This is a genomic window from Marinobacter sp. L-46, assembly GCF_056859535.1.
On the sequence record NZ_JBSXOP010000053.1, the window covers coordinates 1 to 115343 of the forward strand.

Below are 115343 nucleotides of genomic sequence, written 5' to 3' on the forward strand. Positions count from 1 at the left end.
AGGTTTTTGCCAGGTCGATGCCGATCACGGTATTCTGATGCATGGTCTCCTCCTTAACTCGCTGGATAGTGTCAGCAACATCTATCCTGGCGCATTGCGACGCCGATTTGGAGTGGGGAGGAGACCATCCCATCTCGGAAGGACACGGAAAAAAGAAAACTTATTTGCTGACTATAACTCACAAGATTGACGGTTTCGGGCGGGGCACAGGTTTTCTGCCGGAAAAAGATGTCTGAGCGAAGCGAGTTGTTTTTCCAAAGAAAACCTGTGGCCCGCCCGGAACCAGCCACCATGGGTTTCAGGTTGGGTGCCATGGAGGGGAGCCCGAATAAGCCTTGTGCCATGGGGGTCTGTCCACGTAGGGACAGACCCCTTGCCAGACTGCGTCTCAGGCTTTTTCTTTCCAGCCGTCGTCTTTGAGGACAGAGCCTACGGTGAGTACCGGCGAAGCGTCGATGTCGTCGGCGTCCATCATATTGGCCACGCGCTGCAGCGAGGCCAGGATCATGGTCTGCTCCCACTCTGCCAGGCTCTGAAACTTCTGGATGAAATCTTCCTGCAGGGGGTTCGGCGCCCGGGCCAGTATCTCGGCGCCGGCTTCGGTCAGGTGGGCGTGCACCTTGCGCTTGTCCTGGGTGCTGCGCACCCGGTACACCAGCTTACGCAACTCAAGGCGATCCAGAATGGTGGTCACCGTGGCCTGGCTCAGGCTCACATTCTCGGCAATGGTGCCGATGGTCACCTCACCCAAGTCCCGGATGGTGCGCATAATCAGAAGCTGCGGCCCGGTCAGGCCTGCATGCTTGCTCAACCGCTTGGAATGCAGATCCGTTGCCCGGATAACCCGCCGAAGTGCTACCAACACCTGCTCGTAATTATTCACACCCTACTCCACTCAGGATCAGTTATTTATACCTCTAATTATTAGAGGTCTTTGCACCACAGAATGCAAGTGGCGGATATTACCTAGCTTGCGCCCTTTCTACCCGCTGTATTCAACACCCCATGCGGCATTATTTCCGCCAGCCACTATGCTAAGGTCATCACCTGCCAGCCAATACATGCACCAGAAAACGGAAACGGTTGATGATCAGGTACTTTCTAGCGTTCGTCTTTGCACTCGCCTTCGCCACCACACTCCAGGCACAACAGCAGCAACTGGGGCCGGACAAAGAGCTCACCGCAGAAGACGTTGAGGAAAGCATCAAAACCCTCGAAAAGCCCATGTACACCCCGTTTGTGGAGCTGTACCTGCTGGACGAGTCCAAGGCCCTGCGCAAGGAAATGCAGGACACCCGGGCCGAGTTGATCGAAAAGGTGGTAGAGAAAGAACTGTCCGTGGCCGACAAGTCCATGTCTTACGCCACCGATACCGTTACCTACTTCTTCTACCTGATTGCCGGTGCCACCTCCATCCTGGTGGTGATCGGCTGGAACTCCATCCGGGACATGCGGAACCAGCTCACCAGCCTGGCCGAAAAGCGGGTGAACGAACTGGTGGTGGAATACGAACAGCGGCTGAAGTTTATTGAAGAACAGTTGCAGCAGAAATCCGAGATCATCCACCAGAACCAGGCGGAGATTGAGCGCACCAACGAGGTGCACGCGCTCTGGTTGAAGGCAAGCCAGGAAACCTCCCAGCAAAACAAGATCGCCGCCTACGACCAGATTCTGGACCTCCGGCCAGACGATGTGGAGGCCCTGAGCTACAAGGCCGATGCGGTTCTGGAAATGCGCGAGCCCCTATGGGCTATCAGCCTGTGCCAGCGGGCACTGAAACTGGCCCCGGATAACGGCCACGCCCATTACCAGCTGGCCTGTGCCTACGCCGAGATCGGCCGCTGGGAAGATGCGGTGGCCACGCTGGAAAAAGCCATCGACATTTCCGAGGCTTACCGGGATGACGCCTCGGTAGACCCGAGTTTTGAACAGCTGCAGGATCACGAGACTTTCAGGAACCTGGTCTTTATTGACCAGGACGACAGCACGGACGCGTAATCATCCGGAGACCGGCACGGCGTTTGCTGTTTCAACTTCGACGTTTGTTATTTCAACTTCGAAGAGTAACGCTGTGTTCCGGAGCAAATGCCTCAGCTCCCATGCTTGACAAGGCTCGGGTGGTGGTGTTTCTTAAGTCTCTGAAAACATAAGAATAACCCTGACACAAACAGGAAAAACACGATGAATACCTCCGTAAAGAAACTCGTTACCGCTGTAAGCGCCTCCGTTGCCTTGATGGCTGCCGGCCAGGCTGCTGCTGAAATCAAGATTGGTATTGCAGGCCCCATGACCGGCCCCGTAGCCCAGTATGGCGACATGCAGTTCTCCGGTTCACGCATGGCCATCGAACGCATCAATGCCGCCGGCGGTGTGATGGGTGAAGAACTCGTTGCCGTTGAAGTGGACGACGTGTGCGACCCCAAGCAGGCCGTAACCGTCGCCAACCGACTGGTGAACGAAGGCGTTCAGTATGTGGTGGGTCACCTGTGCTCAAGCTCTACCCAGCCGGCGTCTGACATCTACGAAGACGAAGGCATCCTGATGATTACCCCGGCCTCCACCAGCCCGGAAATCACCCAGCGCGGCTACGAGCTGGTGTTCCGGACCATTGGCCTGGACAGCATGCAGGGTCCGGTTGCCGGCAACTACATTGCCGCCCAGAAGCCCGAGCGCGTGGCGGTGGTTCACGACAAGCAGCAATACGGTGAAGGTATTGCCACGGCCGTGCGCGACACCCTGAACGATGCCGGCGTTGAAATCGCCATGTTTGAAGGCATCACCGCCGGCGACAAAGACTTCTCTTCCCTGGTTACCAAGATCAAGCAGGCCGACGTGGACTACGTTTATTACGGCGGCTACCACCCGGAGTTGGGGCTGATCCTGCGCCAGGCGCGCCAAGCCGATGTTGATGCCAAGTTCATGGGGCCTGAAGGTGTGGGCAACAAAGACATCAACACCATTGCCGGCGATGCCGCCGAAGGCCTTCTGGTAACCCTGCCACCGGCGTTCGACCAGAAAGAAGAAAACCAGGAACTGGTGGCAGCCTTCGCCGAGAAAGGTGAAGACCCCTCCGGCCCGTTCGTTCTGCCGTCCTACACCGCGGTTCAGCTGATTGCCGAAGGTATCGAGATGGCAGATTCCAAGGACCCGTTCGAGGTAGCCAGCGCCCTGCGTTCCGGCACCTTTGAAACTCCGATCGGCACCGTACAGTACGACAAGGCTGGCGATCTCAAAGCCTTCGAATTTGTTGTGTACGAGTGGCACGCCGACGGCAGCAAGACTCCGGCAAACTAAGCCAGATTCGTTTAATTGCAGTATAAACGAGGGCACCTTCCCGCCGTGATCCGGGGGAAGGTGCCTTTCTGGGCGCTGTTTCTCGGAGCTCCACACCCATGCAAGACCTCCTGTATTTCTTTCAGCAGCTCATTAACGGGCTGACGATCGGGAGCACCTACGCCCTGATCGCCATCGGCTACACGATGGTTTACGGCATCATCGGCATGATCAACTTCGCCCACGGCGAAATCTATATGATCGGCGCCTACACCGCGCTTATTGCCATTACCGGCCTGGCTACCCTCGGCATTGCCTGGCTTCCCCTGATCCTGATTGTCGCACTGCTGTGCGCCGTGATTGTGTCCAGCTCCATGGGCTGGGCGGTAGAACGGATTGCTTACCGGCCGGTTCGTGGCCGGCACCGGCTGATTCCCCTGATTTCCGCCATCGGCATGTCCATCTTCCTGCAGAACTATGTGCACCTGGCCCAGGGCTCACGCAACATCGGTTTTCCGGCCCTGATGGAAGGCAGCTTCCGCTTCGGTTCGGCAGAGGGCTTCCAGCTTTCATTGTCTTACATGCAAATCACCATCTTTATCACCACCCTGGTGTGCATGACCATCCTCAGCCTGTTTATCTCCCGGTCCCGTATCGGCCGCGCCTGCCGGGCTGTGTCGCAGGATCTGGGCATGGCCAACCTGCTGGGTATCGACACCAACCGCATCATCTCTGCCACCTTTGTGATTGGCGCGGCACTGGCTGCGGTGGCCGGCCTGTTGCTGGGCATGTACTACGGTTCGGTTGACCCGCTGTTCGGCTTTATTGCCGGCCTGAAGGCCTTTACCGCAGCGGTACTGGGCGGCATTGGCAGCATTCCGGGCGCCATGCTCGGCGGCCTGATTCTGGGCGTGGCCGAGAGCATGACCTCCGGCTACCTCAGTGGTGAATACAAAGATGTGGTGTCGTTCAGCCTGCTGATCCTGATCCTGCTGTTCAAACCCACCGGACTGCTTGGCAAACCGGAGGTTGAGAAGATCTGATGGCCACTCCCAACTTCAAACATGCGTTGTTCTGCGCAATCGTAACGCTGATTATTGCCTACCCCATTCTGGGCCTGAACCTGGTGGCCCAGGGCACAAAGGTGGGCCTGGAAGGCGCCACCATGTCTACCGTGATCTCGGTGGTGCTGGCCGCGTTCGTGGTGTTTTTCTTCCAGCTGTTCCGCGACAGCATTATGGGTAGCCTGGGCAAACTGCCGAAACTGAACCCGCTGAGCGGGCGCGAGCCCATGCCCCAGGCCAAACGGGCAAAGCTGGAATCCTGGGTGCTCACCGCCATCGTGGTATTTGCCCTGTTCTGGCCGTTTCTGGTGTCCCGCGGCTCGGTGGACCTCGCGACGCTGGTGCTGATCTACGTCATGCTCGCACTGGGCCTGAACGTGGTGGTTGGCCTGGCTGGCCTGCTGGACCTGGGCTACGTGGCTTTTTACGCGGTAGGTGCCTACACCTTTGCGCTGCTGTCGCAGTATTTCGGCTTCAGCTTCTGGGCGGCCTTGCCCATCGGTGCCTGCCTGGCGGCCCTGTTCGGGCTGGTGCTGGGCTTTCCGGTGCTGCGGTTACGGGGTGATTACCTGGCCATTGTGACCCTCGGCTTCGGGGAAATCATCCGCATCCTGCTGAATAACTGGACGGCGGTAACCGGCGGCCCCAACGGCATTGGCGGCATTCCCGAACCCACCCTGTTCGGCATGGAATTCGGCCGGCGGGTGAAGGAAGAAGGCAATACCTCCTTCCACGAAACCTTTGGCATTGCCTACAGCGGCGAGCACAAGGTGATCTTCCTGTACCTGATTGCCCTGGTGCTGGCGGTGATTACCGCACTGGTAATCCGCCGGCTGATGCGCATGCCCGTTGGCCGGGCCTGGGAAGCCCTGCGGGAAGATGAAATTGCTGCCCGTTCGCTCGGCCTCAGCCGCACGGCGGTGAAGCTCTCCGCCTTCACCATCGGTGCTTTCTTTGCCGGCTTCGCCGGTACGGTGTTTGCCTCCAAGCAGGGCTTTATCAGCCCGGAGTCGTTCGTGTTCCTGGAATCCGCCATCATCTTGGCCATTGTGGTGCTGGGCGGCATGGGCTCGCAGATCGGCGTTATCCTCGCCGCCATTGCGGTCACCATCCTGCCGGAGCTGGCCCGGGAGTTTGCCGATTACCGCATGCTGATCTTCGGTGCGGCCATGGTGCTGATGATGGTATGGCGGCCGCAGGGGCTGATGCCCATGCGCAGGATTCACATTGAACTGAAACGGCAGGAGTGACAGGCATGCTAGAAGTATCCAATCTGTCCATGCGCTTTGGCGGCCTGCTGGCAGTCGACCAGGTAAGCCTGGACGTACAGGAACGGGAAATCGTATCGATCATCGGCCCGAACGGGGCCGGTAAAACCACAGTGTTCAACTGCATCAGCGGGTTCTACAAGCCGACCGGCGGCAAGATCCTGTTCGAAGGGCGGGAGATTCAGGGCACGCCTGACTACAAGATCTCCCGGCTGGGCATGGTGCGCACCTTCCAGCACGTGCGGCTGTTCAACCAGATGACGGTGGTGGAAAACCTGCTGGTGGCCCAGCACCGGCACCTGAACACCAACCTGCTGGCAGGCCTGATTAAAACCCCGAACTACCGGGAGCGGGAACAGAAGTCACTGGACCGGGCCACCTACTGGCTCGACCGGGTGGGCCTGCTGGACCTGGCCAACCGGGAAGCCGGCAACCTGGCCTATGGCCAGCAGCGGCGGCTGGAAATTGCCCGCTGCATGGTGACCGAGCCCAAGCTGCTGATGCTGGACGAACCCGCCGCCGGCCTGAACCCGGCCGAAACCAAAGACCTCAACCAGCTGATTGTCAGCCTGAAGTCCGACTACAACGTGTCGGTACTGCTGATCGAGCACGACATGAGCCTGGTTATGGACATTTCCGACCGGATAACCGTGATCAACCAGGGCCGCCCCCTGGCCAGCGGTACCCCGGCAGAAGTCCGCCAGAACGACGATGTGATCAAAGCCTATCTGGGCGAGGCCTGAGGAAACACCATGCTAGTACTGGAAAACGTTCATACCCACTACGGCAAGATCGAGGCCTTGCACGGGGTGTCTGTGGAGGTGAACAAAGGCGAAATTGTCTCCCTGATCGGTGCCAACGGCGCCGGCAAGACCACCCTGCTGATGACCGTTTGCGGCAACCCGCAAGCCAGCGCCGGCCGGGTCATTCTGGAAGGCCGCGATATCACCAACGAAGCCACCTCCAACATCATGCGTTCCGGCATTGCCATTGTGCCGGAAGGCCGGCGGGTGTTCTCGGGGCTGACGGTGGAAGAGAACCTGCATATGGGGGGATTCTTCAACACCAAGGCCGAAATCCGCAAAAGCCAGGAGCACGTGTACGAGCTGTTCCCGCGCCTGAAAGAGCGGGAGCACCAGAGGGCCGGCACCATGTCGGGCGGTGAACAGCAGATGCTGGCCATCGGCCGGGCACTGATGAGCAAACCCAGAATGATCATCCTGGATGAGCCCTCACTGGGTCTGGCTCCGATCATCATCCAGCAGATCTTCGAGATCATCGGTCACCTGCGCGAAGAAGGCATAACGGTGTTTCTGGTGGAGCAGAACGCCCATCAGGCGCTGAACCTGGCAGACCGGGGCTATGTACTGGAAACCGGGCGTATCCGCCTGCACGATACCGGAAAAAACCTGTTGGCGAACCCGGAGGTGCGGGAGGCTTACCTGGGGGGTTAAGGCTGCCTGAAAAACACAAAAGCCGGAGAGGTCCTGCCCTGCTCCGGCTTTTTTCTGGCATGGCCAGATCCGTTACTCTACGCTGCGGATCGTGCCCTTATAACCTTCAACGGTTACGTCGATGGTGCCGTAAACAAGATAGTCATTCTTCTTTACGATGTAGCGCGGAGCTACAATCACATCGGCGCCAGAGGTTTTGATGGCATTATAGGCTGCAGCAGACTTCACCGCAGAAACCGGATCCAGGCCACCCAGCCCCAGACCGCTGCCACCGCCGTTGCCGTAGGTCATGCCATCGGCGTATTCGCTGTCGTCACTCATGGTGAAGAACAGGATCTTGGTTGCAGAGGATTTGCCAGTGATCTTCTCACCCACTTCGATATCGGCCTTGATATCGGTGGTTACGCTGCCTTGCAGGGGAACCGGGGTGGAGCTGACATTCAGGGAGGAACAACCGGACATTGCGCCGGCGACCAGAAGGGTAGATGCAATCAGTGCTTTTTTCACGAAACTTCTCCATGTGTTGTTACTCGGCCGTCATGGCCGCGCGCACTATACTGAAAGCGCCTGCTTATGACAAGAGCGGTTAAATTTTGAGAAAACCATCACATTTAGGCATAAGAAACCTCTTCGCCACGCCTCCCCGCCAATCCCTCCCTATTCCAATACACTGATTTATTTACCCAAGCCAGTTTTGATCTATACTCGTAGTAACGGTCTTCAACCAAACCGGCACCGGCCGGGGCCGTTGTCTTGCAGCCAACCCAGGAAATTCCGGTTGCAGGGTATGCGACGAAGCAAAAAACCACATAAAGGAGTGGATAATGAAAAAACTGATCGCAGGTGCAATTCTTCTTGGCGCATCTTCCATGGCATTCGCCCAGCCCGGCTGTGGTGTTGGCGCCATGATCTGGAAAGGCCAATCCGGTATTGCTCCACACGTACTGGCCGCCACCACCAACGGAACCTTCGGTAACCAGACTTTCGGTATGACCACCGGTACTCTGGGCTGCTCCACCAACCAGTCTGTGCAATCCATGGCTATGTACATGGACAGCAACATCGACAAGGTTGCCCGTGACATGTCCCGTGGTTCCGGCGAAAACCTGGACACCCTGGCCGTTCTGCTGGGTGTAGAAGAAGCCGACCGTGATACCTTCCGCAAAGTACTGCAAGACAACTTTGCAGCCATTTTCCCGAACTCTGACACCACCTCCGGTGAAGCGGTAGATTCCATCGTTTCCCTGATGGAGCAGGACGAGTCTCTGAGCAAGTACGTAGCCGCCTGATCGGCTAAACCCGAAGGATTGAACCCGCGCCATGGATGGCGCACTATCGCCGTACCAATCTAAACCGGACGTAAACAATTCCCATGGGCTACCCCTTGCGCACTGGGCAGGCTGCACTCTGGCTTGCATGTTCACTCGCAACCCCGGCAACCTTTGCCGCCATTCCCGACAACCTTCACGAACATCCGGTATGGCTCACGCTTGGCCACTACCACCAGGATACCCTGGGCTCCGGTTTCACCAGCCAGGCAGACGACCCTGCGTTTTTCCTGAGCGAGAATGGCAAAACCTCACCGGAAGCAGAACTACAGGCAACCCTGGAAGCCATCCGCCAGCCCGGCGGTGGTGATGACCATGCCCGCTGCCGTTTCCCGGCCCGGGATGCCTGGTTGCGGGAACAACTGGATTTACCGAACACCCCGGTAGACTGCCCGGCTTACGACGAATGGGCCGAGACCCTGAACACCGAGAAAGTCACCCTGGTGTTTGCGGCCTCGTACCTGAACAGCCCGTCCTCCATGTTCGGCCACACCTTCCTGCGGCTGGACCCGCCCCAGGACGACGAAGAAACCGATCTGCTGCTGGCCAACACCATTTCCTACGCAGCCGATGCCGCCGAACACGACAGCGAACTGCTGTTTGCGTATCGCGGAATCTTCGGTGGCTATCCGGGCATCACAGCTATCCAGCCCTATTACGAAATGATCCGGCTGTACAACGACATCGAACACCGGGACCTGTGGGAATACACCCTGAACCTCACCCAGCCGGAGGTCGACACGCTGCTGGCCCATACCTGGGAGATTCAGGACAAGAACTTTGACTATTACTTCTTCGACGAAAACTGTGCCTACCGCCTGCTGGCACTGATTGACGCCGCCCGCCCGGGCACAGACCTGCTGGATGAAGTAAGCACTCACGCCATTCCGTCTGACACCGTACGCTGGGTAAGGGATGCCGGGCTTGTGGAAAGCATTCATTACCGCCCCTCCGCCGCCACCTCCGTTGCCCACAGCCTCGACAGCCTGCCTCCTGAACACCGGACCATCGCCGCTGCGGTCGCCAACGGCTATGTGGATGTGAACGGGCCGGAAGTCCGGGAGCTGGAGAAGAACGACCGTGCCCAATTGCTGGACGCCACCTACGACTACGTGCGCTACCAAAGCGAAGCCGAAGGCTGGCCCCGGGAACATGCCGCACCGCTATCCCATGACTTGTTGGTGTCCCGCAGCAAGATTGACGGCGCCGAAGAGTTGCCGAAGGTGCCAGAGCCTGAAATCCGCGACGACCAGGGCCATGACACCTTCCGCCTGAGCCTGGGCTCCGGCCAGCTGGCCCACCGCGAATTCACCCAGCTGACTCTCCGGCCCGCCTACCACGATGTGCTGGACCCGCCCGCCGGTTACCGCACCGGTGCGCAGCTGCAATTCCTGCGCCTCGACGCCCGCCTCTACCACGACAACGACGAACTGCAGGTAGAGCAGATCACCGGGGTGGAAATACGCTCCCTGAGCCCGAGAAACCAGTTCTTCTCGCCAATCTCGTGGCAGGTGGGCTTTGGTGGCCGCCGCACCGATACCGGTGATAACCGCGTGCTCACGCCCTACCTGGAAGGTGGTGCCGGTGGCAGCTGGGGCCTTGGCCAGAATACCCAGGCGTTCGCCATTGCCACCGCCGATGTGGAAATCGATGACGACCTGCGCCGCGGCCACGATTTCGCCCCCGGTGCAGACCTCGGCCTGCTGCACCAGAACAACCGCTTCAGCCTGCTGGCCGGCGCAAAAACCAAGGCCTGGATCATCAGCAGCCAGCACCGGCAAGACCAGCTGTACGCCGAAGGCAACTGGCACATCGGCCGGGAGTTCAGCGTATTCGCCAAATTCACCCGGGAAGACCACTTCGACAGGTACCAAAGCACATGGCAAGCCGGCCTTCACGCCTACTTCTGAACCCCAGGGCGGCCATCGTCGCCCTGCTGGCCATCACCGCACTGCTGCAAACCGGCTGCAGCAGCGTGTTCTTCTACCCGGACAAAACCACCTACATCACCCCGGATCGCCTCAACCTGGACTACCAGGATATCTACCTCGACACTGCAGACGGCGAAACCCTCCACGGCTGGTGGCTCCCGGCCCTCACCGACGAGCCCGCCAAGGGCACGGTTTACTACCTGCACGGCAACGCCCAGAACGTCAGCGCCCACATCCTCAACGCCGCATGGCTGCCAGAACAGGGCTACAACGTATTCACCCTCGACTATCGCGGTTACGGCCAGTCTACTGGTGCACCCGATATCGAAGGCGCTTTACACGACGTAGAAACCGGCCTACGCTGGCTGATCGAACAGGAAGACACACACAACCGCCCGCTTTACCTGCTGGGCCAGAGCCTCGGTGGAGCCCTGGGCGTTGCCCTCGCCAGCGAATGGGTGCAGCGCAACGAACAACCCGAACTCAATGGCCTCATCCTCGACGGCACCTTCTCCGGCTTCCGCTACATCGCCCGGGAGAAGCTCGGCCTGTTCTGGCTCACCTGGCCGTTCCAGTACCCCCTGAGCTGGACCATTCCGGATGACTACGAAGGCACCGACAGGATCGCCGGTGTGTCACCGGTGCCGGTGATGATTATCCACAGCGTGCGTGATGGCATTATTCCGTTCGAGCATGGTGTGCGGTTGTATGAAGCGGCGGAGCAGCCGAAGGAATTTTTGCGAACAGATACTCCCCATGCGGCGACGTTTGTAATTCCGGCGTACAGGGAGGCAGTGCTGGAGTTTATGGAAAAGAATTTTTAGCCACTAAACCCACAAAATCACACGAAAAAAATAAAAGCTTATTAAACAGAAAACCCGCCATGAAGGCGGGTTTTCGTGTTACTGACTAACTGAAAAATCAGTCAGCGAAGTCAGTCGGCTGCTCGCCTTCCTTAACTTCCTTCATGGACAGCTTCACGCGGCCACGGTTGTCGACATCCAGAACCTTAACCAGAACTTCCTGACCTTCGCTCAGCTCATCAGTCACGTTCTCGATACGGCGCTCGGAGATCTGGGAAATGTGCACCAGACCATCCTTACCCGGCAGGATGTTAACGAAGGCACCGAAGTCCACAATGCGCTCAACGCGGCCCTTGTAGATTGCGCCCACTTCGATCTCGGCAGTGATTTCCTTGACCCGGTTTACAGCAGCCTGAGCGGCGGCAGCATCAGCGGCATAGATCTTCACGTTGCCGTCGTCGTCCAGGTCGATGGAAGCACCGGTCTCGTCGCAGATACCACGGATGGTAGCGCCACCCTTACCGATAACATCACGGATCTTGTCCGGATGGATCTTGATGGTGGTGATGCTCGGAGCGCGCTCAGACAGCTCGGCGCGGGGCTCGGCGATAACCTTGTTCATCTCGTCCAGGATGTGCAGACGCGCAGCGTTGGCCTGCTCCAGGGCGATTTCCATGATCTCGTCGGTAATACCCTGGATTTTGATATCCATCTGCAGGGCAGTTACGCCGTCTTTGGTACCGGCAACCTTGAAGTCCATGTCGCCCAGGTGGTCTTCGTCACCCAGGATGTCAGTCAGAACGGCAAACTTGTCGCCTTCCTTGACCAGACCCATGGCGATACCGGCAACTGGCGCCTTAAGGGGCACACCAGCGTCCATCAGAGCCAGGGAAGAACCACATACGGAAGCCATGGAGCTGGAACCGTTGGATTCAGTGATCTCGGATACCGCACGGATGGCGTACGGGAATTCTTCGATGGTCGGCATAACCGCGGCGACACCACGCTTGGCCAGGCGACCATGACCGATTTCACGACGGCCCGGGCTACCCATACGGCCAGCTTCACCTACGGAGTACGGAGGGAAGTTGTAGTGGAACAGGAACGGGTCTTTGCGCTCACCTTCCAGGGCATCGATGATCTGCACGTCACGGGTGGTACCCAAGGTGGCAGTTACGATGGCCTGGGTCTCGCCACGAGTGAACAGGGCAGAACCGTGAACGGACGGCAGTACGCCAACTTCGACCTTGATCGGGCGAACGGTTTTGTTGTCACGGCCATCGATACGGGGCTTGCCTTCGATAACCTGCAGGCGAACCACAGACTTCTCGACCTTGCCGAAGTACTTCTTCACTTCCTCTTCGGAAGGCTGGCCTTCTTCTTCACCGGCCAGTTTTTCAACGGCGGCAGATTTGATCTCGCCCAGACGCTCGTAACGGGCCATCTTGTCGCGGATCGCGTAGGCTTCTTCGATGGCACCACCGAATTCGGCCTTGATAGCGTTCAGCAGCTCGGTGTTCTCTGCCTCAGGCTGCCATTCCCAGCGCGGCTTGCCGTTTTCAGCAGCAAATTCCTTGATGGCGTTGATGGCAGTCTGCATTTCCTGGTGGGCGAACAGTACCGCGCCCAGCATCTGGTCTTCAGTCAGGCCCTTGGCCTCGGACTCAACCATCAGTACCGCTTCGTCGGTACCGGCCACAACCATGTCCAGCAGGGAGCTGCCCAGCTCTTCGAAGGTCGGGTTCAGGAAGTAGCCTTTCTCGTTGGTGTAACCCACACGGGCAGCACCAATCGGGCCGTCGAACGGGATACCGGAGATGGCCAGGGCTGCAGAGGCAGCCAGCATGGCAGCGATGTCCGGGTCCTGGTTCTTGCTGGACGACATAACCGTCAGCACAACCTGGACTTCGTTCATGTAGCCGCTTGGGAACAGCGGGCGGATCGGACGGTCGATCAGGCGGGAGGTCAGGGTCTCTTTCTCGGACGGACGACCTTCACGCTTGAAGAAGCCACCCGGGATTTTACCGGCGGCGTAGGTTTTTTCCTGGTAGTTCACTGTCAGGGGGAAAAAGCCCTGGCCCGGCTTGGGCTCTTTGGCGCCTACAACGGTGCCCAGAACAGAGATGTCACCACAGCTCACCAGTACTGCGCCAGTGGCCTGGCGGGCGATGCGGCCAGTTTCCAGGGTGAAGGTTTCGCCACCCATTTCAAATGTTTTAATACGTGGTTGCAGATCCACAATAAACTCCTGCTTTTTCAGTTATGAACTCGGGTTTCAACTGCAGCAGCTTGACCTGTGAACCGAAAGGCAACCCGTCTGAAAGCTAACAGGCTGTTGTAAAACCCCGGCTGGGACTGTGGTTTCCCGACAGCACCCGGGCTTTCAACAACCTGCTATCAATATCGGCTTTCCATTAGACAGAGAAAATCCTTCGGTTTCACTGACAAATCAACTGCAGTAAAAATAACGGGAGAACAGCGCGTTAAAGGCCGGGACAAGCCCGGCCTTTACCTTCAGGTCGAAACCCGGATTAGCGACGCAGACCCAGACGCTGGATGAGTTCCAGGTAACGGTCGGCGTTTTTACGCTTCAGGTAGTCCAGCAGCTTACGACGCTGGTTTACCATCCGGATCAGGCCGCGGCGGGAATGGTGATCCTGCTTGTTGGCCTTGAAGTGATCCTGCAGCTTGTTGATGTTGGCGCTCAGCAGAGCTACCTGAACCTCAGGGGAACCGGTATCGCCATCACCTTGCTGAAAATCCTTAACGATCTGAGCTTTCTCACTGGCAGAAAGTGCCATATTACACCTCATAGGTTGCGATGCTGTTAAATCCGGCCGAACCGCGCATCTCTACAGCCCGGCTAAACAACGGCGGGGCTACCTGCCGTTGTTTTTTACCAGCCGGCGCGGCACCAGATTGGTGTCGTCGCCTTCCGGCATAGCTTCAGCCAGCCCCACAAAGGAACGGTCGCCATAAATGCGCACGAAGCCTTCCAGAGACTGACCGGGTATTCTAACCGGTTGTCCGTTCAAGATCGATACCAGCGCAGGCCCCGCCAACCGGTGCTCGGGGAACATGGTCAGGGCGCTTTCCGGCGGCAGCAACAGGCCATCCAGGCTATCGCCCCGCTCACGCATGGCTTCCAGGTCTTTGACATCACAGGCATTTGCCAGGGTGTAACCGGAGGCCAGGGTTCTGCGCAGGGCAGACACATGGGCACCGCATCCCAGAGCTTCGCCGATATCTTCGACCAGTGAGCGAATATACGTACCCTTGGTGCAGGTAACCGCCAGGTCGAGCTCCTGCTCGCGCACCGCCAGCAACTTCAGCTCGTAGATGGTGACAGGCCGGGCTGGCCGGTCGATCACGATGCCTTCGCGGGCGTATTCGTACAGGGGCTTGCCCTGGTGCTTCAGGGCAGAATACATGGAAGGAACCTGCTGGATATCGCCCCGGAAGTTTTCCAGGACAGCCTCCACCTGCGCTTCGGTCAGCGCCGGCACCGGCTTTTCTTCCACCACCGCACCTTCACTGTCGCCGGTTTCGGTACGAATACCCAGCTTCGCAGTGGTGATATAGGCCTTGTCGCTGTCCAGCATCATCTGGGAGAACTTGGTGGCCTCTCCGAAGCACAGCGGCAATACGCCGGTGGCGAGCGGATCAAGCGCTCCGGTATGGCCGGCCTTGGCCGCACCATACAGGCGCTTGACCTGCTGCAGGATTCCGTTGGAGGTAACGCCCTGAGGCTTGTCGATCACCAGAATGCCGTTTACATCACGGCCTTTGCGTCTACGGCTCAAGCATCACGCTCCGGGTTGTCGGAAACGGGATCGTCGTTGTCGTCCCGGGGTACGGCCGGCTTGTCGCCTACCGCCTCGCGGATCAGCCGATCCATCTTACGGCTCTGGCCCAGCAGGGTATCGAAGTGAAAGCGCAGGTGGGGAACCACCCGCAGTTTCATCGCACGGCCTACCTGGCCCCGCAAAAAGCCGGAGGCATTGTTCAGCACTGCCAGCGATTCCTTCACCTCGGGCGATTCCTCGGTGAGCTCTTCGGTAGACAGCAATGAAACATAGATATCGGCATAGCCCAGGTCACGGCTGACCTTTACGTCGTTCACCGTGACCATACCAACGCGAGGGTCTTTCACCTCGCGCTGGATGAGCTGGGCCAGCTCACGCTGCATCTGGTCGCCAATGCGTTCTACGCGACTGTATTCCCGTGCCATCAGGCCCCCGTGGATTCAAGCTGACGTTCAACACGGACGCGATCGAATACTTCGATCTGGTCGCCCACTTTCACGTCGTAGCCTTTAACACCGATACCACATTCCATACCGTTGCGAACTTCCGGCACGTCGTCCTTGAAGCGACGCAGGGATTCCAGCTCGCCCTCGAAGATCACCACGTTGTCACGCAGTACGCGGATCGGCTTGTTCCGGTATACGGTACCTTCGGTCACCATACAGCCAGCCACCTGGCCGAACTTCGGTGAACGGAACACGTCACGCACATCGGCGATGCCCACGATATCTTCGCGGAACTCCGGCTTGAGCATGCCAGTCAGGGCCGCTTTCACATCATCGATCAGGTTATAGATGATGCTGTAGTAGCGCAGATCCAGGCCTTCCTGCTCAACCAGGCGCTTGGATGCAGTATCCGCACGCACGTTGAAACCGAAGATTACGGCGTTGGTGGCCATGGCCAGGCTGACGTCGGTCTCGGCAATGCCGCCCACGCCGGAGGACACGATCTTCACCTGAACCTCTTCGTTACCCAGGTCCTGCAGGGCCTTGGTAATGGCTTCCAGGGAACCACGCACGTCGGTCTTGAGCACAACGTTGAGGGTTTTGACCTCGTCTTTGCCCATGTTCTCGAACATGTTTTCAAGCTTGGCCGCCTGCTGGCGCTGCAGACGCTGTTCACGCTCGCGGGTCTGACGGAATTCAGCCAGTTCCTTGGCCTTCTTCTCGTCGGCTACGGCGAAGAACTCGTCACCGGCATCTGGTGTGCCGTTCAGGCCCAGAATCTCAACCGGGATGGACGGGCCAGCGTCTTTTACCTGGCGTCCGGCTTCGTCGGTCATGGCGCGAACCTTACCGAAGAAGGAACCCGCTACCACCATATCGCCCTGGCGCAGGGTACCGTTCTGAACAAGAACAGTGGCTACGGAACCACGGCCACGCTCCAGGCTGGATTCAACCACAACACCTTTGGCAGCCGCATCCGGAGAAGCTTCCAGCTCGAGGATCTCGGCCTGCAGCAGCACCGCTTCCAGCAGGTCGTCGATACCCATACCGGTATGCGCTGAAACCGGCACGAACTGAACGTCGCCGCCCCAGTCTTCCGGAATCACGTCCAGCGCAGACAGCTCGTTCTTGATGCGGTCTGGATCGGCTTCTTCCTTGTCCATCTTGTTGATGGCAACCACCAGGGGTACGCCTGCAGAGCGGGCGTGCTGAACGGCTTCCTTGGTTTGCGGCATAACGCCGTCATCGGCCGCCACCACCAGGATAACGATATCGGTACACTGGGCACCGCGAGCCCGCATGGCGGTGAACGCCGCGTGGCCCGGGGTATCCAGGAAGGACACCATGCCGTGATCGGTTTCTACGTGGTAGGCACCGATATGCTGGGTAATACCACCGGACTCGCCGGCAGCAACCTTGGCGCGACGGATGTAATCCAGCAGCGAGGTTTTACCGTGGTCAACGTGACCCATCACGCTGACAACCGGTGCCCGCTTGATTTTCTCTTTGCCTGAGTCGTCGCCGGTGATTTCACTCAGCACTTCTTCTTCAAAGGCATCTTCGCTGACAGCCCTGGGCTTGTGGCCCAGCTCTTCGGTTACCAGAACCGCAGTTTCCTGGTCCAGCGCCTGATTGATAGTGGCCATTACGCCCATGCCCATCAGGGTTTTAATAACATCAGCAGCTTTGACAGCCATACGCTGGGCGAGGTCACCTACGGTGATGGTTTCCGGAATCTGTACTTCTCTTACCATGGGCTTGGTTGGCCTCTCGAAAGCATGACGCTTTTCTTTCGGTTTCTTTTTAGCCCGCAGCTGCTTGCGAGGACGGTTTTCTTCGTCGTCCTCGGAAATAACAAGAGGTTCTTCAACCGGACGGCTGCGAGGGCCGCGATGACCAGCCTGTTTCTTCTTAGGCTTGCCTTCTTCGATTTCGTCGCCGCGCTCGCGTACCTTTTCTTTCTTCTTCTTGGGCTTGCGATCCCGTCCTTCATCTTCCGGCGGAGGCATGGGAATGTCCTCCGGTGCCGGCTCGGGCTCCTGGGCTTTCTTCGGCTCGGCAGCAGCTTGTTCCTGCTCCGGCGCCGGGGCAGCAGCGGATGTCTCCGGCTGTGCCTGTTCTGCAGTTACCTGCGGTGCCTGTTCCGGCGCTTGCTGTTCCGCTACCGGCTGCTCTGCCACTTCTTCCGGCTTCGGTGCTGCCACCTCCGGCTCGGGCTGCAGTTCCGCACGTTTGATATAGGTGCGGCGCTTGCGTACTTCCACGTTCACGGTTTTTGCCTTGCCGGCCTTCAGCGTGGTTGTGGTTTTACGCTTCAGGGTAATCTTGTTCGGCTCTGCCTGAGCTTCACCGTGGGTCTTTCTCAGATAAGCCAGCAACTGCTGCTTCTCATCACTGGTGACAGCGTCGTTCTCACTGCGGGCTTTCAGGCCCGCTTCAACGATCTGCTTCAGCAAACGATCCACGGGAGCGCCTACATCTGCGGCCAGTTGTTTTACCGTTACTTCAGCCATACTGGTCCTCCTCTCCCGAATCAGGCCTGGTCTTCAAACCAGGGTGCGCGTGCGATCATAATCAGCTGACCGGCGCGCTCTTCATCCATACCTTCAATATCAAGCAGATCATCCACAGACTGCTCGGCCAGATCTTCCATGGTACGAACACCCATCCCGGCGAGTTTGAACGCCAGGCCACGGTCCATACCTTCCATATTCAGAAGATCTTCAGCGGGTTCTGCACCCTCCAGGGCTTCTTCACTTGCCAGCGCCTGATTCAGCAGCACGTCTTTGGCACGGCGGCGCAATTCAGAAACGGTGTCTTCGTCAAAGCCCTCGATCGCCAGCATTTCTTCCATCGGTACATAGGCCACTTCTTCGATAGACGTGAAGCCTTCTTCGATCAGAACACCGGCAAACTCTTCATCAACGTCCAGGTGAGCGGTGAAGTGCTCAACCAGGCGGTTGTATTCCTGTTCCTGACGCTCGCCGGCTTCTTCTTCGGTCATCACGTTCAGGGTCCAGCCGGTCAGCTCAGTGGCCAGGCGAACGTTCTGGCCATTACGACCGATGGCCTGCGCCAGATTATCTTCAGCGACGGCGACATCCATGGTGTGACGGTCTTCATCCATCACAATGGAGGCCACTTCTGCCGGTGCCATGGCGTTGATCACCAGCTGCGCGGGGTTGTCGTCGTACAGCACGATGTCTACACGCTCGCCGCCCAGCTCGTTGGAGACCGCCTGCACGCGGGAGCCCCGCATACCAACACAGGCACCCACAGGGTCGATCCGGCGATCGTTGGTCTTCACCGCGATCTTGGCGCGGGAACCGGGATCACGGGCGGCGCCACGGATCTCGATCAGGTCTTCGGCGATTTCCGGAACCTCGATGCGGAACAGTTCGATCAGCATCTGGGCATCGGTACGGCTGAGAATCAGCTGCGGGCCGCGATGATCAGTGCGGATTTCCAGCAGCAGGGCCCGTACCCGGTCACCCATGCGGAAGGTTTCCCGCGGGATCAGGTGCTCACGAGGCAGCAGCGCTTCGGCGTTACCACCGAGATCTACAATAACGTTGTCCCGTGTCACCTTCTTGACGGTGCCGGATACCAGCTCACCGATGCGATCACGGTAGCTGTCGACAATCTTCATGCGCTCGGCTTCGCGCACCTTCTGGAAGATGATCTGCTTGGCGGCCTGGGCACCGATACGCCCGAATGCCACAGATTCCACCTTCTCTTCGTGCATGTCGCCCGGCCGGAGATTGGTGTCAATCTCTTCGGCTTCCTGCATGGTCAGCTCGGTGCCCAGTGCCGGAACCGCGTCGTTGTCTACCACCAGCCAGCGGCGGAAGGTCTCGTATTCGCCGGTACGGCGATCGATAGCAACCCGGATGTCGGCTTCTTCGTCTTCGTAACGTTTTTTGGCAGCGGTAGCGAGTGCGAGTTCGATCGCCTCGAAAATCACATCCTTCTCGACGCCTTTCTCGTTCGAGACGGATTCCACTACCAGCAAGATCTCTTTACTCATTGGATTGCCCTGCCCTCAAAATAATCGATACATCTACAGATTTGTTCGAATGTGTCATTCAAAAACCGGAATGATGTTGGCCTTTTCAATGCTGTCGTACGGCAACAGGTACTCGTGGTCATCAACCACGACCACAACCTCGTCACCCTCGACGCCCTTGATCAGCCCCTGGAATTTGCGACGACCCTCGAAGGCCATGCGCAGCTTGATCTGCACTTTATGGCCGACAAACGCCTCGTACTGTTCCAGGCGGAACAACGGCCGGTCCATGCCCGGGGATGAAACCTCCAGGGTGTATTCGCTCTGGATGGGGTCTTCCACATCCATCACACCGCTGACCTGCCGACTGACTTTTTCACAGTCTTCAATGCTGATGCCGTTTTCGGCATCATCAATAAACACCCGGAGCATGGACTGATGCCCGCGGGAACGAAATTCAATGCCCCAGAATTCAAATCCGAGCCCTTCCACTACCGGGCGCAGGATGTCTTCCAGTTGTTTAAGCTTGGCTGACAAGTGTCGCCGCCTCCGTATTCAGATTTTCAGGGTACAAAAACAAAAAAAGGGCTGTTAATCAGCCCTTTTATGCACCAGGGCCCTTGCGCCAGGCCCCTTAATCAAAAAGCCCCTGAAAATGGGGCCTTTTGTTGCAAGAATTCGCAGAAAGCTAACCCAACCATGCTCTCTGCCGACAGACACCTGGCCTGCCTGGAAGCCAGAAAAAACACTGACTCCAATAACCGCCGGAGTATAGAGGACACCGCGCGGAGTGGTCAAGGACTGACCAAAAAAAACGGCCTGGGTTTGCCAAGCCGTCTTCTTCAAATATGGTGCCCGGGGCCGGACTCGAACCGGCACAGCTTTCGCTACCACCCCCTCAAGATGGCGTGTCTACCAGTTTCACCACCCGGGCAACACTCTTTACTCGAGGTCAGGGAGATCAGACTCCCCGGCCCCGGCTTCGCTACCTGCGCCTTCGTCAATAGCCGGCGCGCTGCTATCACTTGCAGGGGCCTGGGTAGATTCCTGAACTGTCGGAATACCCGCCTCACCTGCTACTTCAGCGCGCTGCTTGGCAAAGATCGCCAGCGAAAAACTTGTCACAAAGAAGACAACCGCCATCAGGGTGGTCATCCTGGTCAGGAAGCTGCCGCTGCCCTGACTACCGAAAACCGTCTGCGAGGCACCGCCACCAAATGCCGCACCGGCATCCGCGCCCTTGCCCTGCTGGATCAGAACCAGGCCCACCAGCGCCACGGCGATCACGACGTGAACTACAACTACCAGTGTTTCCAACCAATCCATACAGACTCTCGTAAACGTTTCGGATTACGCACCCGCCGGGAATGCCTGACAGATACTGATAAACTCATCGGCCTTCAGCGATGCTCCGCCAATAAGACCACCATCGATATCCGGCTCTGAAAACAGAGCGGCCGCATTATCCGCTTTTACGCTGCCGCCGTAAAGTACCGAAATGGATTCGGCAGGTGCTTTCATGCTCGAAAGCACATTGCGGATTTCCGCATGCATAGCCTGGGCGTCCTCTGCGGTTGCGGTTCTGCCCGTGCCAATAGCCCAGACAGGCTCGTAGGCAACAACCACCTGCGACCAGCTTTCACCCTCAACACGGGCCAGCCCGCGTATCACCTGGGTGGCCACAACACGCTCGGCATCACCAGCCTCACGCTGCTCAAGGGTCTCTCCAACGCACAACACCGCCGTCAGACCGCTTTGCAGAACCTGTTCGACCTTGGCTGCAACCGTTTCATCGGTCTCGCCAAACAGCTGGCGACGCTCGGAGTGCCCAACCAGCACGTAACCGCACCCCATATCACGGGCCATATCGGCGGAAACTTCACCGGTGTAGGCGCCGGACTGCCACTGGCTGACGTTCTGGACACCTGTCGCCAGGTCATCTCCTGCCTCAGCCTGAACAGCACTTACATACAGCGCAGGAGGAATAATCACCACCTCTGCACCGTTATCGAGACGGCCAGCCTGCTCGCGAACCGGGCCAACCAGTTGCTGCACCAGGTCTTTCGACCCGTTCATTTTCCAGTTACCGGCTACAATCCTGCGACGCATACTTATTCTCAGCTATCCCGAAAACCCCGAACAAAAGGGAGCGCGAACTATACAGCAGTCATTTCCTGCACACAACCCGCTCCCCGCACCGCCAATCAGGGGTTTGAACGCTCCACCACCCGGGCCAGCTCTTCGGCCACACGGGTAATTTCTGCGGCATCCCGGCCCTCTGCCATCACCCGGATCAGCGGCTCTGTTCCGGATGCCCGCAACAAGATACGACCGGCATCGCCCAGGCCGGCTTCCGCCTGGCGCACAGCCTCGACAATATCCGCGCGGGAAAACGGATCAAAACGCTGCGCCACCCGCACATTCACCATTTTCTGGGGCAGCTTGCTCATTCCCTGACGCAGCTCGCTCAGGGTTTTACCGGAATGGCGCACGGCCAGTAACACCTGCAGGGCCGACACAATACCATCGCCGGTGCTGGTGCAGTCACGAATAACCATATGGCCGGAGCCTTCGCCCCCGACCACCCAGTTGTTAGCCAGCAACCGCTCCATCACATAGCGGTCGCCCACTTTCGCCCGCTCGAACTGGATGCCGAGTTCACGCAGGGCCAGCTCAACACCCAGGTTGGTCATCAGGGTACCCACCACGCCGCCTTTGAGGCGCCCTTCGGCCTGGCGCTGGTACGCGAGAATGTACAGCAGCTCATCGCCGTCCACCTCGGAGCCGTCACGGTCAACCATCAGCACCCGGTCACCATCACCATCGAAGGCAATGCCCAGGTCGGCTTTTTTCTCGGCAACCGTCTGCTTCAGAGCATCCAGGTGGGTAGAGCCAACATTCAGGTTGATATTCAGGCCATCGGGATCGGCACCGATCACGGTAATTTTTGCACCCAGCTCCCGGAACACCTTGGGTGCCACGTGGTAGGTGGCACCGTGGGCACAATCCAGGACGATATGCAGGCCATCGAGGGTAAATTCGTTGGGTACGGTGCTCTTGCAGAATTCCACGTAGCGGCCGGGCGCGTCATCAATACGGGTCGCCTTGCCCAGCTCGTTGGGCTCACAGACCTTGATGGGCTGGTCCAGCCAGCGCTCGATTTCAGCTTCCAGGGCATCGTCCAGCTTGGTGCCAGCGGCAGAGAAAAACTTGATGCCGTTGTCATGGTGCGGGTTATGGGACGCACTGATAACGATACCGGCAGAGGCACGGAAGGTACGGGTGAGGTAGGCAATGGCCGGTGTCGGCATCGGGCCCAGCAGCTTCACATCCACTCCGGCGGCAGACAGGCCGGCTTCCAGGGCGGATTCGAACATATAACCGGACAACCGGGTGTCCTTGCCGATCAGCACGCTGTTGCGCTGACCATCTTTCTTGAACGCCTGGCCGGCAGCCCAACCCAGGTGGAGCATGAACTCCGGGGTAATCGGGCCTTCGCCAACATGGCCGCGAATGCCATCGGTACCAAAATATTTACGCTCGGACATCAGATTGCCTCCTTAACCGCCGCTACTACCTTAACGGCGTCTACCGTTTCCCTTACATCGTGCACCCTGAGGATACTCGCACCTTTCATGGCCGATATTGTCGCGGCCGCAAGGCTTGCGGGCAACCTTTCATTCACATCCCGGCCGGTGATTGCTCCCAGCATGGATTTCCGGGACAGACCGATCAGCAGTGGATGGCCCAGCATGTGCAGCTGCTCCAGGGTCGCCAGCAACTGCACGTTGTGCTCGACGGTTTTGCCAAAGCCAAAGCCGGGGTCCAGGATGATCTTGTCCGGGTTCACCCCGGCGGCCTCGGCCACGCGCATGCGCTCGGTCAGAAACGAGCTGACTTCCCGGCGGACATTCCGGTAACGGGGATCGTTCTGCATGGTGTCCGGCTCACCCTGGATGTGCATGATACACACCGGAATATCCGCCTTCGCCGCCACTTCCGGTGCTCCGTCACGCTGGAGGGCACGGACATCATTGATCAGCCCCGCGCCGAGCTTTGCGGTTTCTGCCATTACCGCCGGGTTGCTGGTGTCTACGGAAATAACAGCATCCAGTTCCCGGGCAATGGCCTCGACCACCGGGCACACCCGGTCCAGCTCTTCCTGGGTGGAAACCTCTGCCGCTCCCGGCCGGGTGGATTCACCGCCTACATCAATAAATGCTGCACCGTCCGCCACCATCTGGCGGGCGCGGATCATGGCGGATTCCAGCGAATTGAAGCGACCACCGTCCGAAAACGAATCCGGGGTTACATTCAGGATGCCCATTACATGGCACAGGGAGAGGTCCAGTTCACGGCCGGCAAAGTTCATTTTCATAGCGAGGATTCCAGGGGCAATACTTTCGGGGAAACAAAAACAAACGCCGCCCGGGAGCCGGGCGGCGCGTTATATCACTCAGACTTCGGCTGCGAGTCAGTGCTCGCCGGCCGGGCGCCCTACTCCGGGCTGACGCCCGTCGTCAGAGCCTTTCGGCTCCGGAGCCTGCTCCGGCTCTTCAGCCTTTACGCCACCGGCAGGACCACTATCGCCCCAGTTCTTCGGCGGGCGCGGCTCTTTGCCGGCCATGATGTCGTCAATCTGGAAGCGATCGATGGTTTCGTACTTCATCAGCGCTTCCGCCATCATGTCGAGCTTGTCCCGGTTATCAATCAGGATCTGCTTGGCGGTCTCGTAGCAGGTATCAATGATGTTACGAACTTCCTCATCGATACGCTGTGCCGTTTCCGGCGAATACACGGTATGAGACTGCCCGGCAGAACGACCCAGGAACGGCTCTTCGCTGTCGGTATCGTACTGCAGCGGGCCCAGCTTCTCGGACAAACCCCAGCGGGTGACCATATTGCGGGCCAGGCTGGTGGCTCGCTCGATATCGTTGGACGCACCGGTGGTCACACCCTCAAAGCCCAGAGTCAGCTCCTCGGCAATACGGCCACCAAACAGGCTGCAGATCGAGCTGGTCAGGTAGCGCTTGGAGTGGCTGTACTTGTCTTCTTCCGGCAGGAACATGGTGACACCCAGCGCCCGGCCACGGGGAATGATACTGACCTTGTACACCGGGTCGTGCTCAGGCACCAACCGACCCACAATCGCATGGCCGGATTCGTGGTACGCGGTGTTCCGCTTTTCTTTCTCGCTCATCACCATGGACTTGCGCTCGGCGCCCATCATGATCTTGTCTTTTGCCAGTTCCAGCTCTTCCATAGACACCAGGCGCTGGTTGCGGCGTGCCGCAAACAGGGCTGCCTCATTCACCAGGTTGGCCAGGTCCGCACCGGAGAAGCCAGGCGTACCACGGGCGATCACCGCCGGATCAATGCCATCGGCAAGGGGAACCTTCTTCATGTGCACCTTCAGGATCTGCTCGCGACCAATGATGTCGGGCAGACTCACCACCACCTGGCGGTCAAAACGCCCCGGACGAAGCAGGGCCGGGTCCAGCACGTCAGGGCGGTTGGTGGCGGCAATCACGATAACGCCTTCATTGCCTTCAAAGCCGTCCATCTCAACCAGCAACTGGTTCAGGGTCTGCTCGCGCTCGTCGTGTCCGCCACCCATACCAGCGCCACGATGGCGACCCACGGCATCGATCTCGTCAATAAAAATGATGCAGGGGCTCTGTTTCTTGGCTTGCTCGAACATGTCGCGAACACGAGAAGCACCCACACCCACGAACATTTCCACGAAGTCTGAACCAGAGATAGAGAAGAACGGCACCTTGGCTTCACCGGCAATGGCCTTGGCTAGCAGGGTTTTACCGGTACCGGGAGGACCTACCATCAGCACGCCTTTGGGAATGCGGCCACCCAGACGCTGGAATTTGCTCGGATCGCGCAGGAAATCCACCAGCTCTTTGACGTCTTCCTTCGCTTCGTCGACACCAGCCACGTCAGCAAAGGTGGTCTTGATCTGATCTTCGCTCAGCAGGCGCGCCTTGCTCTTGCCGAACGACATGGGGCCTTTGCCGCCACCGCCGCCCTGCATCTGGCGCATGAAGAAGACAAACAGGGCAATGATGATCAGTATCGGGAATGCGGCCACCAGCAGCTGAGTCCACAGGCTCTGCCGCTCCGGTTCCTTACCGATCACCTCAACCTCATTGGCCAGGAGATCGTCCATCAGCTTGTTATCGGATACCTGCGGGCGGATGGTCTGGAACTGGGAGCCGTCACCGCGGACACCCTGCACCTGCAGCCCATCAATCGTCACCTGCCGTACCTGGCCCTGCTGGACCATTTCGACAAACTGGGAATAGTTAACTTGTTGCCCGCTGGTGGTGGGAGTGAAATTCTGAAACACCATCAGCAGCACGGCGGCTATCACTAGCCAGAGAACCAGATTTTTTGCCATATCGTTCAAGGATCATCACCTGTGAATTGCAGGGCTGCCGCGTCGAAGCCGCGAACCCTTTTCCGACACCTTACACTAATTGTACGCTCGTAAACCAGAAACGGCCTAAGCGAAAACGGCCGCACTACCCCTTATATTGGGCACTCCGGGGCCGATTGCAACGCCGGTTGTAAGTGAATACGACCATTTGTGGCGGTGCGCTATCTGTTACAATCACGAAATTATACGACGTTGTCAGCCAGTTCGCCGCTGACCTTTTGTTAATTGCACCGATAAAGAGATTACATCATGAGTCTGTCACCGGAACAGCGCCGGGAATACCGGGCCATTGCCCACAACCTGAAGCCCGTCATCATTGTTGGCGACAAAGGCCTGTCCGAGGGGCTCCAGGAAGAACTAGAGCGAGCCCTGAACGACCATGAGCTGATCAAGATCAAGGTAGCCAGTACAGACCGCGAAGCCCGCCAGGAAGCTATCCAGGCGTTGTGCGAAAGCTCCGGCGCCGAGCTGGTGCAAACCATCGGCAAAATCGCCATCATCCTGCGCCGGGCCAGGAAGCCGAATCCGAAGCTGTCTAACCTGCTAAGGAATAAGTGATAAAAAAAGCCGGCTCGGATAACCCCAGCCGGCTTTTTTGTGTACGCGGATTTCGTCAGATGTATTCTACTTCGGAAATCTCGTACTCCACGGTGCCCGAAGGGATGCGGATGGCCACCACATCGCCTTCGTTTTTGCCCACCAGCGCCCGGGCGATGGGAGACGATACCGACAGTTTGCCGGCTTTGATGTCTGCCTCGTCTTCGCCCACGATCTGGTAAGTCACCTCTTCATCGGTGTCCATATTCACCAGGTGCACGGTGGTGCCGAAGATCACCTTTCCGGTGTTCTCCATGGTGGTTACGTCGATCACCTGGGCCACTGACAGCTTGCCTTCGATTTCCTGGATACGGCCTTCGATGAAGCTCTGCTGTTCACGGGCGGCGTGGTATTCGGCGTTTTCCTTGAGATCTCCGTGTTCACGGGCATCGGCGATAGCCTGGATGACCCGCGGACGATCTTCGGACTTCAGCTTTTTCAGCTCCTCGCGCAGACGGGCTTCGCCAGTCTGCGTCATGGGTACTCTTTCAGCCATAATCTTACTTCCCTGCGTGCAGGTCCTGGAGGCGACGAACGGTGCGCTCCGGGCCAAATTTGATTGCGCGGCAGAAAGCTTCGCCACCCGCCAGCGTCGTTGTGTAAGTTACCTTGGTCTGCAAGGCGGACTGGCGAATCTGCGCCGAGTCGGAAACGGCCTTACGACCTTCGGTGGTGTTAATGATCAGCTGAACCTTGCCGTTCTTGATGGAATCAACAATGTGCGGCCGGCCTTCACCAACCTTGTTGACCCGCTCAACCTCGACACCCTCGGCTTCCAGGGCCTTGGCTGTACCGGTAGTGGCGACAATCCGGAAGCCGGCATCAACCAGGTCGCGGGCAACCTTGGCCGCCCCCGGCTTGTCGACGTCACGAACCGACATAAAGGCCACACCCTTGGCCGGCAGGCGCTCACCCGCCGCCAGGGACGCCTTGGCGAAGGCTTCGTCGAAGCTGTCACCCAGCCCCATCACCTCACCGGTAGACTTCATTTCCGGGCCGAGGATCGGGTCAACCGCCGGGAACTTGTTGAACGGGAACACGGACTCTTTCACCGCATAGTACGTCGGCACGATTTCCTGGGTGAAGTTCAGTTCTTTCAGGGTCTTGCCGGACATTACGCGGGCCGCTACCGCCGCCAGGGACACACCGATGGCCTTGGATACGAACGGCACGGTACGGGAAGCCCGCGGGTTCACTTCGATCACGTAGATCTCGCCGTCCTGCCAGGCCAGCTGCACGTTCATCAGGCCGATAACGTCCAGCTCGATAGCCATTTTCTTGACCGCTTCGCGCATTTCATCCTGCACTTCTTTCGGCAGACTGTAGGGCGGCAGTGAACAGGCAGAGTCACCGGAGTGAACACCAGCCTGCTCGATGTGCTGCATGATGCCGCCGATAACCACGTCGGTGCCGTCACTGATGGCATCGATATCCACCTCGATGGCGGCATTCAGGAAGTGGTCCAGCAATACCGGGCTGTCGTTAGATACCAGAACGGCACTGCGCATATAACGCACCAGCTCGGTTTCGTCATAGACAATTTCCATGGCACGGCCGCCCAGCACGTAGGACGGGCGAACCACCAGCGGATAGCCGATTTCACGGGCTGCCAGGATACCTTCTTCATGGCTGCGCACAGTGGCGTTCTGGGGCTGTTTCAGGCCCAGGCGCTGGATCATCTGCTGGAAACGCTCACGGTCTTCGGCACGGTCAATGGCATCCGGGCTGGTGCCGATAATGGGCACACCGGCAGCTTCCAGGCCACGGGACAGTTTCAGCGGGGTCTGACCGCCGTACTGCACAATGACACCCTTCGGTTTTTCGACGTTGATGATTTCCAGCACGTCTTCCAGGGTGATCGGCTCGAAGTACAACCGGTCGGAGGTATCGTAGTCGGTCGACACGGTCTCCGGGTTACAGTTGATCATGATGGTTTCGTAACCGTCTTCACGCATGGCCAGGGCCGCGTGCACACAGCAGTAGTCGAATTCGATGCCCTGGCCGATACGGTTGGGGCCGCCACCGATCACCACAATCTTCTCGCGGTCAGACGGCTCCGCCTCGCACTCTTCCTCGTAAGTGGAGTACATGTAGGCGGTGTCGGATGCAAACTCAGCGGCACAGGTATCTACCCGCTTGTACACCGGGCGAATGCCCAGGTCGTGGCGCAGCTTGCGCAGGCTGACTTCGGAAATGCCCAGCAGCTTGGCCAGGCGGGCGTCGGAGAAGCCCTTGCGCTTCAGGCGGAACAGGGTGGCCTTGTCGATATCGGCCTTGCCGGCGGATTTCAGGGCCTGCTCTTCTTTGACCAGGTCTTCAATCTGCACCAGGTACCAGGGGTCAACCTTGGTATGACGGAACACTTCGTCGACGGTCATGCCGGCGCGGAAGGCATCACCGATGTACCAGGCACGCTCGGCGCCGGGTACGTTCAGCTCCCGGATCAGGATTTCACGGGCGCTTTCGGACTCCAGCTCGTCCAGCTTCTCGTCAAAACCCTCAGAGCCCACTTCCAGACCACGCAGGGCTTTCTGCATGGATTCCTGGAAGGTACGACCAATCGCCATCACCTCACCCACAGACTTCATCTGGGTAGTCAGGCGGGCGTCGGCCTGGGGGAACTTCTCGAAGGTGAAGCGCGGAATCTTGGTAACCACGTAGTCGATGCTGGGCTCGAACGAGGCCGGGGTTACGCCGCCGGTAATTTCGTTCTGCAGCTCATCAAGGGTGTAACCGATGGCCAGCTTGGCCGCGACCTTGGCAATCGGGAAACCGGTGGCCTTGGAAGCCAGCGCGGAGGAACGGGATACCCGCGGGTTCATCTCGATCACGACCATACGGCCGGTGTCCGGATTGATACCGAACTGCACGTTGGAACCGCCGGTTTCCACACCAATTTCACGCAGCACCGCCAGTGAGGCGTTCCGCATGATCTGGTATTCCTTGTCAGTGAGGGTCTGGGCCGGGGCCACAGTGATGGAGTCACCGGTGTGCACGCCCATGGCATCGAAGTTCTCGATGGCGCAAACGATGATGCAGTTGTCGTTTTTGTCACGAACAACTTCCATCTCGTACTCTTTCCAGCCAATCAGGGATTCGTCGATCAGCAGTTCGTTGGTCGGAGACAGGTCCAGGCCACGGGTACAGATTTCCTCGAACTCGTCCTTGTTGTAGGCGATACCACCACCGGAGCCGCCCATGGTGAAGGACGGACGGATGATGCAGGGGAAACCGATATCCTCTGACGCTTCCCAGGCTTCCGCCATGGAGTGAACGATGGTCGCGCGCGGGCATTCCAGGCCGATCTTTCTCATGGCCTTATCGAAACGGTCCCGGTCCTCGGCCTTGTCGATGGTATCGGCGTTAGCGCCGATCATTTCAACGCCGTGCTTCTCCAGTACGCCATGCTTTTCCAGGTCCAGCGCACAGTTCAGTGCGGTCTGGCCGCCCATGGTGGGCAGCAGGGCGTCGGGCTTTTCCTTTTCGATGATTTTTTCGACCGTCTTCCAGGTGATCGGCTCGATGTAGGTGGCATCGGCCATGGCCGGGTCGGTCATGATGGTGGCCGGGTTGGAGTTCACCAGGATAACCCGGTAGCCCTCTTCGCGCAGCGCCTTACAGGCCTGGGCTCCGGAGTAGTCGAATTCGCACGCCTGCCCGATCACGATGGGACCAGCGCCCAGGATCAGGATGCTTTGGATGTCTGTACGTTTTGGCATGTCTCGGTAAACCTGTCAGCAACTTTTGAATTCTTGCAGCGCGGTGTTCAGCGCCGGTGAGCTATCGTCGATGGCCTTGCCCTCAGGCAGATCGCGCTTCCATCAGCTGGATAAACTCGTCGAACAACGGTGCCACATCGTGGGGGCCTGGGCTGGCTTCCGGGTGACCCTGGAAGCTGTAGGCCGCCTTGTCCGTGCGGCGAATGCCCTGCAGGGTGCCGTCAAACAGCGACTTGTGGGTGGCTTCCACATTGGCCGGCAGGGTTGCTTCGTCTACCGCAAAGCCGTGGTTCTGGCTGGTGATCATCACCGTGCCCTTGGCGATGTCCTGCACCGGGTGGTTGGCACCATGGTGACCGTGGCCCATTTTCATGGTCTTGGCACCGCTGGCCAGGGCCAGGAGCTGGTGACCAAGGCAGATGCCGAATACCGGAATCTCGGTTTCCAGCACTTCCTGGATGGCCTTGATTGCGTAGTCGCACGGCTCGGGGTCGCCAGGGCCGTTGGACAGGAAGATACCGTCTGGGTTCATGGCCAGTACTTCGGCAGCCGGAGTTTGCGCCGGTACCACGGTGATGTCGCAACCGCGGGCGGCAAGCATGCGCAGGATGTTGAACTTTACGCCGTAATCCCAGGCAACAACCTTGAACTTCGGAGCAGACTGCTCACCGTAGCCATCGGTGATGTCCCACTCGGTCTGGTTCCACTGATAGGTTTTCTCGCTGGTCACTTCCTTGGCCAGGTCCATACCTTTCAGGCCCGGGAAGGCCTTGGCCAGTTCCAGTGCACGCTCGGCGGTGGCGTTCTCGCCGGCAACGATGGCGCCGTTCTGGGAACCTTTGTCGCGCAGGATACGGGTCAGGCGGCGGGTGTCGATGTCCGCAATGCCAACAATGTTGTTGCTTCGCAGGTAGTCATCCAGGCTCTGCTGGTTACGCCAGCTGCTGGCGATCAGCGGCAGGTCACGAATGATCAGGCCGGCGGCGTGGATGCGGTCGGATTCTACGTCTTCGTCGTTCACACCGGTGTTGCCGATGTGCGGATACGTCAGGGTGACGATCTGGCGGGAGTAGGACGGGTCGGTCAGGATTTCCTGATAGCCGGTCATGGCAGTGTTGAACACTACCTCACCGCTGGTTTCTCCGTCTGCGCCGATGGCGGTGCCGTAGAAGAGGCTTCCGTCTGCGAGTGCAAGGATTGCTGGTGTGCTCAAGGCTTGTATCCTCATCGAGTGGCGTAAGTTCGTCACGAACAGGAACGCAAGCGCAAATTCAGGTTGCAAAAAAGCGAGACAGAGTAAAAACCCGGTCCCGCTTTCTTATAAACTTTTCAAAGGTACGCTTGGTGCAGTCAAATCGCCTTATTGTAAGCGATTCTGGCCGTTTTTGTCCACGGGGATTTGTCCAGTCGTCTTTGACGCAACTCCGGCCGAAGGTTCGGGTCGCTCTTCCGAAAACCGCTACAAGCTCGTCCATGAGCGCTTATTTCAGGCCATCCATGGCCTTCAAAATTTTCGGAAGAGCGACCCGAACCTTCAGCCTCAGTGTTAGCCTCACACGAAAAGCAACTCTTCAGTCTTTTTCCGTGTCCTTCCGTGGTTTCCGTGGCACAAAACCTTTTCTTTTCGTGTTCTTTCGTGGATTTAGTGGCAAAAATCAGCCTTTAAGGCCCAAAACATCCTGCATGTCATACAAACCAGCCGCCTTACCCTCAAGCCACAAAGCAGCCCGCATAGCACCTTTGGCAAAGGTCATCCGGCTACTGGCCTTATGGGTAATCTCGATGCGCTCGCCTTCGGTGGCGAACAGCACGGTGTGGTCGCCTACCACGTCCCCGGCACGGATGGTTTCGAAACCGATTTCCTTGCGGGTGCGTTCGCCGGTGAAACCTTCGCGGCCGTACACTGCGCACTCTTTCAGATCGCGGCCCAAGGCGTCAGCCACGACTTCGCCCATACGCAGGGCGGTGCCGGAGGGGGCGTCTTTTTTGTGGCGGTGGTGGGCTTCGATGATTTCCACGTCGTAGTCGTCGCCCAGGGTCGCCGCGGCGGTGCGCAGGAGGTTGAGGACGACGTTAACGCCCACGCTCATGTTGGGGGCGAAGACGACCGGGGTGGATTCGGCGGCCAGGGCTAGCTGTTCTTTTTCGGCGTCGGTCATGCCGGTGGTGCCGATGACCAGCATCTTGCCGTTAGCGCTGCAGAACTTTGCGTTTTCCAGGGTTAGATCCGGGAAGGTGAAGTCCACCAGTACGTCGAAGTCGTCTTTTACGTCGTCCAGGCTGCCAGCCATTTTTACGCCGGTTTTGCCAACGCTGGTCATTTCGCCGGCGTCGGCGCCGATCAGGCTGCTGCCCGGCTCGACGATGGCGGCGCCGAGTTCAAGGCCCTCGGTGCCGTCTACCGCTTCGATCAGTACCTTGCCCATGCGCCCGGCGGCGCCGATGATTGCTACCCGCATCTGTTCTGCCCTCAGAATTTCATTTCGTCGAAGAAGTTTTTCACACCCTCAAACCAGGAGGTTTTCTTCGGAGCATGATGGGTGCCGTTGCTGCCGTCCAGCGTTTGCTGGAATTCTTCCAGCAGTTCTTTCTGGCGCTTGGTCAGTTTCACCGGGGTTTCCACCATCACCCGGCACAGCAGGTCGCCGGCAGGGCCACCACGCACCGGGCTAACGCCTTTGTTGCGCAGGCGGAAAAGCTTGCCGGTCTGGGTTTCAGCCGGGATTTTCAGCTTCACACGGCCATCCAGTGTAGGCACTTCCAGCTCACCACCCAGGGCAGCATCCACGATGCTGATGGGCACTTCGCAGTACAGGTTGCGGCCGTCGCGAGTGAAGATGGAGTGTTCACGCACAGCCACCTGGACGTACAGGTCGCCTGGAGGGCCACCATCTACGCCCATTTCACCTTCGCCAGACAGGCGGATGCGGTCGCCGGTATCCACGCCGGGCGGCACTTTGACCGACAGGGTTTTGTCCTGGCGAACACGACCCTGACCGTGGCAGGCCTTGCAGGGATCCTTGATGATCTGGCCAGAGCCACGGCAGGTCGGACAGGCCTGCTGCACGGTGAAGAAGCCCTGCTGCATGCGTACCTGCCCCATACCCTGACAGGTACCACAGGTTTCCGGCCGGGAGCCTTTTTCGGCGCCGCTGCCCTCACAGACATCACATTCCTTGTGGCCCGGAATCTTGATTTCGACGGACTTGCCCTTAACGGCTTCTTCAAGGTCCAGCTCGAGGGTGTAGCGCAGGTCTGAGCCACGGGTATTGCGGCCACGACCGCCACCACCACCGAAGATATCACCAAACACGTCTCCGAAGATGTCGGAGAAGCTGCCGCCACCGCCGAAGCCACCGGCACCGGCCTGGCCGTCTACACCGGCATGACCGAACTGGTCATACGCAGCGCGCTTGCCGGAGTCAGCGAGCACCTCGTAGGCTTCGGTGGCCTCTTTGAATTTACTGTCGGCATCCTGGTCATCCGGGTTACGGTCTGGATGGTATTTCATCGCGAGCTTCCGATATGCCCGCTTTATTTCCTTCTCATCCGCTCCCCGGGCAACCCCGAGTACTTCGTAATAATCGCGCTTGGCCATACTTCAAAACCCTGTTGCTATAACGCGGAAAACGCGGGGCTACCCCCGCGTTTTCCAACTGCCTGATGTACTTCGGATTTACTTCTTGTCGTCGTCTTTGACTTCTTCGAACTCGGCATCAACCGCGTCGTCTGCAGCCTGGGCACCTTCCTGCCCGTCAGCCTGCTGCGCCTGGTCAGCCTGATCCGCGTACATTTTCTGGGCCAGCTCGGAAGAGACTTCAGTCAGCTTCTGGGTCTTGGCTTCGATATCTTCCTTATCGGTACCCTTCAGAGCTTCTTCGAGGTCCTTGATGGCGCCTTCGATGGACTCTTTTTCGGCCTCGGTGACTTTGTCGCCGGCTTCGGTCAGGGTCTTGCGTACGGCGTGAACCATGGCATCGCCCTGGTTACGAGCCTGTACCAGCTCTTCGAACTTGCGATCTTCCTCGGCGTTGGCCTCGGCATCGCGCACCATCTTCTCGATTTCGTCATCGTTCAGGCCGGAAGAGGCCTTGATTACGATGGACTGCTCTTTACCGGTCGCCTTGTCTTTGGCAGACACGTTCAGGATACCGTTGGCGTCAATGTCGAAAGTCACTTCGATCTGCGGCACACCGCGGGGTGCCGGCGGAATGTCGGCCAGGTCGAAACGACCCAGTGACTTGTTCTGTGCCGCCTGCTTGCGCTCACCCTGAACAACGTGGATGGTTACCGCAGTCTGGTTGTCGTCCGCTGTGGAGAAGGTCTGCGATTTCTTGGTCGGAATCGTGGTGTTCTTCTCGATCAGCGGAGTGGCCACACCACCCATGGTTTCGATACCCAGGGTCAGCGGGGTTACGTCTAGCAGCAGTACGTCTTTCACGTCGCCAGACAGTACCGCACCCTGAATGGCAGCACCCATGGCTACGGCTTCATCCGGGTTTACATCTTTGCGCGGCTCTTTGCCGAAGAATTCCTTAACCTTCTCCTGCACCAGCGGCATACGGGTCTGACCACCCACCAGGATAACTTCGTCGATTTCAGAGGCCTTCATGCCAGCGTCCTGCAGAGCCACTTTACAGGGCTCGAGGCTGCGCTGAACCAGCTCTTCTACCAGCGATTCCAGCTTGGCGCGGGTCAGTTTCACGTTCATGTGCTTGGGACCAGACGCATCTGCAGTGATGTACGGCAGGTTTACGTCGGTCTGCTGGCTGCTGGACAGCTCGATCTTGGCCTTTTCGCCGGCTTCCTTCAGGCGCTGCATGGCCAGGGAGTCACCGCGCAGGTCGATGCCGCTGTCTTTCTTGAACTGGTCCGCCAGGTATTCGATGACCTTCATGTCGAAGTCTTCACCACCCAGGAAGGTATCCCCGTTGGTGGCCAGTACTTCAAACTGGTGCTCGCCGTCTACGTCGGCAATCTCGATGATGGACAGGTCAAAGGTACCACCGCCCAGATCGTAGACCGCTACGGTACGGTCGCCGCTCTGCTTGTCCATGCCGTAGGCCAGGGCTGCGGCAGTCGGCTCGTTGATGATCCGCTTAACTTCCAGGCCGGCAATCCTGCCCGCATCTTTGGTAGCCTGGCGCTGGCTGTCGTTGAAGTAAGCCGGCACGGTGATAACCGCTTCGGTTACTGTCTCGCCCAGGTAGTCTTCTGCAGTCTTCTTCATTTTCTTGAGGACTTCGGCAGAAACCTGCGGCGGAGCCATCTTCTGGCCTTTCACTTCTACCCAGGCATCGCCGTTATCAGCCTTGGCGATCTTGTACGGCACCATCTTGATGTCTTTCTGAACCACGTCATCTTCAAAACGACGACCGATCAGACGCTTGATGGCGTACAGGGTATTTGCCGGGTTGGTGACCGCCTGGCGCTTGGCAGACTGGCCAACCAGTGTTTCGTTGTCGTCAGTGTAGGCAATGATGGACGGGGTGGTGCGATCACCCTCGGCGTTTTCAATTACCTTTACCTTGTCGCCATCCATGATGGCCACACAGGAGTTGGTGGTTCCCAGGTCGATACCAATAATTTTGCTCATCGAATCACTCCAAGATCTTTCTGAATTCTGCTCCGGAGTGAGACCACCCCGGCTGTCGCTGTTTAATCGCTATATTGGCGCTTTCAGCGGCTTTTCAAGCCCCGGCGGCGCCTTTTTTGATCAATTTTCTGCTTTTGCCACTACAACCATGGCCGGACGAACAACACGGCCGTTCAGCAGATAACCCTTCTGCACCACCGCCACCACACTATTGGGCTCGGCGTCCGGGGCCGGCACCATAGACATGGCTTCGTGCTGCTGCGGGTCGAACGGTTCACCCACCGGGTTCACCTGCTCCACGTTGAATTTCTTCAGGCTGCTCATGAACAGGCTGAGGGTCATTTCCGCGCCTTCGCGGATAGAAGCCACCAGTTCGCTGGCGTCTTCCTGCCCTTCCGTGCTTTCCACGGCCTTCTCCAGGCTGTCGGCCACCGGCAGCAATTCCTTGACGAATTTTTCCAGCGCAAACTTGTGCGCCTTTTCCACGTCGATTTCGGCCCGGCGGCGCACGTTCTGCATTTCTGCCTGGGAGCGCAACGCCTGGTCCTGGTACTCCTGCAGCTTGGCCTTCAGGGCATCCAGCTCGGAACCCTCCTGCCCCGCCTCGCCAGCTTCCGGCTCGGCATCAGCCTGTTCCGCCTGCGCGGCTTCGTTCAGCTCTTCTTCTACCTGTTCGTTGCGCTTTTCGTCAGCACTCATGACAACTCCTGATGGATTTTCCCAGGGCCCGAAGGCCTGCGGCTGGTTTAAGCCCCGCCCGTTTCAGGGCAGGAAAATACGACTTTGCGAACGAATATGGGGCCCGCCGGGCGGGTTTCAACCTTCCGGGATGCATTCTTTACAAATTCGGGGCACAGGTTATTTGCAAACAGGAAAAACCCTGTATATATTCACAGCAACTGTATGGAATCACAGTATTCGAAATTTTCAGAGACAACAGACTCTGAACGGAGGTAATCAGCATGCTTATCCAACTGACGGTCTCGAACTACGCCATTGCTGAACGGGTTGAATTGCAGTTCAGCAAGGGCATGACAGCACTCACCGGCGAAACCGGTGCTGGCAAGTCTATCGTTCTGGATGCCCTAGGCCTGGCCATGGGCGGCCGCGCAGACGCCGGAGCTGTGCGCCACGGAGCCGAGCGTGCCGATATCAACGCCAGTTTCGATATCTCGAGAATTCCGGAAGCCCGGCAATGGCTTGAAGCCCACGAACTGGATGACAAGGAAGACTGCATCCTGCGCCGCACCATCCGCAAAGATGGCCGCAGCAAAGCGTTTATTAACGGCCAGCCCTGCCCGCTGTCCCAGCTCAAAGAACTGGGCGGCCTGCTGATGGACATCCACAGCCAGCACCAGCACCAGTCACTGTTGCGCAAAGACACCCACCGCAAACTGCTGGACGAGTTCGCCGGCGCCGAACAACTGGCCGACCAGGCCCGCAACGCCTGGAAAGTCTGGAACGCCACCCGACAGAAACTGGAACAGCGCCGGCACAACGCCGACGAAGCCGAGGCCAGGCTGCAACTGCTTCGCTACCAGGTAGAGGAACTGGACCGGCTGGCACTGGAAGACGGCGAACAGGAGACCCTTGAGCAGGAGCAGGCCCAGCTGAGCCAGGCGGATGCAGTACTGCACAGCAGTCACCAGGCCGCCCTGCTCTGCACCGAAGATGACACCAGCGCAGCCGCCCTGGTACGCCAGGCCCTGCAGCAACTGGAGCAACTGCCGCTGGAAGTCCCGGCACTGGCCGATACCCTGCAGATGCTGAACGAAGCACAGATCCAGATTTCCGAAGCCGGCGACAACCTGCGCCGGTTTGTTGACGACTATGAAGCCGACCCGGCGCGGTTAGCCGAGGTGGAAGAACGCCTGAGCGCCATTTACCAGATGGCCCGCAAGCACCGGATTACCCCGGAAGAGTTGCCGGAACTGCACCAGCGCCTAGCTGCAGAACTGGCCGAACTGGACGGCGGCGAAGGCAGCCTGGAACAGCTTGAAGCTGAGCGGGAAAACCTGCGCAAACAATTCGATGAGCTGGCAGCACAGCTGTCTGCCAAACGGGAACAGGCCGCCATGGAACTGGACCAGCGGATTGCCCGGGAACTGGCCCAGCTAAGCATGCCCAACATGCAGTTTGTCACCCACCTGAGCGGCAATACTGACAACGAGCCGGCACCCCATGGCATGGAAGATATCGAATTCCTGGTCAGCGCCAACCCCGGCCAGCCGGCGCGCCCACTGGCCAAGGTGGCCTCCGGCGGTGAATTGTCACGGATCAGCCTGGCCATCCAGGTGGTTGTGGCACAAACCTCCACAACACCCACGCTGGTGTTCGATGAAGTGGACGTAGGTATTGGCGGCGGCACTGCCGAAGTGGTGGGCCGACTGCTGCGGTCACTGGGGGATAACGGCCAGGTACTGTGTGTGACTCACTTGCCGCAGGTGGCCGCCCAGTGCCATCAGCACCTGTTTGTCAGCAAGTTTACTGAGAAAGAAGCGACTTACTCGCGCATTGAGGCACTGGATGACCAGGGCAGGATCAGCGAGGTAGCAAGAATGCTGGGTGGCGTGGACATGACCGAGCACACCATTGCCCATGCCCGGGAGATGTTCGTAAAGGGCCAGGCGACCCATCACTGAAATCCCCTCTCGATTCGGAGAGCTTCGGGGCCGGCACTTGCTGGCCCCTTTTTTTATCGTTTGATTACTTCTTACCGGCGTTCAGAGGTTTTACGTACAGGATCAGGCTGTGATCGACAATCTCGTAGCCGTGTTCTGCCGCAATCTTCTGCTGACGCTCTTCGATGACCTCGTCCACAAACTCGATCACTTCACCGGTCTGGGTGCAGACCATGTGGTCGTGGTGATCGTCGCCGGCCATTTCGAACACAGCATGGCCGCCTTCAAAGTTGTGGCGCAATACCAGGCCAGCTGCCTCAAACTGGGTCAGCACCCGGTAAACGGTCGCAAGGCCCACATCGTCACCCTGGTCGAGCAACTTCTTGTAGACGTCTTCAGCACTCAGATGATGCTCCTTGGCGTTCTCCAGAATATTGAAGATTTTCACCCTGGGCAGAGTAACCTTAAGACCGACTTTTCGTAATTCGGCGTTTTCAGATGGCATGCTACTATTCACTCGTTGGTGTGCCTTACGGCTTCCGGTATGATGAAGCCGCCGTTCAACGGTTAAACCCGTTTCACACCTGCCAAAGGCAGGCGATTTCAAGATAGAGGATTTCCCCTGGCGATGCAAAAGCTCACCGCTATCATTCTTATTGGCATTTTATCCTTGTCAGGCTGCGTCTTCCCCGGCGTTTACAAGATCAACGTACAGCAGGGAAACATTGTTACCGACGAAGAGCTGACTGAACTCTCCGAAGGCATGCCACGCAGCCAGGTACACGCGGTACTGGGCAGCCCGCTGATGCTGAACCCGGTCGATCCTTCCAGGGAATACTACGTGTACACCTTCCAGCGAAGGGGTGGTGACATCGAAGAACAACGCATCATCGTTTACTACAACGGCGACCAGTACAGCCACTACGAAGCCCAGCTGCTGGAAGAAACCCCAGCCTACTAAGCTTCAGGCTTTCTTTTTGGCCCGGTTCAGGCGTGCCTGTTTCGGGTCGATCTTGAGCGGCCGGTACAGCTCTACCCGGTCGCCTTCCCGCAACTCGTGGCTGGCCGGATCTTTGATCACCTTGCCGAACACGCCCATATCGATAGCGTCCGGCTCGATTTCCGGAAAGATATCCACAATACCCGAAAGCTTTACCGCCTCCAGCGCCGTAGCGCCCTCCGGAACCTTAACCGGCACAATCTGCTGCTTGTCGGGCCGGGCGTATGCCACCTCTACCTGCATTACACCAATCCTCCGCGATAGATTTCATCCGCGCGACGGCAGAAGGCGTCCACCATGGTGTTGGCAGCCTGATTGAAGACCGGGCCGAAGGTCATTCGGGACAACGAGCCGCCAAATTCAAACTCCAGCGTGAGGATAACCTTGCAGGCATTGTCGTCCAGCGACCGGAAATGCCAGCGACCGGTCAGGTTCTTGAGCGGGCCATCCACCAGCTTCATTTCGATGCTTTCCGGCATCAGCAGCTGGTTGCGTGTAGTCAGGCGATGTCGCACACCACCCTTGGCGATTTCCAGTGACGCCATAATCTCGGCATCGGTACGCTCGTGCACTTCCGCCCCGGCGCACCAGGGCAGAAACTCGGGATAACGCGCCACGTCGTTGACCAGGTGGAACATGCGTTCGGCCGAATGCATAACCAGCGCGGTTTTATCAATCTGATGAGCCATGTAAAACGGAATTCCTGCGCTTTTTTACTACTACTGACACCAACCGCTGTCACCGGCCGATGGGTCATTCACCATGATACTGGATATCCGGCCCGTTTGGGGCGTTTTCAACCGGCGCCGAAGCTTCGGCAACCGGCGTACCCGGCCCGCACCAGATCGCATCGTTGCCGTGATCACAAAGATTAGACAATGAAAAGATGGTGTACTGAATACCGACCCACAACGCCACAACCGGCAGCACCAGCCGCATCACCCAATACCAGAGCTTGCGGAAAAACGCCGGGGCATCGCCCAGAATCTGCGCACTGTAGCGGCGAGTCAGACACCAGCCGGCGAAGGTGGCAACAAGCATGGCAACCACCGGAATCAGGATGCCGCCGGTCACCAGCTCCAGCCAGCGGTAAACCGTGGCACCTGCCAGCTGATAATCGGCCCAGACGTTGAACGAAAACAGCGAGGCCAGGCCCGCCAGCCACACCGCCAGGCCCACACACACCACAGACCATCCCCTTGGCGCGCCGAGCCATTCCCGCAACCAGCCCACCACGGGCTCCAACAGGGAGATAGAGGTCGCCCAGACAATCAGCACCACCAGCAGGAATACCGCGGTGATCACTACCTGGCTGAACGGCACCTGGGCCAGTGCCACCGGCAGCGAGACAAACAACAGGCTGAAGCCTCGCTCGCCATCCAGGCTGGTGCCGTCAAGCGCAATGGAAAACATCATCACACCGGCAACAATCGCCACCAGGGTATCCATCAGCACCACCGCCAGAATGGATCGTTTCAGGCGGGTTTCCGCCGTGGTGTAGGCACCAAAGATCGCCCATACCCCAACCCCGAGCCCCAAGGTGTAAAAGGCATGGAAGAAGGCTGCCTTGATGCTGTCGAGGCTTAACTGTTCCGGCCGGAAGGTCAGAATGTGATCAACCCCGGATTCCAGCCGCCCATGCCCGGCGGACAGGGCAAACAACACCGCCAGCAACACTAACGTACAAGGCACCACAATGCGCAGCGAACGCTCCAATCCCTTCACGACACCCCGTGCCGACACCGCCAGTACCAGTAGCAGGAAGAACCCGTGCCAGGCCATAAACTCCCGGTAACGCTCCGGGCTTGAAACCAGCTCGGCCAGCACCGCCGAAGCGGAAGTTGTGGTCGCACCGCTGAACTGGCCGGAAGCACCGGCAAACACATAGGCCAGCACAATGCCGCCAAACACTGCGGTAAATGACAGTACCAGGAAGGCTGCAATCACACTCAGGGGACCGGTCAGGTGCCACAAGCGGTGGCTGCCGGCGTTGCGCACAAAGCCATCCATGGCCAGCACGATCCCGTGCCGGGAGTGCCGCCCGAACACCGCCTCTGTCACCATCAGTGGCAAAGCCACCAGCAACAGGCACGCCAGGTACAACAGGATAAACAGACCGCCACCGTGAATACTGGCCAGGTAGGGAAACTGCCACAGGTTGGCAAGGCCCACGGTTGCACCAACCGAGGCCCAGAAGAAGCTGGATTTACGAGTAAACGACCCTATGGATGTCTGGTACTTGTGCGGCATTCCGGCCCCTGAAAAGCTATAGCCGCTTATTGTAGCCGATGCCGGCGGCGGTAAACGACCATTGTGGCACCCCGGCGGCGAAATCGTGACCCGTCTGGCAGACCTGAGCTACAATGCCCGCTTTGCCGGCCCTCTATTAACCGCCGGCCAAGTCATTCTTCCGATCCCGGACAGGATTCATGAGCAAGAAGAAAGCAAGCGGACCAACCAGTAACACCATTGCCCTGAACAAGAAGGCAAAGCACGAATACCACATTGAGGAACGCTTCGAAGCGGGCCTGGCCCTGCTTGGCTGGGAAGTGAAGTCTCTGCGTGCCGGCAAGGCGCAACTGGTGGATGCCTATGTCCTGCTCAAAGACGGCGAAGCCTGGCTGCTTGGCGCCCACATTACACCGCTCAATACGGCGTCTACCCATGTGATTGCCGACCCCACCCGCACCCGGAAACTGCTGCTGCACGCCAAGGAAATTGCAAAGATTATCGGCCAGGTCAACCAGGCCGGGCACACATGTATCCCGCTGGCGCTATACTGGAAAGGCAACAAAGTGAAGTGCGAGATCGCCCTGGTAAAAGGCAAGAAGCTGTTCGACAAGCGGGCGACAGAAAAAGAGCGGGACTGGAACAGGCAGAAGCAGCGAATTATGCGCGAAGCCAACACCTGAGGCTGGGACACAAGGAGGGGGTATGGATCTTCGCGCTGCGTCGTGATACGGATAGGTACAAATAACCGCCACGATAGTGAAACACCCCTTGAAGTATCGGGAGCCGCCCACATATACTCCAAGTAAGAGGGGACGACATGGCTTCGACGCTGGTGGCGAACCCTTGGGTGCATGTCGAGATGGCAGCCAATCTCGTTAATCCAAAGCTGCAACGCAATAGTCGCAAACGACGAAAACTACGCACTAGCAGCGTAAGCTGCTAGTCGTCCTGACCGGGTCGCCCGTAGCTCGGAAGCAACATCTCAGGACGTCATCGCTTACGGGATGCTCCTTTATCCAGAGCTCACTGGCTAAAGGCTAAGATTTAAAGAGCTCGCCTCTTGCACCCTGGCCTTCGGGTCGCTTGAGGTTAAAACAATAGAAGGACACTAAGCATGTAGATCTCAAGGCCTAGTGCTGGCGGACGCGGGTTCAATTCCCGCCGTCTCCACCACCTTCCAAGAGAAAAGCCCCTGATTTCAGGGGCTTTTTTCGTTTCTGACCTTCCGTTTTTTCTTCAGGTGTCATCGGCGCTTAACCTTGCCTAACCCCACCAAGTAACGTAAAACAACCCTATATCGAGTGGTTAGCAAGCAATACACCCCCGGTATTGCCCGTTACGCTCCGGAACAATCCAAGGCACGAACCGACACAGCCTGTCGCTCCGTGCCTTTACGCTTTAACAGAGAACGAAAGCCGTAACTTCTCATAGGGAACAACCGAGCAATGAACAACACGGAACAGCAATTCCTCAAAGCCCTGGACGACAAACTCTGGAAAGCCGCCGACAAGCTCCGCGCCAACCTGGATGCCGCCAACTACAAGCATGTGGTGCTGGGCCTGATCTTCCTGAAGTACGTCTCCGATGCCTTCGAGGAGCGCCAGGAGGAGTTGCTGGAGCGGTTCAAGGATGAGAACGACGACATCTACTACTTGCCGCCGGAAGACTACGACGGCGACGAGGACTACCAGCAAGCGCTGCTGGAAGAACTGGAAGTATTAGATTACTACCGCGAGGCCAACGTGTTCTGGGTACCCAAGCCCGCCCGCTGGAGCACCCTGAAAGAGAAAGCCGTGCTGCCCGTGGGCACCGTGCTCTGGAAAGACGATGCCGGCAACGACGTAAAGCTGCGCTCCGTGTCCTGGCTGGTCGATAACGCCCTGGAAGAAATCGAGAAGAGCAACGCCAAGCTCAAGGGCATCCTCAACCGCATCAGCCAGTACCAGCTGGACAACGACAAGCTGCTGGGCCTGATCAACACCTTCTCCGACACCTCCTTCACCCGGCCGGTATTCGAGGGCGAGAAGCTGAGCCTGCACAGCAAAGATATCCTCGGCCATGTGTACGAATACTTTCTGGGCCAGTTCGCCCTCGCCGAAGGCAAGCAGGGCGGCCAGTATTACACCCCCAAGAGCATCGTCACCCTGATTGTCGAAATGCTGCAGCCCTACTCCGGCCGGGTGTACGACCCGGCCATGGGCTCCGGCGGATTTTTTGTCTCCAGCGACAAGTTCATCGAGGAACACGCCAGCGAGCAGCACTACGACGCCTCTGAACAGAAAAAGCACATCTCCGTGTACGGCCAGGAGTCCAACCCCACCACCTGGAAGCTGGCCGCCATGAATATGGCCATCCGGGGCATCGACTTCAACTTCGGCAAGAAAAACGCCGACACCTTCCTGGACGACCAGCACCCAGACTTGCGCGCCGACTTTGTGATGGCCAACCCGCCGTTCAACATCAGAGACTGGTGGAGCGAATCCCTGGCCGACGACGTGCGCTGGAAGTACGGCACCCCGCCCAAGGGCAACGCTAACTTTGGCTGGATGCAGCACATGATCCACCACCTGGCGCCCACCGGCAGCATGGCCCTGCTGCTGGCCAACGGTTCCATGAGTTCCAACACCAACAACGAAGGCGAAATCCGTAAACGCCTTGTGGAAGAAGACCTGGTGGAATGCATGGTCGCCCTGCCCGGCCAGCTGTTCACCAACACCCAGATCCCGGCGTGTATCTGGTTTCTGACCAAAGACAAAGCCAACGGCATGGTGCGCAACGAGAAAAAGCGCGACCGCCGGGAAGAGTTCCTGTTCATCGACGCCCGCAACCTGGGCTTCATGCGGGATCGGGTCCTGCGGGACTTCACCAACGACGACATCGCCAAGATCGCCGACACCTTCCATGCCTGGCAGCGTGGTGAGGGTTATGAGGATGTCGCCGGCTTCTGCAAATCCGCCAGCCTGGATGAAATCAAGAAGCACGACTTTGTGCTGACACCGGGGCGCTATGTGGGTGCTCAGGAGCAGGAAGACGATGGAGAGCCCTTTGCAGTGAAGATGGCGCGATTGACCGGACAGTTACGGGAGCAGTTTGCAGAGAGTGACCGGCTGGAGGCTGAGATCAAGCGGAATCTTGGGGGGCTGGGGTATGAACTCTGAGCGTCCTCTGCAAATGAGGCCATCGCTATGAGTCGCTACGACATTACCGGCAGCGAGGGCGAGTACCAGCCGGGCTCCGACAACAAAGTATTGCGTAATCTCCCAGGAATTACCGACCCGGAGGAAATGAACATAGCAGAGACAGACCTGCTTGAAGAACTCTACCTACAGGTATTCGACAATTTCCCGGAAGAGCTCACCTTCGAGACGCTCTGCCAGTGGCATCGTGCCTGGCTGGGTAATGTGTATAGCTGGGCAGGCCAGAGTCGTACCGTTGACATGTCCAAGCCGAACATCCGGTTTGCGTCACCGGTCCAGATTCCAAAGCTGGCAGAGACATTTGAAGCGCGCTATCTCTCCCGTTTTTACGAGCTTCCCGAGATGAGCGACGAAGAACTGGTCGCTTTCCTCGCCGAAGTGCATGTGGAGTTCATCCTGATTCACCCTTTTCGGGAGGGCAACGGGCGGATATCGCGATTACTACTGGATGTAATGGCCACCAAGGCCGGTGCCGAGCCGCTCGACTACAGCCTTTGGGATGAACACAAGGACTTCTACTTTAAAGCCATTCAGGCGGGGCGAGACGGAGATTATCAATACGTTGAACGCCTGATCCAGGACGTTCTGGAGGCACAACAGTGAGCCGGTTTATCGTGAATCAGGAAGCCAACGCTAACTTTCTTGTGCGGCGCGAGCGAGACTTCAGACGCTTCTCGATGACCTCGGTTCCCTCACCGGTCTCGATGGCGCTTGAACTGGCGACAGCTCTCAGAATGCTGGCGCGGGAAACTGATACCTTGTCTGAGCTTTTTTTACGAACCATGGGGCGACTCCGGAACGAAATGACCTGTGAAATTATAACACTTGGCAGGCGCACAGTCCCGCCAGTATTCGGAAGGGCCCTTCTCTCGCAATTGGATACGAAGGCAACCTTATCCAGTAAGTCAGCGCTGTTATCTAGTAAGCTGGCTCCATTATCTAGTAACCAGGCTCTGACGAAGCAACAGAGACTAGCTTCGAATAACTGGAGTCCGGGGACTGAGATCAAGCAGCATGATGGGGGTTGGAATGAGCGCTGACCTTAGAGAGATTTGGACGAATGCAGGAGGCAGCACACCAGCTCACTGGGATTTTGTGCGATTTGAAGATCTACTTGCCGACCCCAAATCGATCGCCGTAGGGGTGATGTATCCCGGAAACCACTATGCGTCTGGAGTACCTTTAATCAAAGTCTCAGATGTCAAGAACGGCGCAGTGGTTGGTGAACCCGACTTTCGCATTAGCGAAACAGTCAACCATGAGTACCGTAGAACAAGCCTATCTGGCAACGAATTGCTAATCACGCTCGTTGGAAACCCTGGCGATTGTGCGATTGTCGATGAGAGCATGGCTGGCTGGAATGCTGCTCGAGCGCTCGCAGTAGTCAGATTAAAAGACCCAACACTTCGAACTTGGTTAAGGTACGTTCTCCTGAGCAGCACCGCCAAACATTTGATTGATGCCAGGCTCAATACAACGGTTCAAAAAACGCTAAACCTGAAGGACATAAGAAGCCTCCCAATACCCGTTGCGCCCCAAACCGAACGTAATGCAATTGTTGGGACAGCAGCTGCCCTTGAGAACAAAATTAACGTTAACCACCGAATCAACCACACTCTGGATCAGATGGCCCAAGCCATCTTCAAAAGCTGGTTTGTCGATTTCGAGCCGGTCAAAGCCAAGATCGCCGTACTGGAAGCCGGCGGCAGCGATGAAGACGCTTTGCTCGCCGCCATGCAGGCCATTTCCGGCAAAGGCGAAGCGGAGCTAACCCGCCTCCAGACCGAACAGCCCGAGCAATACGCCGAGCTCCGCGCCACCGCCGAGCTGTTTCCGTCGGCTATGCAGGATAGTGAGTTGGGGGAGATTCCGGAGGGGTGGGACGTCAAATCAGCGGAGTCTCAGTTTCAAATTACTATTGGAAAAACACCGCCAAGGAAGGAGCCAGAATGGTTCTCCGGGAGCCCAGATCACGTTAAGTGGCTATCGATAAGAAAGATGGGCGAAGGAAATGTCTTTGCAACTGATAGCGATGAGTACTTGACCCAAGAGGCCGTTGACAAATTCAAAATTAAAATTTGCCCTGAAGGCACAGTTCTTCTGAGCTTCAAGCTCACCCTGGGTAGGGTTGTTATCGCGAAAACAGACATGGCCACTAATGAAGCGATCGCCCATTTCAGGATTAGCACCAACAGCCCAGGCAGCTATTGGACTTACCTATGTCTCAGTCAGTTTGACTATTCGACTTTAGGCAGTACATCTTCCATAGCGACTGCCGTCAACTCGAAGACCATCAAACAGATGCCCCTTATAATTCCCGATGATGCATTACTCCAGTGCTTCGAAAAAATCGTGACTCCCATATTTGAGGGCATATGCAACTACCAGTTAAATAAGGCGTCACTCGCAAATTTGCGGGATAGCTTGCTCCCCAAACTCCTATCCGGCGAACTCTCCCTATCCGACGCAGAGGGTCAGCTAGCGGAAGAGGCGGAACCAGCAAATGTTTAAAATCGACCCCACCGCCAACCGCATCAACCCCCTGGAAGTAAAACGTTTCAGTGACCTCGGCTTCACCGAGCGCAAACACCTGCAGGAATGGCTGGAGAACTACCCCCAGGCGCTGATCCAAGGCGACGGCGACGAGCTGCTGATTATCCAGAAAGAGTTCGACGGCTTCGACGATACCCGTGAGCGGCTCGATCTACTCGCCATCGACAAGGAAGGCAATCTGGTCATCATCGAAAACAAGCTCGATGACAGCGGCCGGGATGTGGTGTGGCAGGCGCTCAAGTACGCCAGCTACTGCGCCAACCTCAAAAAGCAGCAGGTGGTGGAGATCTTCCAGCGCTACCTTAACCAGAAAGCCCAGAACGAAGGCAGCGCCCCAGCCGATGCAGAGAGCGTTTTGCTGGAGTTCCTGCAGGCCGACGATCTGCAATCAGTGCAGCTCAATACCCTGAAAAGCCAGCGCCTGATTCTGGTGGCCGCGCACTACCGCAAGGAAGTCACCAACACCGTGCTCTGGCTGAGCCAATTCGGCGTCAACTGCCAGTGCTTCAAGGTGACGCCCTACCAGGCCGGTGCAGAGCTGTTCCTGAACGTGGAGCAGATCATCCCCACCCCGGAAGCCTCGGACTTTATGATTGGCATGATGGCCAAGGAGGCCGAGGAAAAGAGCGCCAGCAATGAACAAAAGAGCCGGCATACGCTGCGTCTGTCTTTCTGGGAACAAACCCTGGAGGCCTTTGGCCGTAGTAACTGCTCGCTGTTTAACAACATCAGTCCAGCCAAAGATCACTGGTTAAATGCTGGCTCCGGGATCAGTGGCATGGGTTACCAGTTAATCTTTGGCAAAAATGAAGTGCGTGTTGGATTAAGTATGCAAAGCAGCCGTGCCGAGGCGAACCGCTTTGTATTTGACCGACTGCAGACCATGAAATCCCAGATTGAAACTGCTTTTGGTAACGAACTGGTATGGCTGCCCCTACCAGACAAGATTGCGTGCCGTATCCAGTATGAAAAGCCTGTCGATGGCTACAACAAGGCCAACTGGCCCGAGATGGTCGAATGGTTGGTGGAGCACATGACCCGGCTGGAAAAAGCGCTGAGCGGGCCGCTGGACAAAGTGCGGCAGGAGCTGAAAACAACAAACTTCAGTAAAGAGCCGGGCACAGAGCACGATGCATAAGCCATTGACTATACTGAGCGGCTTGTAAACAACGACAAGGAACTGTCATGGCTGAACAACAAGTACGAATCTTCACCTCAACCGACGGCCAGGCGCAGCTGGAAGTGGCACTGGAGCAGGAAACCGTCTGGCTCAGCCAAGTCCAGATGGCGGAGCTGTTTGGCAAAGACGTGCGCACCGTCAACGAGCACGTGGGCAATGTGTTCCAGGAGGGCGAACTAGAGAAAGAACCAACTATCCGGAAATTCCGGATAGTTCGCCAAGAGGGCAAGCGTCAGGTTCAGCGGGACATTGATCACTACAATCTGGACATGATCATCTCTGTTGGCTACCGGGTGAAATCCCAGCGTGGCGTGCAATTTCGTAAATGGGCAACCCAGGTTCTCAAAGACCACCTCGTTCAGGGCTACACCCTCAATCAACGCCGCTTGGCCGAGCGCGGCATCGAGTTTGAGCAGGCCGTTGACCTGCTGAGCCGCACCCTCACCAATCAAGGCCTGGTGTCCAACGAAGGCGAAGCCGTCGCCCGGGTAATCAGCGACTACGCCCGCTCCTGGAGCCTGCTGCAGGGCTACGACGAGCAGCAGCTGGCCGAGGTTGGCATCAAGCAGCCGGATATGCAGCCGCTGGAGCTGGACGAGGCACTAAAAGCCATTGGCGAACTCAAGCAAACGCTCATGGCCAAGGGCGAGGCCACCGAGCTGTTCGGCCAGTTACGGGGTGACGGCCTGGCTTCGGCGTTGGCCACTATCGAGCAGGGCTTTGGTGATGAGCTCTTTTACCCGAACGTGGCCACCCGTGCCGCTCACCTGCTCTACTTCGTGATCAAGAACCACCCGCTGGCCGACGGCAACAAGCGCTGTGGCTCGTTTCTGTTTCTGTGGTATCTGCGCCGCAACGCCGCTTTGTTGGCGCGACCGGTAGAACAACTGATTAATGACAACACCCTGGTGGCCTTGGCCCTGCTGGTGGCGGAAAGCCTGCCGGATCAGAAAACCCTGATGATCCGGCTGATTGAGCATTTCCTGCTGCTGAGGGAGCCCGCCGATGTCAGAAGTGAAGGGAAATAAGGACTGAGGTATGACGGAAGATCAGCTGGAACAACAATGCCTGCAATGGTTTGCCGAAGGCGGCTGGGAGATCGCCCACGGGCCAGACCTGGCACCAGAGGGCGAAGCCCCGGAACGGGCCGATTACCGGCAGGTATTGTTACTGGCGGATCTCGAGGCGGCTATTCACCGCATCAACCCTCACCTGCCCCAGAGCGCCGTTGAGCAAGCTGTGGCCGTTGTCCGCAAACCCGAAAGCCTGGATGTGGTGATTAGCAACCGGGCCTTCCACCGCCTGCTGCTGGATGGTGTACCGGTGGAGTACAAGCGCGACGACAAGGTAGTTCACGACCAGGCCTTTCTGGTGGACTTCGGCGACCTGTCCGCCAACCGCTTCCGGGCCATCAACCAGTTCACCCTCGAAGGCTCCAAACAGCTCCGCCGGCCGGACGTGGTCTGTTTTATCAACGGCCTGCCCCTGGCGGTACTGGAGCTGAAGAGCCCCGGTGCCGAGAACGTGAACATCTGGGATGCCTACAACCAGATCCAGACCTACAAAGACGAATGCTCCGATCTGTTCGCCTACAACGAGGCGGCGATTATCAGCGACGGCTATCTGGCCCGCGTGGGTTCCCTAACCGCCAGCCAGGAACGCTACATGCCCTGGCGCACCATCAAGCATGAGGACGACAAGCCCCTGCTGGAATGGCAGCTGGAAACCATGGTGCGGGGCTTCTTCGACCGTGAGCTGTTCCTGGATTACATCCGGTACTTCGTAATCTTCGAGACGGATTCCGACAAACTGATCAAGAAGATTGCTGGTTATCACCAGTTCCATGCGGTGCGTGAGGCTGTTCGTGCAACTGTGATTGCCGCTCGGGATATGAGCGGCGATGGTATCAGCGAGAAGCGGGCCACCTACGGCGACGAGGTTCTGCCGGGCAGCAAGAAAGCTGGGGTGGTGTGGCACACCCAGGGCTCTGGCAAAAGCATTTCTATGTGCTGTTACGCCGGCAAGCTGCTGCAACAGTCGGAGATGAACAACCCCACGTTGATTGTCGTCACCGACCGCAACGATCTGGACGGCCAACTGTTCGCCACCTTCAGCGCGGCCCGGGAATTGTTGAAGCAAGAGCCCGTGCAGGCCGATGACCGTGACACCCTGCGCCGCCTGCTGTCAGAGCGGGAATCCGGCGGCATCATCTTCACCACGGTTCAGAAATTCGCGCTACTGAACGACGAATCCGGCCACCCGATTCTGAACGACCGCCACAACATCGTGGTGATCTCAGACGAAGCCCACCGCAGCCAGTACGGCCTGAAAGCCACCCTCAAGAAAGACGGCACCTACAAGTTCGGCTACGCCCGCCACATGCGCGATGCCTTGCCCAATGCCTCGTTCATCGGCTTTACCGGCACACCCATCGAGAGCGAAGACAAAGACACCCGAGCCGTGTTCGGCGATTACGTGTCCATCTACGACATCCAGGATGCGGTGGACGATGGTGCGACCGTGCCCATCTTCTACGAATCCCGCCTGGCCAAGCTGGACATCAACCGCGAGCAGATCGAGGAGTTGTCTGACCAGGTGGAGGAAGTGGTTGAAGACGACGAAGACGTTGGCAGCCGCGAGAAAACCAAGGGCGAGTGGAGCCGGCTGGAGAAGCTGGTCGGCGCCGGCCCGCGCCTGAAGCAGGTGGCGAAAGACCTGGTAAACCACTTTGAAACCCGCTCCAGCACCATAGACGGCAAGGCCATGATTGTGGCCATGAGCCGGGAGATTGCGGTTTACCTGTATAACGAGATTGTCGCACTGCGCCCGGAATGGCACGACGACGATCCAGAGAAAGGCGCCATCAAGGTTGTGATGACCGGTTCCGCCTCTGACCGAGCTCTGCTGCAGCCGCACATCCACAACAAGCAGACCAAGAAACGGTTCGAGAAGCGCTTCAAGGACATCAACGACCCGCTCAGGCTGGTGATCGTACGGGATATGTGGCTGACCGGCTTCGATGCGCCCTGCTGCCACACCATGTACGTGGACAAGCCCATGAAGGGCCACAACCTGATGCAGGCCATTGCCCGGGTAAACCGCGTGTTCAAGGACAAGCCCGGCGGGCTGGTAGTGGATTACATCGGCATTGCCAACGAGCTCAAGCAGGCCCTGAAAACCTACACCGATGCCAAGGGCAAGGGCTCCCCCACCCACAGTGCCGAGGAAGCCTACGCCATCCTGCTCGAGAAGCTGGACATCATCCACGGCATGTTTGCGCCTGGCCCCAAAAGCAAGGGATTCAGCTATAGCGGTTTTGACACCGAGCCCCGCAAGGTTCTGCTGGCCACCGCGAACTACGTGCTCAGTCTGGATGATGGCAAGAAGCGCTTCCTGGATACCGTGCTGGCCATGAACAAGGCCTTCTCACTGTGCGCCACCCTGGACGAAGCTCAGGCGTTGCAGAAGGAGGTGGCGTTCCTGTCGCAGGTGAAGACCGCCATCACCAAGTTCACCAGCGTAGACAAGAAGCTGACCGAGGAAGAGAAGAACACCGCCCTGAAGCAGATCCTGGACAACGCGCTGGTGGCCGAAGGGGTAACGGAGGTCTTCGCCCTGTGCGGCCTGGACAAGCCCAACATCGGCCTGCTCTCTGACGAGTTTCTGGAAGACGTTCGGCAGATGCCCTACAAGAACTTCGCCGTGGAACTTCTGGAAAAGCTGCTCAAGGACGACATCAAGGCCAAAACCCGCAACAACGTAGTGCAGGAGAAGAAGTACGCCGACCGCCTGCAGGAGACGCTGCGCAAGTACAACAACCGGGGTATCGAGACAGCCCAGGTGATCGAAGAGCTGATCGCCATGGCCAAGCAGTTCCAGGCTGAAATGGAACGGGATGCTGCCCTCGGCCTGAACCCGGACGAAGTGGCCTTCTACGACGCCCTGGCCAGCAACGAAAGCGCCGTGCGGGAGCTGGGCGACGAGATCCTGAAGAAGATCGCCGTGGAGATCACCGACAAGCTGCGAAAATCCACCACCGTGGACTGGCAGGTGCGGGAAAGCGTGCGGGCCAAGCTGAGGATTCTGGTGCGGCGGACGTTGCAGCGTTACAAGTATCCGCCGGATAAAGCGCCGGCAGCGATTGAACTGATCATGGAACAGGCGGAAGCCCTGTCTAACCACTGGACGAAGTAATGTATTACTACACCGAGGACTTCGACGACAGAAGTTAAGGCTATGAGGAACAACTGAGTATTGTTTTACTCATCGTGGACTAGCGCGTTGATAGCTCATGTTGAAAAATGTTGAACGAAGAACAGCCCTTAATCGTGCTTCGATAGCCCAAACTTGGGGCTCTGAGTTCCTGCCTGTTCCAGGGGTAGCGAGTGCTTAATGTGGGTATGCATGTGGGTATTTTCAAAGGCATACCCAAAGACATCTCAACTTATTCAATATGTTACAAGACAACTTCAGTGGACGCCGTCTCCATCACCTTCCAGAGAAAAGCCCCGGACTTCCGGGGCTTTTTTCGTTTCAGCCCTTCGGCTTTTTCTTGAGGTGCCAACCAAGTATCAACGGCGCTTGACGGATTGCACACTTGAACCAGAAAACCCCGCGCTCCAGCCTCAGCCCGCTGGAAAAAGCCAGGGCCAGAACTGCTAAAGAATCCTTAGGAGTTCAGTTGTTGCAAATTTTGCAGTAACTGCCAAAACCAGAATAACTTGAACTATCCGGCATTTCCGGAAAGTTTGATCAAGGATTAGACGCATACATACGAAACCGGCAACCACCGAGGTTTTCTCGGCAGTTCCTTAACATGCAGTCTGTGGAGTTTCGGCCTCTAGTGCTCCACCGGGTTAGCAGCCAAACCCATGTGTTCCATTCAGGAACCTGTGGTTAGAGAAAATCCGCAAACTCCCGAAGCTTCGAAACTGTTTGGGGTAATTGCTGCTTTTGCAGCGTTGCCAGAAAGGTATCGACACTGAGCGACGGATTCTTCAGTGCCGACCGCTGGGCCTGAAAGGCACGACAACACACCGTTGGCGCCATGTCGATCTGGTAGAGAATAAAATCGTCCGGGTGAATTACTTCGATATCGTACTGGCGAAGCGATGCATCAGGAAAGTCCTTGAGGTTGAAAGTAACGATGGCATTGGCGTTACAACGGATTGCGGCGGCCAGCACATGGCGATCATCCGGATCCGGAAGGTCCAGCCCCTCAATAAGCGGTTCGTAACCGTAAACTTTTGCATCTCGCACGTGCCGATCCATCAGCTCCTTCACCCGCAACAAACTTTCCGGCGAATGTTTTTTCGCCCTCAATAGCGCGTTGATCCACTCGTCGTGGATGCGATCTGTCCAGTGCGCCTTGAACAGGTCAGTTAATGCCAGCCGCATTAACGCATCTCTCAATGGCGCCGGATACAGAACACAGGCATCGTAAACGGCGGTAAATTTACTCATTACCTGTCAGTACCCCATTCCCTCGTCCTGTGACAGTTGCGCCAGCTCGTCCAGTGTTGCTTGCCGCTGGCCGTCTACCCGCTCCTTGTAGCTCAATACGTCCTGCAGCTTAACTCGCCGGTGAGCACCCACCTTCCGGAAGGGTATATCCCCAGCTTCCAAAAGCCGCACAAGGAACGGGCGGCTGACGTTCAGGAGGTTGGCCGCATCCTGCGTGCTGATTTCCTGATGATAGGGGATCAAACTGATGGCATTACCCTGAGACACCTCCGCCAGTACGTCCAATAAAATCTGCAATACATGCCCCGGCAGCACCAACTCGTCAGACTCGCCGTTGCTGCCGCGTAGCGAAAGCTGTACTCGATCTACATCGGCGTACTTGGACAGGGTGCGACTGGAGAGTTTGGCCTCTTCCACCTCGGCCGCCGTAGGCAAATGCACAATTTTCTGAGCAGACATCGCATCTCCCCCCTGATGTGAAAGCGACAAATATATAAAGGAGCACTATAACCAACAAACGAAACAAACGAAACAAACAAAACAAACGAAATAAACAATTGATAACCCGACGCAGGCCGAGACTGTTGCGCGAAAGCTTGGATGTGGTGACCAGTAAACCGGGGCTTTTTCGTTTATGTCCCACCAAAACAACCTGCCCAATATTTGCACAACTCCGAACCCTGTGCTTGGATAAAACCGATAGGCCAGTTGGATGGCACAGCCTTTCGCCCCCCCCCATATCCGGCGCACCCACACTGGCTGCCCGGGTATCGAATCCTTGAAAACGGAGTTGGTGTTGTTATGGCTTACGAAACGATAGACGGACAAAAATACGAAAAAGAACTGCTCGATCTGGCCCGCAAGCACACAACCGGGCGTGGTGAAGGCAAGTTATCGAAGGATGAGGTTGCCGATTTATTCGAGTCCGCCCAGGACGGCCCCGGCGTAACCGATACCGAAAAGGCCACGCTGGCCTACATTCGCAAGAGCTTTGAATTTACCGATGCGGCCGCAAAGGACTTTGATGCCGCCTTTGCCAAACTCTAACCATTTTCCACAAAGGCTCCCGGTGCCGGGAGCCTTACCCTGCCCTGAGCAAACTGGCTTCCGCCAGCCGGCATTCGCAGCGACACAACACTAAAGCTGCCGGGTCAGTTCCGCCAGTTCCTCGTCGAACACCCGACGGTTCTCACTGTAATCCACGGGTACATCCACCAGATGCACGCCACCAGCGGCGAGGGCACGTTCCAGGGTGGGGCGCAGATCCTCGGTGCGGACAACCCGGTGACCGGTGGCGCCATAGGATTCGGCGTATTTCACAAAGTCCGGATTGCGGTAATCCAGCCCGAAATCCGCCAGCCCTTCCTGGGCTTGCTTCCACTTGATCATGCCGTAGGCGCTGTCGTTGATGATCAGCACCACCAGGTTGAGGTCCAGCCGGACCGCTGTCTCCAGCTCCTGGCTGTTCATCATGAATCCGCCATCGCCGCAGATGGCCATCACCTTCAGGTCCGGGTACAGCATGGATGCCATCATGGCACTGGGCAGTCCGGCGCCCATGGAAGCCAGTGCGTTGTCCAGCAGCACGGTGTTGTTGTCGTAGGCCGGATAGTTACGGGCGAACCAGAGCTTGTACATGCCGTTATCCAGGGCAATGATGCCGTCCTCCGGCACCATTGCCCGTACGTCGTGAACAATGCGCTGGGGAATCACCGGGAAGCGATCATCCTCGGCCTTGTCCCGGAGGTGCCGGTCGACGGCAGCCTTCACTTCCATGAAACGGGTGAAGTCGTGGTTGTGGCAGATGCCACAGTTCTCCGCCATGTACTCGACACTGTTGGCGATGTCCCCGACCACCTCATGCTGGGGGAAGTACACCGGGTCCACGTCGGCCCCGGAGAAGTTCACATGGATGACCTTCTTGCCTCCCGGCTGCATGAAGAACGGCGGCTTCTCCACCACATCGTGACCGACGTTGATCACCAGGTCGGCATGGTCGATGGCCCGGTGCACAAAGTCTCCGGCCGACAGGGCGGCGTTGCCCAGGTAACGGGGATGGCGCTCGTCGACCACGCCCTTGCCCATCTGGGTGGTAAAGAACGGGATGTTGGTGGTGTTCACCAGGTGAATCAGTGCCTGGGAGACCCGCTTACGGTTGGCACCGGCCCCGATCATGATCAGCGGGTGCTTCGCCTCACGGAGCATGTCGCAAGCGATCTCCAGACTCTTCTGGCTGGCCGAGGGGCGCCGGGCATCACTGGGCGCGAAGATGTGGGTGTCCGGTGCCGGCACTTCGGCGGCGATGTCCTCCGGCAGTTCCAGGTGCACGGCGCCGGGGCGCTCCTCGGATGCCAACCGGAACGCTTCCCGGACTTTGGCCGGAATGGTATTGGCGTTGGAGATCTGGCGGGTGTACTTGGTGAGCGGCCGCATCAGGTCCACCACATCGAGGATCTGGAACAGCCCCTGCTTGGAGGATTTGATCGGCTTCTGCCCGGAAATCATCATCATGGGCATACCACCGAGCTGGGCATAGGCCGCGGCCGTGACCAGGTTGGTGGCGCCGGGCCCCAGGGTGGACAGGCAGACCCCGACCCGGCCGGTCAGACGGCCAAAGGTGGCGGCCATGAAACCTGCCGCCTGCTCATGGCGGTTGAGGATCAACCGGATGTCGCTCTTCCGGAGCGCCTCCAGCAGATCCAGGTTCTCCTCGCCCGGTACTGCGAAGATGTACTTTACGCCCTCGTTCTCGAGGGCCCGGACGAACAGTTCTGCGCCATTACGCGGCGTGGCTTGCGCGTTGGTCATACTCTGCTTCCCCGTCAGGCCAATTTGCCTCCGAGCATAGCATTCTTTCCAACGCTGTCGGCAATCAGTCGGTACCGGGAGACTCAGCTTGAAGGCGGACAGCGGGTTATCCCCACTGTCCTCTGCACTTTCGGCGCTGCCGATACTGATTGGTTATATCAAACGAGATTCAGGGTTGAAAGTGTGCGCTCACGCACTTTATTCAGCAACTGCTCGTCTTCCACCAGGGTCTGGCCGTATGACGGCACCAGCTCTTTCATGCGCTCCTGCCACTCAGCAGACTGCATCTTCTCGGGGAAGCAGCGCTCCAAGACATTCAGCATGGCATTGGCTGCGGTAGACGCGCCCGGGGAAGCACCCAGCAGCGCCGCCAGCGAACCATCTTTCGCGGCCACAATCTCGGTACCGAATTCCAGCTTGCCACCGCCTTCGGCGGTCTGCTTGATGATCTGCACCCGCTGGCCCGCCATCTGCAGGGCCCAGTCATCTTCCTGGGCATCCGGGAAGAAGTTGCGCAGGGATTCCACACGGTCAGTGTGGGACTGGAACACTTCGCCGATCAGGTACCGGGTCAGGTCCATGTTGCTCTTGCTCACCGACAGCATTGGCCGCAGGTTGGTCGCCCGTACCGAACCGAACAGATCAAACAACGAGCCCTGCTTCAGGAAGCGGGTGGTGAAACCGGCAAACGGCCCGAACAGCAGCGCCGGCTCGCCGTTGATGATCCGGGTGTCCAGGTGCGGAACCGACATGGGCGGCGCACCGATGGGCGCCTTGCCGTAAACCTTCGAGTGATGTTCTTTCACGATTTCCGGCTTTTGACACACCAGCCACTGACCACTCACCGGGAAACCACCGTAACCGCGAGCTTCGTCAATGCCGGATTTCTGCAGCAGCGGCAACGCGCCACCACCGGCACCCAGGAATACAAAACCGGCTTCCAGCTTCGTCAGCTCACCGGTTTTCTGGTTCTTCACCCGGACTTTCCAGCGGCCGTTGTCACGCTGGTCGATGTAGTGCACCGGGCAGCTGAGCATCAGCTCAAAGTTGGGCTGGGTTTCCAGCCACTTCACCATGCTGCGGGTCAGGGAGCCGAAGTCCACATCAGAACCGTGCTTGATGCGGGTAGCGGCAACTTTCTGCATCGGGTTCCGATTGCTGACAACCAGTGGCATCCACTCAGCCAGGTCTTCCGGGTTTTCGGTGTATTCCATTTCCCGGAACAGGTGGTGGGCTTTCAGCTTCTGGAAACGGCGCTTGAGGAAGGCAACGTCTTTCTCGCCCCAGACAAAACTCTGGTGCGGCGTGCGGTTAATAAAGGTGGACGGCTCGGGCAGAATGCCCTGCTCTACCAGGTAAGACCAGAACTGCAGGGAAACCTCGAACTGTGCGTTGATCTGCAAAGCCCGGGCAATTTCAACATCGCCGTTTTCGGTTTCGGGGGTGTAGTTCAGTTCGCAGTAGCCGGCATGGCCGGTGCCTGCATTATTCCATCCATCGGTGCTTTCATGGGCAACGTGGTCAAGACGCTCCACCATGACGATGTCCAGAGACGGATCCAGCTGCCTGAGCATCATGCCGAGAGTAGCGCTCATGACGCCCCCTCCGACCAGCACTACGTCTGCCTGTCTTACGGCCATTGGTTTTCACCCTAGCTTAGTGTTGAAGCCTGATGCCACTCCACGATCAGCAAAGCGGCCTGTCGGAAGCCGGTCGGGCGCGAGGTAGGCGGCGCTGCCGTATGCTTCCGGTATGAGATTGAGCGCGATTATCCCGATTTTTATCGGAATAATAAATTGCGATTGTCAATCGACGTGTGTCGGGCAAACTATGTTGTTTGCGACCATTCTCGCCTGTTTTGTTAACAATATCAGCGCCACTTTAGTCTGATACCAGCGAGGGGCCAATGCGGATCACCCCGTATAGCGGTATTTCCGATAGCCCGGGGGCTGACCTGAAACGCCCACTTACTGTATCTTTGTGCGCCAACTGTGACCTCGCCTGCGTAACCTGCGGCGACAACCTGAACTAACGAGGTCTTCCTATGTTGATGGCTATAGGTGCCATTATTGCCGGGCTGGTGTTACTGGTCTGGAGCGCAGACAAATTTGTGGAAGGTGCGGCCGCCACGGCCAAGCATCTGGGCATGCCTACCCTGCTGATTGGCATGGTGATTATCGGCTTCGGCACCTCGGCACCGGAACTGGCGGTCTCCGCCATGGCGGCTTCAGATGGCAACCCGGGATTAGCCCTGGGGAACGGCTACGGTTCGAACATTACCAACATTGCCCTGATTGTCGGCCTGACCGCCATCATCGCGCCCATTGCCGTGCATCCCCAGGTTATCCGCAAGGAGCTGCCACTGCTGCTGGTGCTGACCCTGATTGCCGGTGCACAACTGCTGGACGGCAAACTGTCACGGCTTGATGGCTGGGTGCTGCTGGGTGTTTTTGCGGCCGTTATGGGCTGGTCTATCTACCAGGGTTATCAGGGCAAGGAAGATCCGCTGGCCGGGGACACCGAAACCGAGATGATCGCTCACCCCATGCCCCTGAAAAGCGCCATCATCTGGCTGGTGGTCGGGCTGGTTCTGTTGATTGTCAGCTCCCGGATTCTGGTCTGGGGCGCGGTAACCATCGCCCAGAGCCTGGGCATCAGCGACCTGATTATCGGGTTGACCATCGTCGCGATCGGTACCTCCTTGCCGGAACTGGCATCGGCACTGGCCGCAGTAAAGAAGAACGAGCACGACCTGATCCTTGGCAACATTCTGGGTTCCGGGATTTTCAACATCCTGGCTGTAGTGGGCCTTGCCGCTGTTATTGAGCCGCTGTCGGTCGCCCCGGAAGTACTCTACCGGGACTGGACCCTGATGTTCGGGCTGACACTGGCCTTGCTGGTGATGGGCTTCGGCCTGACCGGCTGGCGCAAGCTGATATCAAGGGTAGATGGTGCCCTGTTGCTGCTGGTGTACGTTGGTTACACCGGTTATTTGTTCTCCACCATGGCAGCAAGCTGAACCACTTGCCGTCCGCGAGGCTGGCGCATCAGCCAGCCTCGCCATCCCCCAGCAGTCCCTCCAGCCTCAGGCGCACTTCTTCCATGACCCCGGCCAGGTCTTCCTTGGATTTTCCTGCCGTATCGATGGGAGTTCCTACCCGAACATCGACTGGCTGCCCGAGGTTAATCTGCATGCTCCGGGCGGGCAGCACCCGGTGAATACCCCGGATGGCCACCGGAACAATCACCGCTTCGGTGTCCAGCGCCAGGTGGAAACACCCCTTCTTGAAGGGCAGCAAGTTACCATCCGGTGACCGGGTACCTTCAGGCGCCGCCCACAGCACTATCCCGCTCTCCATCATCGCCCGTGCCCGATCCAGGTCACGCACGGCATTTTGCCGGTTGGAACGGTCTATGGACGGAAACTCGGCGGCCGCCATGGCCTGGCCTAACAAAGGGATCTTGAACAGCTCTTTCTTGGCGAGCATACGAATGGAGCCGGGCAGCGAAACAAAGCTGACCGGAATATCGTAGTGACTGGCATGGGTGCTCATGATGATATACCGCCGGCCATCGTTGAAGTCCGGAACCTCCCCGCGAACGGTCAGGCTGGTTCGTACCAGTTTCAGCAACGCGGTAGACCACTCCCGGCAGTACTTGTCGACAATCCGACGGTCCAGTTTGCCGAACAACGCCCGTAACAACACCAGTAACGAATAAAGCGCCGTCAGCCCCACAGACCCCAGCACCACAGCCGCGCGCCGCAGCAGGGTTGCCGATTCAGTTAACGGGCTCAAGTTCAGTCGTTTCATGCTGAATGCTCTGTCTCCCGGAACACCAGAGACACCGAGTTCAGGCAATACCGCTGCCCGGTGGGTGGCGGACCATCCGGGAATACATGGCCCTGGTGGCTGTCGCAGCGGGCACAGCGGATCTCGGTTCGCACCATGCCAAAGCTGGTGTCCTCAATGTAGCGGATATGTTCCGGGTCAAACGGCTGGAAGAAGCTCGGCCAGCCTGTGCCGGAATCAAACTTGGCATCGGAGCTGAACAACGGCAGGTCACACAGCCGGCAGTGGTATACCCCGGTCTTCTTGTTGTCCAGCAGGGTACCGCAGAACGGGTGCTCGGTGCCGTGGTCCAGCAACACCCGTCGCTCTTCCGCGCTCAGTGCGCTGGCCTTGTCTTCAATGTCCGCTTCGCTCAGCGGGGTCAGGTCAAAGCCTGATGCCGATACACTCATTGCATTCTCCTCAGGCCAGGTCCTGGTCGTCCTGGCTGAACTCGGGTTTCAGTCGGTCCGGCCATGCGCTGGCCAGCTTTTCCATCTTCGGGGCGGCTACGGCCATGATATAAGGCTGGTACGGATTACGGGCCGCAAAGTTCTGGTGGTGCGCCTCGGCCGGGTAAAACGCCGTCAGCGGCTCCAGGGTGGTAACCACCGGTGCCGGGTAAACGCCGGACTCATCCAGTTGTCGGATGTAGGCCTGCACCAGCTGCTTCTGGGCATCGGTTTCATAGAATACGGCAGACCGGTACTGGCTGCCGATGTCGTTGCCCTGCCGGTTCAGCTGGGTCGGGTCGTGGGCCACCGAGAAAAACACCCGCATCAGTTCGCCGAAACCGACCTTTTCCGGGTTGTAGTGCACATCTACCACTTCAGCATGGCCGGTGCTGCCGGAACAGACCGCCTCATAATTCGCCGTGTCAGCCGAACCGCCGGCATAGCCGGATTCAACCCGGGTAACTCCGTCGATAGCCAGGAACACCGCTTCCACGCACCAGAAGCAACCACCGGCCAGCACCACATGGGCTTCGCTGCCGGCTTCAGGCAGTTCCTGTTCCGGGGTCGGGAACCGGCTGCGCGGCACATTCAGGCCCGGAATATTGCAGCTTTCGGTCATAGTTTGTCTCCAGTTTCTGGTTGCACAGGTTATACCCGTGTATACGACCACCGATGATAAACAGACACAACCGCAACATGAAATTATGTCAGGGCGGTTGCACATGCCCTGTCAGCCACCATAATGAAAACAGGGGCCAGAGATAAGGCCCCGCTCGGCATCAGGGAACCAGCATGACAGCAAAAGTCCGTGAACCGGAAGATCAGGACGAGCTTCTCCATTACCGCCTAAGCCTTCGGCTGGGGCCGGTACACGCCCGCCAGCGCCTGGGCATAGAGCAGGAATCCGAAGCCCTGGTTCTGGGCCGCGACAAGCGATCATTTCACCTGGAAAACCTCGCCAATGCGCCGGGTTTCATCCGTTTTTGCCTGCAGGCGGTCGGTCTGTTTAACCGGGCCCAGAGCAACAGCCGCAAACTGCGAACCGCCCACAACAGCTTCGTGCTGCCAGACCTGCCCGAGGCCTTTGAAGGTTTCAGGATACTGCACCTGACCGACCTGCACGTGGACATGGACGAGCAGAACCTGCAAGCCGTCATCCGCCAGATTGAACCGCTGGACTACGATCTGTGCGTACTGACCGGCGATTATCGCCAGCGCACCTGGGGCCCGGTAGATGCCGCCCTGGCGGGCATGGAAAAGCTCCGGGAGGCGATCCGGGGAGACACCTACGCGGTGCTGGGCAACCACGACAGCGTGCGCATGGTTCCGGCACTGGAAGACATGGGCTACCGGTTGCTGATGAATGAAATGGTGCCACTGGAACGGGAACAGGCCAGGATTTACCTGGCCGGAGTAGACGACGCCCATTACTACAAAGTGCACAACCTGCACCGGGCCGGCGACGACATTCCCGCAGGCGGTATCAGCCTGCTGCTCAGCCACACGCCTGAAATCTGGCGCGAAGCGGCCCACGCGGGCTATGACATGTTTTTATGCGGCCACACCCACGGGGGGCAGATCTGCCTGCCCGGCGGCATTCCGGTCACCCTCGACTCCGACTGTCCCCGCAGGCTCGGCAAGGGCTCCTGGCAGGTGAACGGTATGCAGGGGTATACCTCGCCGGGGGCGGGAACCTCGGTGCTGAATGTGCGGCTGAACTGCCCGCCGGAAGTGACACTGCATACCCTCACCCGGGGCCCGGCCTGAGGCCCTCAGTGAGGCTGCTTGCGGATACCCAGCCGGAACAGCAGCGGCGACACCACCACGTTGGCAATGGCAAACAGCACAGCCACCGAAACCGCCTGCCATAACGCCAGCGGCAACCAGTACCAGGCCATCAGCATGGGCAACAGGGCTTCCGGCAGCTGATCCAGCCACAGGGCGCGGGAACTGGACACCAGCCCTGCGCGGCGCTTGATGAAACTGCTGAGCAAATCCCCCAGCAACGCCAGCAAGCCGAACAGCGCCCCGAAAATCCAGCCCAGCCCCAGCCAGGCCGCGAATAACAGACAGGACAGCACACCGGAGGCCAGCCCGCGCCAGGTTTTGCTGTGACCAAACACCGGCCGGCCGTCACGCCATAGCCGGTCACCATCTACCGGCCAGTCCCAGCGATTGTGCAACAGCCGGGCCACCACCACCGGAGACCCGTTGGCCAGAACCAGCATGACAAACAACTCCAGCGACAACAGCACGGGCTACCTCCGGCGGGACTGGCTCAAGCGAGCCCTCCACGGGTCAGCTTGAGCGGATCCATCAGTTCTTCCAAACGCTGACGGCTCAGGCCACTGCGTTCTTCCGCCACATCAATCACCGGCCGGCCTGTGCGATAGGCTTCCTTTGCAATGTCCGCCGCCAGCGCATAGCCGATCTCCGGGTTCAGGGCCGTCACCAGCACCGGGTTGCGCCCCACACCGGCATTCAGGTTATCGGCATTGACCGTAAAGCCCTGAATGGCCTTGTCGGCCAGCATGGTTGTGGCATTGGCCAGCAGGCCGGTCATATCCAGCAGGTTGGCGCCCACCAGCGGCAGCATCACGTTCAGCTGGAAATTGCCGGACTGGCCGGCCATGGCCACGGCGTTATCCAGCCCCATCACCTGGGCTCCGACCATGGCCACCGATTCCGGAATAACCGGGTTCACCTTGCCGGGCATGATACTGCTGCCCGGCTGCAGCGCCGGCAAGCTGATCTCTGATAAGCCATGAATGGGGCCGCTGTTCATCCAGCGCAGATCGTTGGCGATCTTGGTCAGTACCACCGCAAGGCCCCTGAGCTGGGCCGACAGCGCCACCGGCGCGTCCACCGCACTCTGGGCTACGAACTTGTGGTTGAGGGATCGAAAACTGTAGCCACTGTTTATCTTGAGGAACTTGATGAACTGCCCGGCAAACTCGGAAGCGGCATTCACCCCGGTGCCGACCGCCGTGCCCCCCTGGGGCAGGCCTGCCAGCTCGTCCATCGCCGCTTCAAGCCGCTTTTCAACTGCTGCCAGCTGTTCCCGCCAGGTTTTCAGTTCCTGGCCGAGGGTAACGGGCATGGCATCCATCAGGTGGGTTCTGCCGGTTTTCACCTGCCCTGCCAGCTCGCCCTCGCGCTGGTAAATCACCCCGCGAAGGTGCGAGATGGCCGGCAACAACTTGTTCTTTACCGCCAGCACCGAGCTGATGTGAATGGCCGTGGGGATCACATCGTTCGAACTCTGGCTCATGTTCACGTGATCGTTCGGGTTTACATCCACCCCTTGTTGCCGGGCGATAGCGGCCACCACCTCGTTAACGTTCATATTGGTACTGGTGCCGGACCCGGTCTGGTAGCGGTCAACCGGAAACTGGTCAGCAAACTCGCCCATGCTCAGCCGACCGCAGGCCTGCACAATGGCATCCCGACAGGGCGCATCCAGCAAGCCCAGGGAAGCATTAGCCTGGGCGGCAGACCACTTCACCAGTACCACCGCCTTGACGAGATCGGCCGGCATGGGCTGGCCGCTGACCGGAAAGTTGTCGATGGCCCTTTGGGTCTGGGCGCCCCAGAGGGCTTCTGCGGGTACTGCCACTTCGCCCAGACTGTCTTTTTCGGTTCTGAACTCACTCATTGCCTCCTCCTTTTTACTTGCCAGGCGGGACACTAAGCCCCTCGGTCCTGCGATCTTAGCCTGACATGGTCGCAAATGCCGGTCACTTGCTCAAAATTGAGAATCACCATGTGGACGGTGTTGGTGTAGGTATCATGCAGATGAAATTTGGTACGGGCATGCTCGGTGTGGCTCATGACGGCCTCCTGAACCAGGGACTGGTTCAGGAATAAGTGTAGTCGTAAAGCGCAAGCGCGTGGGGTCAGGTTGACGGGACGGCAAGACTGGCCAGCAACGCCCGCAAACGGTTGGGCTTGACGGGTTTGTTAAGGATGGGCAAATACTGGGCCCTGAGCAGCGTGCGCACTTCATCACTGCGGTCAGCAGTGATGATGGCCGCTGGAACATCATGGTCAAGTGCACGGCGAACGGCGTAGATAGCCTCACAACCGGTCGCGTTATTGCCCAGGTGGAAATCCGCCAGAATCACGTCCGGGACCAGGCCCTCACTCAGCATGTCCAGAGCACTGGGTTCGCCGTCGGCCGGAAACACCTCACAACCCCAACCTTCGAGCAACGCAGCCATGCTTTCAAGCACCGCGGGCTCGTTGTCGACCACCAACACCGCCAGTCCGTCAAAGTTTCCGTGGGTGGCACCTCCGGCTGGAGATTGGCTTCGCCAGGCCTCATTTACCCGGTGTTCAAGCGGGATCGACACCTCAAATCTCGAACCTCGGCCGGGCCGTGAGGTCACCCGGATTCCGTAACCCAGAACCCGCACCATGCGCTCCACAATGGCCAGTCCCAATCCGACGCCCTGGCGACCGCCGGTGCCCTGGGGCAGTAGCTGGTGAAACTCAGTGAAAATATCCTGCAGCTTGTGGGCCTCGATCCCCACACCGGTGTCCCAGATTTCAATGGCCAGCCGATCCCGACGTTGCCTGACAGAGAGCATTACGCCGCCCTCACGGGTATAGCGGAAGGCATTACTCAACAGGTTACGGACGATCCGTGCCAGCATTCGGGGGTCGGTCCGAAGTGATACCGGTGGAACCCGGAGCCGGAACTGCAATCCGGCATTGGTAGCCACCGCCTCAAACTCTTCGCCCAATCCTTTCAGCATGGCAGCCAGATCGAGACAGGTCAGATCCGGCTTCATTGCCTGCTGGTCCAGTTTGGAAATATCCAACAAATCGGCCAACAAATCCTCGGCACCTTCCAGGGCCCGGTGCACCTGATGCACCATCCGGTTTTCCGCCTCGGGTAACTGACTGTCCTGCAGGGCCGAAATCATCAGCCTGGCAGCATTCAGGGGTTGCAGCAGGTCATGACTGGCCGCCGCAAGATACTTGTCTTTACTGCGATTGGCTTCTTTGGCGGCGTTCATCGCCACTTTCAACTCCTGCTCAACCTTTTCCCGCTCCTCAATCTGATAACGCAGGTCCACGTTGACGTTTTGCAACGCCTCGGTGCGTTCCTCCACGCGTTTTTCCAGTTCGGCGTTCAGCTGCTCAAGTTTCTGCCGGGCCTGCACCCGCTCGGTAATGTCGGCAACGAAGGTTTCCACCACTTCCGGCCCAAGATCCGGCCGGCGGAGCATGGTTAGTGCCACATACACGGGGGTCTGGTCTGCTCGCCGAAGACGGGTCTCGCGAGCGCCCAGGCTGCCATGGTCGAGCAGTTCCTGGCGAAGCTGATCAAACTCTGCGGCGCTGCAGAACAGCTGCTCCCTGAGTCGAATCACTTTTTTCTGCAATTGCTCCGGGTTGTCATAGCCGCAGATTCGGGCCATGGCAAAATTGCAGGCCAGAAAACCACCACGCAGGTTGGCCTGGAAGATGCCGTGCAGAGCGTTCTCAAACAGCCATTTGTAGCGGTTGCGCTCCTGCTCCAGTTCCTCCAGGCGCTCCTGCAACGCGGGGTAATAGCTTTTTCGGGCTGACTGGCTGCTGAGCCCCAACAGATCGCCGATGTCGTATCCGGTGTTGGCTGGGTCAGAGGGCTTCTTCATAGACCACCTGAACATCCCGAAGTGACGACTTCCTTGGGTTGGTCAGTATGCAAGGGTCCTTCAATGCATAGCCAGAAAGGTAGGGAATATCAGAGGTGGTGACGCCGAGCTCCTTGAGCCGAGCCTCCAGGCCAACGGTCTTCTTGAGTTCAATAATGCGGGTCATCAACCGTGCCTTGACCTGTGTCCCGCTCATACCCCGGGTATCAATCGCCATGGCCTCGGCAACCCGGCGGAACCGGTCTTCAGCGGAAGGGAAATTGTAGGCCACCACATGCTCCAGCAGCAGTGCATTGCAGAGGCCGTGGGGCAGATCCAGAAAACCGCCCAGGCTGTGGGACATCGCATGGACAGCCCCCAGAATGGCATTGGAGAACGCCAGCCCCGCCTGCATGGACGCCAGCATGATCTGTTCCCGCAGTACCGAGTTTGACGGGTTTGCCACCAGTGCTTCCAGGTTGCCGTTGATCAGCCGGATCGCTTCCAGTGCATGGGTATCGGTCAAGGGCCCGCTGCCGGTAGAAACAAACGCCTCGATGGCGTGCACCAGGGCATCCACCCCGGTGCATGCGGTGAGGTAGGCGTCCATGGTTTCGGTGACTTCCGGATCGATCAGCGAGACATCCGGCACCACCGCTTTGCTGATGATGGAAAACTTGAAGCGCCGGTTGGGGTCCGAAATGATGGCAAACTGCGAGACGTCTGCGGACGTACCGGCGGTGGTGGGAATCAGGATCAGTGGTGGCGAAGGATTACGGATGGTATCCACACCCTCAAATTCCAGGATGCTGCGGCCATGGCTGGCCACAATGCCGATACCCTTGGCGCAATCCATGGGGCTGCCGCCGCCGATCGCCACGATGACATCGCATTCGCTGGCCCGGTAGAGCTCGGCACCGGCCATCACCTCATCTACTTTGGGGTTGGGCGACACCGCTGTATACGTGGTACAGCGCAACCCCGCCTCAATCAAAAGGGTTTCAACTTCGGCAACCCATCCGGCGGCGACAACACCAGGATCAGACACCAGGAACACATGGCGGGCACCAAAATTACTGGCAAAGTTAGCCACCGACCGGCGGGAACCGGCACCGAAGACAATCTCTGGAGAAACAAACTTGCGCAGCGCGGAAATATCGTAGCTCATGACGCTCAGGGACAACCGTTTTGTTGTTATAGGAGTAGTCGAGAGTTTAACTCAGTTTGTGCGCTGGTTCATTGTCCTTTTAGCGTATCTTGGGGTCGTCTGAGGCCAGGCTTCCATAGAACCGGTACAGCGATTCTAGCATGTGCGCCTGATTATCTGCCCTCTGAAACCCGTGGCCTTCATCCTCATACCAGTGCAGTTCCACCGGCTGGCCCCGAGCCTGAAGCGCGGCTACCATGCGCCGGGTTTGCTCAGGCACCACGACGGCATCTTTCCCGCCCTGAAAAAAAATCGCTGGGCAGCGTATCCGGTCAGCGTGCAGCGCCGGCGTACGTGCCTGCCAGCGGGCATAATGTGATTGCGGATCTCCCAGCAGCCAGTCCAGGTAACCGGATTCAAACCGGTGGGTAGCAGTACGAAGGCGCCATGGATCGGTCACGCCAAACAGGCTGCCAACGGCTTTGAAGCGGTCAGTCTGCACCGCCGCCATCAGTGCCGTATAGCCTCCGGAGCTTCGGCCCTGAATGAATACATTGTTGGCGCAGACCAGCCCTTGTGCCGTCAGATAATCCGCGCAGCGCACCATGTCCAGTGCATCCGCTTCGCCCCACCGGCCGGCCAGGCGAAGGCGAAAATCCCGACCCGCACCGGTGCTGCCGGTGTAATTCACCTCCGCTACGGCAAAGCCCCGCTGACACCAGAACTGAACCTGGGGGTTGTAGACCGCATAGGCGGCTGACGTGGGGCCGCCGTGGGCGATCAGGATGACCGGTGGTGCCGCGGTGGGTGCTGATATTGGAGGGTATAGAAACCCTTGAACCGAGGGCGTGTCGGGCGTTTCCGCATCCGCTACAAAAGCGACGGGCACCACCGGCGCCATGATTGAACGATCCGGCACTTGCCCGCCAGCCAGAATGGTTGCCGAGCCGGAGTCCGCACACACTTTCAGAACCGCATCGTGCCGCTCTGCAGCCCGCCCTACGCACACAAGGCCGTCGGCTGACGGAGTCAGATCCCGGAAATCCGTCCAACCCTCAGCCACTCTCTGACTCTGGCCGGCCCGTTCCAGCCAAAGCTCACCGATACCCTGACGGTATTGCACTCTGGCCCAACCACCCTCACGCAACGGGCAACTGTGCCGCTCACCCAGTTGCCATGGGGCGTTGGCGTGATCGAGCATGGGCGCCGTGCTTTTCAGCCACTGGTCGCGGCCACCCTTGCGCGTTACCTGCCAGGGCTGCCACCAGCCCTCATGGTCGGATATGACCCATAGATGCTCACCGGCAAACTGCGGTTGCTGAACCGAGCCCGAAACCGGCGGGGGCTGCCCTGACGCACCTGCAATATTACCGTCAGCAGTGACCGTTGCCTGCCAGAGCGTTGACTGCAACCAGGGCATATCCGGCAGTTGCCAGCTGCACCAGGCCACTCGGGTACCGTCCTGGCTGACCGCCGGCGCGCCGTAGAAGTCCAGCCCCTGGTGTAACAGCCGGACTTGCCCCGTGGCCTCCAGGGCCATCAACGCCTGCTGTTGATGCCGTTCACGCACCGCCAACACCCGGTCATGTTGCGGGTCTGCCACCAGGCCTCCCCAGGTATTGTCAGCGTCCGGCACCAGCAAGGTTCGTTTACCCGTTATACAGTCCAACTGCCAGACCCGCTGGTCATCCGCCACCCAGATCACTCGCCCCGGCAGTACCGCATAGGCGCCACCCCCGTAGCCATTCAGGCGACTCCTGATACTGTCCGGCCCAGTGTTGACCTGGCAAATACCAGAGTGATCGGCTTGCCAGAGGGCAACAGAACCGGTTTCAGGATGGGAGGCAAGCCAGAAAATGGTGTCACCGCACACTCTCAACTGGGCGTATTGGGAGAAACCAGCGCAGGCGTCCAGCGCAGAAATCGGCTCAGCCACGGTAAAGCAGTTTGGAGTTCCGGGCATTGCGGTATATCAGGTCATCCAGCCCCGCCGTGGCGTGATCAGCGGCGGTGCGGGCCGCCAGAATCCGATCATGGTGGGGTGATTTGGCGCAGACCGGGTCGGCGTTATCAGCATTACCGGTCAGCAAATAGGCCTGGCACCGGCAGCCGCCAAAATCCTTGTCTTTTTCATCACAGGATCGACAGGGTTCGGGCATCCAGCTGTCGCCCCGGTAGTGATTGAAGCCGGGACTGTGATACCAGATGTCGCTCAGGGACTGGGTTTGAACATTGGGAAAATCGATGGGTAACAGGCGAGCGCTGTGGCAAGGCAAGGCGGTGCCATCAGGTGCCACGGTCAGGAACAGGTTGCCCCAGCCATTCATGCAGGCCTTCGGGCGCTCCTCGTAGTAATCCGGAGTCACGAAGATCACTTTCATGGGACGATCACGGTTACGCAGATCGCCCCGGTAGCAATTCACCTCCTGTTCTGCCTGAACCAGTTGGGCTTTGGAGGGCATCAACCCTTCCCGATTTTTGAATGCCCAGCCATAGTACTGGCAGGTGGCCAACTCCACGTAATCGGCATCCAGGTTTTCACACAGGGCCAGAATGTCGTTCATCTGGTGAATGTTATGGCGGTGGATTACAAAGTTGAGCACCATCGGGTAGCCCGCCGCCTTGACCGCCCTGGCCATAGCCAGCTTCTGGTCGAAGGCTTTGCGAGAGCCGGCCACGGCATTGTTCAGTTCCGGGTCTGAGGCCTGAAAGCTGACCTGAATATGATCCAGCCCCGCCTCGGCAAACGCCTGCACCTTCGCTTCGGTGAGTCCCAGGCCCGAGGTAATCAGATTGGTGTAATAGCCCAGCTCCCGCGCTCCGGCGATCAGCTCCGGCAGGTCCTTGCGTACCAGCGGCTCGCCTCCTGAGAATCCCAACTGGGCCGCACCCATAGCCCGCCCCTGGCGCAACACATCCAACCATTGCTCGGTGTTGAGTTCATGCTCCTGGCTGGCGTAATCCAGCGGGTTGGAGCAATAGGGGCATTGCAGCGGGCAGCGATAAGTGAGCTCCGCCAGCAACCACAGCGGCGGCCCCACCCGTGCTTCCGAGGGCGCCGTCATGACCACTCAATCCACTGTTGCTGAACCGCTTCTGCCAGAAACGCTTCCACATCGGCCGCCAGCGGACCTGCATCCGGGAACTGCTGTTCCAGGGACTGGATAATCTCGTGTACCGAGCGAACGCCATCCACTTCTGCCAGGATGGCGCCGGCGCTGCCGTTGAGCTTGACCATACCCTCCGGGTACAACAACACGTGGCTTTCCTGAACCGGTTCCCACTGGAACCGGAAACCACGGCGGAGTTTGGGTGTTTTCTCCAGGGTCATGGTAACGCTCCTTACAGGCCCCGATGCCAGACCGGCTGATCGGTGACCGTATGGTACGGCGGTGTCTGGTGAACGTACGCCATGGTCAGGGCATCCAGCAACGACCAGAGAATGTCCAGTTTGAACTGCAGGATTTCAAACGCCCGCTGTTGCTGGGCTTCAGTGGTGAAATGGTCGAGAGTAATGGCCAGGCCATGCTCCACATCCCGTCGGGCTTCCGATAAACGCTTCCGGAAGTAGCGATAGCCATCCGCCTCAATCCACGGGTAATGCTGCGGCCAGCTGTCAAGCCGCGACTGGTGGATTTCCGGCGCAAAAAGCTCGGTCAGTGACGAGCAGGCCGCCTCTTGCCACGTTGCCCGGCGGGCAAAGTTGAAATAAGCATCTACTGCAAAACGCACACCTGGGAGAACGTGGCGCTCGTCGATCACCTCTTCCCGGCTCAGGCCCACGGCTTCGGCGAGCGTCAGCCAGGCCTCGATGCCACCCACATCTCCCTCATGACCATCGTGGTCCAGAATGCGCTGCAGCCACAGGCGGCGCACCGAGGCATCCGGGCAGTTCGACATGATGGCGGCATCCTTCTGTGGAATCCGCACCTGGTAGTAGTATCGATTGGCAACCCACCCACGGATCTGTTCCGGCGTGCACTGGCCACTGTACATGGCTCGATGATAAGGGTGGTGAATATGGTAGTAGGCGCCTTTATCCCTGAGGGCCCGTTCGAAATCCTGTCGGTTCATGGCGGTGTTGGCTTTGGCGTTCATGGCTGCCCCGTCAATTCAAAATGCATTCCGTCCCGGGCCACTTCGATGCCATGGGCGCTCAGCTCTGCCCGCTCCGGCGAGTCTTCGTCCAGAATCGGATTGGTGTTGTTGATGTGAATCAGCACCTTGCGCTGGGCCGGCATGCTGTCCAGCAACTCGATCATGCCACCGGCGCCGGACTGGGCGAGATGCCCCATGGCCTGGCCGGTTTTGGTGCCCACTTCCTGACGGAGCATCTCGTCGTCGTGCCAAACGGTGCCGTCGACCAGAAGCACGTCCGCCTGCTGCATCCAGCTGCGGATGCGGGCATCGGGCTGCCCCAGGCCGGGCGCATAGAGCACGGTCTGCCCGGTGCGGGTGTCGCGGATAAAGAGGCCGATATTGTCACCCGGATGAGGATTATCCCGGCGCGGGGAGTATGGCGGTGCGTTGCTGAGCAACGGAATGGCGGTCAATTCAAGGGAAGCCGCGCAAGGCAGACTGAACGACTGCAACTCATCCGATGGAATCTCGCGCCAGTTCAACCCGCCGTTCCAGTGGCTAAGCATGGTGAATAAGGGAAACCCGGAACTCAGGTCGTCATGCACCTGGCGGGTACACCATACATCCATCGGAAGCCCTTCGCGCAGGGACAGCAGGCCAGTGGTGTGGTCCACCTGGCTGTCCATCAAGACAACCGCGGCGATACCCGTATCCCGAAGTGAGCGGGCCGGCTGCATGGCCGGAAAAGCCGCAAGCTGGGCGCGGATATCCGGTGAGGCGTTGAACAGAATCCAGCGCTCGCCATCCTCCGAGATAGCAATCGACGACTGCGTGCGAGCGGAGGCATTCAGTTTACCAGCGCGAAAGCCGGCGCAATTGCGACAATTGCAGTTCCATTGGGGAAAACCGCCGCCAGCGGCCGACCCCAGAATATGCAGGTGCATCAGAAGATCTCCCGAGCGGGAACGACCAGCCACAGGGCTGGCCGGCCAGGGCTCACCGGTTGGCGAAGTACATGGTTACTTCAAAACCGATCCGCAGGTCTTCATAAGCTGGCTTGATCCACATGATGCTCACCTCTTGTCGTGATTATTAGTGCGTTGCATGGTGGTGCGAACCGGCGTTTGCCAGATGCACACAATCATCGTAATCACAGACGCTGGCACCCCATATGGTACTTTGGAACTGTTTTCCGCCGGCTGAAAGTAGCAATCGTTTGCCCCCGAGGTTGAATTGAGCCAAGCCCCCAGCGGCCTAGCATGGGAGAAGGACAATAATAACTTCAGGAGACCACCATGGCCGGGCGAATTCTGCTCTCGCTACTGCTTTGTTGTCTGGCTGCAACGCCCTTGCGGGCAGAACTTTCCGACGACACCCGGCAGATCATCCAGGAACTGTTTCCCTCGGCCACCATTATCGAAGAGCAACTGGCGGATTTCCCGGTGTATCCGGTTTACCAGCTCCAGGAACTGCTGGGTTACGCCTACGTTTCAACAGACTTCAGCAAACTGCCGGGCTTTGCCGGCAAGCCGATTACCATGATGATCGGTCTGGATACACGGGGCCGTTTCACCGGCGTGCGGGTACTGCACCACCACGAGCCGGTATTCCTTTATGGCCTGGGTGAAGAATCGCTCTACGAGTTTGTCGATCAATACCAGGGTCGCGCACTGACGGAGCAGATTGTGGTGAGTTCCTCGGGCCGTTCGGGCCGGACCTCCTCCGGCAATGTGGTGTACTTTGATGGCGTCAGCAAGGCCACGGTGTCAGTTCTGATCATCAACGATTCGGTGCTATCCTCCGCCTTGCAGGTAGCCCGCAACAAGCTCGAGGGCTTTGCCCAGGCTGCCCCCACCCGTGCCCGCCAGGACCTATACGAACCGCTTACCTGGGAGCAACTGCTGGAGCGGGGTTACGTCACCCGCATCGAGGTCACGGCTGCGGATGTGGAACAGCAACTGGGCCGACCACTGTCGGATTATCCTGGCAACCTTGAGCCCGATGACGGCGAGGCTTTTTCGGAACTCTATCTGGCCTATATGAACTCCCCTATGGTTGGACGCAACCTGCTGGGAGAGGAGCGATACCAGGCCTTCCGGGAGCGCCTTGGCGACAACGGCAAGGTGATGCTGATCATGTCGCGCGGCCGTTACCCCCACATTGGCACGGACTTTGTGCCGGGCAGCACTCCGGACCGGTTTGGTCTGAGCCAGAATCAGCTGTCTGTCGAGATGCGAGACCTCAACTGGCTGGAAGCCGGCCAAAGCTTCGCCGCTGCCGGTGTGCCGGAGATGACGGCGGTTAACCTGTTCCGGGTGGGCGGCAACGCCGGGTTTAACCCCGGGGTCGAATCCACACTGACCCTGAATACCGTGTTGGCCCGCAACCATCTGGTGGTGGACACCGCCCGCTTCGATCTGCCTGTTACCTTCCCGGAGGAACTGTTTGAGACGGTAGATATTGCCGCCGGGCCGGAGCAGTCACGGGCGCCCATGTGGGTCGGGCTCTGGAAGGAGCGCTGGTGGCAGATTACCTTGCTGGTGCTGAGCCTCACAGTGCTGACGATTTTCTTCGCCCGCCAGAAAACCCTGACCCGGCATCCGAAGCTGGTTCACCGGTTCCGCTGGGGCTTCCTGTTCTTCACCCTGTTCTTTATCGGCTTCTACGCCCAGGGCCAGTTGTCGGTGGTGAATATCTACACCTTACTGCTGGCCATCAAGGATGGTTTCAGCCTGAACATGTTCCTGCTGGACCCGGTGATCTTTATCCTCTGGACCTACACGTTCGTAACCCTTTTCATCTGGGGTCGGGGGGTGTTCTGTGGCTGGCTGTGCCCGTTTGGCGTGCTGCAGGAGATGGCCTCCTGGCTGGGCCAGAAACTCCGGTTCCGGCAGATCAAGGTACCGGAGCGCTGGCACCGGAAGCTGATTCTGATCAAGTACCCGGTGCTGCTGGCCATCGTTATTGCTTCGTTTTATTCGCTGACGCTGGCGGAACAGCTATCTGAAGTGGAACCCTTCAAAACCAGCATCACGTTGTTCTTCGTGCGCTACTGGCCGTTTGTGGTCTATGCGGTGGCACTGCTGGCGGTGGGGATGTTTATCCACAAGTTTTACTGCCGTTACCTGTGCCCCCTGGGGGCAGGCCTGGCGGTATTGGGTAAATTCCGGATTTTCAGCTGGCTGGAGCGGGTTGACCGTTGCGGACAACCCTGCCAGCACTGCAAGAATGCCTGTGGCATCAACGCCATTCGCAAGGATGGCCGGATCGATTATGACGAGTGTATCCAGTGCTTGGAATGCGTGGTGATTCTCCGCGACCAGAACCAGTGCGTGGATGCTATTGTCCGCAACAAGCAGCAACAAAAGCAGGCACGGATTCTGGCCACGGACGCGGCCGGGGCCTGAATCACCCCGCTACGGGGATAACGATACGACCGCGGATCTTGCCGTCCATGAGACGGCTGGCCGCATCGATGGCATCATCGAAGGCCACTTCGGTGATCATACTGTCGAGCAGCTCCGGGGACAGGTCCTCGGCCAGTCGTTTCCACGCGTAAAGGCGGTCTGCTTTCGGGGCCATCACACTGTCGATGCCACACAGGGTCACGCCGCGCAGGATGAACGGTGCCACGGTGGACGGGAAGTCCATGCCGGCAGCCAGGCCGCAGGCCGCGACCACACCCTGGTATTTCATACCGGCGCAGACATTCGCCAGCACCTGGCCACCAGCCACATCGATGGCCCCGGCCCAGGTCTCGCGTGCGAGGGGTTTACCCGGTTCACTCAGCTCAGCGCGATCCATAATCTGTTTGGCGCCCAGCGACTTCAGATAAGCTTCTTCTTCCTTTCGGCCAGTCACCGCGGTCACGGAGTAACCCAGCTTGGCCAGAATGGCGACGGCCACACTGCCAACACCACCGGTGGCACCAGTCACCAGAATATCGCCAGACCCAGGCTTCACGCCGTGCTTCTCCAGGGCGATGACACACAGCATGGCGGTGTAACCGGCGGTACCAATGGCCATGGCCTGACGAGCCGTGAACGGAGCTTGTAAGGGGATCAGCCAGTCGCCGGACAACCGGGCTTTCTGGGCCAGGCCGCCCCAATGTTTCTCACCCACACCCCAGCCGTTCAGCACCACTTCGTCTCCGGCCTTGAAGTCGGGATTGGACGATTCAGTAACCACACCGGCCAGATCGATACCCGGCACCATCGGATAGGTCTTGGCAATGGGCGCACGACCGGTAATGGCCAGAGCGTCCTTGTAGTTCAGGGTGCTGTATGCCACACCCACAGTCACGTCGCCTTCCGGTAACTGCGCTTCATCTATGGACTTCAGGGACACCTGCTGGTCGCCCCGGCTGCCTTCGATCAGAATACCTTTGAACATATGCCCTCCTCGAATCAGCGGCCAAAGTAAACGCCAGTGCGCCGGCGGTCAGCCTCAGCCAAAAAATATAATTTACGAAGTCTCCCTCACTGTAGCGTAAACGGCTGTAAAAATAGAGGAATAAAAAAGGCCCTGGGAAGGGCCTAAAGAGAGTGTAGAAAGATCCCGCGCTCTCGAAGGAGCTACCTGACAAATGCCAGGCCAACAATGTGCACCGTCCCTGTGCGGTCACACGAAACGGGACCCGTGTGGATGAGCCCCAACTGCCGCTTGCAGATCAGAAGAACCCGAGAGGGTTGGCGTCGTAGCTGGTCAACATGCACTTGGTCTGCTGATAGTGCTCCAGCGCCATCTTATGGGTTTCACGGCCGATACCGGATTTCTTGTAACCACCGAAGGCTGCATGAGCCGGATACGCGTGGTAACAGTTCATCCATACCCGACCGGCCTGAATATTACGCCCCATCCGATAAGCCAGGTTGGTATCGCGAGTCCAGACGCCGGCACCCAGGCCGAACTCGGTATCGTTGGCGATTGCCAGGGCTTCTTCCTCGGTTTTGAAGGTGGTGACACCCACCACCGGCCCGAAGATTTCTTCCTGGAACACCCGCATCTTGTTGTCGCCCTTGAGCAGGGTCGGCTGGATGTAAAAGCCGTTGTTGAACTCGCCTTCCAGATGCTCACGGTCACCGCCGGTCAGCACCACCGCGCCTTCCTGGCGACCGATTTCCATGTACGACATGATCTTGTCGAACTGCTCCTTGGAGGCCTGAGCACCCACCTGAACGTCGGTATCCAGCGGATTGCCGCGTTTAATGGCCTTGGTGCGCTGAATAACCTTCTGCATGAACTCCTCATACATGTCTTCCTGGACCAGGGCCCGGGATGGGCAGGTACAGATCTCCCCCTGGTTGAAGAATGCCAGCACCAGGCCTTCCACACACTTGTCGATGAACTCCGGCTCTGCCTTCATCACATCCGAGAAGTAGATATTCGGCGACTTGCCACCCAACTCCACCGTAGACGGGATAATGTTTTCCGCCGCGCACTTGAGGATATGCGAACCAACCGGCGTGGAACCGGTAAAGGCGATCTTGGCAATACGCTTACTGGTGGCCAGCGCCTGGCCGGCTTCGATGCCGTAGCCATTTACAATGTTGATCACGCCTGGTGGCAACAAATCACCAATAATTTCCATCAGTACCAGAATGCTGGCCGGGGTCTGCTCGGCGGGTTTCAGCACGGTGCAGTTACCGGCGGCCAGGCATGGGCCCAGCTTCCAGGCCGCCATCAGCAGCGGGAAGTTCCAGGGGATAATCTGACCAACCACGCCCAGCGGTTCATGGAAATGATAAGCGACGGTGTTGTGGTCGATCTCACCCATGTGACCTTCCTGGGCACGCAGGCAGCCTGCGAAGTAACGGAAGTGGTCAGCCGCCAGCGGGATGTCGGCATTCAGGGTTTCACGAACGGCCTTGCCGTTGTCCCAGGTCTCCGCCACCGCCAGCTTTTCGAGATTGGCCTCGATACGATCAGCAATTTTAAGCAGGATGTTGGAACGCTCTGTAGGGGATGTTTTGCCCCAGGCCGGCGCGGCCTTGTGGGCGGCGTCCAGCGCCAGATCGATGTCTTCAGCGCTGGAACGCGGAATTTCACAGAAAACCTCGCCGGTGACCGGCGTGATATTTTCGAAATACTGGCCTTTTACCGGCGCTACCCATTCACCGCCAATGTAGTTCTCGTAGCGGGATTTGAATGAAACAACGGAGCCTTCCTTACCGGGTTGTGCGTAGATCATGACGTTGACCTCTTTGTTGTGTTTGTCGCTTGGCAACGCGGCCTTTCGCGTTTACGTATTCAATGTAGTCGCCACACGCTGATTCGTGAATGATTCGTTGGAGGGGAACCACTGGTACCTTGGTAGTAGAAGCCGGGGTGCCAGCAATCGCAAAGATAAAAAAAGGGCCACCCGCAGGCAGCCCGAAGAGACACTCAACTCAGCTTATTTAGCGGCAACACGATCCTTGGGCAGCTTGAACGTCCAGACCATACCACCCTGGTTGAAATCCTTGACCACCTTGGCCACTTCCCCGCCCCAAAGGGGTACAGCACCACCCCAGCCAGAGAGGACAGACACGTACTGTTCGCCATCCATGGTCCAGGTGACCGGTGTACCAACCACGCCTGAACCGGTATTGAACTTGTAGAGTTCTTCGCCGGTCTTCGCATCAAAGGCTTTCAGGTAGCCTTCCGGGGTTCCTGTGAACACCAGGTCTCCCGCAGTGGTCATTACGCCACCCCAAAGAGGGGCCGGGTTCTCGTAGCGCCAGACTTCCTCACCAGTTTTCGGATCCATGGCCCGGAGCACGCCGATATAGTCTTCATTCGCGGGCTTGATGGTGAAGCCAGCACCCATGAAAGCCGCGCCCTTCTTATAGGAAACTGGCTCGTTCCAGATGTCCATCGACCACTCGTTCGACGGTACGTAGAAGAGCTCGGTTTCCGGGCTGTAGGCCATGGGCATCCAGTTCTTGCCTCCCAGGAAGGCCGGTTGGGCCACAACCGTTTCACCCTTGCCTGCCTCAGAGTTCGAGGGGTCACCAGGGCGACCGTTTTCGGCAAAGATCGGCCGGCCGGTTTCCGGATCCAGGCCTTCAGCCCAGGTGATCTTGTCGACAAACGGGAAGCCGCGAATGAAATCACCGTTCTCGCGGTTAAGCACGTAGAAGAAGCCGTTACGGTCAGCAGTAGCCGCCGCTTTGATGGTCTTGCCGTTTTCCTTAAGATCAAACGAGATCAACTCGTTCACGCCATCGTAATCCCAGCCGTCATGGGGCGTGGTCTGGAAGTGCCACTTGATGCTGCCATCATCAGGATCAATGGCCAGGCGTGAAGACGAGAACAGATTGTCGCCCGGGCGCAGATGAGAGTTCCAGGGAGCCGGGTTGCCTGTGCCAAAGAACAGAGAGTCGGTCTCTTCATCGTAGGTGCCGCCCAGCCAGGTTGCAGCACCACCATTTTTCCACATATCGCCCGGCCAGGTCTGTCCGGCTTTACCACCAGAAATACCGCTCTCGATTTTCTTGCCGTCTTTGTAGACGTACCCCATGTGGCCTTCAACGGTCGGACGGGTCCACATCAGGTCACCAGTGTTAGCGTCGTAGGCCTCTACCTTACCCACAATACCGAATTCACCGCCGGATACGCCGGTGATCACTTTGCCCTTAACAATCAGTGGTGCAGCTGTGATGGCATAACCTGCCTGGTAATCAGCTACTTTCTTGATCCACATGGGCTTGCCGGTGTCTTTATTCAGCGCCACCAGCTTTGCGTCCAGGGTGCCGAAGATCACCTTGTCGTTATACAGCGCCACACCCCGGTTAACCACGTCGCAGCAAGGCATGATGCCATCCGGCAGCCGGGCATCGTACTGCCAGATTTCCTCACCGGTCTTCACATCAATGGCATAGACACGGGAATAGGAAGCCGTTACATACATCACGCCGTCCTTGATCATGGGCTGGGATTCCTGCCCCCTCATTTTCTCACCACCAAAGGCAAAGCCCCACACCGGCTGCAGGTGTTTTACATTGTCGGTATTCAGGTCCGTCAGCGGGCTGAAGCGCTGGCCCTGGAGGCCCATGCCATAGCTAACGATGTCGTCGGTGGTTTCGGCGTCTTTCAGAATATCTTCATCGGTTACCGCATGGGCCCCGCAGGATACGGCCAGTGCCAGTGCACTGGCGGCAATGCGAATCCCGAATTTGTTCGATCTCATGGTTGCGCTCTCCAAGTCTCTTGTTGTCAGTTTCGAGCCGAACCGGGAAGTTTTCCCGACCCTGCGTTGATTTTTCGCAAACCTCGCAAACTCAACAATTGCCCCCACGGACAGGTTTTCTCATCACTTGGTAGTAAGACCCGCCCTATTTCTGGCCTTCTGCCTGCGCAATGGCTTCCTCACTCAGGAAATCCCGGTAATAGCCCGGCACGCTGTAAGCAAGCTCCATTCCGGTGAAAGCCTCACTAAGGGTTCCCTCGGTAACCAGTCGATTAACAATTCCCTCAATGGCATAACCCAGCTGACGGTGGGTATGCTTGACCGCCATTCCCACATCCCAGACCTGCTTCATCAACCCCGGGAAACCATTCTGGGCCTGCATAAAGGCCTCATTCTCAGGCTTTGCCAGCTCATGGTGGATTTCTGCTCGCATCCCCATAACGGCACTGACCTCGCCATTGCGCATGGCTTCAAACGCTGCCCTGACGTTGGGGTAGTGGCGCACCTGGTTGCGCATTCGCCCCTGCAACGCGGAACTCAGATAGAAATCCGGCAAGGTATCAATCTCAACACCGATGGGGTGGTACTGGAACACCGCCACGGTATCGACGGTATCGAGCTTTTCCGGGTTATAGGCAATTTGCCAGGTTTCCTGCTGGTAGGGGCCGAACAGCACCACCTGCTCATTGATGTATTCACCGGTGGAATCCTGCATGTAGGCGTACTGCTTGTCGTAAGGCACCCGCATCATCACGTCCGCCAGCCGCTGCTTGTCCAGGTAGTGGCCTTTCCACACGTTGTTGCGCAGGTCATCTCCCAGCTCTTCGTCCGGGATGATCCAGTGCACTCGGAACTCGACACCCATTTCCTGTGCAATCAGCTTCCCTAGTTCCACATCAATACCCCGGGGCTGCCCATCCACCTCATAGGAGTAGGGAGGAAAGTCCCGATATACCCCCACTTTCAGGTAACCGGAATCCAGAACGATGTCGTAAGTGCGATCCGCCGGCCGGTTCAGCAGCTCGTTACCATCGTTAACCTCCTGGGCCACCACGGGCAGCGACAAGAGCACAGAGACCAGAAAGGATAGAATTGTTTTCATTATTGGTTCCCCCAACGACAGCGAGCCGGCACAGGGCCGGCTATGTTCAGAGCATCTGGACAATCATGGCGTTATTCAGGCTTGGGCAGAGACTCAACATAGGTCCGGATGGCCCACATTGCGTTCTGATCCAGGCTTTTCTTCCAGGACGGCATACCCCGGTCGGTACCGTTACGCACCCGGGTAATAAAGTACTCGTCATCCCACTCCGTCAGCTCCCGCAGGTCCGGCGTCAGCCCGCCCGACATGGCACGAATACCATGGCAACTGGCACAGTTGCCGGCATAGGCGCTTTCGCCCACTTTCACGGCTTCACTGTAGTACTCACTCAACTCATTTCCTTCACGGAACGGGTTCTCCATACGCACTTCGTCGCCAAGAGAAGGCAGGTTACCGGTGTTTACCGGCTGTGGTGTCACGTTGCCATGAGCCATGGCCAAACCGGCAGCACCTGCCAGCACGATGGCAATAAGCGGTCTGATTGAAATAGGCATTGTCATTGTTGCTACCTCTATTTGGTTGCCCCAGTGTTGGCTATTGGATTTGTCGGTTGCCAACTCACTGCCAGACAGTCTAAGAACCTGTACCGCTGTTCCGAATGCCACTTTGGGGTTTCCGGCTTAGTTCCTTGGTAGTACACGATCCGGGCGAAGGCGAAAGCACAAGGCAGCATCCTGAAACCGAAAATCCAGCCATTTTTCAGCAAGAAACCCATCATCCGGGAAATTTTCCCGATAATTTCTGACATTTTCCCGAACATCACCTGTCATTTTCCGTCGCCGGACTACCGGGCATTTGCCAATACTTGGAACGTCAGCGTTCTTAACGCGCTGCTCACAACAACAATCAAGGGGAAGGAATATGAATCGTCGACAACATCCACTGATCAGGGGCATCAGCCTGGCCCTGGCGATGGGGACTGCGGGCGCCTTAAGCATGACCACTCAGGCAAAAGAAGTGAGCTGGGAAGACATCGTAAACGACGCCGAAACCACCCAGGATGTTCTGGGTTATGGTATCGGCCCCAAGGCCCAGCGCTACAGCCCGATGACAACCATCAACAAGGACAATATCGAGAGGCTGGTTCCCGCCTGGTCATTCTCGTTCGGGGATGAAAAACAACGGGGCCAGGAGTCTCAGGCGCTGGTACACGACGGCGTGATCTACGTTACCGGCTCCTACTCCCGGCTGTATGCACTCGATGCAAAAACCGGGGAACGGCTATGGGAATACAACCATCGTCTGCCGGAAGGCATTCGGCCCTGCTGTGATGTGGTGAACCGCGGCGCTGCCATTTTTGGCGACAAGGTTTTCTTCGGCACTCTGGATGCGGGCATTGTGGCCCTGAATAAAGACACCGGGAAAATCGCCTGGCGCAAGAAGTTCGCTGACCACGAAGAAGGCTACACCATGACCGGCGCCCCGACGCTGGTGAAAGACCAGAAAACCGGAAAGGTTCTGCTGATCCACGGCTCTTCCGGAGACGAGTTCGGTGTGGTGGGCAAACTCTTCGCCCGGGATCCGGACACCGGTGAGGAAGTCTGGATGCGTCCCTTCGTTGAAGGCCATTACGGGCGCCTCAATGGCGAGAAAAGCACCCCCACCGGCGACCCCAGGGCTCCCAGCTGGCCGGATGACCCCAACAGCCCGACCGGCAAGGTAGAAGCCTGGAGCCACGGCGGCGGAGCGCCCTGGCAAAGCGCCAGTTTTGACCCGGAAACCAATACCATCATCATCGGTGCCGGCAACCCGGCCCCCTGGAATACCTGGGCCAGAACAGCGCCCGGTGGAGATCCGGCCGATTACGACAACCTATACACATCAGGACAGGTTGGCGTAGACCCAACCACCGGCGAGGTGAAATGGTTCTACCAGCATACCCCCAACGATGCCTGGGACTTCTCCGGTAACAACGAGTTGGTACTGTTTGAGTACACCGAAGGCGGAGAGCAGGTCAAAGCCACTGCCCACGCCGACCGCAACGGCTTTTTCTATGTGGTGGACCGCACCAACGGCGAATTTCTGAAAGGCTTTCCGTTTGTGGACAACATCACCTGGGCAAAGGGTATCGACAAGAACGGTCGCCCTATTGAAGTCAAAGGCCAGCGGCCACCCCCTGTTCCGGAAGGTGAAACCCGGGGCGAAGCCATTGAAGTATCACCGCCCTTCCTGGGCGGCAAGAACTGGAACCCGATGGCTTACAGCCAGGACACTGGCCTGTTCTACATTCCCGCCAACCACTGGAAAGAAGACTACTGGACTGAAGAAGTCACCTACAAGAAAGGGGCTGCTTATCTGGGCCAGGGTTTCCGCATCAAGCGCATGTACGATGACCACGTAGGCGTGTTGAGAGCGATGAACCCCCTCACTGGTGAGATCGAGTGGGAGCATAAAGAGAAGATGCCGTTATGGGCCGGTGTGCTCACGACCAAGGGTGGGCTTGTATTCACCGGGACTGGCGACGGTTTTCTCAAGGCCTTTGACGCCGAAACCGGAGAGGAGCTCTGGAAGTTCCAGACCGGCTCCGGAATCATTTCCCCACCCATCACCTGGGAAATGGATGGCGAGCAGTACATCGGTGTCACCTCCGGCTATGGCGGCGCTGTACCCCTTTGGGGCGGCGACATGGCTGAGCTGACCAAACCGATTTCCCAGGGCGGATCATTCTGGGTGTTCAAGCTGCCGTCATGGGCACAAGCTTCACGCTGAGCGCTGGCCTGTCAGGCCCGGCATTGCCGGGCCTTTTCATGCCAAAGAATGTCCATAAAAAAAGAGAGCCAGACATGAAATCATGGATCACAGCAACCCTCCTGACCTCGGCTGTTTTTCCTGCCATGGCCAACGATGACATGGCTCACCTGGACACTGTTCCGGTGATCAACGGTTGCAAACTGGAGGCAGAAACCGCTTGCCCGGGCGCTGACTTGGGAGCCGCAGACCTGTCAAACCTGAACCTTCGCGGCGCAGATTTGCGGGGATCAAACCTGACCGGTGCCACCCTCAACCACACAAACCTTCGGGGTGCCAACCTCACTGGTGCAAAACTGGACAATGCCACAGGCTACCGGCTACAGCTCTACCGGGCATCCCTGCGCGGCGCCAAGGTTCGTAATGCCACCCTGCCAGGCCTTCAAGGCGAATACCTGTTTGCCCAGGGAGCGGACTTCACCGGAACGGATATTTCCGGCGCCAACTTCGCCTTTTCCCGCTTTTCAGGAGCAACACTGGCCGATACCCGGGCACCGTTCAGCAGCTTTGAAATTGCCTGGTTGCCCAAAGCAAACCTGCAAGGAGCAGACCTGACCGGAGCAGACCTCCAGGAAGCCAAGTTCGGGCACGCCAACCTTGCCAAGGCCCGGTTATCCGGGGCAAGGATTCACTTTGCCACCTTTGAAGGCACGTTTATGGAAGGCTGCACAGACTGCCCCTTTGACTGGTAAGCGCACCCGGAGAGGGCGGGGTCCGGCTCAGGCATTGCCAGCATCAAGCCCCTGCCCGAAACGCACCAGCCCGGCATCAACGGCCAGGTGCACCAGTTCGATGGACGATTCCACCTGCAACTTGCTTTTCAGTAACGCCAGATGGTTGGAAACGGTTTTGCTGCTAACGCACAGGCGTTCCGCGATTCTGGCCACGGCATCACCACGGGCAAACATCAGCAACACTTCCATTTCGCGCTGGGTCATATCCCGCAGACGACGGTCCACAGGGCGTTCCCGGTTCAAGGCAAGCCGGGTCGCAATCGGATGTTCAATGTAGGGCTGGCCGGCGCCTACCCTTCGAACGGCATCAGCCAGTTCTTCCGGAGCACAGTTCTTCGACACAAACCCCATCGCGCCCACATCAAGCGCCTGCCGGACCATGGGTAGTTCGTCGTGCATGGTAAAAAACAGAATGGCCGCAGTCCGCCAGCGCTGGCGGATACGCCGAGCCACTTCAAGGCCGGAAATATCCGGCAGGCCCATGTCGAGCATCAGCACATCGGGTTGAATACTGCCATATCGGGCAACGGCATCCTGCCCGTTGTCCAGCTCAGTAATCGCGACTGCCGGCAACAGATTGCGCAGCAGGTTGGCGATACCCTGCCGGACAACCAGGTGATCATCCACAATCATCAGTTTCATTCGTTAACCTCCTGAACCGGCCGAAGGCGAACCCGCTCCCGCCGCCGGCATCGCCAGCAATACCCGGGTGCCCTCTCCCAGATGGCTGAACAGTTCCATCCGGCCACCCAGACAACGGGCCCGTTCGCGCATCGAACGCAACCCCAAACCGCGACAGCCCGACAGATCCCCGGTACCACGACCGTTATCGCAAACCACCACCTCCAGCGCTCCGTTTGACCGGGCAACTGTCAGTGATGCCTGTGTAGCCTTGGCATGTCGGGAAATGTTATTTAATGCTTCTTGCAAGAAACGGTAAAGGTGTGTCTGCTGCTCACCGGTCAGATCTGGCAAGCACTCATCCAGCTCTAACTGGCAGTTAAGGCCACTGAGTTGTTGCCACTGCTCGGCCAGGTGGCTTATGGCCGAGTTCAGTCCCAGCTGCTCCATCACCAACGGATGCAAGTCCTGCAACAGGTGCCGGAAGTGCTTTTGCACAGTTTCGCAATGATGCGCAAGTTCACTGGCCTGTTTTTTCTGTTCACTGTTCAGCGCCGGGTCGTACAGCCATGCCCTCGCCTGGGCGCGAATACCGGTCAGATACTGACCCAGGTCGTCATGCAGAACCCGGGCTATGTGTTCACGCTCCCGATCCTGGACCCGTAAAAGTTCCGTCATCAGCTCGCGCACCGTTTTCTGCTCCTGCTCCAGGGCAGCCGCCATGGTATTGAAGCGCGCCACCAGGTCGTTCACCTCCTGCAGATTCTGTGCACCCAGCCTCGATGCCAGCTGGCCCCGCTCAACACTCGCCATAGCCTCGCCAAGCTCCGCCAGGGGCCGCAATCCCTGCCGGATAGCCCAACCAAGGGCCACAAAGCAAAGAGTCATGCCAAGCAAAAAGGCCGCGGAGATCAGCACAAAGCTCTCCCAGATTTCTTCAATTTCGTCTGCAGGATCCAGCTGCCAGCCGTTCACCGCCTGAGCGGGAATGCCATCTGCCATCAGGCGATAAAACCAATCCGGCATTTCCCGTGTGGTACCCAAAACCGCCTCACCAACGGAAACCGGTCTGAGATGCCGCATTTCCGGTACCAGCTCCGGCGCCAGCTGCGTTGGTGCTGGAAGACTTGCGGCCAGCTCCATCACTGACCCAAGTTCCCGCCCAATATCTCCCCTCGCCTGAAGGGTGTAGAACACCCCGCCCACTGCATATACAAGCAGGAAAACGGCCAGCATCAGCAGGGAAAGTTTCCGGTAGGCGGTCATGTCGTTATCCATCTGGCGGTATTTAGAGGCCTTACCTACATGCTACGGCGCCCATTTTTTGCAGGAATAGTTCTTTAGTACCGGCACATTCCTACTTTCTGAATATTTCCGGGAGGATTTCCCTTCCATAAGCTGGAAGGACAATAAAAATCCGGAGAATGCCATGACCCTCTCCATCAGACAGACCCTGATGACAGCCGTTACCCGATGCACGCTGATCGGCGCCTTAGCAACAGCCACACCCGCGTTTGCCCTGGATATTCGTATCGGTTACCTGCAGTTCGTACCCGATCAGGGGCCGGTACTTTCCAATGTCATCCCGGAACCGGAAGATGCCGGTTTGAGAGGTACTGAGCTTGCCCTGGCAGACAACAACACCTCCGGCAAATTTCTGGGGCAGAACTATCTTCTGGAAACCCGTGTGACGGATTCTGAAGAGACTGCCCTGGCCGCCTTTACCGAACTGCAGGACGCCGGTATCGACCTGATCATTACCCGGATTCCCGGCCAAACCCTCCGCAAGGTTGTCGAAAGTGCCGACGACAAAACACTGCTGTTTAATGCCGGTGCCCGGGACAATGCCCTGAGGACCGCCAGCTGCCACGCTAACCTGTTACACACCATACCCAGCCACGCCATGCTGACGGATGCCCTGGGGCAGTGGCTGAAGCAACGCCGCTGGCAGGAGTTGTTTCTGATAACCGGCCCGACACCAGAAGACAAAGCCTGGGCCGAGGCCTTCCGCCGCACCAGCAAGCGTTTTGGATTAGACATCGTTGAAGATAAGCCCTGGACCTTCGATGCGGATCTGCGCCGGACCGCTTCAAAGGAACTGCCCCTGTTTACCCAGGGCGACGACTACGACGCGGTAGTCGTTGCCGATGTCCGGGGTGACTTTGGTGAATATGTGCCGTTCAACACCTGGCTGCCGCGCCCGGTGGTGGGAACCCAGGGCATGACACCGGTTGCCTGGCACCGGGTGGTGGAAAGCTGGGGCGCTGCCCAGCTTCAGAACCGGTTCCGGGAACTGTCAGGCCGAAACATGAACAGCGAAGACTACGCGGCCTGGGCTGCAGTGCGAGCCATCGGCACCGCAGTGACAGCCATCAGCGAAGGGGATGCGCCTGCCATCAGAGACTTCCTGTTCAGCGACAAATTTGACCTTGCCGGCTTCAAGGGCCGGAAGCTCACCTTCCGGGACTGGAATGGCCAACTCCGTCAGCCGATTCCGCTGGTGCATCCCAGAGGCCTGGTTGCGCAGGCACCGTTTGAAGGCTTCCTGCATCCCGAAAGCGAGATGGACACTCTCGGTTACGACAAGCCGGAAAGTAAATGCCGAATCAACAACTGACCGCCGAGGCGGCAGTACTCAAAACAAGAAGGAGTTACCCATGAGAACCCTGTTCAAGCAAACGGCACTGGCTGCCATGATTGGCCTTTCCACGCCCGCACTGGCCAGCCTGGCCTATGTCTCCAATGAGAAGGACAACACGCTTTCCATCATCGATACCGAAACCCAGGAAGTGGTCGAAACCATCGATGTTGGCCAGCGCCCCCGGGGCATTCTGCTGTCCAAGGACTACACCAAGCTCTACATCTGCGCCAGCGATGACGATACCGTACAGGTTTTTGACCTGGCCACCCGCAAGATTGTTGACACTTTGCCCTCAGGGGAGGATCCGGAGCAGTTTTCCCTGCACCCTAACAACAAACATTTGTACATCGCCAACGAAGATGATGCGATCGTGACCGTGGTGGATGTTGAGACCAAGGAGGTCCTGGCCCAGATTGATGTGGGTATCGAACCCGAAGGCATGGCGGTGAGCCCGGATGGTAAGTGGGCAGTAAACACCTCCGAAACTACCAGCATGCTGCACTGGATCAACACCGAAACCTTCGAGATCGAGAAAAACATCGTTGTTGGCCAGCGCCCGCGCCATGTCGAGTTCAGCAAGGACAGTAAAATCGCCTGGGCCTCTGCTGAAATCGGCGGTACCGTCCACATCATTGATGTAGACAACCTGGAGCAGGTCCACGAGATGTCATTCAAGGTACCCGGCGTTAGCCCGGATCGGGTCCAGCCGGTGGGTATCGAGCTGACCTCTGATGGCAAATATGCCTTCGTGGCCCTGGGCCCCTCAAACCATGTGGCGGTCGTAGACGCCCAGTCCTACGAAGTACTGGACTATCTTCTGGTAGGTAGCCGCGTTTGGCAGTTGGACCTGGATAAAGACGAAAAGCACCTTTACACCACCAACGGGGTCTCCGGTGACGTGTCCGTGATTGATGTGGAAGACCTGAAGGTGATCAAGTCCATCAAGGTAGGCCGCTACCCCTGGGGTGTGGTCATCGACCCGACTTCATGACCATCGAAGCGAGCAACCTCAGCTTTCGTTACGGCGACAAGCCGGTGCTCCGGGAGGTCAGCTTTGCGCTGACCTCTGGCCGCTTCCACGCCTTGCTCGGACCCAACGGTGCCGGCAAATCAACCCTGTTCGGGCTGCTCACACGGCTACTAGCCCTGCAGCAGGGCGATATCTTCATGGCCGGGCAGTCTCTGAAAAAGCAGCCTGCCGATGCCATGCGCCAGATCGGCGTGGTGTTCCAGCAGAACGCCCTGGACCTGGATCTGACCGTCCGCCAGAACCTGCAGTACCACGCCGCGCTGCATGGCCTTTCCCGCAAGGAAGCCAGGGCTCGGGGTGACCGGGAGCTGGAACGCTTCAGCCTGCTGGACCGGGCCAACGATGCCGTCCGCCAGCTCAACGGCGGCCACCGACGGCGGGTGGAAATTGCCCGCGCCTTGCTGCATGAACCCTCGCTGTTGTTGCTCGACGAACCCACGGTGGGCCTTGACGTGGCCAGCCGAAAAGCGCTCAACGAACACGTAAGAACCCTATGCAAGGAAGACGACCTGACCGTGCTCTGGGCTACCCACCTGATTGAGGAAGTCCGTGCGGAAGACCGGGTCCTGATCCTGCACCAGGGCCAGTTGCTGGCTGACGGTAAAGGCCAGGCCATCTGCGAAGCCGCCGGCACCCGGGACCTGGCCGAAACCTTCCATTCCCTGACCGGAGCCGGCTGATATGAAAGCAGCTCACTACTGGCATTGTTTCGTAGGCATCCAGACACGAGAATGGTTGCGGTTCTGGCAGCAGCGCACCCGCTTCGCCAGCGCCCTGGTCCGGCCACTGCTCTGGCTGGTGGTATTCGCTGCCGGGTTCCGGGCGGTACTGGGCATTTCCATCATCCCGCCCTATCAGACCTACATCACCTACGAGACCTACATTGCCCCCGGGCTGTGCGGCATGATCATCCTGTTCAACAGCATGCAGGGCGCCTTGTCCATGGTCTACGACCGGGAATTGGGCAGTATGCGTGTGTTGCTGATGAGTCCCCTGCCCCGGCCCTTCCTGCTGGTGACCAAACTGCTGGCCATGGGTGTGGTGTCCATCGGCCAGGTGTATGTGTTCCTGCTGCTGGCACTGCTGATGGATGTAGAGCCACCGCTCTGGGGCTACCTGGCCGTATTGCCAGCGTTGATTCTTACCAGCCTGATGCTGGGCGCGTTGGGGCTATTGATCGCCACATGGATCAAACAGTTGGAGAACTTTGCAGGGGTGATGAACTTCGTAATCTTCCCGATGTTCTTCATGTCCTCGGCGCTCTATCCGCTCTGGCGCATGAACGAAGCCAGTCCCTGGCTGTACTGGATCTGCCAGTTCAATCCGTTTACCCACGCCGTTGAAGCGATACGATTCTCACTGTATCTGGAATGGAATCCGGTGGCCTATGGCATTACAGCAACGGTGACTGTCGTCTTATCCCTGCTCGCGACGGCCGGGTTTAAACCTCAGCGCACCAGGATACTGGCAAACTCATAACCCGGGAGATCAGCGTTACTCATCAGATTCCAATGCTGCCTTTGCTCGCCAAAAATCGGCCAAGATCGGGTCTGCTTCGGTGCCTATGCCCTGAGCATAAGCTTGTGCCACTGCATGCATACATAGTCTGTCGCCGGCTTTTGCACCTTTCAAATACCACTCGAATGCCTTGGCATCACTTTGCTCCACACCCAAACCATTCGCGTACATATTCGCCAGATTGTAGATTCCCTGGTGGCTTCCCGATTCTGCAAGCGTCTGGTAGCGCTCGAAAGCCAGATCATACTGGCCCATCTTATAAACAGCATAGGCCTCAAGCACTTGAACCATCTCGCGAGCCACGCCCATTTGCTGTTCCGATTCGTCTGCATACAGGGCAAACGAAGGCAACAGCCAAAAACTCACGGCCATGACTGTCAATTTTCTAGCGTATTGGAGTTTCATAAATGCCTCCGGGGGTTTAAAAGGTTTCACTACGACGCACCCTCTGATTCGCCACGAAGCCGCCGGAGCACCCCCCCAATCAACCCCGACACACCAACATGATTATCCCATCGCAACCGAGCCGGCTTGCCGTCTAGATACCAAAGCCGGTTCGCCAAAATTTCCACATCCTGGCCATCGTGCGTCACACAGATCATGGCCATATCTGGATGGTCGTCCAGAATGCTGGCGATCAATAGTTTCAGGTCGCTGGCCATCACCGGATCCAGAGAGGCAAAGGGCTCATCAAGCAGCAGCAGATCCGGTTTTACTGCCAGGCAGCGTGCGAGGGCTGCTCGTCGGGCCATGCCAAGTGACAGCTGGTCGGGCAAATAACTGGCATAGTCCTGCAGTCCAACGTCAGTCAGAAGTTTCTGAGCTTCTGCCTCGCTGGCACCCACAAGTTTTAGGTTGGCCATCAAGGTCCGCCAAGGTAGCAACCGATGTTCCTGAAACAGATAGCCGATCCGCAGCTTTTCTCTTCCAACAACAGCAGGACCTTGCAACGACTGATCGAGTCCGGCGATGGCGTTTAGCAAGGTCGTTTTGCCAATGCCTGAAGGACCAAGGAGGCAAATGCGGTCACCGCGGTTGATGGTAGAGAACACCTCCCCAAGCACCGGCAAGCCAAAACTGCGACCCTCTATTCTCAGCTCAAGCATGTGCCACCTCCGGCTGACGCCAACGGCTGGCGCGGCGTTCGAGGGGCTGGAGAATGGCCAGCTCAATGAGTTGAACCACAACGATAAAGGCCAGGCTGTAGGCAAGAATGGCGGCCACGTCGAAAACCTGAAACGCCATATGTAATTGGAAGCCAACGCCGCTGGAACGGCCGAGCAGCTCTACCACAAGGACAATTTTCCAGATCAGGGCCAGGCCGCCTCTTGTAGCCGCCATGAGATAGGGAAACAGCTGGGGTACCCAGACTTCCCGCAATCGTTGCCATCGGGTGAACTCGTAAACGGTGGCCATTTCCTCGAGCCTATAGTCCAGGCTACGGGCACCTTCCCGGACAGTAACCGCCACGTTGGGCACTTTGTTGATCACAACTGCCATCACCGCAGCCACTTCCACCAGGCCGAACCAGACATACATGAGGATGATGGTGACCAGGGCCGGCAGGTTCAGCAAAAGCACCAGCAAGGGATCGAAAAGGGCATTGGTGGTTGGCGAACGGCCCATGACGATGCCGATGGCTGTACCGATGATCATGGCCAGAATAAAGGCGACCACCACACGCCCGAGGGTCGCGCCCAGATGATGCCAGAGCTCGCCGGTGGCCGATTCACTAATCAGGGTGTCGAGCACGTTCAGAGGCGTCGGCAAGAGGGGCGACTGAAGCAGCCAGGCAATGAGCCCCCAGAGCAGGACAAACGACGGCAGGACTACCCAGTAGCTCCACAGCGGCGGCCGGCCGGCTTGGCCTTTCACGGCTGCCTCTGGTAAAACAGATGGGCCGACATAAGGTTGTCCGGGTCGGCGCCGGTGAGGGTCATCAAACGCTGTAGGTCAGCGATTCTCTGGTCCGTTTGCGGCGCAGGCGTCCCGGCGACAAAGCCCTCTCGCAGTGCTGCGAAAACACTGTCGTCCGGATCTCCCATGAGAGGACGCAAGCGCTGCCAGTAGGATGTACTCTCCGCCAGCTCGGCTTTGGCCTGTTGCAGGGAAGCTGCAAACCGATCCATCAGCGGGTCATTGTCTCGCGCCCAGAGCTCTGGAAAGACATAACCAAGCACCGGCAGGTTGCGATCCAGGTCCAGCTCAGTGAGCAGGTCAGCCATACCAAACGCCGATCGCCAGCCGCCCTCGCCCCTCAGGCGGGCCGCAAAATGCCAGTAGGTAACGATAACATCCACCTGCCCGCGCTTTAGCGCCTGGCTCAACAGAGGCGGGGCTGCGAACTGAAGTTCGGCGGATTCCTCCAGATTGATTCCCTGGCGCTGAGCCACCTTCTTGAGCAGTATCCAGCCCTTACTATCCGGCCCGCCCGCAATACCAATGCGCTTGCCGGCCAGATCCGCCACCGAGCGAATCGGAGAGTTGTCAGCGACGACGATATCGCCAATCTGGGAGGAGAACGGCACGTACAGGTAGGGCGTGCCGGCCTCGAATCGTAACTGTGCCCACAGCAGATCGGCCACAGCGCCGTGCACCGAACCGCTGGTGACCGCCAGCCTGGAGGCCGGCAGGTTGGCAACCGGTTTCAACTCCAGCCGATAGCCATATTCCCGGTCCAGCTCCCGATGCAGGAGATGGTCGAGCTCCCAGTGGGCGGTGCCAAACTGCAACACGCTGACAGACAGCACGGGCAGGTCAGGCGCTCCTTCCCGGGCATGGACACTGCCTGCAAGACTCAAAAGAAAACATAGCAGTGCGGCCATTGCCTGTTTGATCCATGGATCAGCAAGAGAGAATGCGGAGACGGTCGTTATTGTTGGTTGTAGGCTCATTACTACACGATACGAAGCCCGCAGCCCGGCAAGAATAGTACTTTGGTGCCTGTTTTTTGGTGCGATGGTCGCATTCAACCCAAGGCCAATATGGCGTGTAATGAGATCATCACAATAATAAACAGAAGGCGATCGCACCCATGCAGACACCTTCTGCACAGGAGGCCGCCATGTTAACCGAGCTTGATGTCGCACTCTCGTCGGAAAAACGCTATGATGAATCCGACACCACTACCGAAGACGACAATAAACAGGCAGAAACATCCATGGAGGCGGCGTACAAGATTCTGATTGCCGACGACCACCCGCTGTTCCGGGAAGCCATCAGCAGCGTTATCGCCTCCGGTTTCGAAGGCAGTGAAATCATCGAAACCGATGACCTGGACAGCGCTCTGGAAATCACCCGCGAGAATGACGACCTGGACCTGATCCTGCTGGACCTGAATATGCCCGGCATGCACGGGCTCAACGGCCTGATTACCCTGCGTAACGAAGCACCCACCATTCCCGTAGTGATTGTCTCTGCCGAGGAAGACAAACAGATAGTGCTGCAGGCGATCACCTATGGCGCGGTAGGGTTTATCACCAAGTCCTCACCCCGGGCCCAGATGACTGAGGCCATCCAGCAGATACTGAACGGCAATGTTTACCTGCCATCAGACATTATCCGCACCAGTAAAGAAAGCTCCCACCGGCGTACTCGAAGCGATGAGAACCTGATTTCGCCGGAACTACTGAACTCTCTCACCAGGCGCCAGTTGTTGGTGCTGGAACGTATGACCAAGGGTGAATCCAACAAGCAAATTGCCTACAACCTCAACATCGCAGAAACCACGGTCAAGGCCCACGTCTCCGCGATCCTGAGAAAGCTCGGTGTTCACAACCGGGTACAGGCTATCCTATCGGCTGGGGATGTGGACTTCAGTCAATATCTCAAACGCTGAACGCAGCCGGCATCAGCACTCAGCAACGCATTACGTGATTGAGTACACTCCTGAGCTTAAGCGGTTTGACCGGTTTGTTCATCAACAGGTAACCAAGCTCCCGGATATGCTGTTTCAGTTCATTGGTGTAGTTGGCGGTGATCATCAGGACCGGCGCTGGCTGTGAGCGCTGAGCATTGATCACTGCCACCGCGTCGACGCCATTTTCATCATTATCCAGGTGATAATCCGCCAGTATCAGATCTACCGGAGCCCTTGCCACATCTACCTGCCCTGCCAGGCCCTCGGCAGAAACGGCTGTGGTGACCCGGCAACCCCAGCCTTCCAGCAAGGTCTTCATCCCCTGGCAGATAGCCAGATCATTATCTATCACCCACACCCGGGCGCCTTTCAAACCACTATCGAGCATCGGCAGGTGAGGCCCTCGGGGTGCCGGTTGGGCTGGCTGAAGTTCTCCGAGGGGCACCCGGACGCTGAATACGGAGCCTTTTCCCTCAACAGATGATACCGAGACCTCATGGCCCAACATCCGGGCAATCTTGTCAACGATAGCCAGGCCCAGGCCCAGCCCTTTGTCTGCCTGGGCACCCTTGGGGCGAATCCGTTTAACCTCCTGAAAGATTTCGGTGAGCTTGTCTGCCGGAATACCTGGCCCGGTGTCCCAGACCTGCAGCAACACGTGGTCATGCTCGCGACGGCAACCAAGCAGAATCCGGCCCTGGCCGGTATAACGAATGGCATTGGTCAGGAAGTTTCGCAGTATCCGCGCCAGCAACTGTGAATCCGACTGAACCACTGCAGAGCAGGGCACGAAATCCAGCCGCTGCCCTTCAGCCAGGGCCATCTGCCGGAACTCCCGGGCGATGTTATTGAGCAGATCCCGGAGATCAAAGGCGGTCACGTCCGGAGTGATCACTCCGGCATCCAGCTTGGAAATATCCACCAGTGTGCCCAGCAGATTCTCTACATCATCCAACGAAGTACTGACCGAACGCACAAGGCTCTCGGCCTTGGGCCCGAAGCTCTGCTCAAGTAATGCACTGGTGAACAAGCGTGCGGCATTAAGCGGCTGCAGCAGATCGTGACTGACAGCAGCCAGGAATTTGGTTTTGGACAGGTTGGCCTGTTCAGCCTCCTGCTTCGCTTCCCGGAGACGGGCTTCCACTGCAGAACGTTCCGAAATTTCCTGCCGGAGTTGCTGGTTCAGGCCTGTCAAGGCGGCGGTGCGCTCTCGCACCCGGTGCTCCAGATCGTCGTAGGCCTGCTCCAGCGCAATCGCGGTCTTGCGCCTTTCAGTGATGTCTCGGATCAGAACAAAAAAGCCGGTCACCTCGCCGGTTTCATCCCTGTTGGGCACATAGGAACGCAACATGTACCGCTGTTCACCGTGCTCGCCGGTTTCCTCGAACTCAAAGTTCACACTGTGCCCGTCCAGTACTTCCAGTATCTGGGGCAGCAGACGCTGGTAGAACTCATCGGAATGCACTTGCTCCAGACGCTTGCCCAGTGGCGACACACCATTACGGCCATACCACGCCTGATAAACCTTGTTGCAGAACTGGACGGTGAGGTCTGCCCCTACATAGGCAATCAACGCCGGCACATGGTCGGTGACGACCCGGATCCAGCGCTCGCTTTCTTCCAGCGCCTTGATGCGACGGGCCATTTCACTGTTCTTGACGTCGGTAATATCGGAGTAGAGCACCACCTGACCACCCTCACGGGTGGTACGCTCGGTCATTTGTACCCAGCGGCCGTTAGAGAGTAGGAACACTGTTCCTTCGGCGTCTTCGTGACTGTGCTCTTCAACCACCAGGCCGGAACTCAGGGCCAGGGCTTTCACCGCTTCAATGGGCGTGCCTGCTTGGGGTACCGGCACCCCCGCGTGGCGCCAGTAGCTCCGGAACCGGCTATTGGTCTGGATGAGGCAGTGGTCGCGGTCAAACAGCACGAAACCATCGGCAATGCTCTCAATGGCATCGTTCAGGCGCTGGCGCGAGGTCTCCGCCTCTTCCCGGGCACGCATCAGGGCTTTGTTACTGGCCTTGAGTTCTTCCATGGTCAGGTTCAGGGCTTCCGTGCGCTCACGGACCTGCTCAGCCAGTATCACCGAGTGTTCGAACGCCGCGTAGGGCTCCGGCTTGTGGGCAGAGCCAGACTCCACCCGAACAATCAGCGCGTCCCGGATGTCACTCAGGCGCCGGTTTTCAGCCTCCAGCTCTGCAATGCGTTGGTCCTTGGCGGACTCGCCGGAAGATTCGGGGAGATCAGGTACTGAACTCAGGCTGGCCAATGACCACCCCCGTAAAGGTCTGATTAATGTGCATGCCGTTGAATTGCTCCCCATAGGTGTTGAACCCCACCACACGGTGTGCTTTGAGGAATTCGGAAACGGCGTCACTTTGGCCGGTCAGCTCGGCTTCGAGCCGGCGTAAAAAGCAGTCGCACCCCAGTGTCACCAGCGGTGTACCGACCACCCGCTCGGAGGCTTCAATCTGGGTTCGTACACTGTCCAGGAGCGAACCCGGCGCCATGGCGGTCATCACAATGCCAGTCTCCACTGCGCAATAGAACGTGAGACTGCGATCAGGATTGACTCTCTGGATAGAGCGAACGAAATAGTTCCCTCCCACTCGAACGCCCAGGGGCCGCAGGGCAAACACCTTGCGGTCCAGTTCATCCAGCGATACGCCCACCGCCCGCGCATAAACGTCGGCCGCAGGCTCTGCATTCAACTCATAGACGGTTCTGCTTTGCGGGCAGGCCCGGGTAACCACCAGTTTTTCATCCAGCGGTTCCATGTGGTGGGTCGAGAACACCCGGAAATCCAGCGGGGTATTGACCAGCATGACGGTGGCCGCCCCGCAGTGAAATTCCCCATCGTAATAAACGTGGGTATCGGCCAGGCGTTCGTCGTCCCCCGCAGAACCACCAAACTGAGGGATGGTGCCTAAAGCCGCATTGAGGGTCACCAGCACCAGCTCTTCCCGGCTGGAAAGCCCGTCCAGTAAGGTAATCGCGAAAGTATTACCCTTGACCGGCGCCAGGTTGGCATCCCGGCAGGTGGCCAGCATCTGGTCAATGACACCCTGGGCGTCCTGCAAGGTGAATCGGTCCAGCTGCCGAATCAAAGCACAATCGATAGCGAAGTAGCGGGCATCAAACCCGATGGCGCTGATGCAGCCCCGGTCGTATCCCTGCTCGGTAATCTCACCGGCCGAGGTGCAACCGTAGACACGCACACCAGAGAAGGCTTTTTGCAGAGCCGGGCCCAGTTTCTGCAGGTCGTACTCAACAGAACAGAAGAACAGCACGCAACCCAGGTTGTCGTGCACAAGCTGCCTGGCAAGCTCTGCGGCGGCCAGCTCGGGCTTGCGGACGCTGGAACTGGCGACTCGCACTGCAGGTAACTGACTGACTGGCTTCATCGGTAGCCTGCTCGGAATGCGGGAATCTGATACTGATTCTACGCCTCCTGAACCACCAGCCAATGCGACTTCAGTGCACTTTGTCGGCGCGCCAAATCTTCCGTAAGCCATTGATTATCCTCCCCTTGAATCAATGTCCGGTGACGCAGCCAGGTTTTGGCAAGAGCAAACCGGCACTTCAGTCTTAGACAAACCGGCGCTGCGAGGGTCTTCCTGCCACCCGCAACGCCGGCTAGTGCTTAGAACATCACGATGGCGCCAAGGGCGATGGTATCCGCCTCAGTGGTGGTTGCACCGGTGGTGCGGTTGTTGTCTTCGTACATGTTGTACTCGGCAACCAGCTTGAAGTTGCTGTTAATATCGTGGAAGAAGCCGAGCGTTGTGCTTTCGGTTTCCAGATTAAGGATTTCAGCATCCGTCTCGCCGTAGGAAAGCACAACGCGATTGGCACCGAAGGCGTAGGAGCCCTGAACCAGGAAGCCGTCGGCATCGTCTTCAGTCACCGCGCCGTTGCCGATCAGAACCGGGTTGTCACCCTTGGAGGTGAAACCGGAAGCGGCCAGGGTCAGCCCTGCAACCGATGCCTTTATACCGTACCCAAGGCCGGAGCTGTCGACGGTCGTGCTGCCATTTTCGGCAGACTGGTAGCGGCCGTTCACCCAGCCGGTGAGAGCCACATCGTTCAGGTTGGCGTTGTAGGTGACCTCGGATTCGAAACGCGGCGCGGAATTTTCATCGTTGGTGCCGGTTACCGTATCGGCGGGATCCAGAACACCGGCTGCCACCTTGAGCCCACTCATATCCGGCGAGCGATAGGTAATCTGGGCGGAGGCTGTCGGGTATGGGTAGCCCGCGCGGATATTGCCGAAGGAAACGCCACCGGCAAGGCCCGGGGAGCCGAAGCCCATCAGAATTTCGTCCAGGAAGATGTTGGAGCGTGCATACAAGCCGAAGTCCTTGCCGATCAGCACCTGACCAAAATCACCGTCCACCGTGGCGTAGAATTGACGCACGTCGATGGCGGTGTCGGTGGGTGTATCCAGGCTGTCATTGATGGTGGTCCAGAACGAGGAACGTCCGCCCAGGGTCAGATCACCCATGTCCTTGCTGAAATTGAAGCCGATGGTGTTGGGCAGGAAGCCCATCTTGATTCGGGAATCGCGAACGTCGTTCTGCTTGTCGTCACGGTTTACGTAGAACGCATTGAAGTAACCATCCACGGAAAAGCTGGTGCCGTCCTGGTTATACAGCTCAACAGCGGCACTGGCTCCTGTGCTGGCACCCATGGCGGCTGCCATGGCAATGGCTAACCCTGACTTTCTGACGTTATTGTTTTTCATAGTTCCCCCGGTTGTTTTTTGAAATCTGGGATCGGAGATCCGGGTTATCCGGACTCTCCAGGCGCGGTCTATCGCCTGATTTCCATGGTCGGTGATGCAACAACAGGGGGGAATGCTTCCAGGGAGCAGATTTTCTGCTCATTTGGGAGGCATCTGAAATGAAACTTTGGGAGTACGACTACGTGGAAAGACCACCCGGTAACTGGTCCAGTTCAGACAGGCAGTCATCAAGAAACTCATGGGGGTTGGCCAGAATGGCCTCATCCGCCACAACGCCAAACTGCACCTGCCCGGCATAGCTGACAATGCTCACACCCAGGCCGATATCCCCGGCCTGGGGCACCCAGAACATCTGCTCGGTAATGGGGCAACCGGCCAGGTAACGGGTTTCCGGAGTGCCCGGTACGTTGGAAACCACGGCCGAGGCCTTGCGAAAGAATAGATCGGCCAGGGGTTTGCGGCCGATGTCCGGCAGCAGGGAGGCGCAGGCAGTCAGGCCCCAGGCCAGGCCCGGTTGCCAGCTCTTCTTGAGTTTTCGGGTTTCATGTTTGATACGGAACAACCGCTCCAGGGCGCTCTCGCCATCCACCGGCAGTGGCACAAACACGGTCCCGAAACAGTTGCCGGGCTCGCCGGCTTCGGGCTTGATGCCTTCGGGCAAGCGGGTGCGAATGTCTACCGGCACGGCGGCGTGCATCACCGCATCGTCCAGCTGTTCCGGTGTCATGCCCAGCCGCGGGCGTACCGCGGCAGCCACGCAGGCCAGCAGCACATCGTTGATGGTGGTGCGGGTTTGGCGGGCAATGGCGCGAAAGCGCTCCAGCGGCACCGGAGTCGACCACCGGCAATTGCGCTGGCCGGCCAGCGGCCGCTTGAGATCAGAGGGGGAATCTTCTTCCTCGGCCAGGAATTCGCTCAGCTCATGCACCAGTCGCGCCCCGTTCTGTACGGTGCGGGCCGCAAGGGCTTGCTCCAGGCCGGTCTCCCGCTTTTCTGAATCCGTCTGTGTGGTGGCACCGTAACGGGCAAGCTGTGAGCCCAGCCATTGCTGGGCGGTTTCCAGCCACCGCCCTACCCGGGGCTGCTCCGGGGCGCCGTATACCGCCGGGTATTGCCGGGGCGAGGCCGGGCACAACTGGTCGAAAATACTCAAAAGCGACAAACCATCGGCATAGCAATGGTGCAATCGCAGCAGTAGGGCAGCGCCGCCTTCGGCGTTAGGGGCCAGCCAGAATTTCCAGGCCGGGCGATAAAGCGGCAGGGGTTCGTTCAACCGGGCAGACACCCAGTCCTGCAGCTGGTGCTGGTCAAACCGGTCCAGCGCCACATCCAGGTGGTGCGCCACATTAAAGGTAGCGTCTGGCTGCCAGTACCAGGCCGGGGCTTTCCACACCGGGCGGCAACCAAAGCGTTCCCAGGCCGACCAGTAAACCTCAAGAAACTCCCGGAAACGGCCGGCGGTCAGCCCGTCCACCCGGAGCATGATGGTGATGGTCATAGGGTTGTCCGGCCGTTCCAAAGCCAGCCAGGCCGAATCCGAAGGCAGCATGAGATGCGAGTGCTCTTGGTTCAAACCTGAAGGTCCCCGGTCAGTAAACTGGTGAAAAGCCAATCCGGCATTGTGCCAGAGTCGTTCATCCGGCTCCATCGTGTGGATACCGCGCACAGGCTTACAAAAAGTTACACGCGATTAACTGTTCGCTTCTATACTCGCTATATGGCTTGATGCAATGGTTATAAACTGAACGACGCAAAGCCTGATTGGCCCCGAATCACCAAAAATCCGGGCACTGGTGCCACTACACCCGCACGCCGATCGGGGTACAAAAGCTAAACCGGCTATCCAATTCCAAAAAAAGCCTGAAGCTGTGCCGGGGGGAGATGAACAATGAAAGCCAGTCATGTTCGCAAGCTGATCAAACCCATCGAAAACGCCTATTCGGAAATGTTTTCCGGCCGGGTATTCCGGGTTGGCAAGGGCGCTGTGTCTGTGCGGAACCACAGCGGCGCGGCAGAACAGACCGTGATCGGCGTACACGGCTTTCTGGAAAACCACTGCTACTTCACCCAGGCCTACGACGCCCCCACAACCGAACTGATCCTGCTCACTTGCAGCAACTACCACATACCGGTGAATGGCGTAACGCCCGAAACCCCGGACTGGGAAGTACCCATCAAACACCTTGAAGGCACCATCGAATACGATGCCTGCATCCTGAACCAGGCCTTGCAGAACCTGCCCACCACCCGCAACATCCGGGTGCACGGCCATTCCCGGGGTGGCGCGGTTATTCTGGAAGCCATCCGCCAGTGGCCGGAACTTTATGAAGACGCGGAAGTCGTGCTGGAAGCCCCGGTACTGCCCCAGGGCAAACTGCACGCCCTGGTCACCACGCTTCTGGAACCGGTCAGCCACGGTATGTGGCCCTGGCTGATCCGCCTGATCAACAGTGCCCCGCAGTCAGCCTATGGCCAGACCTTCTTCGGCAAGATGAACCCGCGCAAGCGCCAGCTTCTGGGCAAACTGTTCTACGCCACCAAGGATCACCTCACCATTGTTCGCAACATCGAGAACATCATGGAGTGGATGGCCCGAACAGACAGCTCCGTGTACCAGCACGTACGCCATGGCACCTTCCTGATTCCCGGCACCGACCGCATTCTGGACCGCACCGCCATGCTGGCCAGCGCCCGCACCAGCCCAACCACCATGCGGATTGTTGAAACCGGGGCACCCAGCCACTTCATCACCCTGGACAGCAAGGAATGGGTACCGGGCTTTGAAACCCTGCCTGCCGCCGCACAGGGCTGAATTCCTGGCCCCGATTCCGGGTGCACCAGCTGCGGGGCTCCGTTAAACTGCGCGGTTTCAGGTTCAGTGTGATGGAGTCCCGGCATGTATCGTGAGCGCCTGGTCGCAACGGAAGTGCAGTCAGAAAACGCCCACAGGCTCAAGCGCCTGCTGCTTGAGTACCACGACTTCCGGCAACTGAAAGCTGCCAGCCCGCTGCTGGACGACACCCGCCGGATTGCCGACTGGCAGGCCGAGCGCCTTAAAACCACCCACCAGGACCTGTACCGCCACCCCGGCTATCACACCGGCCTGGAATTCCTGCTGACCGACCTCTACGCCCCGGCCGGCATGACCCGCCGCGATGACAACATCGACCGTGTGTTCCCGAAAATGGTGAAGTGGCTGCCCGACCACCTGCTGGCCACCTTTGCCGGCCTGGTCGAATTGAACCTGCTGACCCAGAGCCTGGACCTGGAACTGGCCGAATGGTTTGACAGGCAAGGCCTGGATACCGGCTCGATCACCGCCGCAGCCTGGTGCGAAGGCTACCGGGCCAGCGGGCAACTTCCGGCACGGCACCGGCAACTGGAACTGGTTTCCGATACCGGCCAGCAGCTCGACCGCTATGTACGCAACCGCACACTGGGCTGGCTGCTGTCGATGACCCGGGGACCGGCGGAAATGGCGGAACTGGGCGATTTGCACAGCTTTTTGCACCGGGGTTACAGCGCTTTCCGGAAAATGGACAAGGTAGATCTGTTGATCGAGCGGCTGATCAGCCGGGAAAGGCAGGTAATGGAGAACATACTGAAAGGCCACCCGGAGCCGTTTACGCTGCCGGGTGACCTGTAGCGGTCAGGCCTGGATGATCTGGTCCAGCTGGGAATGAATTTCCTGCTCGATGCGGGATTTGAACGGTCGCAGCATCATGCCCAGTTCAAGGCGGATATGCAGGTCGGTCTCGGCAATGTCCAGCTGGCCTTTCACGCCGCTGCGCTTGAATTTAAGCAGGTCGCCTTCCCACTGATAGTTAACGTCGAACTGCCGGGACAAGTCCTTGGCCAGGGTTTCGGCCGCCTCTCGGGCGTGGGCCTTGTCCAGGGAATGGGCGCGATGGATATCGATAACAGACATGAATCAGTTTTCTCGGTGATTTGGAAACGGTTTTACAGTGTAAGCCGGCAATAAACTTGTAGCCAACCCCTCAAAGGTTAGAATACCAACCTTAGATTCTGACAGGACGAACACCCATGAGCGAGCAGCAAGCACCGGGCACTCCCGGCAACGGCCAGGACGACGTCACCCATTTCGGGTTCCGCGATGTACCGAAGAGCCAGAAAGCCAGCCAGGTAGCCCAGGTTTTCCATAGCGTGGCCGGCAAATACGACCTCATGAATGACCTGATGTCGATGGGCATCCACCGCCTGTGGAAACGCTTCACCATCGAGCTCAGCGGTGTTCGCCCCGGCCACCAGGTACTCGACATTGCCGGTGGCACCGGCGATCTGACCATGAAGTTCTCAGACCTGGTGGGCCCCTCCGGCAAAGTAGTACTGGCCGATATCAACGCTTCCATGCTGCAGGTAGGCCGCAGCCGCCTGACCGACCGGGGCTACGCCGGCAACATTGAATACGTCCAGGCCGATGCCGAACACCTGCCGTTCCCGGACAACAGCTTCCAGGCCGTTTCCATTGCCTTCGGCCTGCGTAACGTCACCGACAAAGACCAGGCCCTGCGCGACATGGCCCGGGTACTGAAGCCCGGCGGCAAACTGATGGTGCTGGAATTCTCCAAGCCCACCAACCCGCTGCTGAGCAAGGCCTACGACACCTACTCCTTCACCGCCCTGCCCCTGATGGGCCAGCTGATCGCCGGTGACAGCGAAAGCTACAAGTACCTGGCCGAGTCCATCCGCATGCACCCGGACCAGGAAACCCTGAAAGGCATGATGGAAAACGCCGGCCTGGTGAACTGCAAGTACTACAACATGACCGGCGGCATCGTGGCCCTGCACGTGGGAATCAAGCCCTGATGTTTCCCGGCCCTACCCTGCTGTCTGCTATCAGCGCCATTATCGAAGCTGCGCTGAACCGGGCCCTGGAGCTGGATCCTGCCGGCCACAAGGCCCTGATGCAGGCACTGGCAGGGCCGGTTCAGTTCAGCCTGACCGCGCCGGTGGCCATGAGCTGGACACTGGAACCCGTGGCCGACAGGGTACAGGTACGCAGCCAGCCGGCAGACGACCCCGCACTGGAGATCAGCGGCCGGCCGGTTGCCTTCGCGGCCCTGGCGCTGGGTGATGACCGGGTCTTTGCCGACGAGCGCCTGCAAGTACAGGGCGACACCGCCCTGGCCCACCAGTTCCAGCGGGCCCTGAACCAGCTGCAGCCCGACTGGGAAGCCGCCATGGCCCGGCACATCGGCGATGTGCCCGCGCACTTTCTGGGCCAGCGTATCAGGAATGCCGCGAAATGGAGCCGGCAGGCGGTCAGCACCATGAACGCCAACGTGGAGGAATACATCCACGAAGAAAGCCGCACCGTGCCCGGCCGGCGCGAACTGGAAGCCACCTTTCAGGACATCGACGAGCTGAACCTGCGCACCGAGCGGCTGGAAGCTCGCCTGAACCAGCTGGCAGCACCCGGTAGCATTAACGATACGGAGACCCTGTGACCCGCCTGCAACGCCTGTTCCGAATTGCCTGGGTATTCTGCCGCTACCGGCTGGACACGTTTCTGCCCCTGTCGGAACTGCCCACGCCCCTGAAGGTCTTTTTCCTGCTGGCGCCCTGGCACCTGTTTCCGCAACCGAAGCTGAGCCGCGGCGACCGCCTGCGCCTGGCGCTGGAAGAGCTGGGGCCGGTATTCGTCAAGTTCGGCCAGATTCTCTCCACCCGCCGGGACCTGTTGCCCGATGACATGGCCGAATCCCTGAAACAGCTGCAAGACCGGGTGCCGCCCTTCCCCAGCGACCAGGCCCGGGGCATTATCGAGAAATCCCTGGGTGCCCCGGTGTCGGAACTGTTTGCCGAGTTCAGCCCGGACCCCATGGCCTCGGCCTCGGTAGCCCAGGTGCACGCCGCCACCTTGCGCAGTGGCCAGAAGGTTGTCGTTAAAGTGCTGCGCCCCGGCATCGACAAAGTGATTCGCCAGGATCTGGGCCTGATGTACCTGATGGCCGGCCTGCTGGAGAAATACTGGTCTGAAGGCAAGCGCCTGCATCCGGTAGATGTGGTGGCCGACTACGATGCCACCATCCACGACGAACTGGACCTGCAGCGCGAAGCCGCCAACGCCAGCCAGCTGCGCCGCAACTTCGAAAACTCCAAGCTGATTTACATCCCTTTCATCGACTGGGATTACACCAGCAAGTCCGTACTGGTGATGGAGCGCATCCACGGCATTCCCATTGCCGATGTGGATACCCTGAGAAACGCCGGCGTGAACATGAAGGTACTGGCTGAGAAAGGCGTCGAGATCTTTTTCACCCAGGTGTTCAGGGACAGCTTCTTCCACGCCGACATGCACCCGGGCAACATATTTGTAGACATTTCCAACCCGGCGGACCCGAAATACATCGCTATCGATTTCGGCATTGTCGGCACCCTGGCCCCGGACGATCAAAGCTACCTGGCCCGCAACCTGCTGGCGTTCTTCCGCCGGGATTACCGCCAGGTGGCGCAGTTGCACATCCAGTCCGGCTGGGTACCGCCGGATACCCGGGTGAACGAATTCGAAGCCGCCATCCGTACCGTGTGCGAGCCTATTTTCGAGCGGCCGCTGAAAGACATCTCCTTCGGCCACTTCCTGTTGCGCCTGTTCCAGACCGCCCGCCGCTTCAATATGGAAGTGCAGCCGCAGCTGGTGCTGCTGCAGAAAACCCTGCTGAACGTGGAAGGTCTGGGCCGCCAGCTGTATCCGGAGCTCGACCTGTGGAGTACCGCCCAGCCGTTCCTTGAGGACTGGATGCGCAAGCGTATCGGCCCGGCCGGCCTGGTCAAGTCGCTGCAAACGCACCTGCCGTCCTGGCTGGAGCAGTCTCCGGAGATGCCGCAACTGGTGCACGATGCCCTGTTACAGCTGCGCGGCAGTGGCCCGACCGAAGAGCAGAACCGGGCGACACTGGAGCTGATGAAACAGCAGCAGCTGCGCAGTGAACGGCGCTGGCGCCGGGGCTTTATCGCCGCCGTACTGGCCGTGATTGCCGTGGGCAGCAGCCATCCGCAGGCACAGCAACTGGTGACCGACATGCCGGTGTGGAGCTGGGCATTGCTTGCCGCAGCCGCAGGCGTCATGCTCCGGGGCAGCCGGTGAACACAAAGATTTTCAGGATTCACACAAATGCAAGATTCCCCCGATAACGTCGTACAGCCTGACTGGCTGGACGACATCAAATGGACAGACGACGGCCTGGTACCGGCCATCGCCCAGGACGCCGACAGCGGCGACATCCTGATGATGGCCTGGATGAACCGGGAGTCCCTGGCGTTGACCGTGCAAGAAGGCCAGGCGGTGTACTGGTCCCGTTCCCGCGGCAAACTCTGGCGCAAAGGCGAGAGCTCCGGGCACCAGCAGGTGCTCAGGGATATCCGCCTGGACTGTGATGCCGATGTAATCCTGCTGAAAGTGGAACAAAAAAGTGGCATTGCCTGCCATACTGGCCGGCGCAGCTGTTTTTACCGGACCCTGAAAGATGGCCAGTGGGTAAGTGCCGAACCGGTACTGAAAGACCCGAACGCCATCTACGGCAGCAACTGAGGAGCAGACACCGTGAGCGATGTACTGGAGCGCCTGGCGCATGTACTGGAAGCCCGAAAAGAGGCAGACCCGAACACCTCCTATGTGGCCAGCCTGCATGCCAAGGGCCTGAACAAGATTCTGGAGAAGGTTGGCGAGGAGTGCACGGAAACCCTGCTGGCCGCCAAGGATGCCGAACATTCCGGACAAACCCGGGATGTGGTATACGAGACGGCAGACCTGTGGTTCCACAGCATGGTCATGCTGTCGAGCCTGGGCCTGGGCCCGCAGGATATCCTGGATGAGCTGGCCAACCGGTTCGACCTCTCCGGCCTGGAAGAAAAAGCGTCACGGCAATCCTGAGGGAGTACCCCTAACGGGGATTTCCGCCTGAGGTAATCGTTGGCGTACAATGTCACGTAACAGAAACAATTGAACGAGGAACCCTCATGGGTATCAGTATCTGGCAACTTCTTATCGTACTCGGCATCGTTATCCTGTTGTTCGGAACCAAGAAACTGCGCAATATCGGCTCCGATCTCGGCGGTGCTATTCGTGGCTTCAAGAAGTCCATGAGCGACGAAGAAGAAAAGAAGCAGGTTGACCAGGATAACCTGGAGGGCCAGCAAGCCGAACAGGCCCAGGCCGAAGAAAAGCCCAGGGAAAAGCAGAGCTGAGCAACCACTGAATGTTCGATATCGGCTTCATTGAGCTGCTGATCTGCGGCATTATTGCCCTGCTGGTGCTGGGCCCTGAACGGCTGCCCGGCGCTGCACGGGCGGCTGGCCGCTGGATTGGCGGCGCCCGGCGCATGGTTGGCCAGTTCACCTCTGAGCTGGACCGCGAGCTTAAAGCCGAAGAGTTGCGCAAGGAACTGAAAAAGGCCGGCGATGTCGGCCTGGATGATGTGCAGAAGACGGTCAAAGGCGCCCTAGATGAGGCCAGGAAGTACGAGCACATGATCCTGGACGACGGCTCCAGGAAAACCCGCCCGGCTCCCGCTACCCGCCGGGTTAACAAGCCGGAGGAAAGCAGCCCGGATTCGGCAACAGCCCCGGCGGATCAGGGAAACACCACATCCAGCGCCGACGCCGAGCCCGGCCCATCGACTGAGAGTTCACCGGATCATCGTTCATGAATGCCAAGCCAGACGGCAATCAAGCGTCTTCTGAACAACAGGAGATGCCCCTGATCGAGCATTTGCTCGAGCTGCGTAACCGATTACTGAAAATGGTGCTGGCAGTGATTATCTGCTTCGCCGTTATCTACCCGTTTGCCAACGATCTCTACCTGCTGTTGTCCCAGCCCCTGAGGGAGTTGTTGCCGGTGGGCCAGATGATGATCGCCACCGACATCACCTCGCCGTTCTTTGCGCCCCTGAAACTGGCCCTGGTGCTGGCGGTGTTTGCCGCCATCCCGGTCATCCTGTACCAGCTCTGGAGTTTTGTGGCGCCGGGCCTCTACGCCCACGAAAAACGGCTGGCGTTCCCACTGCTGTTCACCTCGGTCATCCTGTTCTACGCCGGTGCCGCCTTCGCCTACTTCGTGGTGTTTCCGCTGGTGTTCGGTTTCTTTACCGCCATCGGCCCGGAAGGCATCGTGGAACTGCCGGACATCACCAGCTACCTGAACTTCGTGCTGAAGATGTTCTTCGCCTTTGGCGTGGCGTTCGAGATTCCCATTGCTACCGTACTATTGATCCTCACCGGCGCCACCACGCCGCAGGATCTCGCCGCCAAGCGTCCGTACGTGGTCGTCGGCTGCTTTATTATCGGCATGCTGCTGACCCCGCCAGACATCATCTCCCAGACTCTGCTGGCGGTGCCGATGTGGATTCTGTTCGAATTTGGCATCATCTTTGGCCGCCTGGCCTACCGCGAGCGTGAACAGGCTGCCGAAGACGAACCGGAAGCCTGATGAACCTGGCCCTGCTGCTGGACGAAGACTTCGTCAGCCCAGACCGTGCCCGGCTTCAGGGCCGCCGGCTGCAACACCTGAAAACCGTACTCAAGGCCAGTGCCGGCGACCGCATTCCGGTGGGCCGGGTCAACGGCCTGATGGGGTACGGTGAAGTCCTCAAGCTGAGCGACTCCGAGGCGGAACTACAGCTAACGCTGGACACCCCGCCACCGGCCGCCCTGCCGCTGACCCTGATCCTTGCCATGCCACGCCCCAAGATGTTCCGCCGGGTACTGCAAACCTGCGCCTCTCTGGGCGTGAAAGATATCTGGCTGATCAACAGCTACAAGGTGGAAAAGAGCTTCTGGCAAACGCCCTGGTTGTCAGACGACAACCTGAGGGAAAACCTCACACTGGGCCTGGAACAGTCAAAGGACACGGTGATGCCACAGGTGCATATCCGCAAACTGTTCAAACCCTTCGTGGAAGACGAATTACCGGCATTGCTGGAAGGAAAACGGGCACTGGTCGCCCACCCCGGCATGGCAGCGCCCTGCCCCAACCACCTGAACGAACCCGCCGCCCTGTGCATCGGCCCGGAGGGTGGTTTTACCGATTACGAAGTGGGCAAGCTGGAGGAAGCCGGCTGCCAGGGCGTGCACCTCGGCCCCCGTATCCTGCGGGTAGAAACCGCTGTACCGGTGCTGGTCAGCCGGTTGTTTGACGCCTGCTTGTAACGCACTTCTTCTCGTTGGTATAAAGCAGTGTGCCCTTAGAGTTAAGGATAACCAATGCCCAAAAATCTCGACAATCTTTTAAGTTTGCACAGTGAAAGCGAGATTGCAGAATTCAAAGAAGCGAAGAACACATTTCCCTTCGATAAGCTTGGCAAATATTTTTCTGCGTTATGCAATGAAGCCAACCTAAAAAACCTTAATCGAGCCTGGCTCGTCTTCGGAGTGAAAGATGACAAGTCAGTGGTTGGCTCCCGATTTCGAACCAACTCCAAAGACCTGCAGTCCCTAAAAAAAGAGATCGCTGACAAAACCACTAACCGCCTGACATTCATCGATATCCACGAGATCAAACATCCGGATGGGCGAGTATTGTTGTTGGAAATCCCTCCCGCGCCTCAGGGACTGCCCATTGCCTGGGATGGCCATTACTACGGTAGGGATGGCGAATCGCTTGGGCCGCTGAATTTGGAAGAGATTGAACGGATAAGGGCCCAGAATCGCGCAACTGACTGGAGTGCGGTTACGCTGCCATCGGCTTCGATCGATGACCTTGATTCGACAGCCATTGCTATTGCACAAAGAAACTTCGTCCAAAAGAATCCTCGGCTCGCGGATGAAGCCAGGCGGTGGGATCCAGCAACCTTTTTGAACAAAGCGAAGCTGACAATCAATGGTCAGATTACTCGAACTGCCATTCTTCTATTGGGCAAACCTGAAGCCTCTCATTTCCTCAACCCAGCGTCGGCAACCGTAACCTGGATTCTTAAGGACCGGGACGGCCTTGAGCGCGACTACCAGCACTTTGGTTGTCCGCTTCTAATGAGCGTCGACGAGGTCTTTCACAAAATTCGCAATCTCAGCCCGAATATGAGCTGAAAGATAACCGGGTTCAGGTGACTATTACCGGCCGGGTGGTGGATATGGCATATGCCAGAAAGCTGGCCGAGTATCCGAACCTGACCCTTGAAGAGATCATGCTATTAGACCGTGTACAGAAGCGGAAACCGCTTACCGATGAGCAGGCAAGGCATCTCAAATCACTTGGACTGATAGAAGGGCGCAAGCCCAATTTTCACATTTCAGCGCAACTGGCCGAGCACAGTGGTGAGAGAGCTCAGTACATTCGCAACAAAGCCTTTGACGACCAGCACTACAAGCAACTCATTCTAGAGTATCTGGACAAATTTGGTACGGCCAAGCGGGTAGACATTAACAAGCTTCTTCTAGACAAACTTCCAGATATTTTGACCGCCACTCAGAAACAGCACAAGGTTAAAAACCTGCTGCAGGCCTTGAAACACGAGGGGGTGATTGAGCCAAAAGGCAAATCATGGCGAATGTCTAAAACGTCGTAACTTAGACATTTTTAGACATTCAGGTTGTTCTGCATGCCCTGCCCTGGGTAGCTGGGCATACAGATGAATGCGGATTCACGCCGCCTTGCGCTGCCAGAGCTTCGAAAGCGGTGTAATAACCAGTACCAGAACAGCCCCTGCCAGCAATCCGAACAGGCCATCCCCCAGCGTGGTGACCAGCACCTCCGGCACCGATGAGACCATGCCGGCCACATGGTGAATGGCGTCGTACACCGCCGGAATGCCGTGGGTCAGAATACCGCCACCCACCAGGAACATGGCAATGGTGCCCAGTACCGACAGGGTTTTCATCATCCAGGGCGCCAGCCAGAGTATGCCGTGCCCCACTTTCTGCGCCATGGCGCTCGCTTTCTGGCTCAGGTAGAGACCGGCATCGTCCAGTTTCACAATACCCGCCACCAGGCCATAAACTCCTACGGTGACCATCAGCGCCACCACCGTCAGCACCGCAAACTGCATTCCGAAACCCTTGCCCGCCACGGTGCCAAGCGTGATGGCGATGATTTCTGCGGAGAGGATAAAGTCGGTGCGAACAGCGCCTTTGATCTTGTCTTTCTCGACCGTTTTCAGGTCCACTTCCGGCTTCTTCAGCGCTTCCCGGAGTTCTTCCCGGTGCTTCTGTTCTTCTTCCTTGTGCAGGAATTTATGCACCAGCTTTTCAAAGCCTTCATAGCACAGAAAAGCGCCGCCCAGCATCAGTAACGGGGTGATCAGCCGGGGCAGGAAGAAACTGATGGCCAGTGCCGCAGGCACCAGGATTGCCTTGTTGATAAAAGAGCCCTTGGCCACCGCCCACACAACCGGGATTTCCCGGGCCGGCTTTACGCCGGTTACCTGCTGGGCGTTCAGGGCAAGGTCGTCCCCGAGCACACCTGCGGTCTTCTTGGTGGCGGCCTTGGTCATGACCGCGACATCGTCCAGGACGGTCGCAATGTCATCGATTAAAACGAGCAGGCTGGAGCCGGCCATAAACAGTTCCTTTGTTAATTCGACAAGAAGGGAAAGACCAAAGTTTACGAAAACCCGGAGCGGGAAAACAGTTCCGGGTACCCAGAACCGGACACGTCAGGCATCAATGCCCATCGCCTCCGCGGCAATGCGGTTTTTCAGCGGCGCCAGCTGGTTCAGCCAGCGCATGCCGGTGTTCCGAAGCCAGCGCACGGGTAATTCATCCCGGGCGAACAGCTGCTTGAAGCCTTCCATCGCCGCCATCATGGTCAGGTTCTCACCTTTGCGACGGCGCTGATAACGGGCCAGCACCGAGGCATCATCCGGAGCCAGGCCAAGTTCCCTGGCACGCTCAAGCTCCTCCAGCAACGCCCGCACGTCGCCATAGCCCAGATTTGCACCCTGCCCGGCCAGCGGGTGGATGGTATGGGCGGCATCGCCCACCAGGGCCAGGCCATCGGCGATGTAATCCTTGGCGTGGCGCTGGCGCAGGGGAAAGGCAAAGCGCCGGGAAACCGCCAGCACCTCACCCAGCTCCCGCTCGATGGCGGCTTCCAGCTCCTTCCGGAAACTCTCGGTCTCCTGCGCCATCAGGCGGCGGGCTTCCAAGGTGTCCTGGGACCAGACAATGGAGCAGAAGTGTTCATCCCCGGCTTCATTCAGTAACGGCAGGAAGGCCAGTGGCCCGGTTGGAGAAAACCGCTGCCACGCCGTGTAGCGATGGTTCTGGCTGGTGCGGACGGTACACACGATGGCCTGCTGGTCGTAATCCCATTCCCGGGTTGCCAGGCCGCTCCACTGGCGCAAGCGCGAAAGCGCGCCATCTGCGCCCACCACCAGCCTGGCAGCCAGGCACCGACCGTCTTCCAGCTCCACACCCTGCTCCCGGCTCCAGGCTTTCACCCGCACGCCATCCAGCAATTGTACCGAGCTGTCTGAAAGGCTTTCGAACAGGGCGCGAACGATGTTCCGGTTCTCGACGATGGTGCCAAGGCTGCGGGCGTGCAATTCAGCCGCATCGAAATGAATCCGGCCAGTGCCGTCACCGTCCCACACTGTCATTTCCCGATAACCACAGTGGCGGCTGGCCTGTACCTTCGGCCAGGCTCCCAGTTCTTCCAGCAAGCGCTGGCTGGCCAGTGAAATCGCGCTGACCCGGGGCTCGAAGTCGTCAACCGAGCTGGCGGGTTCGGCCGGCGCCATCAGGCTTGCGGCCGGCGCACCTTCAATCAGACCCACCTGCCAGCCTTGGCGGGACAAGCCCAGGGCCAGTGCGGAGCCGATCATGCCGCCACCGACGACCAGGATATCGAATTGCTGTGTTGGGGCATCAGCGGTCATGGTGTTCGGACTCCTGCAAAGACTCAGCGGCTGAAATCACCGGCTTGCGGCCACCGGTACCCATGGCCTTGCGGGCAAACCAGCGCTTGGCTCCGGGCACCAGGTCCAGCCCGACCAGGCCGGCATCCCGGGCGGCAGCCAGCGGTGGCAGGGATTGCCCGAAAACACGGATCAGGGAATCAGAGAACTGCACTGTCTGCTGCCAGTCCTGGCGATGCAGGCGCTGGTATTCACCCAGCACAGACAGGTCACCGATCGACACACCGGCATCCACCGCCTTGCGGAACTGTTCCACCAGCGTCGTCAGCCCACGCAGGGCCAGGTTAAAGCCTTGCCCGGCCACCGGATGCAGGGCATGGGCGGCGTTGCCCACCAGGGCCACGCCGGGGCGCACGGCTTCGTCTACAGTTACCAGCTTCAACGGGTAATGATTGCACTGCCCGATGCGGGTAAAGCGCCCGAGACGCCAGCCGAACCGTTCCTGGAGTCGCCGGCATTTTTCATCGTCAGACACCGACAGTATGTGCTCCAGCGCGCTGTCAGTCAGCGTCCACACCAGCGCAGACTGGTTCTCGGCCCGCACCGGCGAACCATGGGGCAACAAAGCCATGGGGCCGGAATCGGTAAAACGCTCGAACGCGGTGTACCCGTGCGACTCGCTGGTCGACACGTTGGCAATCAATGCATTCTGGCCGTAGTCCTCGGTTCGGGTCACAAAGCCCAACTGTTCCCGCAGTCCGGAACGGCCGCCATCGGCCACCACCAGGCACTGGCCGGTCAGGGCTTGTTCTTCACCCTCTTTACGGATGCTGACCTTAACGCCACCGGGGATCGGCGTCATGCCAACCACTTCTGCCGGCGCCTGCCAGCTTACCGGGGTTTCCAGCAGCGCCCGCATGAGGCAAAGCCCCATCCAGCGGTTGTCCGCCACATAACCCAGAGCCGGCTGGCCATGGTCGGCAGCATCCAGACGGGTGGCGCCGAACCGGCCCCGGTCAGACACATGAATATTCCGGATGGGCGTGGCGTGTTCCGACAACGCTGCCCACAAACCCAGCTCTTCGAAGATCAGCCGGGAGCCCCAGGCCAGCGCCGTGGAACGGGCGTCGTAGCTGGGCTGGTAGTCGTCCGGCAGGGCATCGGGCGAGAGCGGAAAACTTTCCACCACGGTCACCCGCAATTCCGGCACCACGCGGGCCAGGGCCAGCGCCAGGGTGGCGCCGGCAAGGCCGCCACCGGCAATAATCAGGTCGGTATCCATCCGGGGTTCGGTCACAGGCTCAGTCCGCCATCAGGGCTTCAATATCGGCCACGGTTTTCGGGACCGCGTCGGTCAGCACGCGGCAGCCGTCTTTGGTTACCACCACATCGTCTTCAATCCGGATGCCGATACCGCGCCATTTTTCCTCTACGTTCTCATTATCCGGCGCGATGTACAGGCCGGGTTCTACGGTCAACGCCATACCCGGTTCCAGCTGGCGCCAGGCATCACCTACCTTGTAGTCGCCCACATCGTGCACATCCAGCCCCAGCCAGTGGCCGGTGCGGTGCATGAAAAACGGCTTGTAGGCCTCACTGGCAATGGCATCGTCCAGGCTGCCGGACAGCAGACCCAGATCTATCAACCCCTGGGTCAGCACCTTCAGGGCCGCCTCGTGGGGGTGGTTCCAGTGGTTACCGGGGCGGACCGCATCAATGGCGGCGTACTGGGCATCCAGAACCACGTCATACAGGGCTTTCTGTTCCGGGCTGAACTTGCCGCTGACCGGGAAGGTGCGGGTAATGTCGGAGGCATAGCAGTCCAGCTCGCAGCCGGCATCGATCAGCACCAGGTCGCCCTCTTTCAGCGGCGCGCTGTTCTCAATGTAGTGCAGGATGCAGCCGTTGGCGCCACCACCCACGATGGAAGGGTAGGCCGTGGAGCGGGCGCCGTGTTCCATGAAGGTGTGGATCAGCTCCGCTTCCAGGTTGTACTCATAGCCACCCCTGCGGGCCCGCTTCATGGCCCGGCAATGGGCCTCGGCGCTGATTTTCCCGGCCCTGGCCATCACTTTCACTTCGGCCGCGCTCTTGTACAGACGCATGTCGTGCAGCAGGTGTTCAAGGGCCACCAGCTCACCCGGCGGATGGGCTCCGGCCCGCACTTTACTCCGGATGACCTTCACCCAGTCCATCACCCGGTTATCGAAGACCGGGTCTTTGCCAAGCGGGTAATACACCCGGCTGCGGCCTTCAATCATGCCAGGCAGGATGTCGTCGATATCGCCGATCGGAAAGGCATCGTCCAGGCCATAGCGCTCGATGGCCCCCTCGGGCCCCACCAGGAAACCGTCCCAGAGTTCTTTCTCCGGATTGCGCTCCTTGCAAAACAGCACGGTCTCGCCGTGTTCCCGGCCCGGAATCAATACCAGT

Annotated in this window: 106 protein-coding genes, 1 tRNA gene and 1 other RNA gene (1 of these 108 running past the window's edge); 45 read left to right on the top strand and 63 right to left on the bottom strand. The window is 58.5% G+C overall.

The features are described 5' to 3' along the window. On the top strand, window positions 1-190 hold a 190-nt coding region (locus AC13DJ_RS07550), incomplete at its 5' end, for a hypothetical protein (RefSeq protein WP_482933548.1). Between the two features lie 198 nt (window positions 191-388). Here the strand turns inward: AC13DJ_RS07550 and AC13DJ_RS07555 are convergent. After that, complete coding sequence (locus tag AC13DJ_RS07555) at window positions 389-883, bottom strand: MarR family winged helix-turn-helix transcriptional regulator (protein WP_022988280.1); 495 nt, start codon at window positions 881-883, stop codon at window positions 389-391. Between the two features lie 203 nt (window positions 884-1086). Between AC13DJ_RS07555 and AC13DJ_RS07560 the strand changes: the two genes are divergently transcribed. From AC13DJ_RS07560 to AC13DJ_RS07585, 6 genes are all read left to right on the top strand, one after another. Continuing rightward, window positions 1087-1998, top strand: coding sequence for a TPR end-of-group domain-containing protein (locus AC13DJ_RS07560; RefSeq protein WP_482933549.1), 912 nt, complete (start codon window positions 1087-1089; stop codon window positions 1996-1998). A gap of 183 nt (window positions 1999-2181) precedes the next feature. Then, complete coding sequence (locus AC13DJ_RS07565) at window positions 2182-3294, top strand: branched-chain amino acid ABC transporter substrate-binding protein (RefSeq protein ID WP_473801539.1); 1113 nt, start codon at window positions 2182-2184, stop codon at window positions 3292-3294. Window positions 3295-3392: 98 nt separating this feature from the next. Next, entirely contained in the window at window positions 3393-4316 is a 924-nt protein-coding gene (livH, locus tag AC13DJ_RS07570; protein WP_058341789.1) for a high-affinity branched-chain amino acid ABC transporter permease LivH, read from the top strand. After that, the gene (locus tag AC13DJ_RS07575; RefSeq protein WP_473801538.1) at window positions 4316-5587 is read left to right on the top strand and encodes a high-affinity branched-chain amino acid ABC transporter permease LivM; all 1272 of its coding nucleotides are present in this window, start codon (window positions 4316-4318) and stop codon (window positions 5585-5587) included. The genes livH and AC13DJ_RS07575 overlap by 1 nt, the downstream gene beginning before the upstream one ends. Before the next feature lie 5 nt (window positions 5588-5592). Continuing rightward, complete coding sequence (gene livG, locus AC13DJ_RS07580) at window positions 5593-6348, top strand: high-affinity branched-chain amino acid ABC transporter ATP-binding protein LivG (protein WP_022988285.1); 756 nt, start codon at window positions 5593-5595, stop codon at window positions 6346-6348. 9 nt (window positions 6349-6357) lie between these two features. After that, window positions 6358-7059: an ABC transporter ATP-binding protein gene (locus AC13DJ_RS07585; protein ID WP_094623627.1), complete on the top strand. Its 702-nt coding sequence runs from the start codon at window positions 6358-6360 to the stop codon at window positions 7057-7059. A 72-nt stretch (window positions 7060-7131) separates the two neighbouring features. On the opposite strand, the gene AC13DJ_RS07590 is transcribed toward AC13DJ_RS07585, so the two are convergent. Next, window positions 7132-7566 carry a hypothetical protein gene (locus AC13DJ_RS07590; RefSeq protein ID WP_473801536.1) on the bottom strand — a complete coding sequence of 145 codons (435 nt, stop codon included), beginning with the start codon at window positions 7564-7566 and terminating at the stop codon, window positions 7132-7134. Between the two features lie 317 nt (window positions 7567-7883). Here AC13DJ_RS07590 and AC13DJ_RS07595 point away from each other — a divergent pair, with 317 nt between their 5' ends. The 3 genes from AC13DJ_RS07595 to AC13DJ_RS07605 all read left to right on the top strand — a co-directional run bounded on the left by AC13DJ_RS07595 (window position 7884) and on the right by AC13DJ_RS07605 (window position 11142). Continuing rightward, window positions 7884-8348 (top strand): DUF3015 domain-containing protein, encoded by a 465-nt coding sequence (locus AC13DJ_RS07595; protein WP_058341792.1) that lies wholly within the window; start codon window positions 7884-7886, stop codon window positions 8346-8348. Between the two features lie 83 nt (window positions 8349-8431). Continuing rightward, window positions 8432-10297 carry an Lnb N-terminal periplasmic domain-containing protein gene (locus tag AC13DJ_RS07600; protein ID WP_473801535.1) on the top strand — a complete coding sequence of 622 codons (1866 nt, stop codon included), beginning with the start codon at window positions 8432-8434 and terminating at the stop codon, window positions 10295-10297. After that, window positions 10267-11142, top strand: coding sequence for an alpha/beta hydrolase (locus tag AC13DJ_RS07605; RefSeq protein WP_482933550.1), 876 nt, complete (start codon window positions 10267-10269; stop codon window positions 11140-11142). The genes AC13DJ_RS07600 and AC13DJ_RS07605 overlap by 31 nt, the downstream gene beginning before the upstream one ends. 97 nt (window positions 11143-11239) lie before the next feature. Here AC13DJ_RS07605 and pnp read toward each other — a convergent pair whose 3' ends face one another. The 13 genes from pnp to ftsH form a co-directional block, all read right to left on the bottom strand. Then, complete coding sequence (gene pnp / locus AC13DJ_RS07610) at window positions 11240-13354, bottom strand: polyribonucleotide nucleotidyltransferase (RefSeq protein WP_227498287.1); 2115 nt, start codon at window positions 13352-13354, stop codon at window positions 11240-11242. A 298-nt stretch (window positions 13355-13652) separates the two neighbouring features. Further along, window positions 13653-13922, bottom strand: coding sequence for a 30S ribosomal protein S15 (rpsO, locus tag AC13DJ_RS07615; RefSeq protein WP_011786757.1), 270 nt, complete (start codon window positions 13920-13922; stop codon window positions 13653-13655). Window positions 13923-14000: 78 nt separating this feature from the next. Beyond that, window positions 14001-14924, bottom strand: coding sequence for a tRNA pseudouridine(55) synthase TruB (gene truB / locus AC13DJ_RS07620; protein WP_482933551.1), 924 nt, complete (start codon window positions 14922-14924; stop codon window positions 14001-14003). Next, on the bottom strand, window positions 14921-15352 hold the full coding sequence (rbfA, locus tag AC13DJ_RS07625) for a 30S ribosome-binding factor RbfA (RefSeq protein ID WP_022988293.1): 432 nt from the start codon (window positions 15350-15352) through the stop codon (window positions 14921-14923). The genes truB and rbfA overlap by 4 nt, the downstream gene beginning before the upstream one ends. Beyond that, window positions 15352-17886: a translation initiation factor IF-2 gene (infB, locus tag AC13DJ_RS07630; protein WP_094623621.1), complete on the bottom strand. Its 2535-nt coding sequence runs from the start codon at window positions 17884-17886 to the stop codon at window positions 15352-15354. Before infB ends, rbfA begins: the two co-directional genes overlap by 1 nt. Window positions 17887-17906: 20 nt before the next feature. Further along, window positions 17907-19400 carry a transcription termination factor NusA gene (nusA, locus tag AC13DJ_RS07635; RefSeq protein WP_022988295.1) on the bottom strand — a complete coding sequence of 498 codons (1494 nt, stop codon included), beginning with the start codon at window positions 19398-19400 and terminating at the stop codon, window positions 17907-17909. Between the two features lie 54 nt (window positions 19401-19454). Continuing rightward, complete coding sequence (gene rimP / locus AC13DJ_RS07640; RefSeq protein WP_022988296.1) at window positions 19455-19916, bottom strand: ribosome maturation factor RimP; 462 nt, start codon at window positions 19914-19916, stop codon at window positions 19455-19457. A 312-nt stretch (window positions 19917-20228) separates the two neighbouring features. Further along, window positions 20229-20313 (bottom strand) — tRNA-Leu (locus AC13DJ_RS07645). A gap of 8 nt (window positions 20314-20321) precedes the next feature. Then, complete coding sequence (gene secG, locus AC13DJ_RS07650; protein WP_022988297.1) at window positions 20322-20705, bottom strand: preprotein translocase subunit SecG; 384 nt, start codon at window positions 20703-20705, stop codon at window positions 20322-20324. Between the two features lie 24 nt (window positions 20706-20729). After that, the gene (tpiA, locus tag AC13DJ_RS07655; protein WP_482933552.1) at window positions 20730-21488 is read right to left on the bottom strand and encodes a triose-phosphate isomerase; all 759 of its coding nucleotides are present in this window, start codon (window positions 21486-21488) and stop codon (window positions 20730-20732) included. Between the two features lie 95 nt (window positions 21489-21583). After that, window positions 21584-22927, bottom strand: a complete 1344-nt coding sequence (glmM, locus tag AC13DJ_RS07660) for a phosphoglucosamine mutase (RefSeq protein WP_199457084.1) — start codon at window positions 22925-22927, stop codon at window positions 21584-21586. Then, window positions 22927-23757 (bottom strand): dihydropteroate synthase, encoded by an 831-nt coding sequence (folP, locus tag AC13DJ_RS07665; RefSeq protein WP_094623618.1) that lies wholly within the window; start codon window positions 23755-23757, stop codon window positions 22927-22929. Before folP ends, glmM begins: the two co-directional genes overlap by 1 nt. A gap of 96 nt (window positions 23758-23853) precedes the next feature. Then, window positions 23854-25797, bottom strand: coding sequence for an ATP-dependent zinc metalloprotease FtsH (ftsH, locus tag AC13DJ_RS07670; RefSeq protein WP_213016948.1), 1944 nt, complete (start codon window positions 25795-25797; stop codon window positions 23854-23856). 279 nt (window positions 25798-26076) lie between these two features. On the opposite strand from ftsH, the gene yhbY reads away from it, so the two are divergent. Continuing rightward, complete coding sequence (yhbY, locus tag AC13DJ_RS07675; protein ID WP_482933553.1) at window positions 26077-26385, top strand: ribosome assembly RNA-binding protein YhbY; 309 nt, start codon at window positions 26077-26079, stop codon at window positions 26383-26385. A gap of 55 nt (window positions 26386-26440) precedes the next feature. Here yhbY and greA read toward each other — a convergent pair whose 3' ends face one another. The 7 genes from greA to grpE form a co-directional block, all read right to left on the bottom strand. After that, a complete protein-coding gene (gene greA / locus AC13DJ_RS07680; protein WP_081697550.1) occupies window positions 26441-26920 on the bottom strand; it encodes a transcription elongation factor GreA in 480 nt (159 codons plus the stop codon). 4 nt (window positions 26921-26924) lie between these two features. Then, window positions 26925-30143 (bottom strand): carbamoyl-phosphate synthase large subunit, encoded by a 3219-nt coding sequence (gene carB / locus AC13DJ_RS07685; protein ID WP_288371636.1) that lies wholly within the window; start codon window positions 30141-30143, stop codon window positions 26925-26927. A gap of 82 nt (window positions 30144-30225) precedes the next feature. After that, window positions 30226-31356 (bottom strand): glutamine-hydrolyzing carbamoyl-phosphate synthase small subunit, encoded by a 1131-nt coding sequence (gene carA / locus AC13DJ_RS07690; protein ID WP_482933554.1) that lies wholly within the window; start codon window positions 31354-31356, stop codon window positions 30226-30228. Window positions 31357-31798: 442 nt separating this feature from the next. Next, complete coding sequence (gene dapB, locus AC13DJ_RS07695; RefSeq protein WP_232903155.1) at window positions 31799-32602, bottom strand: 4-hydroxy-tetrahydrodipicolinate reductase; 804 nt, start codon at window positions 32600-32602, stop codon at window positions 31799-31801. 11 nt (window positions 32603-32613) lie between these two features. After that, the gene (dnaJ, locus tag AC13DJ_RS07700; protein ID WP_022988307.1) at window positions 32614-33741 is read right to left on the bottom strand and encodes a molecular chaperone DnaJ; all 1128 of its coding nucleotides are present in this window, start codon (window positions 33739-33741) and stop codon (window positions 32614-32616) included. Between the two features lie 78 nt (window positions 33742-33819). Next, complete coding sequence (gene dnaK, locus AC13DJ_RS07705; RefSeq protein ID WP_058341805.1) at window positions 33820-35739, bottom strand: molecular chaperone DnaK; 1920 nt, start codon at window positions 35737-35739, stop codon at window positions 33820-33822. Window positions 35740-35859: 120 nt separating this feature from the next. Then, window positions 35860-36438, bottom strand: coding sequence for a nucleotide exchange factor GrpE (grpE, locus tag AC13DJ_RS07710; RefSeq protein ID WP_273133670.1), 579 nt, complete (start codon window positions 36436-36438; stop codon window positions 35860-35862). Between the two features lie 263 nt (window positions 36439-36701). Here grpE and recN point away from each other — a divergent pair, with 263 nt between their 5' ends. After that, window positions 36702-38381 carry a DNA repair protein RecN gene (gene recN, locus AC13DJ_RS07715; protein WP_482933555.1) on the top strand — a complete coding sequence of 560 codons (1680 nt, stop codon included), beginning with the start codon at window positions 36702-36704 and terminating at the stop codon, window positions 38379-38381. 64 nt (window positions 38382-38445) lie between these two features. Here recN and fur read toward each other — a convergent pair whose 3' ends face one another. Then, window positions 38446-38865: a ferric iron uptake transcriptional regulator gene (fur, locus tag AC13DJ_RS07720; RefSeq protein ID WP_022988311.1), complete on the bottom strand. Its 420-nt coding sequence runs from the start codon at window positions 38863-38865 to the stop codon at window positions 38446-38448. 123 nt (window positions 38866-38988) lie between these two features. On the opposite strand from fur, the gene AC13DJ_RS07725 reads away from it, so the two are divergent. Then, window positions 38989-39321, top strand: coding sequence for an outer membrane protein assembly factor BamE (locus AC13DJ_RS07725; protein ID WP_058341809.1), 333 nt, complete (start codon window positions 38989-38991; stop codon window positions 39319-39321). Between the two features lie 3 nt (window positions 39322-39324). Here AC13DJ_RS07725 and AC13DJ_RS07730 read toward each other — a convergent pair whose 3' ends face one another. The 3 genes from AC13DJ_RS07730 to AC13DJ_RS07740 form a co-directional block, all read right to left on the bottom strand. Continuing rightward, entirely contained in the window at window positions 39325-39603 is a 279-nt protein-coding gene (locus AC13DJ_RS07730; RefSeq protein WP_273133668.1) for an RnfH family protein, read from the bottom strand. After that, window positions 39603-40049 carry a type II toxin-antitoxin system RatA family toxin gene (locus AC13DJ_RS07735; protein ID WP_022988314.1) on the bottom strand — a complete coding sequence of 149 codons (447 nt, stop codon included), beginning with the start codon at window positions 40047-40049 and terminating at the stop codon, window positions 39603-39605. The genes AC13DJ_RS07730 and AC13DJ_RS07735 overlap by 1 nt, the downstream gene beginning before the upstream one ends. A gap of 64 nt (window positions 40050-40113) precedes the next feature. Further along, entirely contained in the window at window positions 40114-41610 is a 1497-nt protein-coding gene (locus tag AC13DJ_RS07740) for a sodium-dependent transporter (protein ID WP_482933556.1), read from the bottom strand. A 179-nt stretch (window positions 41611-41789) separates the two neighbouring features. Here AC13DJ_RS07740 and smpB point away from each other — a divergent pair, with 179 nt between their 5' ends. The 8 genes from smpB (at window position 41790) to AC13DJ_RS07780 (ending at window position 52716) form a co-directional block, all read left to right on the top strand. After that, entirely contained in the window at window positions 41790-42272 is a 483-nt protein-coding gene (gene smpB / locus AC13DJ_RS07745; protein WP_022988316.1) for an SsrA-binding protein SmpB, read from the top strand. 128 nt (window positions 42273-42400) lie between these two features. Then, window positions 42401-42765, top strand: a transfer-messenger RNA (tmRNA) gene (gene ssrA, locus AC13DJ_RS07750). Between the two features lie 272 nt (window positions 42766-43037). Next, complete coding sequence (locus AC13DJ_RS07755) at window positions 43038-44750, top strand: class I SAM-dependent DNA methyltransferase (RefSeq protein ID WP_482933557.1); 1713 nt, start codon at window positions 43038-43040, stop codon at window positions 44748-44750. 27 nt (window positions 44751-44777) lie between these two features. Continuing rightward, window positions 44778-45392, top strand: coding sequence for a Fic/DOC family protein (locus AC13DJ_RS07760; RefSeq protein WP_482933558.1), 615 nt, complete (start codon window positions 44778-44780; stop codon window positions 45390-45392). Between the two features lie 426 nt (window positions 45393-45818). After that, window positions 45819-47300 (top strand): restriction endonuclease subunit S, encoded by a 1482-nt coding sequence (locus AC13DJ_RS07765; protein WP_482933559.1) that lies wholly within the window; start codon window positions 45819-45821, stop codon window positions 47298-47300. Then, a complete protein-coding gene (locus AC13DJ_RS07770) occupies window positions 47293-48480 on the top strand; it encodes a DUF4268 domain-containing protein (protein WP_482933560.1) in 1188 nt (395 codons plus the stop codon). Before AC13DJ_RS07765 ends, AC13DJ_RS07770 begins: the two co-directional genes overlap by 8 nt. Before the next feature lie 47 nt (window positions 48481-48527). After that, window positions 48528-49550, top strand: a complete 1023-nt coding sequence (locus tag AC13DJ_RS07775) for a virulence RhuM family protein/type II toxin-antitoxin system death-on-curing family toxin (RefSeq protein ID WP_482933561.1) — start codon at window positions 48528-48530, stop codon at window positions 49548-49550. Between the two features lie 10 nt (window positions 49551-49560). Next, complete coding sequence (locus AC13DJ_RS07780) at window positions 49561-52716, top strand: type I restriction endonuclease subunit R (protein ID WP_482933562.1); 3156 nt, start codon at window positions 49561-49563, stop codon at window positions 52714-52716. A 702-nt stretch (window positions 52717-53418) separates the two neighbouring features. On the opposite strand, the gene AC13DJ_RS07785 is transcribed toward AC13DJ_RS07780, so the two are convergent. Together AC13DJ_RS07785 and AC13DJ_RS07790 are read right to left on the bottom strand one after the other, a co-directional pair. Continuing rightward, window positions 53419-53985: a PIN domain-containing protein gene (locus AC13DJ_RS07785; protein ID WP_288371849.1), complete on the bottom strand. Its 567-nt coding sequence runs from the start codon at window positions 53983-53985 to the stop codon at window positions 53419-53421. Window positions 53986-53991: 6 nt separating this feature from the next. Then, window positions 53992-54444 carry a helix-turn-helix domain-containing protein gene (locus AC13DJ_RS07790; RefSeq protein WP_058341822.1) on the bottom strand — a complete coding sequence of 151 codons (453 nt, stop codon included), beginning with the start codon at window positions 54442-54444 and terminating at the stop codon, window positions 53992-53994. Window positions 54445-54786: 342 nt separating this feature from the next. Here AC13DJ_RS07790 and AC13DJ_RS07795 point away from each other — a divergent pair, with 342 nt between their 5' ends. Then, on the top strand, window positions 54787-55032 hold the full coding sequence (locus AC13DJ_RS07795) for a peptidoglycan-associated lipoprotein (protein ID WP_022988318.1): 246 nt from the start codon (window positions 54787-54789) through the stop codon (window positions 55030-55032). Between the two features lie 90 nt (window positions 55033-55122). Here the strand turns inward: AC13DJ_RS07795 and AC13DJ_RS07800 are convergent, their stop codons facing one another. Both AC13DJ_RS07800 and mqo read right to left on the bottom strand, forming a co-directional pair. Continuing rightward, window positions 55123-56793: an acetolactate synthase large subunit gene (locus AC13DJ_RS07800; RefSeq protein ID WP_482933563.1), complete on the bottom strand. Its 1671-nt coding sequence runs from the start codon at window positions 56791-56793 to the stop codon at window positions 55123-55125. A 158-nt stretch (window positions 56794-56951) separates the two neighbouring features. Beyond that, window positions 56952-58433 carry a malate dehydrogenase (quinone) gene (gene mqo / locus AC13DJ_RS07805; RefSeq protein WP_482933564.1) on the bottom strand — a complete coding sequence of 494 codons (1482 nt, stop codon included), beginning with the start codon at window positions 58431-58433 and terminating at the stop codon, window positions 56952-56954. 404 nt (window positions 58434-58837) lie between these two features. On the opposite strand from mqo, the gene AC13DJ_RS07810 reads away from it, so the two are divergent. Continuing rightward, entirely contained in the window at window positions 58838-59812 is a 975-nt protein-coding gene (locus tag AC13DJ_RS07810; protein WP_473801904.1) for a calcium/sodium antiporter, read from the top strand. 28 nt (window positions 59813-59840) lie between these two features. Here the strand turns inward: AC13DJ_RS07810 and AC13DJ_RS07815 are convergent, their stop codons facing one another. Genes AC13DJ_RS07815 through msrA form a run of 3 tightly spaced genes read right to left on the bottom strand, consistent with a single transcriptional unit; the run spans window position 59841 to window position 61697 of the window. Then, window positions 59841-60605, bottom strand: a complete 765-nt coding sequence (locus AC13DJ_RS07815) for a lysophospholipid acyltransferase family protein (protein WP_482933565.1) — start codon at window positions 60603-60605, stop codon at window positions 59841-59843. Then, window positions 60602-61036 (bottom strand): peptide-methionine (R)-S-oxide reductase MsrB, encoded by a 435-nt coding sequence (gene msrB, locus AC13DJ_RS07820; RefSeq protein ID WP_473801905.1) that lies wholly within the window; start codon window positions 61034-61036, stop codon window positions 60602-60604. Before msrB ends, AC13DJ_RS07815 begins: the two co-directional genes overlap by 4 nt. Before the next feature lie 10 nt (window positions 61037-61046). Beyond that, window positions 61047-61697 carry a peptide-methionine (S)-S-oxide reductase MsrA gene (gene msrA / locus AC13DJ_RS07825; protein WP_482933566.1) on the bottom strand — a complete coding sequence of 217 codons (651 nt, stop codon included), beginning with the start codon at window positions 61695-61697 and terminating at the stop codon, window positions 61047-61049. A 173-nt stretch (window positions 61698-61870) separates the two neighbouring features. Here msrA and AC13DJ_RS07830 point away from each other — a divergent pair, with 173 nt between their 5' ends. Further along, entirely contained in the window at window positions 61871-62845 is a 975-nt protein-coding gene (locus tag AC13DJ_RS07830; RefSeq protein ID WP_058341828.1) for a metallophosphoesterase, read from the top strand. Between the two features lie 5 nt (window positions 62846-62850). Here AC13DJ_RS07830 and AC13DJ_RS07835 read toward each other — a convergent pair whose 3' ends face one another. From AC13DJ_RS07835 to pqqA, 10 genes are all read right to left on the bottom strand, one after another. Next, the gene (locus AC13DJ_RS07835; protein ID WP_094625461.1) at window positions 62851-63333 is read right to left on the bottom strand and encodes a CDP-archaeol synthase; all 483 of its coding nucleotides are present in this window, start codon (window positions 63331-63333) and stop codon (window positions 62851-62853) included. Window positions 63334-63356: 23 nt separating this feature from the next. Further along, window positions 63357-64733, bottom strand: a complete 1377-nt coding sequence (locus AC13DJ_RS07840; RefSeq protein WP_482933567.1) for a class II fumarate hydratase — start codon at window positions 64731-64733, stop codon at window positions 63357-63359. 241 nt (window positions 64734-64974) lie between these two features. Continuing rightward, window positions 64975-66723, bottom strand: a complete 1749-nt coding sequence (locus AC13DJ_RS07845; protein ID WP_482933568.1) for a PAS domain-containing hybrid sensor histidine kinase/response regulator — start codon at window positions 66721-66723, stop codon at window positions 64975-64977. Then, a complete protein-coding gene (gene ercA / locus AC13DJ_RS07850) occupies window positions 66707-67870 on the bottom strand; it encodes an alcohol dehydrogenase-like regulatory protein ErcA (protein WP_482933569.1) in 1164 nt (387 codons plus the stop codon). The genes AC13DJ_RS07845 and ercA overlap by 17 nt, the downstream gene beginning before the upstream one ends. A 79-nt stretch (window positions 67871-67949) precedes the next feature. Then, complete coding sequence (locus AC13DJ_RS07855; protein ID WP_482933570.1) at window positions 67950-69812, bottom strand: alpha/beta hydrolase family protein; 1863 nt, start codon at window positions 69810-69812, stop codon at window positions 67950-67952. Next, window positions 69778-70914, bottom strand: coding sequence for a pyrroloquinoline quinone biosynthesis protein PqqE (gene pqqE, locus AC13DJ_RS07860; protein ID WP_482933571.1), 1137 nt, complete (start codon window positions 70912-70914; stop codon window positions 69778-69780). The genes AC13DJ_RS07855 and pqqE overlap by 35 nt, the downstream gene beginning before the upstream one ends. Continuing rightward, complete coding sequence (gene pqqD / locus AC13DJ_RS07865; RefSeq protein ID WP_482933572.1) at window positions 70911-71180, bottom strand: pyrroloquinoline quinone biosynthesis peptide chaperone PqqD; 270 nt, start codon at window positions 71178-71180, stop codon at window positions 70911-70913. Before pqqD ends, pqqE begins: the two co-directional genes overlap by 4 nt. A gap of 11 nt (window positions 71181-71191) precedes the next feature. Further along, a complete protein-coding gene (gene pqqC, locus AC13DJ_RS07870; protein ID WP_482933573.1) occupies window positions 71192-71947 on the bottom strand; it encodes a pyrroloquinoline-quinone synthase PqqC in 756 nt (251 codons plus the stop codon). Continuing rightward, window positions 71944-72873 carry a pyrroloquinoline quinone biosynthesis protein PqqB gene (pqqB, locus tag AC13DJ_RS07875; protein WP_482933574.1) on the bottom strand — a complete coding sequence of 310 codons (930 nt, stop codon included), beginning with the start codon at window positions 72871-72873 and terminating at the stop codon, window positions 71944-71946. Before pqqB ends, pqqC begins: the two co-directional genes overlap by 4 nt. Window positions 72874-72925: 52 nt before the next feature. After that, on the bottom strand, window positions 72926-72997 hold the full coding sequence (gene pqqA / locus AC13DJ_RS07880) for a pyrroloquinoline quinone precursor peptide PqqA (RefSeq protein WP_072678119.1): 72 nt from the start codon (window positions 72995-72997) through the stop codon (window positions 72926-72928). Between the two features lie 227 nt (window positions 72998-73224). Between pqqA and AC13DJ_RS07885 the strand changes: the two genes are divergently transcribed. Continuing rightward, complete coding sequence (locus AC13DJ_RS07885; protein WP_482933575.1) at window positions 73225-75336, top strand: 4Fe-4S binding protein; 2112 nt, start codon at window positions 73225-73227, stop codon at window positions 75334-75336. Window position 75337: 1 nt separating this feature from the next. Here the strand turns inward: AC13DJ_RS07885 and acuI are convergent, their stop codons facing one another. From acuI to pedF, 5 genes are all read right to left on the bottom strand, one after another. Beyond that, window positions 75338-76321: an acrylyl-CoA reductase (NADPH) gene (gene acuI / locus AC13DJ_RS07890; protein WP_482933576.1), complete on the bottom strand. Its 984-nt coding sequence runs from the start codon at window positions 76319-76321 to the stop codon at window positions 75338-75340. A gap of 277 nt (window positions 76322-76598) precedes the next feature. Continuing rightward, a complete protein-coding gene (exaC, locus tag AC13DJ_RS07895; RefSeq protein ID WP_482933577.1) occupies window positions 76599-78119 on the bottom strand; it encodes an acetaldehyde dehydrogenase ExaC in 1521 nt (506 codons plus the stop codon). A gap of 204 nt (window positions 78120-78323) precedes the next feature. Then, entirely contained in the window at window positions 78324-80099 is a 1776-nt protein-coding gene (locus AC13DJ_RS07900; RefSeq protein WP_482933578.1) for a PQQ-dependent methanol/ethanol family dehydrogenase, read from the bottom strand. Between the two features lie 145 nt (window positions 80100-80244). After that, the gene (locus AC13DJ_RS07905) at window positions 80245-81201 is read right to left on the bottom strand and encodes a substrate-binding periplasmic protein (protein ID WP_482933579.1); all 957 of its coding nucleotides are present in this window, start codon (window positions 81199-81201) and stop codon (window positions 80245-80247) included. A gap of 71 nt (window positions 81202-81272) precedes the next feature. Beyond that, window positions 81273-81701, bottom strand: coding sequence for a cytochrome c-550 PedF (gene pedF / locus AC13DJ_RS07910; RefSeq protein ID WP_114334743.1), 429 nt, complete (start codon window positions 81699-81701; stop codon window positions 81273-81275). Between the two features lie 361 nt (window positions 81702-82062). Here pedF and AC13DJ_RS07915 point away from each other — a divergent pair, with 361 nt between their 5' ends. After that, the gene (locus AC13DJ_RS07915) at window positions 82063-83910 is read left to right on the top strand and encodes a methanol/ethanol family PQQ-dependent dehydrogenase (protein WP_482933580.1); all 1848 of its coding nucleotides are present in this window, start codon (window positions 82063-82065) and stop codon (window positions 83908-83910) included. A 74-nt stretch (window positions 83911-83984) separates the two neighbouring features. Beyond that, window positions 83985-84641 (top strand): pentapeptide repeat-containing protein, encoded by a 657-nt coding sequence (locus tag AC13DJ_RS07920; protein ID WP_482933581.1) that lies wholly within the window; start codon window positions 83985-83987, stop codon window positions 84639-84641. 27 nt (window positions 84642-84668) lie between these two features. On the opposite strand, the gene AC13DJ_RS07925 is transcribed toward AC13DJ_RS07920, so the two are convergent. Both AC13DJ_RS07925 and AC13DJ_RS07930 read right to left on the bottom strand, forming a co-directional pair. Continuing rightward, a complete protein-coding gene (locus AC13DJ_RS07925; RefSeq protein WP_058341844.1) occupies window positions 84669-85325 on the bottom strand; it encodes a response regulator in 657 nt (218 codons plus the stop codon). Window positions 85326-85328: 3 nt separating this feature from the next. Beyond that, window positions 85329-86570: a sensor histidine kinase gene (locus AC13DJ_RS07930; protein WP_482933582.1), complete on the bottom strand. Its 1242-nt coding sequence runs from the start codon at window positions 86568-86570 to the stop codon at window positions 85329-85331. 163 nt (window positions 86571-86733) lie between these two features. Between AC13DJ_RS07930 and AC13DJ_RS07935 the strand changes: the two genes are divergently transcribed. The 4 genes from AC13DJ_RS07935 to AC13DJ_RS07950 are packed head-to-tail and all read left to right on the top strand — an operon-like array spanning window position 86734 to window position 90454. Next, window positions 86734-87921 carry an ABC transporter substrate-binding protein gene (locus AC13DJ_RS07935; protein ID WP_247060371.1) on the top strand — a complete coding sequence of 396 codons (1188 nt, stop codon included), beginning with the start codon at window positions 86734-86736 and terminating at the stop codon, window positions 87919-87921. A 40-nt stretch (window positions 87922-87961) separates the two neighbouring features. Further along, complete coding sequence (locus AC13DJ_RS07940; RefSeq protein ID WP_058341846.1) at window positions 87962-88936, top strand: YVTN family beta-propeller repeat protein; 975 nt, start codon at window positions 87962-87964, stop codon at window positions 88934-88936. Then, window positions 88933-89655, top strand: coding sequence for an ABC transporter ATP-binding protein (locus tag AC13DJ_RS07945; RefSeq protein ID WP_114334590.1), 723 nt, complete (start codon window positions 88933-88935; stop codon window positions 89653-89655). The genes AC13DJ_RS07940 and AC13DJ_RS07945 overlap by 4 nt, the downstream gene beginning before the upstream one ends. A gap of 1 nt (window position 89656) precedes the next feature. Then, on the top strand, window positions 89657-90454 hold the full coding sequence (locus AC13DJ_RS07950) for an ABC transporter permease (RefSeq protein ID WP_482933583.1): 798 nt from the start codon (window positions 89657-89659) through the stop codon (window positions 90452-90454). A gap of 15 nt (window positions 90455-90469) precedes the next feature. On the opposite strand, the gene AC13DJ_RS07955 is transcribed toward AC13DJ_RS07950, so the two are convergent. Genes AC13DJ_RS07955 through AC13DJ_RS07970 form a run of 4 tightly spaced genes read right to left on the bottom strand, consistent with a single transcriptional unit; the run spans window position 90470 to window position 93318 of the window. Then, a complete protein-coding gene (locus AC13DJ_RS07955) occupies window positions 90470-90898 on the bottom strand; it encodes a tetratricopeptide repeat protein (protein WP_286816414.1) in 429 nt (142 codons plus the stop codon). Between the two features lie 29 nt (window positions 90899-90927). Then, window positions 90928-91599: an ATP-binding cassette domain-containing protein gene (locus AC13DJ_RS07960; RefSeq protein WP_305896373.1), complete on the bottom strand. Its 672-nt coding sequence runs from the start codon at window positions 91597-91599 to the stop codon at window positions 90928-90930. Beyond that, the gene (locus AC13DJ_RS07965; RefSeq protein WP_482933584.1) at window positions 91592-92368 is read right to left on the bottom strand and encodes an ABC transporter permease; all 777 of its coding nucleotides are present in this window, start codon (window positions 92366-92368) and stop codon (window positions 91592-91594) included. Before AC13DJ_RS07965 ends, AC13DJ_RS07960 begins: the two co-directional genes overlap by 8 nt. Continuing rightward, window positions 92365-93318 (bottom strand): ABC transporter substrate-binding protein, encoded by a 954-nt coding sequence (locus AC13DJ_RS07970; protein ID WP_482933585.1) that lies wholly within the window; start codon window positions 93316-93318, stop codon window positions 92365-92367. The genes AC13DJ_RS07965 and AC13DJ_RS07970 overlap by 4 nt, the downstream gene beginning before the upstream one ends. A 335-nt stretch (window positions 93319-93653) precedes the next feature. Here AC13DJ_RS07970 and AC13DJ_RS07975 point away from each other — a divergent pair, with 335 nt between their 5' ends. Next, on the top strand, window positions 93654-94331 hold the full coding sequence (locus AC13DJ_RS07975; protein ID WP_482933619.1) for a response regulator: 678 nt from the start codon (window positions 93654-93656) through the stop codon (window positions 94329-94331). Window positions 94332-94350: 19 nt separating this feature from the next. On the opposite strand, the gene AC13DJ_RS07980 is transcribed toward AC13DJ_RS07975, so the two are convergent. From AC13DJ_RS07980 to AC13DJ_RS07995, 4 genes are all read right to left on the bottom strand, one after another. After that, a complete protein-coding gene (locus tag AC13DJ_RS07980) occupies window positions 94351-96624 on the bottom strand; it encodes a hybrid sensor histidine kinase/response regulator (protein WP_482933586.1) in 2274 nt (757 codons plus the stop codon). Then, complete coding sequence (nosP, locus tag AC13DJ_RS07985) at window positions 96599-97759, bottom strand: nitric oxide-sensing protein NosP (RefSeq protein ID WP_482933587.1); 1161 nt, start codon at window positions 97757-97759, stop codon at window positions 96599-96601. Before nosP ends, AC13DJ_RS07980 begins: the two co-directional genes overlap by 26 nt. Window positions 97760-97998: 239 nt before the next feature. Beyond that, a complete protein-coding gene (locus AC13DJ_RS07990) occupies window positions 97999-99099 on the bottom strand; it encodes a porin (protein ID WP_482933588.1) in 1101 nt (366 codons plus the stop codon). Between the two features lie 178 nt (window positions 99100-99277). Beyond that, window positions 99278-100648, bottom strand: coding sequence for a WS/DGAT domain-containing protein (locus AC13DJ_RS07995; protein ID WP_482933589.1), 1371 nt, complete (start codon window positions 100646-100648; stop codon window positions 99278-99280). 339 nt (window positions 100649-100987) lie between these two features. On the opposite strand from AC13DJ_RS07995, the gene AC13DJ_RS08000 reads away from it, so the two are divergent. Together AC13DJ_RS08000 and AC13DJ_RS08005 are read left to right on the top strand one after the other, a co-directional pair. Further along, a complete protein-coding gene (locus AC13DJ_RS08000; RefSeq protein WP_022988331.1) occupies window positions 100988-101911 on the top strand; it encodes a hypothetical protein in 924 nt (307 codons plus the stop codon). A gap of 84 nt (window positions 101912-101995) precedes the next feature. Then, window positions 101996-102745, top strand: coding sequence for a DUF8198 family protein (locus AC13DJ_RS08005; protein WP_022988332.1), 750 nt, complete (start codon window positions 101996-101998; stop codon window positions 102743-102745). 3 nt (window positions 102746-102748) lie between these two features. Here AC13DJ_RS08005 and AC13DJ_RS08010 read toward each other — a convergent pair whose 3' ends face one another. After that, window positions 102749-103027 (bottom strand): polyhydroxyalkanoic acid system family protein, encoded by a 279-nt coding sequence (locus AC13DJ_RS08010; protein ID WP_058341855.1) that lies wholly within the window; start codon window positions 103025-103027, stop codon window positions 102749-102751. Between the two features lie 116 nt (window positions 103028-103143). On the opposite strand from AC13DJ_RS08010, the gene ubiE reads away from it, so the two are divergent. The 11 genes from ubiE to AC13DJ_RS08065 all read left to right on the top strand — a co-directional run bounded on the left by ubiE (window position 103144) and on the right by AC13DJ_RS08065 (window position 110621). Further along, on the top strand, window positions 103144-103926 hold the full coding sequence (gene ubiE, locus AC13DJ_RS08015) for a bifunctional demethylmenaquinone methyltransferase/2-methoxy-6-polyprenyl-1,4-benzoquinol methylase UbiE (RefSeq protein ID WP_482933590.1): 783 nt from the start codon (window positions 103144-103146) through the stop codon (window positions 103924-103926). Next, window positions 103926-104567 (top strand): ubiquinone biosynthesis accessory factor UbiJ, encoded by a 642-nt coding sequence (locus tag AC13DJ_RS08020; protein ID WP_482933591.1) that lies wholly within the window; start codon window positions 103926-103928, stop codon window positions 104565-104567. The genes ubiE and AC13DJ_RS08020 overlap by 1 nt, the downstream gene beginning before the upstream one ends. Continuing rightward, the gene (ubiB, locus tag AC13DJ_RS08025; RefSeq protein WP_482933592.1) at window positions 104564-106207 is read left to right on the top strand and encodes a ubiquinone biosynthesis regulatory protein kinase UbiB; all 1644 of its coding nucleotides are present in this window, start codon (window positions 104564-104566) and stop codon (window positions 106205-106207) included. Before AC13DJ_RS08020 ends, ubiB begins: the two co-directional genes overlap by 4 nt. A 27-nt stretch (window positions 106208-106234) precedes the next feature. Then, window positions 106235-106651, top strand: coding sequence for a phosphoribosyl-AMP cyclohydrolase (gene hisI, locus AC13DJ_RS08030; RefSeq protein ID WP_482933593.1), 417 nt, complete (start codon window positions 106235-106237; stop codon window positions 106649-106651). A gap of 12 nt (window positions 106652-106663) precedes the next feature. Beyond that, window positions 106664-106993: a phosphoribosyl-ATP diphosphatase gene (locus AC13DJ_RS08035; protein ID WP_022988338.1), complete on the top strand. Its 330-nt coding sequence runs from the start codon at window positions 106664-106666 to the stop codon at window positions 106991-106993. 86 nt (window positions 106994-107079) lie between these two features. After that, complete coding sequence (gene tatA / locus AC13DJ_RS08040) at window positions 107080-107307, top strand: Sec-independent protein translocase subunit TatA (protein ID WP_482933594.1); 228 nt, start codon at window positions 107080-107082, stop codon at window positions 107305-107307. Window positions 107308-107318: 11 nt separating this feature from the next. After that, window positions 107319-107768, top strand: a complete 450-nt coding sequence (gene tatB / locus AC13DJ_RS08045; protein ID WP_482933595.1) for a Sec-independent protein translocase protein TatB — start codon at window positions 107319-107321, stop codon at window positions 107766-107768. Beyond that, entirely contained in the window at window positions 107765-108547 is a 783-nt protein-coding gene (gene tatC / locus AC13DJ_RS08050) for a twin-arginine translocase subunit TatC (RefSeq protein WP_022988341.1), read from the top strand. Before tatB ends, tatC begins: the two co-directional genes overlap by 4 nt. After that, window positions 108547-109266, top strand: a complete 720-nt coding sequence (locus AC13DJ_RS08055) for a 16S rRNA (uracil(1498)-N(3))-methyltransferase (RefSeq protein WP_482933596.1) — start codon at window positions 108547-108549, stop codon at window positions 109264-109266. The genes tatC and AC13DJ_RS08055 overlap by 1 nt, the downstream gene beginning before the upstream one ends. Before the next feature lie 54 nt (window positions 109267-109320). Then, window positions 109321-110142 (top strand): ATP-binding protein, encoded by an 822-nt coding sequence (locus AC13DJ_RS08060; RefSeq protein WP_482933597.1) that lies wholly within the window; start codon window positions 109321-109323, stop codon window positions 110140-110142. A gap of 17 nt (window positions 110143-110159) precedes the next feature. After that, window positions 110160-110621 carry a hypothetical protein gene (locus AC13DJ_RS08065; RefSeq protein WP_482933598.1) on the top strand — a complete coding sequence of 154 codons (462 nt, stop codon included), beginning with the start codon at window positions 110160-110162 and terminating at the stop codon, window positions 110619-110621. Between the two features lie 75 nt (window positions 110622-110696). Here the strand turns inward: AC13DJ_RS08065 and AC13DJ_RS08070 are convergent, their stop codons facing one another. The 4 genes from AC13DJ_RS08070 to pepP all read right to left on the bottom strand — a co-directional run. After that, entirely contained in the window at window positions 110697-111611 is a 915-nt protein-coding gene (locus AC13DJ_RS08070) for a DUF808 domain-containing protein (protein ID WP_482933599.1), read from the bottom strand. A gap of 96 nt (window positions 111612-111707) precedes the next feature. Then, complete coding sequence (locus AC13DJ_RS08075; protein ID WP_482933600.1) at window positions 111708-112931, bottom strand: FAD-dependent monooxygenase; 1224 nt, start codon at window positions 112929-112931, stop codon at window positions 111708-111710. Then, window positions 112921-114207 carry a 2-octaprenyl-6-methoxyphenyl hydroxylase gene (ubiH, locus tag AC13DJ_RS08080; RefSeq protein ID WP_482933601.1) on the bottom strand — a complete coding sequence of 429 codons (1287 nt, stop codon included), beginning with the start codon at window positions 114205-114207 and terminating at the stop codon, window positions 112921-112923. The genes AC13DJ_RS08075 and ubiH overlap by 11 nt, the downstream gene beginning before the upstream one ends. 4 nt (window positions 114208-114211) lie before the next feature. Then, window positions 114212-115343: the 3' portion of a Xaa-Pro aminopeptidase gene (gene pepP / locus AC13DJ_RS08085; protein WP_482933602.1), read on the bottom strand. The gene runs 188 nt beyond the window's last position; 1132 of the gene's 1320 nt are visible here — the last part of the coding sequence; its start codon lies off the right edge, out of view; it ends in the stop codon at window positions 114212-114214.

Bases quoted from the DNA above. Each gene is read 5' to 3' on its own strand.
- AC13DJ_RS07560 (WP_482933549.1), top strand. From the start codon at position 1,087: ATGATCAGGTACTTTCTAGCGTTCGTCTTTGCACTCGCCTTCGCCACC.
- AC13DJ_RS07565 (WP_473801539.1), top strand. From the start codon at position 2,182: ATGAATACCTCCGTAAAGAAACTCGTTACCGCTGTAAGCGCCTCCGTT.
- livH (WP_058341789.1), top strand. From the start codon at position 3,393: ATGCAAGACCTCCTGTATTTCTTTCAGCAGCTCATTAACGGGCTGACG.
- AC13DJ_RS07575 (WP_473801538.1), top strand. From the start codon at position 4,316: ATGGCCACTCCCAACTTCAAACATGCGTTGTTCTGCGCAATCGTAACG.
- livG (WP_022988285.1), top strand. From the start codon at position 5,593: ATGCTAGAAGTATCCAATCTGTCCATGCGCTTTGGCGGCCTGCTGGCA.
- AC13DJ_RS07585 (WP_094623627.1), top strand. From the start codon at position 6,358: ATGCTAGTACTGGAAAACGTTCATACCCACTACGGCAAGATCGAGGCC.
- AC13DJ_RS07595 (WP_058341792.1), top strand. From the start codon at position 7,884: ATGAAAAAACTGATCGCAGGTGCAATTCTTCTTGGCGCATCTTCCATG.
- AC13DJ_RS07600 (WP_473801535.1), top strand. From the start codon at position 8,432: ATGGGCTACCCCTTGCGCACTGGGCAGGCTGCACTCTGGCTTGCATGT.
- AC13DJ_RS07605 (WP_482933550.1), top strand. From the start codon at position 10,267: ATGGCAAGCCGGCCTTCACGCCTACTTCTGAACCCCAGGGCGGCCATC.
- rpsO (WP_011786757.1), bottom strand. From the start codon at position 13,922: ATGGCACTTTCTGCCAGTGAGAAAGCTCAGATCGTTAAGGATTTTCAG.
- rbfA (WP_022988293.1), bottom strand. From the start codon at position 15,352: ATGGCACGGGAATACAGTCGCGTAGAACGCATTGGCGACCAGATGCAG.
- infB (WP_094623621.1), bottom strand. From the start codon at position 17,886: ATGGCTGAAGTAACGGTAAAACAACTGGCCGCAGATGTAGGCGCTCCC.
- nusA (WP_022988295.1), bottom strand. From the start codon at position 19,400: ATGAGTAAAGAGATCTTGCTGGTAGTGGAATCCGTCTCGAACGAGAAA.
- secG (WP_022988297.1), bottom strand. From the start codon at position 20,705: ATGGATTGGTTGGAAACACTGGTAGTTGTAGTTCACGTCGTGATCGCC.
- tpiA (WP_482933552.1), bottom strand. From the start codon at position 21,488: ATGCGTCGCAGGATTGTAGCCGGTAACTGGAAAATGAACGGGTCGAAA.
- glmM (WP_199457084.1), bottom strand. From the start codon at position 22,927: ATGTCCGAGCGTAAATATTTTGGTACCGATGGCATTCGCGGCCATGTT.
- folP (WP_094623618.1), bottom strand. From the start codon at position 23,757: ATGAAAATGAACTTTGCCGGCCGTGAACTGGACCTCTCCCTGTGCCAT.
- yhbY (WP_482933553.1), top strand. From the start codon at position 26,077: ATGAGTCTGTCACCGGAACAGCGCCGGGAATACCGGGCCATTGCCCAC.
- greA (WP_081697550.1), bottom strand. From the start codon at position 26,920: ATGGCTGAAAGAGTACCCATGACGCAGACTGGCGAAGCCCGTCTGCGC.
- carB (WP_288371636.1), bottom strand. From the start codon at position 30,143: ATGCCAAAACGTACAGACATCCAAAGCATCCTGATCCTGGGCGCTGGT.
- dapB (WP_232903155.1), bottom strand. From the start codon at position 32,602: ATGCGGGTAGCAATCATCGGCGCCGCCGGGCGCATGGGCAAGGTACTG.
- dnaJ (WP_022988307.1), bottom strand. From the start codon at position 33,741: ATGGCCAAGCGCGATTATTACGAAGTACTCGGGGTTGCCCGGGGAGCG.
- dnaK (WP_058341805.1), bottom strand. From the start codon at position 35,739: ATGAGCAAAATTATTGGTATCGACCTGGGAACCACCAACTCCTGTGTG.
- grpE (WP_273133670.1), bottom strand. From the start codon at position 36,438: ATGAGTGCTGACGAAAAGCGCAACGAACAGGTAGAAGAAGAGCTGAAC.
- recN (WP_482933555.1), top strand. From the start codon at position 36,702: ATGCTTATCCAACTGACGGTCTCGAACTACGCCATTGCTGAACGGGTT.
- fur (WP_022988311.1), bottom strand. From the start codon at position 38,865: ATGCCATCTGAAAACGCCGAATTACGAAAAGTCGGTCTTAAGGTTACT.
- AC13DJ_RS07725 (WP_058341809.1), top strand. From the start codon at position 38,989: ATGCAAAAGCTCACCGCTATCATTCTTATTGGCATTTTATCCTTGTCA.
- AC13DJ_RS07730 (WP_273133668.1), bottom strand. From the start codon at position 39,603: ATGCAGGTAGAGGTGGCATACGCCCGGCCCGACAAGCAGCAGATTGTG.
- AC13DJ_RS07735 (WP_022988314.1), bottom strand. From the start codon at position 40,049: ATGGCTCATCAGATTGATAAAACCGCGCTGGTTATGCATTCGGCCGAA.
- AC13DJ_RS07740 (WP_482933556.1), bottom strand. From the start codon at position 41,610: ATGCCGCACAAGTACCAGACATCCATAGGGTCGTTTACTCGTAAATCC.
- smpB (WP_022988316.1), top strand. From the start codon at position 41,790: ATGAGCAAGAAGAAAGCAAGCGGACCAACCAGTAACACCATTGCCCTG.
- AC13DJ_RS07755 (WP_482933557.1), top strand. From the start codon at position 43,038: ATGAACAACACGGAACAGCAATTCCTCAAAGCCCTGGACGACAAACTC.
- AC13DJ_RS07760 (WP_482933558.1), top strand. From the start codon at position 44,778: ATGAGTCGCTACGACATTACCGGCAGCGAGGGCGAGTACCAGCCGGGC.
- AC13DJ_RS07765 (WP_482933559.1), top strand. From the start codon at position 45,819: ATGAGCGCTGACCTTAGAGAGATTTGGACGAATGCAGGAGGCAGCACA.
- AC13DJ_RS07770 (WP_482933560.1), top strand. From the start codon at position 47,293: ATGTTTAAAATCGACCCCACCGCCAACCGCATCAACCCCCTGGAAGTA.
- AC13DJ_RS07775 (WP_482933561.1), top strand. From the start codon at position 48,528: ATGGCTGAACAACAAGTACGAATCTTCACCTCAACCGACGGCCAGGCG.
- AC13DJ_RS07780 (WP_482933562.1), top strand. From the start codon at position 49,561: ATGACGGAAGATCAGCTGGAACAACAATGCCTGCAATGGTTTGCCGAA.
- AC13DJ_RS07785 (WP_288371849.1), bottom strand. From the start codon at position 53,985: ATGAGTAAATTTACCGCCGTTTACGATGCCTGTGTTCTGTATCCGGCG.
- AC13DJ_RS07790 (WP_058341822.1), bottom strand. From the start codon at position 54,444: ATGTCTGCTCAGAAAATTGTGCATTTGCCTACGGCGGCCGAGGTGGAA.
- AC13DJ_RS07795 (WP_022988318.1), top strand. From the start codon at position 54,787: ATGGCTTACGAAACGATAGACGGACAAAAATACGAAAAAGAACTGCTC.
- AC13DJ_RS07800 (WP_482933563.1), bottom strand. From the start codon at position 56,793: ATGACCAACGCGCAAGCCACGCCGCGTAATGGCGCAGAACTGTTCGTC.
- mqo (WP_482933564.1), bottom strand. From the start codon at position 58,433: ATGGCCGTAAGACAGGCAGACGTAGTGCTGGTCGGAGGGGGCGTCATG.
- AC13DJ_RS07810 (WP_473801904.1), top strand. From the start codon at position 58,838: ATGTTGATGGCTATAGGTGCCATTATTGCCGGGCTGGTGTTACTGGTC.
- AC13DJ_RS07815 (WP_482933565.1), bottom strand. From the start codon at position 60,605: ATGAAACGACTGAACTTGAGCCCGTTAACTGAATCGGCAACCCTGCTG.
- msrB (WP_473801905.1), bottom strand. From the start codon at position 61,036: ATGAGTGTATCGGCATCAGGCTTTGACCTGACCCCGCTGAGCGAAGCG.
- msrA (WP_482933566.1), bottom strand. From the start codon at position 61,697: ATGACCGAAAGCTGCAATATTCCGGGCCTGAATGTGCCGCGCAGCCGG.
- AC13DJ_RS07830 (WP_058341828.1), top strand. From the start codon at position 61,871: ATGACAGCAAAAGTCCGTGAACCGGAAGATCAGGACGAGCTTCTCCAT.
- AC13DJ_RS07840 (WP_482933567.1), bottom strand. From the start codon at position 64,733: ATGAGTGAGTTCAGAACCGAAAAAGACAGTCTGGGCGAAGTGGCAGTA.
- AC13DJ_RS07845 (WP_482933568.1), bottom strand. From the start codon at position 66,723: ATGAAGAAGCCCTCTGACCCAGCCAACACCGGATACGACATCGGCGAT.
- ercA (WP_482933569.1), bottom strand. From the start codon at position 67,870: ATGAGCTACGATATTTCCGCGCTGCGCAAGTTTGTTTCTCCAGAGATT.
- AC13DJ_RS07855 (WP_482933570.1), bottom strand. From the start codon at position 69,812: ATGCCCGGAACTCCAAACTGCTTTACCGTGGCTGAGCCGATTTCTGCG.
- pqqE (WP_482933571.1), bottom strand. From the start codon at position 70,914: ATGACGGCGCCCTCGGAAGCACGGGTGGGGCCGCCGCTGTGGTTGCTG.
- pqqD (WP_482933572.1), bottom strand. From the start codon at position 71,180: ATGACCCTGGAGAAAACACCCAAACTCCGCCGTGGTTTCCGGTTCCAG.
- pqqC (WP_482933573.1), bottom strand. From the start codon at position 71,947: ATGAACGCCAAAGCCAACACCGCCATGAACCGACAGGATTTCGAACGG.
- pqqB (WP_482933574.1), bottom strand. From the start codon at position 72,873: ATGCACCTGCATATTCTGGGGTCGGCCGCTGGCGGCGGTTTTCCCCAA.
- AC13DJ_RS07885 (WP_482933575.1), top strand. From the start codon at position 73,225: ATGGCCGGGCGAATTCTGCTCTCGCTACTGCTTTGTTGTCTGGCTGCA.
- acuI (WP_482933576.1), bottom strand. From the start codon at position 76,321: ATGTTCAAAGGTATTCTGATCGAAGGCAGCCGGGGCGACCAGCAGGTG.
- exaC (WP_482933577.1), bottom strand. From the start codon at position 78,119: ATGATCTACGCACAACCCGGTAAGGAAGGCTCCGTTGTTTCATTCAAA.
- AC13DJ_RS07900 (WP_482933578.1), bottom strand. From the start codon at position 80,099: ATGAGATCGAACAAATTCGGGATTCGCATTGCCGCCAGTGCACTGGCA.
- AC13DJ_RS07905 (WP_482933579.1), bottom strand. From the start codon at position 81,201: ATGAAAACAATTCTATCCTTTCTGGTCTCTGTGCTCTTGTCGCTGCCC.
- pedF (WP_114334743.1), bottom strand. From the start codon at position 81,701: ATGACAATGCCTATTTCAATCAGACCGCTTATTGCCATCGTGCTGGCA.
- AC13DJ_RS07915 (WP_482933580.1), top strand. From the start codon at position 82,063: ATGAATCGTCGACAACATCCACTGATCAGGGGCATCAGCCTGGCCCTG.
- AC13DJ_RS07920 (WP_482933581.1), top strand. From the start codon at position 83,985: ATGAAATCATGGATCACAGCAACCCTCCTGACCTCGGCTGTTTTTCCT.
- AC13DJ_RS07925 (WP_058341844.1), bottom strand. From the start codon at position 85,325: ATGAAACTGATGATTGTGGATGATCACCTGGTTGTCCGGCAGGGTATC.
- AC13DJ_RS07930 (WP_482933582.1), bottom strand. From the start codon at position 86,570: ATGACCGCCTACCGGAAACTTTCCCTGCTGATGCTGGCCGTTTTCCTG.
- AC13DJ_RS07935 (WP_247060371.1), top strand. From the start codon at position 86,734: ATGACCCTCTCCATCAGACAGACCCTGATGACAGCCGTTACCCGATGC.
- AC13DJ_RS07940 (WP_058341846.1), top strand. From the start codon at position 87,962: ATGAGAACCCTGTTCAAGCAAACGGCACTGGCTGCCATGATTGGCCTT.
- AC13DJ_RS07945 (WP_114334590.1), top strand. From the start codon at position 88,933: ATGACCATCGAAGCGAGCAACCTCAGCTTTCGTTACGGCGACAAGCCG.
- AC13DJ_RS07950 (WP_482933583.1), top strand. From the start codon at position 89,657: ATGAAAGCAGCTCACTACTGGCATTGTTTCGTAGGCATCCAGACACGA.
- AC13DJ_RS07955 (WP_286816414.1), bottom strand. From the start codon at position 90,898: ATGAAACTCCAATACGCTAGAAAATTGACAGTCATGGCCGTGAGTTTT.
- AC13DJ_RS07960 (WP_305896373.1), bottom strand. From the start codon at position 91,599: ATGCTTGAGCTGAGAATAGAGGGTCGCAGTTTTGGCTTGCCGGTGCTT.
- AC13DJ_RS07970 (WP_482933585.1), bottom strand. From the start codon at position 93,318: ATGGCCGCACTGCTATGTTTTCTTTTGAGTCTTGCAGGCAGTGTCCAT.
- AC13DJ_RS07975 (WP_482933619.1), top strand. From the start codon at position 93,654: ATGGAGGCGGCGTACAAGATTCTGATTGCCGACGACCACCCGCTGTTC.
- nosP (WP_482933587.1), bottom strand. From the start codon at position 97,759: ATGAAGCCAGTCAGTCAGTTACCTGCAGTGCGAGTCGCCAGTTCCAGC.
- AC13DJ_RS07990 (WP_482933588.1), bottom strand. From the start codon at position 99,099: ATGAAAAACAATAACGTCAGAAAGTCAGGGTTAGCCATTGCCATGGCA.
- AC13DJ_RS07995 (WP_482933589.1), bottom strand. From the start codon at position 100,648: ATGCTGCCTTCGGATTCGGCCTGGCTGGCTTTGGAACGGCCGGACAAC.
- AC13DJ_RS08000 (WP_022988331.1), top strand. From the start codon at position 100,988: ATGAAAGCCAGTCATGTTCGCAAGCTGATCAAACCCATCGAAAACGCC.
- AC13DJ_RS08005 (WP_022988332.1), top strand. From the start codon at position 101,996: ATGTATCGTGAGCGCCTGGTCGCAACGGAAGTGCAGTCAGAAAACGCC.
- AC13DJ_RS08010 (WP_058341855.1), bottom strand. From the start codon at position 103,027: ATGTCTGTTATCGATATCCATCGCGCCCATTCCCTGGACAAGGCCCAC.
- ubiE (WP_482933590.1), top strand. From the start codon at position 103,144: ATGAGCGAGCAGCAAGCACCGGGCACTCCCGGCAACGGCCAGGACGAC.
- AC13DJ_RS08020 (WP_482933591.1), top strand. From the start codon at position 103,926: ATGTTTCCCGGCCCTACCCTGCTGTCTGCTATCAGCGCCATTATCGAA.
- hisI (WP_482933593.1), top strand. From the start codon at position 106,235: ATGCAAGATTCCCCCGATAACGTCGTACAGCCTGACTGGCTGGACGAC.
- tatA (WP_482933594.1), top strand. From the start codon at position 107,080: ATGGGTATCAGTATCTGGCAACTTCTTATCGTACTCGGCATCGTTATC.
- tatB (WP_482933595.1), top strand. From the start codon at position 107,319: ATGTTCGATATCGGCTTCATTGAGCTGCTGATCTGCGGCATTATTGCC.
- tatC (WP_022988341.1), top strand. From the start codon at position 107,765: ATGAATGCCAAGCCAGACGGCAATCAAGCGTCTTCTGAACAACAGGAG.
- AC13DJ_RS08055 (WP_482933596.1), top strand. From the start codon at position 108,547: ATGAACCTGGCCCTGCTGCTGGACGAAGACTTCGTCAGCCCAGACCGT.
- AC13DJ_RS08060 (WP_482933597.1), top strand. From the start codon at position 109,321: ATGCCCAAAAATCTCGACAATCTTTTAAGTTTGCACAGTGAAAGCGAG.
- AC13DJ_RS08070 (WP_482933599.1), bottom strand. From the start codon at position 111,611: ATGGCCGGCTCCAGCCTGCTCGTTTTAATCGATGACATTGCGACCGTC.
- AC13DJ_RS08075 (WP_482933600.1), bottom strand. From the start codon at position 112,931: ATGACCGCTGATGCCCCAACACAGCAATTCGATATCCTGGTCGTCGGT.